Genomic DNA, 115,343 nt, shown 5'->3' on the forward strand with positions numbered 1-115,343 from the left:
TGAACTCGGTGGGGTTCGCCGGTCCCGGACAGCGCTACACGGTCGCGATCATGAACAACACCCGGGTGGTCGCGCACGGTGAGGAGACCGGGCGCGAGACCACCACCCGCATCGCCGAAATCCTGTTCAAGGCCTACTTCTCCTGAAAGGACGGCGCGCCACGCGGTCCGTGGCGCGCCGCCGGTCTTCAGGCGAGGGTGGCGAGGAGGGCGTTGAGTGCCTTCCAGGCGCGCCAGGCCCGGGTGATACCGAACTGCGCGGCGAACCGCAGCACGGACCGCACGTCCTCGTGGGACGCTCCGGCGCCCAGCGCCCGGCTGACGTGCACGGTGAACGACTCTTCCAGGGTCTGGTAGTGCACGTCCACGCTCATCGTCGCGAACGCGCGCTCGCGGACACTGAGGCTGCCGGAACCGGCCCCCGAGCGCATCCGGGACTGCAGCGCCAGATGTGCTCCGAAATGCGGGTCGAGCCCGGTGACTTCGGCGAGGACGGAGGCGGGCAGTGGAGTCGGCGTGGCGTCCGGCCCGGTGCTCACCTCCGCGGCGGGCAGCAGCGCGGCCTCCGGACGGGGCAGGCCGTCCGCCTCTTCGATTTCGGCAAGCCGCGCGAGTGCGCCCAGTGCCGCCGGGTAACCGGTGTCGTAGGCGACGAACCGGATCAGGTCCCGCATGTCCGAAGTGGACACGCCCTGGGCGAGGCCGCTGCGCACGTGCAGTTCGAAGGGCAGGCCGAGGGCGCCCTGGCAGACGTCCGCGACCAGTCGCAGGAACACCTTCTCGCGCTCGGTGAGCCCGGGGACGTCGCCCGCGTGCGCGGTGGTGGCCCTGGCCAGCTGGGCGAACAACGGGTCCAGCTCTCCGACGAGGTCGGGAGCGATGGCGGAATCGACGGTCACGAGGAATCCTCCCAGATAAGTGAACATTTGTAGGGCTACAGCCGTAGTGCTAATAACGCTACAGCTGTAGCCCTACTGTTGTCCAGCTACACTGGCCGGATCATGGACCAGACCCCGCCCGCCCCCGCCCGCCGCCGCCCCAACGCGCGCGGCCAGGGCGAACGCCTGCGCGAGGAAATCGTGTCCGCCGCGATGCGGATGCTCGACGAACTCGCCGACGACGAGGCGTTGTCACTCCGCGCCGTCGCCCGCGCGGTCTCGATCGCCGCCACCTCGGTCTACCTGCACTTCCCCGATCGCGACGCGCTCGTCCTCGCCGTCATGGAGCGCTGCCACGAGGAACTCGTCCATGCCGGCGACGAGGCCGAAGCGGCCCACGAAGGCGACCCGGCGTCGCAACTGCGGGCCCGCATCCTCGCCCGGGCGGACTGGGCCCGCGAACATCCGGGGCTGTACAAGGTGCTGCACGAGAGCAAGGTCGGCCGGCGGCTCGGCACGCCGTTCAAGGAGGTGCTCGTCGCCCGCACCATCGCCGCGGTGCAGCGGTGCATGGACGCGGGGCAGGCACCGGCGGACGACGCCGCCACGGTGACCATGGATCTGCGCACCGCCGTCAACGGCATGCTCGCGCAGCGGATCAACGAGCCCGATCTGCCCTGGCCCCCCGCCGTCGAGCAGATCGACCGCTTCCTGGTCAAGCTCGTCGGCCTCACCCTGCCGTGACCCGCGGGGGCCGGTCGTTGCCGTGAAGGGTTCGTGCGGGGTTTTGTGCCCTGAAGGTCGCCTTAAGGGTCATAAAGGCTCTCAAGGTCGCCTTGAGGGCAACCGCTCCTCAGTCGAGGAGCGTCTGCCGAAGGCCGCCGTGAGGGGACCCCTCACGGTCGTATGTGCTGTGAAGGGACCCTTCACGGCTCGTCCCAAAGCCGGTCAGGGGGTCAGGCTGGGGACGGGTCGGTGAACTGGTAGTCGCGGGTGATCCGGCCGTCCTCGCCGAGGAGGACGAACACGGTGCCCGTCCAGGCCGGGTCTCCCCCGCCGGGCGGCACCATGTGGGTGGGGAACAGGACCGCCCCGTGGTGCGCGACGGCGCCGCCGGGGTAGGTGAACACGTGCTGCCCGCCCGCCACGAACTGCTCGTACGCGGCGGTGACGCGGGGTTCGAGCTCGACGTGGCCCCGGTACTCGCTGGTGGGGGTGCACTCCACGGCGTCCTCGGCCCACAGTTCCGCGATGCGCTTGCGTCGCAACTCGGGGTCGGGCTCGTTCCACACGGTGGCGTAGCGGTCCGCGAAGGTGTCGATGTCGGAATCCATGACGGGAAAGCTAACGAGCCATCCCTGTCGTCTCCTGTCAGTGGAGATCACCGAAACTGGGAGCATGCGAGCGAGCCGCCTGGTTTCCCTGCTGATGCTCCTCCAGGCCCGGGGCAGGATGACCGCCCAGGAACTGGCGGAGGCCCTCGAAGTCTCCGTCCGGACCGTCTACCGGGACGTGGACTCGCTCAGCGCGGCGGGCGTGCCGGTATACGGCGAGCCCGGGCACGACGGCGGCTACCGGCTGCTCGACGGCTATCGCACGCGCCTGACCGGCCTGACCGCCGCCGAGGCCGAGTCGCTGTTCCTGACCGGCGTTCCCGGTGCGGCCGCCGACCTCGGCCTGACCGCGGCGGTGACGGCGGCCCAGCTGAAGTTGCGCGCCGCGCTGCCCGCCGAACTGGCCGACCGTGCCGGGCGGGTCGCCGAGCGGTTCCACCTGGACACGCCCCCGTGGTACCGCGACGGGGAGGCCACCCCGCACCTGCCGCTGATCGCGAACGCGGTGTGGGAGCGGCTTCCGGTGCGGATGCGCTACCTGCGCTGGGAAGAGCCGCAGAAGGTCACCCGCACCGTCGACCCGCACGGGCTGGTGCTCAAGGCGGGCCAGTGGTACCTGGTGGCACGGGCCGGCTCCGCGTTCCGCACCTACCGGGTCTCGCGGATCCTGGCGGCCGAGGTGCTCACCACCCCGTTCGACCGCGCCGAAGGCTTCGATCTGGCCGCCCACTGGGCCTCCTACCTGCGAGGATTCGATCAGCGGCGGTATCGGGACGAGGCGACGGTGCGGCTTTCGCCGCGCGGGCTCGAACGGCTGCCGCAACTGGTGGAGGCCGCCGTGGTGGCCGCGGCGAGGACCACGGCCGGGCCGCCCGACGGCGAGGGCTGGACCACAGTGAAGGTGCCCATAGAATCCACCGAGGCGGCGCTGGCCGCGTTCCTCCAGCTGGGTGCCGATGCCGAGGTGCTGACACCGCCGGGCCTTCGGGCCCGGATGATCGAGACCATCGTCTCACTCGGCTGCGTGTATGCCACGAATGGGGGACGCTTATTTGACCGATTCCAGAAAGAGTAGGACGGTGAAAGGGTCATGGCTTCACCACCGGTCGATGCGGACGGCGTGGCGCTGGAGGCGTTGCGTGAGGCCGGTCTGCGGGTGACGAAGCCGCGGCGGGCTGTTCTGGCCTGGCTGGCCGAACATCCCCACTCGACGGTCGACGCCATCGGCGCGGGCGTGCGCGAACAACTGGGCTCGGTGTCCACCCAGGCCCTCTACGACGTGCTCGCGGCGTGTACGGAAGCCGGGCTTCTCCGGCGGATCGAACCGGCGGGCCACCCCGCCCGGTTCGAACGCCGGGTCGGCGACAACCACCATCACCTCGTGTGCCGCCGGTGCGGCCGCACCGAGGACGTCGACTGTGTGACCGGGCAGCGGCCTTGCCTCACGCCGAGCGACGAACGCGGGTACGCCCTCGACGAGGCGGAGGTCGTGTTCTGGGGCCTGTGCCCCGATTGCCTGGCCACGCCGGACGATCGCCACCTCGAGGAGACGCGACATGACCCGAACCCAGTGGGAGCCGTTCACGACCGATGATTCCGGCATTCCGGTGGAAAGCGACGAGCATTCGCTCACCATCGGACCGGACGGCCCGATCCTGCTACAGGATCACTACCTGATCGAACAGATGGCCCAGTTCAACCGCGAACGGGTCCCGGAACGGCAGCCGCACGCCAAGGGCAGCGGCGCCTTCGGGCGGTTCGAGGTGACCAGGGACGTCAGTGCCTACACCAAGGCCGCGGTGTTCCAGCCCGGTACCACCACCGACGTGCTGATCCGGTTCTCCACCGTCGCCGGGGAGCGGGGCAGCCCCGACACCTGGCGCGACCCGCGCGGTTTCGCGGTGAAGTTCTACACCACCGAGGGCAACTACGACATGGTCGGGAACAACACCCCGGTGTTCTTCGTCCGCGACCCGCTGAAGTTCCAGCACTTCATCCGCTCGCAGAAGCGCCGCGCCGACAACAACCTGCGCGACCACGACATGCAGTGGGACTTCTGGACCCTGTCACCGGAATCGGCACACCAGGTGACCTGGCTGATGGGGGACCGCGGCATTCCCCGCACCTGGCGGCACATGAACGGGTACAGCTCGCACACCTATCTGTGGGTCAACGAAAAGGGCCAGAAGTTCTGGGTCAAATACCATTTCAAGACCGATCAGGGCATCGAGTTCTTCACCCAGCACGAGGCCGACCAGATGGCGGCGGCGGACACCGACTACCACATGCGGGACCTGTTCGAGGCGATCGAGCGCGGCGACCATCCCAGTTGGACACTGCAGATGCAGATCATGCCCTTCGACGACGCCAAGACCTACCGGTTCAACCCCTTCGACCTGACGAAGGTGTGGCCGCACGGGGACTACCCGCTCGTCGAAGTGGGCCGCATGACGCTGGACCGCAATCCCGCCGACTTCCACACCGAAATCGAGCAGGCCGCGTTCGAACCGAGCAATCTGGTGCCGGGGATCGGGCCGAGCCCGGACAAGATGCTGCTGGGACGGCTGTTCTCCTATCCGGACGCGCACCGGTACCGCATCGGGCCGAACTACAAGCAGCTGCCGGTCAACGCGCCGCGCTCGCCCGTGCACAGTTACAGCAAGGACGGGCCGATGCGCTACCAGAACGTGTCCGACCCGGTGTACGCGCCGAACTCGAAGGGCGGCCCGCGCGCGGACACCGAGCGTTACGGCGAACCGGCGGGCTGGTACGCCGACGGCGAGATGGTGCGTACCGCGTACACACTGCGCGAGCAGGACGACGACTGGGGCCAGGCGGGCACCCTGGTGCGGGACGTGCTCGACGACGCGGCACGGGACCGGCTGGTCGACAACATCGTCGGCCACCTGCTCAACGGGGTGAGCGAACCGGTGCTGCAGCGCGCCTTCGACTACTGGCGCAATGTCGACAAACCGCTCGGCGAACGCATCGAAAAGGGCGTGCGCGGCAAGCAGGGCGAAAAGGATCCGAAGGCCGCCGAGCAGGCGAACCCCGCCCGTACCTCGATGCAGCAGAAGGCCTGACCGTCGCCTCCTGGTGTCCCGTCTTCCGCGGGGCGGGTTCCCCGCTGCTCGTAGGCTTGCCGGGCAAAGGCGGGACACAAGGAGGTTCACTGTGGGAGATCTGCTCGGTGCCGCGGCCACCCCGCCCCGGAGGCGGCTGCGCGAACTGCTCGCGGCCGGAGACCCTCTCGTCGCCCCGGGCGCCTACGACGCGTTGTCGGCGCGCCTGATCGAACAGGCGGGATTCGGCGCCGTGTACATGACGGGCTTCGGCACGACCGCCTCCCTCATCGGGCGGCCGGACGTGGGACTGCTCTCGGGCGCCGAGATGACCGCCCATGCCGCCCGCCTCGTGTCCGCGGTCGACGTGCCGGTGATCGCCGATGCGGACACGGGCTACGGCAACGCGCTCAACGTGGTGCGCACCGTGCGCTCCTACGAGCAGGCCGGGGTGGCCGCCCTCCACCTCGAAGACCAGGTGATGCCGAAGAAGTGCGGTCATATGAGCGGTAAGGCGGTGATCGGCGCCGAGGAGATGGCGGGCAAGATCCGGGCCGCGGCCGCGGCGCGGCGCGACCCGGACCTGGTGCTCATAGCCCGCACCGACGCCGCCGCCGTGCACGGCCTCGACGACGCGATCGCGCGCGCGAAGCTGTACGCCTCCGCGGGCGCGGACGCGCTGTTCGTCGAAGCGCCTACCTCCGAGGAGGGCATCGAGCGGATCGCCGCGGAGCTGGCCGGGGTGGCGCCCCTGGTGTTCAACTGGGTCGAAGGCGGGCGCACCCCGGCGATCTCGTTGCGGCGGATCGCCGAACTCGGTTTCTCCCTGGTGCTGTTCCCGATCGGCACGCTGCTCGCCGCGACCGCGGGCATCCGGTCGCTGCTCGGCGCGCTGGGGGCCGACGGGACCCCGGCGGCCGTCCTGGGCGAGCTGCCCACCTTCGGCGAGTTCACCGATCTGATGGGCCTGCCCGAGGTGCTCGAACTCGAACAGCGCTTCGCCGGCGGCTGATCAGGCGTGGCGGCGCGTCAGCCCGAGGTAGGACAGCGCCACCACGGCCAGCACCGCCCCGGCCCCGGCCGCCACGCCGATACCGGCGGGCAGGACCAGCCCGCCGAACACCGTGCCCAGGCCGATGCCGAGGTAGATCGCGGAGGCGTTGAGCCCCACCACGAGTGCGGTCTCCCGGGGAGCGGCGGCGATCAGCCGGTGCTGCTGCGCGGGCGTCTGGCACCACGAACTGGCGCCCCACGCCGCCATGAGCACCCCGGTGGCCACCGGCGACCGCGTCCCGGTGGCCACCGCCAGTGCCAGCGCGGCCAGCCCCACCGCCATCACCGCGTAACCGCAGGCGAGGACGCGCACGGAACCCCAGCGATCGGTCGCGGCCCCGGAGGCGAGGTTTCCGGCCACGGCCCCGGCCCCGTACAGGAAGAGCATGGCCGTCACCCCCGGCGGGGCGACGCCGACCGCGCCGAGCACGGGCACGCTGTAGGCGTAGACCGTGTAGGCGGCGGCCATCCCGAGCACGGTCAGCGGCAGCACGGCGAGCACGCCGGGCCGCCGCAGCATCGCGAGCCGGTCGCGCAGCGGGACCCGCGGGTTTCCCGGCAGGACCGGCATGATCGCGAACACGCCCGCGGCGCACACCCCGCACAGGGCGGCGACCAGCGCGAGCGCCGAGCGCCAGTCCAGTGCGCGCCCGGCCAGATTGCCCAGCGGCACGCCCAGCGCGGTCGCCACGGTCAGGCCGCCGACGACCACGGCCAGCGCCCGCGCCCGCTGCGCGGGAGCCACCAGCGAGGAGGCGACCGCCCCGGCGTTGGGGGTGAAGGCGGCCGCCCCCAGCGCGGCGAGCACCCGGCTCGCGATCAGCACCGGATAGTCCGGGGCCAGCGCCGAAGCGGCGTTCGCCACGCCCAGCACGAGCAGCGCCCCCACCAGCAGCGCCCGGCGCGGCAGGCGGGCGGTCAGGGTGGCGAGCACGGGAGAGGCCACCGCGTACGCGGCGGCGAACACGGTCAACGACTGGCCCGCCGTGGCCTCGGAAACGCGCAGTGAGGCGGCCATCGCGGGCAGGAAACCGGCGACGACGAACGCGTCCGTGCCCACCGCGAAGGTGCCCAGGGCGAGCACGAGGGTGGACGCGAGGCCCTTCGGCGCTAGGTGCTCCCTCGCGGGCGGGGTAATCGGGATATTACACGTCCCTGTCATCCTTTATCCTCCTGACAAGACAAGGGGTCTGCTCCCCGTGAGCGCCGCGCTCAGCCGCCCATCTGGGCGTACCGGCGGCGCGTGCGTTCGGCGCTGGCGGCCGGGGCCGCGGCCATCAGGTCGGCAATGGTCTGCGCGGCCAGTTCCCGGCGCCAGGCCAGTTCGGCGCGCCGCATCGCGGTGGCGATTCCGCACGCGCGCCGGAATTCACTCGCGGCCCCCAGTCCGCTCACCCCGCGCTGCCGGATCTCCTGGCAGCGAAAGGGTTCCACCGGACCTTCCACGGCGGCCACGACGTCCATCAGGGTGATCCGCTCCGGCGGCCGGGCGAGCGAAAAACCGCCACGGACCCCCGGGACCGAGGCGAGGATTCCCGCGCGGGTCAGGGCCTGCAGCCGTTTCTTGAGGTACTCCGGCGGCAGGTCGAACCACGCGGCGAGCCTGCCGGTCGGCACCGGCCACTCCTGCTCAAGCCAGGCCAGCGTCACGCAGCAGTGCAGGCCCCACTCGACCCCTTCACCCAGTCGCACAACCGGGATCTTAACTATCCCGGTTCACCGTGGCGAGTTCAGGGCGCCGGATCGGCGATGATCGTGCCCATCGCGCCCCGCTCGGCATCGGCGAGCCGATGCGTCAGGAAGGGATAGGTCCCCGGCTGCGGGAAGGTGAGTTCGACGAAACCACCCTCGCCCGGCTGCAGGTCCAGCTCCTGCGCCGCGCCGGCGGCCGGCGCGCCCGGCGTCACCAGGTACGCCCCCTCCTTGAAGACGGTGTCGAACTGCGTTCCCACCACGTGGAACGCGGCCGGGACGTTCGGCCCCGCGTCGAGCACCCACAGCCGGACCCGCTTGCCCGCGGGCACGTGGATCGGCGCGGTGCGGTACTGACCGGCGTAACCGTTGAACACCACCAGGTCCGGGTTCGAAGACAGCAGACGGCTCCGCTGCGGCACTCCCCCGCCGTCGCCGAGATAGAACTCCGACTGCACGAACACCTCCGAGGCCACGGGACCGCCCGCACCGTCCGAAGTGGGCGGATCGATCACCACCGCGCCGTACATGCCCATCGCCATGTGCTCGATCATCGGCTCGGTACCGCAGTGGTAGAGCCAGATCCCGGCGTGCTCCGCCCGGAACCGGTAGACCAGCTCCCCGCCCGGCGGCACCGGCCGCATCACCGTCCCCGGATCCACCTGGCTGGCATGGAAGTCCAGCGAATGTTCCATGGTGCCGCCGTTGACCAGGTGGACGGTGAAGGTGTCCCCGACCCGGCCGTGCAGCACCGGCCCGGGCACCGTCCCGTTGTAGGTCCAGACCTCCTGCCGCACCCCCGGGGCCACCTCCGCGGTGCGCTGCTCGACCCGCAGCGTCACCGTGTGCTCGGTGCCGCCCGGCGCGGGCGCGAGCGCGGCGTCGAAGGGTTGCCGCGCCGGTTCCGGGGCGGGCGATCGCCCTGGCCCGGGGGCGGAGTCCGCGGTGCGGATGGTCAGCGTCATCCCGGCCTCGTGGTGGCCGGGCACGGTGCACCAGGCCTGCTCGTCGTGCTCGACGGTCCCCAGGTCGACGGTCTGCTCCTCCCCCGGCGCGAGGCCGCGCGTGCCGCGGCCGCCGTCGAGGCGGAGATCATGGCTCAACCGCCCGGTGTTGCGCACCGCGAGCACCAGATCGGTGCCGGGCCGCACCACGATCACCGAAGGCGTGACGCTGAACTCGTCGAGCGTGACCGCCACCGGCACCCCGGAGGCGGCGGTCGCCGCGGGCCCGCTCGCGGGCCGCTCACCGCGGCCGGGCCAGCCCGCCGCGACCAGGCCGAGCGCCACGACCACCACGGCCACACAGCCGACGGCGAGCGCCTCGTAACCGGCGAGGTGCCACCGGCCACCCGGTTCCCGCGCGGGCCGCCGGGACAGCACGAGCGCGACGACCACCAGCGCCGGGAACGAGCCGAACCCGAGCACCACCAGCGCCCAGGCCGGCACCCTCAGCGCCGCGTCCGAAGGCACCGCGAGCAGCAGCACGCCCAGGTTGCCCAGCCCGGCGCGAGCCGGCCAGGCCCACGACAGCGCCGAGGCCAGCCGCCGGTTGCCCACCGGCCCGCCGCCCAGGGTGACCGGAATCAGGAAGGTCAGCGCCCCGGTGAGGATCTGGGCCACCACGCCGAGTGCGAGCACCGGCACCAGCAGGTGCGCCAGCAGGCGGTCGGCCGGTCCGGTCCCGGCGGCGAGCGCGGCGATGTCGGCCACCAGCGCCACGAGCAGCCAGCCGTGGCCGAGCAGCAGGGCCATCGGCGCGGCCTGCCTCGGCGATTTCGCCCGCATCTCCGTGACGGCGGGGAGCAGCGCCCGCACCACCCCCGCCGTGTACAGGGCCATGCCCGCGGCGGCGAGCCAGTGCAGCGGTGGCCACCACGGACCGGCCAGCAGCGCGGCCGCGGCCACGGCGAGCCCCGCGGTGACCGGGACCAGCGCCGCGCGGGCGGCGCGCGGGGCGTCCTCGGCCATCCTGGTGCGTAGGACGGCGGGCCAGAGCATGAACTGCGTGCCGAGCACGACCAGGCCCAGCCAGCCGAGCAGGTTGAGGTGGGCGTGTGCGAGCCGGACCGCGGGCTCCCACGCCGCGGAGGCGATCGCGCCCGTACCGAGCAGACCGCCGAGGGTGCCACCGACGGCGAGCGCCGCCCCGGCGGCGATGTAGTAGCGCACCGCGATGCGCAGGCGCCCGGCCAGGACGGCGGCCGAGGCCATCCGCACCAGCGCGGCCACGTGCCCGAGCACCGCGAGCACCACCGCGCTCGCCCCGGCGGCGACGAGCCACGGCAGACGCGCGGGCACTCCGGCCAGTACGGCGGCCACGCCGAGGTTGAGCGCCACCAGCCGCGCGCTCGCGGCGCGCTCCGGACCGGGGCGCGCGTGCAGCAGGGCCTGGGCGAAATGGCGCGTGTAGACGAAGACCGCCGTGGTCGCGGCACCCAGCGCCAACAGGTGGAGCGCCAACCAGGAGGGCATCGCGACGAACCCGGGCATCGAGCCGAGCACCGCGGCCGCCACCAGATAGGCCGACACGATGCCCGCCGTGACCGCATGCCGCCGCTTCCGCGGCGAGGCGGCGGGCTCCACCACCGGCAGGCTCCGGTGCGCCGTCGTTCCCGGCCCGTGCTCAGCCACCGCCACTCCTCGTTTACACCATCACGTTAGTAGAAACGAGATCAGCTTAGTCACCGGTTCGCCGGGACGACCAGGGACCGAGGTCCCGACCGCGCCGCCGCGGCGGCGGGAGTGGATGATCGGCGCATGCTCGAGGTCTCGTGGACCACCGTCCGGCTGTTCCTGCACGTGCTCGCGGCCACCGTGTGGGTCGGCGGCCAGCTCACCCTCGCCGCGCTGGTGCCCGCCGTCCGCGGCATCGAAGGCGTGCCGAAGATCGCCGCCCGCCGGTTCAACCAGGTCGCCTGGCCCGCCTTCGCGGTGCTGGTGGCGACCGGGGTGTGGAACATACTGGCCGAGGCGGACAAGGACAGCGGCGCCTACCGCACCACCCTGATCGTCAAGCTCGCCGTGGTCGCCGCCTCCGGCGTCACCGCCTTCCTGCACGCCCGCGCGCGCAGCACCGCGGGACTGGCCGTGTTCGGCGCGCTGACGGGGGTGACCGCGCTCGGCAGCCTGTTCGTCGGGATCCAGCTCGCCGGTTAGCGTTTCCACTAGTTAATCTGGTTTTATGACCGCACCCTGGCGCACGGCCCTGCCCTTCGTCGCCCTCGGCGCGGCCTGTGTGGTGGGCGGGGGTCTGACCTCGGCGGCGACCGCTCCGATGGCTTCGATGCACAGCGCCTGGGCGGTGGCCTACCTGGTCCTGGTCGCCGGCGCGGCCCAGATCGCCCTCGGTCTCGGGCAGGCGTTCCTCGCCCCGGCGCCGCCCGGCGGGCGGCGGCTCGGCATCGAACTGGCCGCGTGGAACGGGGGAAACGCCGCGGTGCTCACCGGCGTGCTGGCCGGGGTGACCCCGCTGGCCGACGCGGGCGGAGCGGCACTCGTGCTCACCCTCGCCCTGGTGGCGGCCTCCGTCCGGGGTGGCGGTCCCGAGCTGTGGCGGACACGCCGCGTCTTCCTGCTGCTGGTGGCGGTGCTGCTGGTGAGCATCCCGGTCGGCCTCGTGCTGGCCCGGCTGGAATGACCTGCCTCACAGCACTTTTTAACAAGCGTATTCGTAATTACTATGGGCGGTGTATCCCCAGTCGAGAGGACTTCCCGTGACTTCCGCATCCGTCCACATCCGGGGCACCAGCGACGATCGCGAGGTCCGTGCGGCCGCGGCGATCCAGGAGGAGGCCGAGCGGATGGCACTGGCCTTCGAAGCGAAGGTCGCCCTGCTCGCCGACCTCGAACTCGACCCGCCGGTCCGCCAGGCCGCGCACGCGGCACTGGCCGCCTTCGCGACCGGCAGGCTGCGCCCGTACCTGGAGGCGGCCGACGAGATCCTCTACACGGCCGCCGAGAACGACGAGCGGACGCGGCTGCTCGTTCGGGCCCTGCGTGCGCAGCAGGAGTCGATCGACCGCCGGATCTCGGAACTCGTCGCGGCCACCACAACGGCACGGGCCGCACACGCCGCACGGGCGGTGTCGACCCTGCTGCAGGGGCAGATCGCGGTCATGCACACGGTGCTGCTGCCCGCACTGGCCGGACTGCCCGGCACCGATCTGGCCCGGCTGGCCGGGAACCTGACGGCCCTGCTCGCCGGTGGCCGCATCCCCCCGGCTCGTTACGGCCTCGGCTGATCGGCCTGATCGGCCGGTCAGCGGCGGGACAGGTGGGCCAGGCAGAGCGAGGGTTCGACGAAGGGCTCCAGCCGCCCGGCCTTCAGCGGGGATCGCACCTCGGCCAGCACACCGCGCATCAGCCCCAGGTGCAGCGAGCACACCACGTCCCGGTGCCGCTCGGCCACCTCACGGAACGGGCAGTGGTGCAACGGGATGACCGCATCCCGGGAGTTTCCCGGGCCCGCCGCCGGATTCGCCGGGTCCACGGCCTCGCCCGGGGCGAACCCGGCGTCGGCGAGCACGGCCCTCAGCCGGCGCAGCGCGTCTTCGGCATCGACCTTCAGTGAAGGGGCGGGCCGGTCGGCGAGGTAGCGGCCCCAGGCCTCTCCCGCGGCGACCGCGGCGCGCGCCGGTTCCGGCACCGCGTCGGCGACCAGCCCGGTCAGCATTTCCGCGAGCAGGCGGTAGCTGCGCTGCCCGGCGGGCACCTCCGCCGCGGCCGCCCGGTAGACGGTGCGCGGACGGCCAGGCTGGCTGCGCTCCTCGGACTCCCGCTCGGCCAGTCCGGCGTCGACCAGGCCGTCGAGGTGGAAGCGGGCCGTGTTCGGATGCAGACGGGTCCGCCCGGCCACCTCCTGCACCCCCACCGGCTCGCTCCCGGCGCGCAGCACCGCGAGCACCCGCGCCCGGCTCTCGCCGAGTGCCGGCCCCTGGCCGGGATCGGTCAGCATCTCACCCATTCCGCCAGTTTAGCCGAGGACGATAGTAGAAACTACGCGGACGCCGGGGGCAGCGCCGCGACCAGCGGCGTGTCCACCCCGACATCGCCGAGCTTGGCCGCCCCGCCGGGACTGCCCAGCGCCTCGTCCCGGCCCGGCAGCGGCTCACTGAAGAACCGCGTGTTGTCCCCGGTGTGCACGGTCCACCGCTCGGGCAGGTCGTCCTCGTAGTAGATGGCTTCCACCGGGCACACCGGCTCGCAGGCACCGCAGTCGACGCACTCGTCGGGATGGATGTACAGCGACCGGGCGCCCACGTAGATGCAGTCGACCGGGCATTCGTCCACGCACGCGCGGTCCATCACGTCCACGCACGGCTCCGCGATCACGTAGGCCATCACGCCTCTCCTGTTTTCTCCAAAGCTACTTCGTTAAAATAATCCCACCTGGCGCCAGGCGCCAGCGCCGTGGGGCACCGCACACGGCCGAGCTTTTGTCCCACGCTCGTGCGGTGTTGTTGTGCCCTGAAGGTCGCCTTGAGAGGCATAAACGCTCTCAAGGTCGCCTTGAGAGCACGCGCTTCTCATACGAGGAGCGTCTCCCGCGGGACCCGGCGTGCGGCTGAAGTCGCACCCAGCCCGAACCGCCTTCTGCCGCCACACTGGAGATGCCGATCACGCCGAAGACGAACGACGCTGGGACGACAAGTGGGCGACGAGCTTTCCACTGAACCGCTGGCCACCACCGCCGGGCCGCGCCCGCCGTCGTTGCCGCTGGGCCGTCACCCCCGCGACCTGGTCGCGCTCCTGCTCGCCGCGGCCGTGGTCGCGCTGTGCGCGTGGGTGGCGAGGGGCGAGGGCGTCAATCCCGTCGAACTCGCCATCTACGAGCAGATCGAGCGGATCCCGTCGGCATCGGCCGCGGTGTGGCGGGTGTTCAGCTGGGCGGGCAGCTGGCCCGGGATCGCCGTGGCCGGCACCGTCGCGCTGTACCTGAAACGGGTCAGGCTCGGGCTCGAATGCGTCGCGGCCGGCGCGGTGGGATGGGTGCTGGCCGGAGTGCTCAACGGACTGGTCGGCTACCGGCCGGTGCCGCTCGAACTGTTCGGGCTCGAAGGCATCCGGCTGCCGGGCCCGGAGGGCTTCCCGTTCCCCTCCTCCCACACCGCGGTCGCCGCGGCGATGGTTTCGGTCGCGGGCCCCTACCTCAAGGCCCGCTACCGCCACCTGGGCTGGGTGCTGGTGGTGCTGGTCGCCGCGGCCGACGTGTACCTGGGCTACCACCTGCCGGTCGGGGTGTTCGCGGGCGCGTTCCTCGGCTGGGGGGTGGGTGCGGCCTTCCACCTGGTCCTCGGCGCACCCGGCCGCCAGACCTCGGCGGCCGCGGTGCACCAGGCGCTCGCGCGGTCCGGCCTTGCCCCGGAGAAGATCGTCCAGGTGCGCGGGCACGTGCTGGGGCCGCTGCAGTACACGGTGACCACCGCGACCGGGGACCGGCTCCGCGTCGAGGTGGTGCGGAGACTGCACCGCCGCGCCGGTCCCTGGTACCGGCTGCGCCGGTTGCTGGCGTCGCTGGAGGTCGAAGACGAGCCGCCGCTGTCCAGCACGTACCACGAGGCCGAGCACGAAGCGCTGGTCACGCTGCTGGCCGAGCACGGCGGGGTCCGCACGCCGCCGATCGTGCTGGCCTGCCAGGCGCCGGACGGCTCTTCGCTGCTGGTCCGGCGCCAGATCGAAGGCCGCAGACTCACCCGCCTCGGCGCGGACGAGATCACCGACGCACTGCTCGACTCGGTCTGGGCGCTCGTCGCCCGGCTCGGCGAAGCGCGGATCGCCCACCATGACCTGCGCGCCAAGAACTTCCTCGTCGACGACGCGGCCACGCCCTGGCTGCTCAACCTCACCCTCGGCAAGGTGGGCGCGGACACCAAGCGGACCACCGGGGACGTCGCCGAGGCGCTGGTCTCGATCACCTCGGTGGCGGGGGTGGAGCGGGCGGTCGCGAGCGCGGCCAGGGTCCTGCCCGCCGAGACGCTGGAGGCGGCGCTGACCTATCTGCAGCCGCTCGCGCTACCGCGCCGGATCCGCAAGCAGCTCAGCGACGAGCGGTACCTGCTGACCGACCTGCGCGAAACCCTCGCCGAGCGGATCGACCGGCCCATCCCGCCGTTCCGCTCACCGGTCCGCCCCGCCACCGTCGTGGGACTGCTGCTGTTCGGCGGCGCCATCTACACACTGCTGCCCCAGCTGGCGAGCCTGCGCGCGGTGCTGGAATCGCTCAACGAGGCGAGCTGGACCTGGCTGGTGATCACCGTGGTGACCGGGCTGGTCGCCATCGTGTTCGCCGCGGTGTCGGTGATCGGCTCGAGCCTGGACCGGCTGCCGTTCTGGCACACCACGGCCGTGCAGACGGCCGCCGCGTTCACCGGACGCACCACCCCCGGCGGGGTCGGTTTCTTCGGGATCAACGTCGCCTTCATGGAACGGCTGGGCATCCGCCGCTCGCGGGCGGTCGGGGTGGCGATGCTCAACATCGCCGGTACCGGCGTGCTCGGCGGCGTCTGGTCGGTGGTGGGTGCCTTCGGCGTGGGCACCGCGGGCCTGCTCACGGGCGTGTCGATCCCGCACACCTGGCCGGTGGTGGCGGCGGTGGCCGGGGTGGTGGCCGTCGCGGTGGCGGTGCTCGCCTCCCCGTTCGGCCGTCGCAAGGTGATCCGGCCCGCCCTGCAGATGACCCGGGACCTCGCCGCGACCCTGCGCACGCCCCGCCGTGCGGTGCAGCTGTTCGGCGGGGCGGCGGCCTACCTCGCGGTGTCCGGGCTGGGGCTGGTGACGAGCCTGGCCGCGTTCGGCGCGCAGGCCCCGGTGGCGGCGGTGCTGACCGTGTTCGTGATCGGCCAGACCTTCGGGCACATCATCCCGACCCCGGGCGGGCTGGGCGCGGTGGAGTCGCTGATGGTCGGCGGGCTGGCCGCGATCGGCACCCAGCCGACGATCGCGGTGGCGGCGGTGCTGACCTCCCGGCTGCTGACCTACTGGCTGCCGGTCCTGCCGGGCATCGCGGTGTTCCGCTACCTCCAGCACCACCGCATCATCTGATGGGCTTGCCCGGGGGCCTGCGGGTCGAACGCTGCCGTGAAGGGCCCCTTCACGGTCGATACGGCCGCCGATACGGCTGTGAAGGGACCGCCGGTTCACTGCTTGTCGGCGATCTCCTTGGCGTACTTCTCCGTCATGTGGGCCACCGCCGACAACTGTGCCTGCGCGTGGCTGTCGCGCGAGGCGCGGGCCCGCTCCTTGGCATCCAGAGTGGACCGGGCGTGGCTGGTGCCGTGGCCCTGGAAGTGCGGCATGACGTGCTGGGCGATCAGTTCCAGCGACCGCCCCGTGGCGGCCGGATCGGCCCATTCGTGCGCCATCAGGAGCATGGCGCCGAAACCGCCCGACTGGTCCCACAACCGCTGCACCTGCGCCCGCGCGTCCTCCGGGGTGCCGATCGCGCCGACTCCCGCGTTGTTGATGTGGTCGATCATCTCCCGCACGTTCCCGCCCGAGACCGCCATCTGCGGGAAGGCCGCGATCTTCTGGAAGTACCGGAACCACTCTTCGATGCCGTACTCCACCTCGCGGTAGGCCTGCTCGCGAGTCTCCGCGATGTGCATCAGCCCCACCAGGCGCCAGCCGGAGCGATCCGGTACCGGCCGCCCGTAGTGGGCGGCGCGCTCCTCGACCACGCCCCAGTGGTGGGCCAGCGCGTCGAACCCCTCCTTGGTCAGCGTCGCACCGATGGACAGCAGGCCCGTGCCGTGCCGTCCGGCGAGCCGCGGGCCGGTGGGCGACGCGACCGCCGCGACCGCGATGTCGAAGCACGGTTCGCTGTAGGGGCGCAGTTGCAGCCGGGCGTCGACGAGCCGGTGGGTGGCGGTTTGCGCGGTCACCGTCTCCCCCGCCAGCAACCGCATCACGATGTCGAAGTTGACGTCGAGCAGTTCCCGCGTGTCGGTGGGGGTCAGGCCGATCATCGCGGAGTCCGTGGGCAGCGAACCTGGGCCCACCCCGAGCATCGTCCGCCCGCGGGTGAGGTGATCCAGCAGGACCATCCGGTCGGCCACCCACAGCGGATTGTGGTAGGCCAGCGAGGTCACGCCGGTGCCCAGCCGGATGCGGCGGGTCCGTTCCGCCGCCGCGGCGAGGAAGATCTCGGGGGCGGCGATGATCTCGCTGCCCGCCGAATGGTGCTCGCCGACCCACACCTCGTCGTAGCCGAGGCGGTCCATGTGTTCGATCAGGTCCAGATCACGCTGAAGGGCCAGGGTCGGGTTCTCGCCCGCGGGGTGGAAGGGGGCCAGGAAGGCGCCGAATCGCAACCGGCTCAAGAGCTCTCCTCCTCGTCATCGAGTGAATCGCACCGCCGTCCCCGACTCTGGCACAGATCGCCACCGGACCGATAGGACCCGGCGTGGGACACGAACTGCCGAACGTGGCACGGCCGGCCCGGCGTCAGGTCAGCGGAGGCCTGCCCGGCAGCGGCGCAACGCGTAGGTGCCGAAGTCTTCCTCGAGCCGTTCCGGACCCCCACGCGCTTCGGAACCCGGGTCCCACACGACGACCGGGTACTCGGCGGCCTCGTTCCGCTGCGCGCTGTCGAGCGAAACGAGGCCACCCATGCCGTCGTACTCGATAACGAGGAGGTCCCGCGGGAAACGCTCGTCGTTGCGGGCGGCGAGCGTCTCCGACACGGTGCCGAGCAGCCGGCCGCCACACGCCGGGCTGCGGTAGAGGCCGAGCAACTCCGTTCCACCGGCTTCGCAACTGCCCAACTCGGCGAGGAAGAGCCGGTAGGACGGGGGGAACGTGGCCGACAACTCGGTTTCGGCGCGGGCGATGTCGTCCTCGCTCAGCCCACCGGTGAAGGCGGACTCGTCCGGGTTGTTCCTGATCAGGTCCACCAGTTCCCTGGTCGACTCCACAGCGCCTGGGCGTGGGACACAAGCGCCGGGAGGTGGGACTCGCCGCAACCCTAGATCGCGTCGGCGCCGCGCTCGCCGGTGCGGACCCGCACCACGGTGTCCACCGGGGTGACCCACACCTTGCCGTCGCCGATGCGGCCGGTCCGGCAGGCCTGCACCACGGCGTCGAGCGCCTTTTCCACCAGGGCGTCGTCGAGCAGCACCTCGACCCGCACCTTCGCCACGAAGTCCACCTGGTACTCGGCGCCGCGGTAGACCTCGACATGGCCCTTCTGACGGCCGTACCCGCGCGCCTCGGTCACGGTCATGCCCAGCACGGCCAGTCGTTCCATGGCTTCCCGGATGTCGTCGACGACGAACGGGCGCACGACGGCGGTCAGCAGCTTCAAGGCCGCCCTCCTTCCACGAAACCGGCCGCCGTCGCTCGGCGGCTGGGGTGCAGAGCCAGGTCGTAGGCGCTCTCGGCGTGCTCCGCCTCGTCGATCCCGTCGAGTTCGGCCTCGCGGCCGGTTCGCAGGCCGAGAACACGGTGCAGCACCCAGGCGATCACGAAGGTCACCACGAGGGAGTAAACCAGTGCCGCGAAGGTGGCCACAGCCTGCCGCCACAACTGGTCGAAACCGCCCCCGTAGAACAGCCCGTCCGCGCCGGAGGGATTGGCCGAGGTGCTGGCGAAAAGGCCGATCAGGAGCATGCCGGTGAACCCGCCGATGCCGTGCACGGCCAGCACGTCCAGCGAGTCGTCCAGGCGCAGCTTGTACTTCAGGCCGATGGCCAGCGAGCACACCACGCCCGCGATGACACCGATCGCCGCGGCACCGAGCGGTTCCACGTAGGCGCAGCCCGGGGTGATGCCGACCAGGCCGGCGACCGCGCCCGAGGCCGCGCCCAGCGTGGTGGGCTTGCCGTCGCGCACCTGCTCGACGACGAGCCAGCCGATCACCGCCGTGGCGGCCGCGATCGTGGTGTTGAGGAACGAGGTGGCCGCCACGGAGGAGGCACCGAGCGCCGAACCGGCGTTGAACCCGAACCAGCCGAACCAGAGCAGGCCCGCACCGAACATGACGAACGGCAGGTTGTGCGGGCGCACGGCCTGCCGGGGCCAGCCCTGCCGCGCGCCGAGGACGAAGGCGAGCGCCACCGCGGCCGCCCCCGAGTTGACCTCGACCGCGGTGCCGCCCGCGAAGTCCAGCGCGTGCAGCTTGTTCACCAGCCAGCCGCCGGTGGTGCCGGGCCCGGTGAAGGCGTCGAAGGCGAACACCCAGTGCGCCAGCGGGAGGTACACCAGGGTCACCCAGACCACGACGAACAGCAGCCACGGCCAGAACCGGGCGCGCTCGGCCACCGCGCCGACCAGCAGGGCCACCGTGATCACGGCGAACATCAACTGGAAACCGGCGAAGGCCAGCAGCGGCACCTTGTGCCCCTCCGGCCCCACCGTGGCCCCGGCCAGCCCGTGCAGGCCGGACAGCTTGAGGTTGCCGATGAGGCCGCCGAAGGCGTCGTTGCCGAAGGCCAGCGAATACCCGTACAGCAGCCACACCAGGCCGACCGCCGCCAGGCAGACGAAGGTCAGCATCATCACGTTCAGCACGCTCCGCGACCGCACCATGCCGCCGTAGAACAGCGCCAGGCCCGGCGTCATGAGCATCACCAGCGCGGCGGAGCCCAGCAGCCACGCCGTATCCCCGGTGTTGATCACCAGCAACCTCCTCGAGTTACCGGCATGTTGCCTTCGCGGGGCGGCTGATCGGGTCATCTAGTGGGCGCTATCACGAGGCGGGGAACAGGACGTAACGTGGTGGAAACAATGCCTGGCAGACCATCCGGTCATGGCCTCACAAAACGGGCACCGGGCGAGTCCCGCCCAGTCGCGAACGGCCGGTCAGGCCGGGTCGCCGACGGTCAGCACGACCTTGCCGGTGGTTCGCCCGCTCCCGACGAGCCGATGGGCCTCGACCGCCCGTTCGAGGGGCAGTTCGCTGTCCACGTGCACCTTCAGCCCGTCTTTGCGGACCAGCTCCGCCAGCGCTTCCAGCCCCGCGTGGTCCGGCTCGACCAGGAAACCGGAGGCGCGGACACCCAGTTCCGCCGCGCGCTCGGCCATCCCGGGCGTCCAGGCATCCTGGGCGTTGACCAGGATCCCGCCGGGACGCAGGCATTCCAGCGCCTTCAGGGCCGCGTCGCCGCCGAACATCTGGATCACGACGTCGGCATCGCGGACCGCGGTGGCGACGTCGGTGGTGGTGTAGTCCACCACCTCGTCCGCACCGAGAGCCTTGACGAAGGGGTGCTTGGCCGCGCTGGCGGTGCCGATCACCTGGGCGCCGAACGACCTGGCGATCTGCACCGCCAGGTGGCCGACCCCGCCCGCGGCGGCCGTGACCAGCACGCGCCGACCGGGTTCGATCCGAGCCGTGTCGACGAGCATCTGCCACGCCGTCAGCCCGGCCAGGGGCAGCGCGGCCGCTTGCGTGAAGGTCAGCTCGCCGGGCATGCGGGCGAAGTGGCGGGCGGGGGCGGTGACGTACTCGGCGTAGGCGCCCGCCGCGCGGGGAAACCACGGCATGCCGAACACCCGGTCGCCGGGCCGGAACCGCGTGGTTCCGTAGCCGACCTGCTCCACCACCCCGGCCACGTCCCAGCCGTGGACGAACGGCAGGCCGAGCATCCGGTTGTAGGCCAGTCCCCGCGCCGTGTAGTAGTCGACCGGGTTCACTCCGGCCGCGACCACCCTGACCAGGACCTCGCCGAAGGCCGGTTCCGGCCGGTCGATCTCGGCCAGCCGCATCGTCTCGGGATCGCCCCACTCCTCTTGCAGCACCGCGCGCATGGTCAGCCCTTCCTCGGATCAAAACTCGGAGCAAACTATGTGGACGACCGTACTATATGTATTGCCCAGATTCCCACGAGAAAATCACCCTTCTCTGATCGACAAGGGAGAACAGGTAGTACAGTCGTCCACTTACCGGCACCTTCGATACCGCAGGACGGACAATGAGCGCTACCCGACCGAGACGGTCAGGACCTCTGCGGAGCCGAGTCGCGAACTGACCGGACGCCGCTTTTCTCGCTCCTCTTCGCAGGACGCCCGTCCAGTAGGCTTGCGTCATGGACAAGCGGGTTCTGCGCGGTCTCCAGTCACGGCAGCTCATCCTGGACCGGGCGATGAACATCGCCTCGGTGGAAGGACTCGAGAGCCTGTCCGTACGACGCCTGGCCACCGAACTCGAGATGAGCAAGAGTGGCGTGTTCGCGCAGTTCGGCTCCAAGGAGGAACTGCAACTGGCGACCGTGCGGGCCGCGATCGACGTCTTCGCCGCCAGGGTCGTCCGCCCCGCCAGGAAGGCACCCGCCGGGATACGCCGCGTCCGCGCCCTGTGCGAGGCGTGGATGCACTACGCGCGGCAACCGGTGTTCGAGGGCGGCTGCTTCTTCCTCGCCGCGGCTCCCGAATTCGACGCCCGGCCCGGGCGCGTCCGCGACGCCATCGCCTCGGCCCGCCGCGACTGGCAGACCCTGTACGCCGCCACCATCGCCGAAGCCCAGAAGCTGGGAGAGGTCCGCGCCGACATCGACCCGGCCGATCTGGCCTTCGAACTCGACGCTCTCGCCCGCACCGCGGCCGAAGACGCCGCCCTCCTCGACGACGACCCCCGGTACGACCGCGCCGCCGCGATCATCCTCGCGCGCCTGGCTTCGGTCGCGACCGATCCGGCCGCGCTCGGATAGCCGGAAGCGACCGGCCGCACGCCGGAATTCCACTGTGGCCTGCCGCGCAGGGAAATCACTCGGCGAAATGAGCGTTTGCGGTAATTCCGATGTCAATCCGCTCGTGCGGTGGCACCTGTCCGCGCGACGATCACCCAGCGCTGATCCCGACGCCACCGATCGGGTGAGAAATCGGTTGGTACGCAAGGACTTAACCGCCGCCGGACGCCCGTTCTCCCCGTGCGCGCCGATCGCGCCGGCCACTCGCCACAGTGAACGCACACTGCGGCATGAGACCGGTTTTTCCGTGCTGAGTAACGGAATGTTCGTCCATTGGGTACTTGTCAGCTCCGGACGATACTCAGTACCCTCTACCCAGGGTGATGGATATGACGCATCAGGTAGTGTTCGACCCGCTTCCCTCCTTGTTGCGGCGCGCAGTCCGCGTGGTCCCCGCACCGGAGGCCGACGATTCCCCCGCACCAGCTGATCCCGGGCTCGCCCGCCTGCTCAGGGGCGGCGTGCTGCACCGGCTGGCCGCGGGCTATTACGCGCTGGTGCCCAGCGACCGGATCGGGCAGGGCTGGCAGCCGGATCTCGAAGCGGCCTCCTGGGGTATCGCCGCGGCCGACGACGGGCCCAGATCCGTTGCCCTGATGGGACTTTCGGCCGCGCACGTGCACGAGGCGCTGCCCGGGTCCCCGGGCGTCGGTATCGTCGCGACCACCCGCAACCGGCCGAGCCTGTCCTTCGCCGACCGGGATGCCACGGTGTCCTTCGTCCGCCGCGACCCACGGCGGCTGAAGATCGAGCGGTACTCCGGCGAACTCGGGGCGGGCTGGGTGACCACGGTCGAGCAGACCCTGCTGGACCTCGCGGCGTACCCGCAACTGGGCGGGCGTCCCGAGTCCGCGCGAGAGGCCATCGCCGCCTTGCTGGACAAGGCCGATCCGCACGTGCTGTACAGCCTGGCCACCGCGCAACGGCGGCACGGCGCACTGGACCGCATCCTGCAACACGTATGACGGCTGCCGTCAAGGGTCCCCTCACAGCCGATTCGACTGTGAGGGGACCCTTCACGGCTCACGGCAGCGTTCGCATGGGGCCGGTGAGGGAGCTCAGCCGGTGAAGTGGCGGCGCAGACCACTCCACACCGCGTCGTAGCCGGGTTGCCGATGGGGCGCCTCGTGCGCCTGGTCCGTGACCAGCAGGGGCCAGCGGGTCTCGACCATGAAGGCCAGCGAGTCCTCGATCTTCTGCGGCACGAGTTCCTGGCTGCTGGCGCGCTCGAAGGTCTCCGCGTCGGGGCCGTGCGCCGACCACATCCCGTGCAGGCTCGCCCCGCCCGGCACGAAACCCTCGGCCTTGGCGTCGTAAACCCCCTTGACCAGCCCCATGAACTCGCTCATCACGTTGCGGTGGTACCAGGGCGGGCGGAAGGTGTCCTCCCCCACCAGCCACCGCGGCGCGAACACCACGAAATCGGCGTTGGCCTGTCCTGGGGTGTCCGACGGGGAGGTCAGCACCGTGTAGATCGACGGGTCCGGATGGTCGAAGCTGACCGTGCCGAGCACGGTGAACCGCGCGAGGTCGTACTTGTACGGCGCGTGGTTTCCGTGCCAGGCGACGACATCCAGCGGTGAATGGTCGTAGTCGGCCGCCCACAGCCCGCCGCCGTACTTCTGCACCACCTGCACGGGCTCCTCGCGGTCTTCGAACGCGGCGACCGGGTAGAGGAAATCGCGCGGGCTGGCCAGTCCGTTGGCCCCGATCGGGCCGAGTTCGGGCAGGGTGAAGGGCTGGCCGTAGTTCTCGCACACATAGCCCCGGGCCGCGTCGTCGAGCAGGGTGACCCGGAAGCGGACACCCCGGCCGATCACCGCGATCTCACCCGGTTCGACCTGCAGCCGCCCGTACTCGGTCTGCAGCAGGAGGCGGCCCAGCTCGGGCACCAGCAGCAACTCGCCGTCGGCGTCGGTGAAGTACCGGTCCTCCATCGAGCGCGTGGCCCGGTACCAGTGCAGGGCCACACCCGCGCGGTGCAGCACGTTTCCGTTGGCGCACACGGTGAACAGGCCGTCGACGAAGTCGGCGGGGTGCTCCGGCAGCGGCGGGGCGTCCCACCGCAGCCGGTTCGGATCGGCCAGCCCCGCGGTCAGGGGCGCGCTGCGCAGGAACTCGTGGGAGAGGGGCCGGAACGGCGGATGCGCGGCCGAGGGCCGGATCCGGTACACCCAGCTCCTGCGGTTGCTCGCCCGCGGTTCGGTGAACGCGGTGGCGCTGTGCTGCTCGGCGTAGAGCCCCAGCGGCGCCCGTTGCGGCGAGTTGCGGCCCACCGGCAGCGCTCCCGGAACCGCCTCGCTGTGGTGCTCGTTGCCGAAGCCGGCCGAATAGTCCAGCATGGTGCCCGCCAGGGCCTCGGGCCGCATGGTGCCGGTCATCTCCCCACCTCCGCTCAGGCGCACGTCGGCGGTTTCAGCGTCACCCGCCGCCGCCGTGCGGTCAACCGCGCGCCCTTCCCCCGCCCGCTACGGGATTAAAGTGACCGATGTGGTGTTGATCAGCAGTGGGCAGCTCCGGGGCGAACGCACCGCCGACGGGCTGACCGTGTTCCGGGGCGTGCCCTTCGCGCGTGCCGCGCGCTTCGCGCCCCCCGAACCCGTTGCGCCATGGGACGGGGTGTTCGACGCGACCCGCCACGGCCCGATCAGTCCCCAGCCGCCGTACCGGGCCGGTGCGGTCATGGGCGAACCCGGGACCGGGCTCGTGCAGAGCGAAGACTGCCTGAACCTCACCGTCACCACCCCCGGCACCGACGGCAGGCGCCCGGTTCTGGTGTGGATCCACGGCGGCGCGTACACCACCGGCGCCGGCTCGCTCGGCTTCTACGACAGCGCCAAGCTCGCCCGCGAAGGCGACGTCGTGGTCGTCGGGGTGAACTACCGGCTCGGCGCGCTGGGCTACCTGCGCCTCGACGGGGTTTCCCCGGGCAACCTCGGGCTCCTGGACCAGATCGCCGCGTTGCGCTGGGTGGCCGCCGAAATCGCCGCGTTCGGCGGCGACCCCCGGCAGGTGACGGTGTTCGGCCAGTCCGCGGGCGCCCATTCGATCGCCTGCCTGATGGCGGCGCCGGCGGCGCGCGGACTATTCCACCGCGCGATCCTGCAGAGCCCCCCGCTCGGGTTGAAGCCCGCCGGTGCCCGGACCGCGAGCCGGATCGCCCGGTACTTCACCGCCGCGCTGCGCGCCGATCCCCGGACCGCACCCGTGGAAGAGATCCTCGCCGCCCAGCAGGCGGCGATCGTGCGAGCGGCGGGGCCGGGCGGCCTGTACTCGGTTCCGCCGTTCTGCCCCACCGCGGCCGATCCCCTGCCGGGTCCGGGCCGGTGGCTCCCGAGTGCCGCCAAGGCCGCCCGAGACGTCGACGTGATCATCGGGACCACCCGCGACGAGATGGCGACCTTCCTCACCGGAAAGCCGGGCATCGTGCGCCTGGAGGCGCTGCCGGTGCTGCGCCGCGGGGTCGAGGCGGTCAAGAAGACCACTACCCACTGGGTGTTCGAACGGCCCTCACTGCGGTTCGCCGACTCGCTCGCCGAGGCGGGCGGGCGCGTGTTCACCTACCGCTTCGACTGGGCGGCCCCGGACTCCGTCTACGGCGCGTGCCACTGCGTGGAACTGCCGTTCCTGCTCGGCAAGGAGACGGCGTGGGTGGGCGCGCCGATGCTGGCCGGGGCGGACTGGCCGGAGGTGGAGGCACTCGGCCGGCTCCTGCGCGCCTCCTGGCTGTCCTTCGCCAGGACCGGTTCACCGGAGGCCGCGGTGTCGTGGCCTCCGCACACCCCGGGCTCCCCCGCCGGTGTCCGCTGGTCCGGACCGGTCCGGTCGCCGCGGCCGCGCCCGTTGACCACCCCTTGACCGCTTGTGTCACCGGAAGGTGGGACACGGACCGTTAGTCCCCCTGCTGTTCGGCGAGGAAGCGTTCGAACTCCGCGCCCAGTTCCTCCGCCGTCGGCATCCGGGTGATCTCCTCGGCGAGCAGGTTCTTCTTGTCCACCGTCTCGACGAAGGCGTCGTACTGCCTCTCCAGCGCGCGCACGACCTCCGCCACCTCTTCGGACTCGGCCACCTGGCGCTCGATCTCCGCGTCGGTGCGGCGGGCCGATTCGACCAGCGCCTCGTCCGGCAGGGACAGCCCGGTCAGCCGCGAGATCGAGCCGAGCAGGGTCAGCGCGGCCGCCGGATACCGGGACTGGGCCAGGTAGTGCGGCACGTGCGCGGCGAAACCGGCCGCGTCGTGCCCGGCCTGTCCGAGCCGCAGCTCGACCAGGGCCGACGCGCTGCCAGGCACCTGAAGGCGGTTGAGCACCGGCTGGTAGTCGCCGATGAGCTCCGCCCGGGTCGCGTGCGCGGTCACGCCGAGCGGGCGCGTGTGCGGGGCGCCCATCGGAATCCCGTGGTAGGACACCACCATCCGCAGCTCCCACCGCTCGACCAGTGAGCGGACCGCGGCCGCGTACCGCTCCCACTCGCGATCCGGTTCCGGACCGTCGAGCAGCAGGAACGGGGTGCCCGCCTCGTCGTGGAACAGGCGCACCGCCAGCTGCGGCGCTTCGTAGCCTTCCCAGTGGTCGGCGGCGAAGTCCATCATCGGCCGCCGGGCCCGGTAGTCGATCAGCCGGTCGACGTCGAAGCGCGCCGCCACGGTGTTCTCCAGCCGGTCCACCAGATGCCCGGTGACGACCTGCCCCGCCATGCCGGCGTCCATGAACCCGTCGAGCTGGTGCAGCAGCACCGCCCCGCTCAGCTCCGGAAGCCCGGAGTCCACCTCGTAGAGCTCCTCCGGATCGAACACCATCGCCTCCCGTGCCCCTTCACGATTCTTTCCTTCAACGGGATGAACACAGGGCAACGACGGATTCATCCCGTGACGGCCGCCGGAGTGTTCCCGTCCGGTCCGCGCCATCCGCTCGGCCGGAAGGAGGAACCATGATCACAAAACCGGCGAGTAATGATACTTTAGGCCTCCCTCCACCCCGGCGGCCGCGATCCGCGGCGGTGGCCGGCTGGGCACGTCCGTCGCTGAATCGGGAGTGACCGGTGAATCTGGCGAGTCAGGGGCAGCGGCTCCTCGACGAGATGTCCGCCGATCCCTACGGGGACTTCTCCCCTTCCCTCTACGAAACGGCCAGGATCGTCGCGCTCGCGCCCACGCTGGCGGGGCACGGGGGCCGGATCCGCTACCTGCTGGACGAACAGCACGACGACGGCAGCTGGGGCGCACCCTACGACTACGCCCTGCTCCCGACGCTGAGCGCCACCGAGGCCCTGCTCTCGGAATCGCGGCGCACCCGGAGCCCGGCGGTGGCCGCCGCAGCGCGCGACGGGCTGCGGGCGCTGTTCCTGCGCCTCGCGCCAGGACGCGCGGTCACGCTGCCCGACACGGTGGCGGTGGAGATCCTGGTGCCGCACCTGGTCGCGGAGATCAACGCCCACCTGGCCGCGCTGGAGGACAACCCCTTGCCGGGGCTGGAGATTTCCCCGGCCGGGGCCCGGCTGCCCTGCCCGCCCGGCACCTATCCCGAACTGCTCGGCCACCTGCGCGAAACCGTCGCCCGGGGCCAGGTCCTGCCGGAAAAGCTGTGGCATTCCCTGGAAGTGGTGGGACCGGCGGCGCGGCGCGCGCCGTTCGCGAGCCCCGGCGAGTTCGGTCTCGGCTGCTCTCCCGCGGCCACCGCCGCCTGGTTCGGTGCGGTGCCGGCGCAACGGCAGGCCGGAGTGCGCTACCTGGAGGTGCTGCAGGCCCGGCACGGCGGGCCGGTCCCGGTCGCCGCCCCGCTCGACGTCTTCGAACGCGCCTGGGTGCTGGCCACCTTCACCGACGTGGGCCTGCCGGTGTCGGTTCCCGCCGGGCTCGTCGACGGGCTGCGCGCGGCGTGCGGTTCCTCGGGCGTGGCGGGGGGCGCCGGGCTGCCGCCCGACGCCGACGACACCTCCACCGCCCTGCACGCGCTGGCCAATCTCGGTGTGCCGCAACCGATCGACGCACTGTGGGAGTTCCAGGCGGACGATCACTTCAGCACCTATCCCGAGGAGCGCACCCCCTCGGTGTCCACCAACGCGCACGTACTGCAGGCCTTCATCGCGCACCCGGAGCGGACCGCGCGGATCGAGCGGGCCATGGTGCGCCTGGTGTCGTGGCTGTGCGGGCAGCAGCAGGCCGACGGCAGCTGGACGGACAAATGGCACGCCTCCCCCTACTACGCCACGGTGTGCTGCGTCGTCGCACTGGCCGGCTGCGGTGAGCCCACGCCCGCGATCCGCCAGGCCCTCCACTGGGTACTGGACAACCAGCGCGAAGACGGCTCGTGGGGATACTGGGAGAGCACGCCGGAAGAAACCGCTTACGCGGTGCAGATCCTGCTGCGCGGCAGCGCCGGCCGCCCGGACCCCGCAATCGAGCACGCCGCCGCGCGCGGCTGTGCCCACCTGCTCGGCGGGGACCTCGCCCGCACGCCGCCCCTGTGGCACGACAAGGATCTGTACACCCCGGCCAGGATCGTGCGGGCCGAGACCATCGCCGCACTGCACCTGGCCCGCGCCAATCCGCGTGTGGCGGCCCTGACCGGCCGCTGGGAAACCGGACAGCCCGAACGGACGGCCTGATGAATCGCACCGAACTCCGGCTGGCACTGCGTCCACTGGCGTTCATGGACGCCCAGGCCCACCGCGCCGAGGGGCTGCTGGAGCTGCGGTCCGAGCCCCAGCGGCGCCTGCTGGTCTGGCATCCGGACGCCGTCGAGCGGATCTTCCGCGCCGACCAGGGACTGCACCATCCGGGCAGCCGCTCGTTCCGGCCCCTGCTCGGCGAACGGTCGCTGCTGTGGCAGCAGGGCGAGCGGCACACCGCCTACCGGCGCGTGCTGGGCGCGCCGTTGCGCGGACGCAGGCTCGCCGCCTATCGCGGGCTGGTGGCCGGGACGGTGCACGACGAGATCGACGAACTGGGTGAGGGAACGGAGTTCGGCCTCGCGGACTGGACCCGCCGCGTCACGCTGAAGATCATGGGGCGGATCGTGTTCGGGCACGCCGACGCCGCGCTGCTGACGCCCTTCGCCACCTGGATGGACCGCGCGCTCGGCTCGCACTACCGCACCCTGGCCTACCGCTTCCTCAAGGGCGGCCTGCCGCTGCCGGACCCGGAGCTGGAACGGCTGCTGGTGCGCGGTGCCCGCGAGGCCGCGCGGGAGAACCCGGAGTCACTGGCGGGCAGGCTGCTGGAGGACCAGGGCCCGTTCGCCGGCCTCGACGACGGCGAACTGCGCGACCAGATCGTCTCGCTGTTGTTCGCCGGCCACGAAACCTCCGCCTCCACCGCGGCCTGGGCGCTGTACTGGCTGGACCGCCACGACACGATCCGGCAGGAGGTGCTCGCGGAACTGGCCTCCGGCGCCGACGGGTTCGCCGCGGACGAGGTGCCGCTGCTGCAGGCGGTGGTGCAGGAGACACTGCGGATCACGCCTCCGGTGCCCGCCGCCGGGAACCGCGTCCTCACCGGGGACTGCCCGTACCACGGGCAGACGCTCGCGGCGGGCACCGTGCTCACCCCGAGCATCCACCTCGCCCACCACCGGGCGGACTCCTTCCCCGAACCGCAGCGCTTCGACCCGCGGCGCTTCCTCGGCCGGAAGGTCCCGTCGTCGGTGTACTTCCCGTTCGGCGGCGGCACCCGCCACTGCCTGGGCAGCCAGCTGGGCCAGGTGGAGGTCCGGATGATCGTGGCCGCGCTGCTGCGCCGCCGCGAGGTGCGCTGCGTGAACCCGCGGGCCGGCGTGCCGCAGTTGCGGGGCCACGCGATGGCACCGTCCCCGAAGCTGCGGATGAGGGTTTCCTCGTGCCTGGCCTAGCGGGCCGGATGACCGCGGCCGATTTCGCCGTCCTGCACCGGTTGCAGTTCCCGTTGCCGGTCAACTACGTCTGCTATGCGAGCTGGGGCTGTCTGTTCGCCGCCCCCGCCGCCGGTCCTGCCGGGTTGCCCGCGGGGCCCGCCGTGCTGGTCGTGGTGGCGAACCTGCTGCTGATCGTGGCTCCGCTCGCGTTCAACGTGGCCGTGGACATGCCCACCGACTCGCATCACCGGGAGAAGGGCTATCTCGCCGACGCCGCCGGCCGGGTCGGCCGCGGCCGTGCGCTGGCGTGGGCGAACGCCGAAATGGCCGCCGGGGTGGCGCTGACCGTGGTGATCGGGCTGGCCTGGGGACACTGGTGGCCCCTGGTCTTCGCCGCCGCCACGGTGGCGGCTCAGCTGCTGTACAACGTCGAACCGGTCCGGCTCAAGAAGCGCGCGCTCGCCGGGGCGGTCACGTTCGGCATCGCGTCCGTGGGCCTGCCCTGCCTGCTGGCCTATACCGCCGTCGCCGCCTGGCCGGAACCGGCGGTGTGGATGGTCTTCACCGGCGCCGCGGTGCTGTCCGTGGGGCGGACCGTGTGGTGGGCGCTGCCGGATCTCGCCGCCGACACCGCCAGCGGCATCGGCACGCCCACCGTGCGGTACGGCCCGGCCCGGGCCCTGCTGCTGGCCTGCGGTCTCCTGCTCGCCGGGCTCGTCCTGCTCGGCTGGGGCCTGTGGTGGCGTTACGGGCTCGCGTGGTGCCTGCTGGGGATTGCCGCGCACGCGGTGTTCCTGGGCATGGTCTGGTCCCGGCTGCCCGGGGTCCGGCGCGGCGAACTGCCGGACGCGAAGGGCATGCTGAAGCGGACGCTGCCGGTGGTCACCCTCGGGGAAGTGCTGATCACCGTGGTCGCCCTGGCCGCCTGAAGCACCGGGCTGCGGTTGCCGTTCTTTCCTGTGAGGGGTCTCCTCACAGCCGATACGACCGTGAGGGGACCCCTCACGGCAGTCGTTCGACGGGGGAACGGCGCTCCCGGGGCATCCCGCGCCCGCCGGATCAGTTCTTGCGGGCCATTCCGGCGTACATGTGCGCCAGCTCGGGGTTGCGGCCCATGTCGTCTTCGGTGAGCGGGTTCCACAGGGTCACCTGGACCACCCCGGGATCCACCAGTTCCAGGCCGTGGAAGAAGGTCTGGAACTCCTCACGTTCACGCAGGGTGACCGGCGGCGGGGTGCCGAACATGCGGCTGAAGATGCTCAGCCCTTTCCGCAGCTGCTCGTCCTCGCCGCAGTGCGACATGCCCAGGTAGCTGCCCGACGGCAGTTTGTCGAGGTAGGAGGCAACCAGCCCGGCGGGATCGTCGGTGTCCGGCAGGTACAGCAGCGTTTCGATGATCAGCACCCCGACCGGCTGGTCCAGGTCGATCAGCCGGGTGAGGTCGGGGTGGCTCAGGATGGCGTCCGGATCGCGGATGTCGGCCTCGATGAAGGCGGCGTGGTCGTTGCCTTCGAGGAGCCTGCGGCCGTCGGCGGCCACGCGCGGGTCCAGGTCGACGTAGACGACACGGGCGCCGGGGTCGGCCTCCTGCGCCACCTCGTGCACGTGCCGGTCGGCCGGGATGCCGGAACCGAGGTCGAGGAACTGCCGTACGCCCTGGTCGATGAGGTAGCGGACCATGCGCCCGACCAGCTGGCGGGACGCGCGCACCAGGTAGGGGATGTGCGGTGCGCACACCACGATCTGGTCCGCGTACTCGCGATCCGCCTGCCCGTGGCAGGACCCCTCGAGCCAGTGGTCGTTGATCCGCGCCATGCTCGGGTAACTGGTCGCACCGCGAACTCCGGGTGCCTCGATAGGCGATGCCACTGCAGGTACTTCTCCTCGTGGTCAAGTCCCACAACGCGGTGATGGATCTTCAGCGCGCAGGCTCGCGATTCTACTGCCACAAGGTGCGGTATGGCGCGGTGGTTACCCCTGGGTATTCGCCGCCCGGGGAAGGAAAAACGGTTCACGAACTAGCACCCGACACGGGCAGTGGATAACGGTCAGCCGCGGCAGGCGGCGGCGAGCGCGGCGATGTCCGCGGGACGGACGCGGCAGCAGCCGCCCGCGAAATCCGCGCCACACAAGGACTCCGGCCGGAACCGGGACGGTCCCGTCCACGCGCCGCGGACCGGATCCCAGCGTTCACCGCTGTTCGGATAGGCGATCACGGGCTTCCCGGACACCTCCCGCGCCACCTCCAGCGCCCGCGGGACGTGCCTTGGATCACAGCAGTTCACCCCTACGGCGATCACCTGCTCCTGGCCCGCCGCGACCGCGAAGGCCTCCTCCAGCGGCTGTCCCGCCCGCGTGCGCTCGCCGTCGATGGTGTAGGACAGCCAGGCGGGGATGCCCAGCCCGTCGATCGCGGCGAGCATCGCCACGGCCTCATCGACATCGGGCACCGTCTCCAGCGCGAGCAGATCGGGACCGGCCTCGGCCAGGATCCCCGCACGGGGCCGGTGAAACGCCGTCAGCGCGGCGACGCTCAGCCCGTACCGGCCGCGGTACTCCGACCCGTCCGCCAGCGCCGCCCCGTACGGGCCGATCGAGGCGGCGACCCGGCGCGCCCCGCCCACCCGGTCACGGGCCCGCTTCGCCAGTTCCACGCTGCGCCGCAGCAGCATCGGCCCGTCCAGCCCGCGCTCGGCGAACGCGGCAAGGCTGCCCTGGTAGCTCGCCGTCGTCGCGATCCCCGCGCCCGCGCGAAAGAACGCCTCGTGCACGGCCGCGATCTCGCCGGGCGCCTCGGACAGCAGCCGGGCCGACCACAGCCCGCCCGACAGGTCGTGGCCGCGGGCCTGCAGTTCGGTGGCCAGGCCACCGTCGAGCACGATCAGGACGGGCCCTCCGCCAGCACCCGGAGTTCGCGGCACCAGTTCTCGGCCAGGATGTCGAGCACCGTCTCCCGGTTGTGCCGGACCCCGCGGATCAGCCAGTGGTAGCAGAGGCGTTCCAGTTGCAGCACGAGCAGGCAGGCCCGGGTGATCCCGGCCTCCTCGTGCTCGCCGCGCCACCGCGCCAGGTACGGCTCCAGACGGCACACCGCGTCCACGATCCACTGGTAGTGCCGCGCCGCGATGCGCGGGTCGGCCGCCATCGCGTGGTTGACCACCTCGATCTCCACCGCGTAGCGCGTCCAGAACTGGAGTACGTGCTTGTCGAGCCAGGCCCGCACCTGCTCCCGCGCAGGCCCCGGGAAATCCGCCCCCAGGTGGTAGATCCCGCCCTCCTCCGGCAGCACGCGCTCGAACAGGCAGGCCGCGATGTCGGCCTTGTCCCGGAAGTGCGCGTAGAAGGTGGCGCGGCTGCCGTTGGCCGCTTCGACGATGTCGGCCACGGTCGCGGCGGGATAGCCCAGGGCGGCGAACACCCGGCGCGCGCAGTCGAGGTAGCGCTCGTGCGCCTCCCGCCACTGCTGTTCTCGGAAGGCGTTGCGTGGCGGCGCGACGGCGGGAACCGAACTCACCCCTTCATGGTATGCGTCGAAAACCCTTACCGCTTCGCGAAAGCGCCCGTCACGACCTCGGGACAAAAGCTGTCCGGCCCGGCCTTCCCTGCTCCGGCGCGCGGGAGCTGGAGCGGCACCCGGCGCCGGGGAATCGGCCCGGGACAAAGGAGTCAACCCGGCGACGAGTGCCTGCTTTCCAGGCTGCAGGAACGACTACATGACGGAAACGAACTGTTGTTGCACTTTCGGTGTACTTGGACCACCCCTAAAGGGTTAACCTGTCCAGGTGGGTGTTCCCGGGGATGCGCATCACGTGGCCGCCACCGCCCACCACTGGAGCGGGCGGGAGGCGCGGCTGCTCAGGCATGCGCTCCGCCTGTCCGTACGCTCTTTCGCCGGCTACCTCGGCGTCGCCGCGCGCACCGTCGCCAAATGGGAGTCCGGCGGCTCCGCCACCGTACCGCGCCCGGACACACAGGCCATCCTCGACACCGCCCTCTCCCGGGCCGAGCCGGAGGCGCGGCGGCGCTTCGATCTGCTTCTCCACCAGGCGGAACCGGCCCCGGCGCCGGAGCCCGCCGCTTCCGGCTACGACTACGACGCCTGGGCCGACGACCTCGACCGGACCATGGCCTGCCTGGGCCGCCAGGAGTTCGCCCTCGCCCGCACCCTGCTGGACCGGTGGCTGCGGCGGTACGAACCCAACAGCAACGACACCCAGGGCATGCACCTCTACGGCCGCTCGCTGCGGCTGCTGGGCGAGGTCCAGCAGGACCAGGGCGAACTGCACGGTCCGCTGTCGGCGCAGCAGACCTACCGGAAGGCGCTGCGGGTCTTCACCGAACTGGACACGCCCCGGCGGGTCGCGCAGATCGAACTCAAGCTCGTGGTCCTCGACGAGATGGCGGGGCGGCTGGAATCGGCCGCGCGGCGGTACGAATCGCTCACCGAGGACGAGCGGCTGAGCGAGCACGACCGCATCCGGGCCCGGCTGTGGGTCGGCACCGCGCTGAGCAAGCGTGGTCTGAACGAGACCGCGACCCGGCACATCGTGCCGGCGATCCGCAACTTCGAAACGATGGAAGAGCCGGAGGACTGGTCGATCGCGCACCAGAAGCTCGCGCTGGCGCACCGGGGCGCCGGGGACCTCACCGCGGCCGCCCAGGCCATCGACGTCGCGCTCACCCACCGCGTGAACGACACCCCGCTGCAGAAGGTGCGGCTGGAAACCGCGCACGCGCACATCCTGGTGTCCGATCGCGCCACCCGGCACAACGGGCTGAGCATGCTGGAAAACTGCGCGCGGGTTTCCGCCGAATTCGGCCTCTTCCACCAGTTGCAGAGCATCGACGGAATCCGCCGCACGTTCGAGCGCCAGGCATGATCGGGACCGGTGCCGGCGGCATGTTCCAGGATCTGATCGACCGGGGGTGGGCCGACGCCGAGGTGATCTGGCGCTATCACCGGCTCAACCACACGCCGAGGCGCTGTTCGGCCGCGATCGCGCTCGGCTGCAACGACCTGGGCGTCGCCGCGCACGCCGCCGAGTTGTACCACCGGGGCCTGTTCCCGGTGGTGGTGTTCAGCGGCGCCAACAGCCGCGAAACCTTCACGTCCTTCCCCCGCGGCGAAGGGGTGCACTACCGCGAGCGCGCGCTCGAACTCGGTGTCCCGGACGAGGCGATCCTGGTCGAGCCACGCGCCACGAATACGGGAGAAAACATCACTCTTTCGCGTGATCTTCTTCGTGATCGCGGGATTCGGGTCGATTCGCTCATGCTCGTCTCGATGCCTTATATGGAGCGTCGCGCCTACGCCACCACACGGAAGGTCTGGCCCGAGGTCGAACCCGTGTGCGCCTCCGTTCCGCTCTCACTTTCCGAGTATGTCAAGGAATGCGACCACGGCACGGAGCTCATCGACATGATGATCGGGGATCTCCAGCGCATCATCGAGTATCCCGGACAGGGATTCGCGATCAGCCAAGAAGTTCCCCCATCCGTGTATGCCGCGTATCAGCGACTCGTGGCCGCCGGATTCCGCAGCCGCATGTTGTGATCGAATACGGCCCGTGGCCGTATTCGACCGAAGATCCTGCGCCGTCCATCAACCGAATTTCTTTCCACGTTTGTCCACGCTCGCGAAGCTTTTCCAGGCCGACGTCTGGGTGGTGCTCGACGACGTGCAGTTCAACGCGCGCGACTACCAGCACCGGACGCGCCTCGCCGCGCTGGACGATCCGAGCGCACAGCGCTGGCTCACCATTCCGGTGCACCGCCCGGCGGGCCGCGCCAGCCGGATCAACGAACTGCTGCTCGCCGACCCCGCGCTCAGCCGCCGCCGCATCGCCCAGCTCACGCGCCAGTACTACCGGCGCGGTCCGCACTGGGCCGGCACGCGTGACGCCGTGGAAGAGGTACTCGCCGCCATCGAGCTCACCGACCGGCTCGCCGACGTGGCCGAGGTGTCCACCCGCACGCTGCTCGACCGCCTCGGCTGGCACGGCACCGTCGTCCGCAGCAGCACCCTGACCGCCAGCACGGAACGGTCCACCCGGCTGGCCGACCTCACCGAGGCGGTCGGGGCGGGCACGTACCTGTGCGGCCGGGGCGGGGCGAGATACCTCGACGAACGGCCGTTCGCGCAGCGCGGGCTCACCGTCCACTACCCACCGCCGCCGGAACTCGCGGGCAAGGACGGCCTGCGCGCCGCGAGCGCGCTCTGGGCCATGGCCGTGCTGGGGTCCAGCGCCGTGCGGGACGAAATCACCGCCACCGTCGGGGTTTAGGGGCCCTCATGGCAACCGGCCGAGGAAGGCGGGCAGGTCGGCGAAACCGTCGAGGACGTGGTCCGGGGGCTCCGGCGCGCTCCGATGCGTCTCGGGACGGTATTTACCGGTCTTGACGAGTATCCCGGTGAGACCGTGGCGCTGCGCGGCGAGCACGTCGGCCTCGATGTCGTCGCCGACCATCGCCGTGGCGTCCGCGTCCGTCCCGAGCGCGGTCAGCGCGGTGGCGAAGAAGGCACCGGAAGGCTTGCCCACCACCTCGGCCTCGACCCCGGCGGCCTGCTCCAGGCCGGCCAGGAAGGCGCCCGTGTCGAGCCGCATCCCCTCCTCCGTCCGCCAGTACAGGTTGCGGTGCAGCGCGACCAGCCGGGCACCTCCTTGCAGGTAACGGAAAACCCGGTTCAGCTCCGCATAGCCGAACTCGGGCCCCGCACCCCCGACGATCACCACGTCCGGCTCGTCGCCGACCAGGTTCACCCCGGCCAGATCGGCGGCGATGTCGCCGCTGTTGAGCAGGAAGCAGCGTGCGCCGGGGTAGTGCTCACGAAGGTAGGACGCGGCCACGGCGGGCGCGGTGAACACCTCGGGCGTCTCGACGGGGAAACCGGCTGAAGACAGCGTCTCGGCGATCGAGGCCCGGGTGCGGGAGGTGGTGTTGGTGAGGAACGCGAACGGGTACCCGTTGTCGCGCAGCCATTGCACGGCGTCCACCGCGCCGGGCAGCGGGTGCCACGACACGGTGAGGACCCCGTCGATGTCGATCAGCAGCGCGCGAATCCGCTCCATGCCCCAAGGGTAGGAGCGGCCGCGGCACTGCGCTCTTTACCCGGAGATGGGAGTTTTCCGGAAAAGGTCAAGGAAAAGTACCGGCGTGGTAATGCCCCGATCCGCAACGCCGTCCTTACCGGTGGGCGGCTATGTTCGATTACCGTGCGTCTTTCCTCGAACTTGTCCCGATTCCTTGGTTCCTGCGCGGTCGCCGGGGTACTGGTGGCGGGGGTGGCGGCGCCGGCCGCCCTCGGCGCGGGCATGCTGTCGAACCAGGTCAGCGACGCGGTGGCGGGGATTTCCAGCTCGCTGGCCAATGCCGAGCAGCCCCTGGTCACCACCGTGACCGATCGCAACGGCACTCCCATCGCCACCCTGTTCGACCAGTACCGGCTGCCGGTCACCTATCAGCAGATCGCGCCCGCCATGACCGCGGCCATCGTGTCCGTGGAGGACCGCCGGTTCTTCGGCGAGGGCGGGGTCGACGTCAAGGGCATGGTGCGCGCGGCGCTGCACGACAGCTCCGGCGGCAGCACCCAGGGCGGGTCCACGATCACCCAGCAGTACGTCAAGAACTACCTGATCAACGTGGTGGACCGCAACGACAAGGCCGCCCAGTACGCCGACCGCGCCGACACCATCGCCCGCAAACTGCGCGAAGCCAAGATCGCCGTCCAACTGGGACAGACTCAGTCCAAAGAGGACGTCCTCACCGGATATCTCAACGTGGTGGAGTTCTCCGGCAACATCTACGGAGTCGGCGCCGCGGCCAGTGCCTATTTCGGCACCACCCCCGACAGGCTGACCGTGCCGCAGGCCGCACTGCTGGCCGGGATGGTCAACAACCCGAACCTGTACAACCCCTACACGCATCCGCAGCAGGCGCTGGAACGGCGCAACGTGGTGATCGACGCGATGGTCACCAACCGCACGCTCGACGCGCGAGACGCGCAGATCGCCAAGGCCACGCCGCTGGGCGTGGTCGACGGAGGGCCGCGGATCCCGTCGAGCACGTGCATGGGCGCCGCACCCGACGCCGGCTTCTTCTGCGCGTACGCGGTCACCTACCTGCGGGAGGCGGGCTTCACCACCGACCAGCTCGAAACCGGCGGGTACACCATCCGCACCACGATGGACCCGGTGGTGAGCCAGGACGTGAAGAACGCCGTGAACGCCAACGTGCCGACCACGCAGGACGGGGTCGCGAACACCTTCGCCGTCGTCCGGCCGGGGCAGCAGGGGCACGAAGTGCTCGCCATGGTGGCGAACCGGAACTACGGCACCGACCTCTCGCGAGGGGAGACCTCGACCAACATCGTCGCCGACGCCCACAACGTTTTCGGCGCCGGCTCCTCGTTCAAGATCTTCACCTCCGCGGCGGCGATGGAGGCGGGCAGGGCGGGCCTGAACACTCCCCTGCCCAACCCCGGCAGCCAGTGCTTCACGCAGCCGGACGCCAACAAGTACACGGCCTGCTACCCGGTCGCGAACGACGGCACCAACTACCCCAACCCGATCTCGCTGCGCGACGGGCTGGCGACCTCGCCGAACGTCGCCTTCGTCAACCTCGAGTCCGAAGTCGGCATGCCCGCGGTACTGGACATGGCGCGGCGGCTCGGCCTGCGCAAGACGCTGGCCACCAACGAGGTCGGCGGCGCCCCGATCACCGATCCGGCCAATCCGCTGTCGCGCGACGAGCGGTACAACGAGCCGCAGTCGAAGTACTTCCGGAACAAGCTGTCGTTCACCCTCGGCGACAGCCCGGTCAGCCCGCTGGAAATGGCCAACGTGTCCGCGACGCTGATGAGCGGCGGTGTGTGGTGCCCGCCGAACCCGATCCTGTCGGTCACCGACCGGCACGGCGCGCCGGTGGCCGTGAAGCAGCAGCCCTGCGAACAGGTGGTGCCGTCCGGGCTGGCGAACACCCTCATGGTGGGCCTGAGCCAGGACACCAAGACGGGCACCTCGGCCCAGTCGGCGCGGCAGGCGGGCTGGAACCACGCCGACATCGGCAAGACCGGGACCACGAACTACAGCTACTCGGTGGCCTTCGTGGGTGGCGTGGACGACTACGCGCTGGCGTCCTTCGTCTACGCCGACGGGCGCACGCCGCAGGAGGTCTGCCCGGGCACGCCGGTCCACCTCGGTGACTGCGGGCACGGCGCGTTCGGTGGCACGGTCGCCGCACCGCCGTACTACCACGCGTTCAGCCAGATCCTCGGTGGCAGGCCGGACACCCCGCTCCCCCAGCCGGACCCGGCCTACCTCGACGCCCGCTCCTGACCAGCCACCGGTAGCACCGGAGTGTTCGAGCGGGGCCTGTTCGCTCCGAATGATTCGAAGCGAACAGGCCCCGCTGCACAACCGGGGAGGCGTGGTCAGACCTCGGTGACCTGGCGGATGAAGGCGTCGACGTCGACCAGCGCGCCCTCCGAGCCGTGCGGGACGGCCCGTTCGCTCGCGGCGAGGAACCGCTCGACGTCGGCCCGCTTCAGCTCGACCAGGGCGTAGCCGTCCGGGGACTCGAGTTCGAGCACCAGGAGCTTGCCCGGCGCCACCAGGTCGGGCCGCACCCGCACGTCGCCCAACCCGGCCTGCCCGGTCAGCCCGTCCCGCAGGAGGTCCCGCGCGAAGCACCACTCGATCCAGTCGCCCCGGCGGGTGCGGAAGGCCAGCGTCACCGCATACGGGTCACGGGCGAGATAGGACCACCGGGAGTACACGGGCGTCGGCCGCCCGTCGACGGAAACGAACTGATGCTGCTCAACGACCTTGCTGGACACCGGAAGCAACCCCCTCACGAAGTTCTCCTGGTTTAGACGTGCGAGATGCCCGCGCGTTACACCGGTTTACGAAGAAATCCGTGCACCGGGACCCGCCCGAACCGCCGGAGGACCCGCTGGGCACCATATCCGGGTGGCGCGTGACGAGCTGGCCGACGCGGAAACCGGCCCGATCCGGCGGATTCCGGCGGAACGCCCACGCCCGGCCCGCGGCGCGGAGCCGGCTCCGGTGCGCCCGCGGCGCCCTGTCCGCGACCGGGAGCCCGGCGACGATCGCCTCCCGCGCCACCGGCCCGGCCACGCCACCGGGCCCCGTCAACGGCACCGTGACAGGCAGGACCATGGGCACGGGCACGGGCACGGCCCGGCTCAGCCCGCCTCCCGGCGAGTGCGGGTGCTGCTGATCTGGCTGCTGGCGCCCATCGCGGCCGCCACCGTGGCCGGGCTGCTCGTGCTCTACCCGTGGGGCAAGGCGAAGCCGGTCAGCGCCTACCAGCAGGGCACCCCCGTGCACGGCACGGTCACCACCGCCCTCAGCGGGCCCTGCCTGGCGCCCGGGCAGGTCCAGGTGGGCACCGCGCCGAAGCCGGGTGAGAAACCGTGCCTCACGGTGGAGGTCGCGATGACCGACGGGGCGGCCGGGGGTTCCTCGGTGAAACTGATGGTGCCGATCGAGCCGAGCACGCCCCGGTTCGCCGCGGGCGACAAGGTGGTGCTGGCCTACAACGGCGGCGCCACCACCGATCCCAGCTCCTACCAGCTGGTCGACTTCCAGCGCGGCCTGCCGCTGGCCCTGCTCGCCGCGCTGTTCGCGATCGCGGTGGTGGTGCTCGGCCGCTGGCAGGGCCTGGCCGCGCTGGGCGCGCTCGTGCTGAGTTTCGGCGTACTGGTGCTGTTCGTGCTGCCCGCGATCCTCGCCGGGCAGAACCCGCTGCTGGTGGCGATCGCCGGCGCCGGGCTGATCATGTTCGTCGCCCTGTACCTGACCCACGGGCTGTCGGCCCGTACCTCGGTGGCGGTCCTGGGCACCCTGGTCAGCCTCGCGCTGATCGGGGTGCTGTCGGCGCTGTTCTCCGCCGCCGCCTCGCTCACCGGTCTCGACGACAGCACCTCCACGCTCATCGGCGCGCTGGGCCACGGCATCGACGGCCGGGGCCTGCTCCTGGCGGGCATCGTGATCGGCGCGCTGGGCGTTCTCGACGACGTCACGGTCACCCAGACCAGTTCGGTGTGGGAGCTGCGCCGGGCGAACCCGAACCTGTCCTGGCGGGAGCTGTACCGCGCCGGCCTGCGGATCGGGCGCGACCACGTCGGATCGGCGGTCAACACCCTGGTGATGGCCTACGCCGGGGCCGCGCTGCCGGTGATGCTGTACTCGTCGATCTCGGGTGTGGGCCTGGGCGCGATCCTGGGCTCCCAGGACATCGCCGAGGAGATCGTGCGCACCCTGGCCGGAAGCATCGGCATCGTGGCCGCCGTCCCGGTCACCACCGTGCTCGCCGCCCTGATCGCCGCGCAGGAGGACTCGACAAGCGTCAGTGGTTCGCGTGAGGGTGTCTGACGCGAACCCTCACCGCACCGCCTGAGCTCTCCTCTCTAAGCACTCGTGTTTTATAAGCTGCGAAGCCGCTTGCTGTGGGCCGTCAACCGGCACCGCCGCGGGTTCTGACGTGGTTCCTCGCAAGAACAGCACTGCCAGCGCTTCGTGAATTGGCATTCATGGGGAGGCGATCCCACAGCGAGGGACCACGTCAGGTTCCGCCACCCGCACCGCCACGCAAACCACGTCGATACAGGTCCTAGTCCAGGTGGGCGACGAAGCGGTTGACGGCCTCCATGGTGAAACGCTGCGCCAGGCGGCCCGAGGGCGCGGCCGAGGCGAGGCGGTAGAGCGGCCGGTCCGCGGCGCCGTCGCCACGCGCCTCGGAGCGCAGCTGGGCGACCAGCAGCTCGGAAAACACCATCCCGTTGGCCTCGATGTTGTTCATCAGGGCGTTCGCGAGCCGCCGCAGGGCGAGCACGCCGAGCTCCCGGCCGCCGGTGCCGGCGTAGACCGCGAGATCGATCTTCGCGGTGCGGCCGTGCTGACCGGCGTTGAGCAGCAGGCTCACCGTGCGCATCCCGCGCACGTCGGTGACCAGCAGGTCGATGCGGTTCGCCTGGACGATGTCGACGCGGCGGGTGCGCCAGGTCCGCACGAGCACTTCGGTGCCCTCGAGCCAGACCCGGCGGCGGACGCTGAACAGCACGACGTACAGCAGCGGCAGCCCGACCACCACCGCGACCACCAGGCCCGCGATCTGACCGCCGATGAGGCCCGCGACGCCCCCGAAGGCGGCGGCGAACAGCAGTACCCCGGCCAGGCCGGACCGCAGCCTGCGGCGGCGGGCCGCCGCGTCGTCGGAATACAGCGGCAGCCGTTCCGGCTCGGCCTGCTTCTTCGGTTCCTTGGCCGGTTCGGTCATCTCGACACCGCCGCGCCGCCGAGGAAAGGGTTGCTCACTCGTTCCCGCCCGATCGTCGTGGGCCCGCCGTGGCCCGGCAGGACGACGGTGTCGTCGGGCAGGGTCAACAGCTTGTCCCGCAAGGATTCCACCAGTGTTTCCCGGTCGCCCCGGCCGATCGAACCGGCGAACAGCGTGTCGCCGGTGAGCGCGAGGCGGCCCCCTTCCGGGGTCTGGAGGCGGAAGACTACCGAACCCGCGGTGTGGCCCGGCACGTGGTCCACGATGATCCGCAGCCCGGCGACCTCGATCACCCCCGGTCCGAGCGGCTCGGCCGGGGTTCCGGCCAGTTCGTGGTCGGCGGGGTGGAGCCGGAACGGCACTCCGTGCGCCCGCGCGAGCGCTCCGGCGCAGGCGACGTGGTCGGGGTGGCCGTGCGTGGCCAGCACCGCTTCGGGGGTCAGACCGTGCTCCCGCAAGGCATCCTCGACGCTTCCGGCGGCCTCCTGCCCGGGGTCCACGATCACGCAGGGCCGGTCCCGGGCGGCCGCGAGCAGGTAGCAGTTCGCCCGGAACGCACCGGTCGCGAATCCGGCCACGAGCACGGAAACCCACCTTTCGTCAGTCCGCCGAACCCACCCTAACCGGCCCTGTACGGGGTCCTCACAGACTGTGCCCATAGACTGCCGCCACCCGGTCGGTGACTTCGAGTGGATTCTGGAGGGGCAGGTGGCGACCAACCAGCAACGCCGTGAGGCCGCGAAGCGCAAACTCGAACGGCAGCTCGTCCGCCGTGCCGAGCGCGCCCGCCGCCGCAGGATCATCGGCGTCGGGGCGACCGTGGGCGTGGTCGTGGTCGTCGCCGGCCTGGTGGTGTTCTTCGCCACCCAGAAGCACGACGACGGTTCCGCCTCGGCGGCCGCGTCCAGCACCGCCGCCCCGAGCAGCGCGATCCAGATCCCGACGCAGCGGGTCACCGAGGCCGCGCGGCCGACCCCGCTGCCCAACCCCACGAACTGCGCCTACGCCGCCTCCAACGACCAGCAGGCGCAGAAGAAGGCCACCATGCCCGACGGCAAGAACGTGCCGTCCACGGGCACGGTGAAGGTGACCCTGAAGACCACGGTGGGCGACATCCCGCTGACCCTGGACCGGGCGCTGGCCCCGTGCACCGTGAACAGCTTCGTGAGCCTGGTCAACCAGGGCTTCTACACCGACACCTCGTGCCACCGCCTGGGGACCGACGGCCTGCAGATGCTGCAGTGCGGCGACCCGACCGGCACCGGCATGGGCGGTCCTGGCTACACCATCCCGGACGAGAACTTCTCGCAGCTGACCTACGGCCGCGGCATCCTCGCGATGGCGAAGACCTCGCAGCCCAACAGCGGCGGCAGTCAGTTCTTCATGGTGTACGGCACCGCCCAGCTCGACCCCGACTACACAGTCTTCGGGTCCATTTCGGATGCCGGGCTGCAGGTGCTGGACAAGGTCGCGCGCGAGGGCGTGGACCCGGCCTCGGCCGCGCAGAGCAGCGACGGCACGGGCGCGCCGAAGACCCCGGTGAAGTTCACCGGCGCCACCATCGACGCCTGAACCTCTGAGCCTTTCCTAGGCTCGTCAGGGCCGTGAGGAACCCCCTCACGGCCCTGTTTGCCGTGAGGGGCTGGGGCGAGCCGTGAAGGGCCTTCACGGCACAACGGCAACGCCCACGCGACCTTGCCGGGTCAGCGGTGGGTGAAGCGCGGGGGACGGCGCTCCAGGAAGGCGGCCACGCCCTCGGCGTAGTCCTCACCGTGGATCGCCGCCGACCGGATCGCCTCGACCTCGGCGTCGCCTTCCCCGTGCCCGGCAAGGATCTTGCCGATGATCCGGTTCATGCCCCGGATCGACGCCTGCGAGCGCGAGCACAGGGTCTCGGCGAACGCCCCCACCTCGTCCGCCAGTGATCCGGCGGCGAAGGTGTCGTTGACCAGCCCGATCTCGCGGGCCCGCGCGGCGTCGATCAGCTGCCCGGACAGCAGGAAGTACCGCGCGTGCGCCGGGCCGATGAGCGAGACGAGCTGGCGGGTGGACAGGAAGTCGTAGACGATGCCGAGTTTCGCGGGCGTGATCCCGAACCGGGCCCCCTCCTCGGCGAAGCGGAAGTCGCAGGCCACCGAGATCTGGCAGCCGCCGCCGATGCAGTTGCCGCGGATCATCGCGATGCTGGGCTTGGCCATCCCGGCCAGCGCGGTCACCGCGCCCTCGACCACCTTGTCGTAGGCCGCCGCACCGTCCGCGGTGGACCGCAGGTCCCGGAACTCGCTGATGTCCGCGCCCGCCGAGAAGTCCTGGCCCGCCCCGCTGATCACCAGCACCTTGAGCGCCGGATCGGCCTCGACCTCGGCGACCACCTCCGGGATCGCCGCCCACATGCCATGGGTGATGGCGTTCTTCTTCTCCGGACGGGCGAAGACCAGCCTGCCGACCTCGCCGTCCCGCGCAAACTCCAGCCCTTCAACCATGCGCCAAACACTAGAGGGCGCCCGGAGGCTCAGGAGGCCGACGTGACCCGGTACACGTCGTAGACACCCTCGACCCCGCGCACCACCTTGAGCACGTGCCCGAGGTGCTTGGGGTCGCCCATCTCGAAGGAGAACCGGCTCACCGCGACCCGGTCCCGCGACGTGGTGACGGAGGCGGAGAGGATGTTGACCTTTTCGTCGGCCAGCACCTTGGTCACGTCGGAGAGCAGGCGGTGCCGGTCGAGCGCCTCGACCTGGATGGACACCAGGAACACCGAGTTCTCCGACGGCGCCCACTCGACCTCGACCAGCCGTTCCGGCTGCGTGCGCAGGTCCTCGGCGTTGGTGCAGTCCGTGCGGTGCACACTGACGCCGCCGCCCCGCGTGACGAAGCCCAGGATCTCGTCCCCCGGCACCGGGGTGCAGCAGCGGGCGAGCTTGGCCCACACGTCGCTGGCGCCCTTGACGATCACCCCGACGTCGTTGGAACCGCGGCGCCGCGTCACCGTCGACGGCGTGGACCGGGCGGCGAGTTCCTCCTCGGCCTCCTCGACCCCGCCGATCAGCGCCACCAGGCGCTGCACGACGTGTTTGGCGCTGGTGTGGCCCTCCCCCACGGCCGCGTAGAGCGAGCTGATGTCCGGATGCCGCAGCTCCGCCGCGAGTGCCCCCATGGAGTCCGCGGAGACCAGGCGCTGCATGGGCAGCCCGACCTTGCGGACCTCCTTGGTGATGGCCTCCTTGCCCGCCTCGATCGCCTCGTCGCGGCGCTCCTTGGCGAACCACTGCCGGATCTTCGCGCGCGCTTTCGGGGAGCGCGCGAAGCTCAGCCAGTCACGGCTCGGGCCCGCGTTCTCCGCCTTGGAGGTGAAGATCTCCACCACGTCGCCGTTGTCGAGCTTGCGCTCCAGCGCGACCAGCCTGCCGTTGACCCGCGCGCCGATGCACCGGTGCCCGACCTCGGTGTGCACCGCGTACGCGAAGTCGACCGGGGTGCCGCCGACGGGCAGCGTGACCACGTCACCCTTGGGGGTGAAGACGAAGATCTCGCGGGCGGCGAGTTCGTACCGCAGGCTGTCCAGGAACTCGCCCGGATCCGCCGCCTCCCGCTGCCAGTCGAGCAGTTGCCGCATCCACGCCATCTCGTCGATGTCGACGGCGTTCGCGGTGTTGCTGCTGTGCGTGCCCTTGGTTTCCTTGTACCGCCAGTGCGCGGCGATGCCGTACTCGGCCGTGTGGTGCATCTCGTAGGTCCGGATCTGCACCTCCAGCGGCTTGCCGTCCGGACCGATCACCGTGGTGTGCAGGGATTGGTACACGCCGAACCGCGGCTGCGCGATGTAGTCCTTGAACCGGCCGGGCATCGGCTGCCACAGCGCGTGCACCACACCCATCGCCGCGTAGCAGTCGCGCACGTCCTCGACCAGGATCCGCACGCCGACCAGATCGTGGATGTCGTCGAGGTCGCGGCCGCGGACGATCATCTTCTGGTGGATCGAGTAGTAGTGCTTGGGCCTGCCCTCGACCTTGGCCGTGATACGGGAGCTGTGCAGGCTCGTGGTGAGCTCGTCGATCACCTTGCGCAGGTAGATGTCGCGGGAGGGCGCGCGGTCGGCCACCAGCCGGACGATCTCGTCGTACTTCTTCGGCTGCAGGATCGCGAACGCCAGGTCCTCCAGCTCCCACTTCACCGTGGCCATGCCCAGACGGTGCGCGAGCGGGGCGAGGACCTCCAGGGTCTCCCTCGCCTTGCGGGCCTGCTTCTCCGGCGGCAGGAACCGCATGGTCCGCATGTTGTGCAGCCGGTCCGCGAGCTTGATCACCAGCACCCGCGGGTCGCGGGCCATCGCGATCACCATCTTGCGGATGGTCTCGGCCTCCGCGGCCGTGCCCAGCTTGACCTTGTCGAGCTTGGTCACCCCGTCGACGAGCTGGGCGACCTTCTCGCCGAAGTCCGCGGTCAGCTGCTCCACCGAGTAGCCGGTGTCCTCCACCGTGTCGTGCAGGAGCGCGGCCACCAGGGTGATGGTGTCCATGCCGAGCTCGGCGAGGATCGTGGCGACCGCCAGCGGGTGGGTGATGTAGGGATCGCCGGACTTGCGCCGCTGCTCGCGGTGCAGCTCCTCGGCCACGTCGTAGGCGCGCTGCAGCAGGCTCAGGTCGGCGTTGGGGTGGAGTTCGCGGTGGATCGCGGCCAGCGGCTCCAGCACCTGCTTCACCGAGGCGGCACGCTGGGCCGTGATGCGGCGCGCGAGTCTGGCCCGCACTCGGCGTGTCGCCGACGGCGCCCGTGTCACGTTCTGGTGCGTCAGCGCGTCCTGGGACGTCCCGGAGTGCAACTCCTGACTCACCCCCACCTCCTGCCTGATCGGGGGAGCTTCGAACTACCAGCCTAACGCGTGACGACCGAATGGCGTCGCTCCGCCCGGCCGGAGATCACCCGGAGCCGGGTTCAGGCGAGCTGGAGGGAACTCACCTTCCGGCCGCCCAGCGCGGAACGGCCGTCGAGGGCGGCGAGTTCGAGCACGACGGAGACCCCGGCGACGGTGGCTCCGGCGTCTTCGAGCAGACGGCAGGCGGCGTTGACGGTGCCGCCGGTGGCCAGCACGTCGTCCACCACGGCGACCCTGGCGCCCGCGTGGACGACCTTGTCCGGCAACTCCAGCGCGGCCGTGCCGTATTCCAGGTCGTAGTGCACGCGGCCGGCGACCAGGGGCAGTTTGCCGGGCTTGCGCACCAGCACGACCCCGAGGCCGCGGGCGTAGCCCACGGCGGCGGCCAGCATGAACCCGCGGGCCTCGACCGCCGCGAGCAGTTCGACGTCGGGTTCGACCGTGGCGGCGAGCGCGTCGGTCACCGCGGCGAACCCGTCACCGTGGGCGAACAGCGGCGAGAGGTCCCGGAACAGCACACCCGGTTCCGGGAAGTCCGGGATCTCGGTGATCAGCCCCAGTGCCTCGTCGAGTTGCATGTCAGCGCTTCCGCTTCCCCGCGGGACGGCCCCGCCGCTGGGCCGCCTTCGGGTTCCGGGCGGGGACGCTGGCCGCGGCCGCGTAGGCCTTCTCCTTGCGCAGCTCGGCCTCCAGGGCCTCGTCGTCGCTCGCGTCGAAGTCCTCGTCCGTGCCGCCGGTGGCGTCGCGCTCGGCGGACTTGCGGGCCAGGTTCGCACGCCGGGCCTGGACACGCTGCGCCTGCTGCTGGTAGCGCGGGTCCCGCATCTTCAGGTCGACCAGCAGCGGGGTGGCCAGGAACAGCGAGGACAGCACGCCGACCAGCATGCCGGTCAGCTGCACCAGCGCCAGGTCCTGCAGGGTGCCGGAGCCGAGCAGCAGGTAGCCGACGACGAGCAGGCCGATCACCGGCAGCAGCGCGATGATCGAGGTGTTGATCGACCGCATCAGGGTCTGGTTGAGCGCCAGGTTCGCCGTCTCGGCGTAGGTGCGCCTGGTCAGCCCCAGCAGGCCCCGCGAGTTCTCCTTGACCTTGTCGAACACCACCACGGTGTCGTAGAGGGAGAACGCGAGGATGGTCAGCAGGCCGATCACGGTGGCCGGGGTGACCTCGAACCCGACCAGCGAGTAGATACCCGCGGTGACGATGATGTCGTGGATCAGCGAAACCAGCGCCGCCAGCGCCATCCAGCGTTCGAAGTAGAACGTCAGGAAGATCGTCACCAGCACCATGAACACGCCGAGCGCGATCAGGGCCTGCCGCGAGATTTCCCCGCCCCAGGAGGCGCTCACCGCGCTGTCGCTGATCGCCTGGAGGCTGGCCTGGCCGTTGGAACCGACCGGCTGCAGCTTGTCGAACAGCGCCTGCTTGACCTTTATGACGTCGGTCTCGGGCAGGCTCTCCGCCCGCAGCTGCACGGTGGCCGAGTTGCCCACACCCACCGTCTGCGCGGAGGCGGCCTGCTTGCCGAGGGTGTCGGCGAAGACCTGCTTGACCTCGTCCGGGGTGATCGTGCCGTGGGTCCCGACGCTGGGCAGCTGGATCTGCGTGCCGCCCTCGAACTCGATCCCGAAGTTGAACCCCCGGATCCCGATCGAAGCGATGCACAGCAGCACCAGCGCGCCGAAGAACAGGTACCAGCGCTTGCGCCGGCCCACGATGTCGAAGGCGCCGGTGCCGACGTAGAGCCGGTGGAAGACGCTGTTCTTCTTCGTCTCGGCGGGCGTGCCGGTTTCCGCGCTCGCCATCCTCATGCCTCCTTCGCGGCCGCGGTGGCGGCCTTCCGGGCAGTCCGGCGCTCGGCGGACACCGACTGCACCCCACCGAGGCCGGTGAGCTTCGGGTTGGACAGGGTCTTGGACTGCGAGGCCAGTGCCACCAGCGGATGGGTCACCAGGAACACCACCACCAGGTCGAGCACGGTGGACAGACCGAGCGTGAAGGCGAAGCCCTGCACGTCACCCACGGCGATCGCGTACAGCACCGCCGAGGCCAGGAACAGGATCGCGTCGGAGGCCAGGATCGTGCGGCGCGCCCGCACCCAGCCGCGCGGCACCGCCGAGCGGAAGGTCCTGCCCTCGCGGATCTCGTCCTTGAGGCGTTCGAAGAACACCACGAACGAGTCGGCGGTGACACCGATCGAGATGATGAACCCGGCGACCCCGGCGAGGTCCAGGGTGAAACCGATCCAGCGGCCCAGCAGCACCAGCACCGCGTAGACCATCGCGCCGGACAGGGCCAGCGAAACGATGGTCAGCGCGCCGAGGAGCCGGTAGTAGAACAGCGAGTACACGAACACGAGCAGCAGGCCGATCGCGCCGGCGATCAGGCCCGCCTCCAGCGAGGCCAGGCCCAGCGTCGCGGACACCGTGGTCGCGTCGGAAGAGGTGAACGACAGCGGCAGCGAACCGTAGCGGAGCACGTCCGCCAGGTCCTTGGTCTGCTGCTGGGTGAACGAACCGCTGATCTGGGTGTTGCCGTCGACGATGGCGCTCTGGATGGTCGGCGCGGACACCACCTGGGTGTCGAGCACGAACGCGGCGCGCTGGCCGATGTTCTTGGTGGTGAAGTCGCCCCAGATCTGCCGTCCCGCGGACTTGAACGTCAGGTCGACCGTCCAGCCCGCCTTGTTCTGCGCGGGCGGCGACGCGGCGGCGCTGTCGATCTCGGAACCCTGCAGGAACACCGGGCCGAGCAGGTACTTCTCGGTGCCGTCCTGGTTGCAGGCCAGCAGCGGGAGGTTCGGGTCGTCGTTGCCGCGCAGCGGGTCCTGGGTGGCGCAGGTGAAGGCGGCCAGCGCCTGGGAGGCGGTGCCGGAGGCGGCGATGCTGTCACCGGTGCCGGTGACCAGCCCGGCGTCCTGCCGGGTGGCCTTCGCCTTCTGGATCAGCTCCGGTGTCTGCTGGTCGGCGCCCGGGGACGGGGCCGCGGGCGGCGCGGTCGCGGCCTGGGCGTTGATGACCTTGCGGAAGTTCAGCTTCGCGGTCTGCCCGAGCTTCTTCGCCTGGTCGCCCTGGACGCCGGGCACGGTGATCACGATGTTGTTGCCGTCGAGGATCACCTCGGTGCCGCTGACCCCGATGCCGTTGACGCGGCGTTCGATGATCTGCCGGGCCTGGTTGAGCGAGTCCTTCGACGGCGCCGATCCGTCCGGGGTGCGTGCCGTGAGCGTCACGCGGGTGCCGCCCTGCAGGTCGATGCCCAGCTTGGGCGTCGGCTTGCCGCCACCGGTGAAGAACACCAGCGCGTAGAGCACGACCACGATCAAAACGAAGAAGCCGAGATAGCGTCCCGGGCGGATCCGCCCGGCCGGTGGTGCCACGGTGGTCGTTCTCCTCGGAATGGATCGAGCTCGGGTCGCGGGCCCGCTGACAGCATCGGGAATCTACTCGGTCACTGGTAAGGGCAGCGTGTTGCCCCCGACGCCGTGCGGGCGCCAGGGGCCGGCGTCGGACCTACTTCTTACCGTGTTCGAGCGACGGCGCAACCTGAGATTCGGACTTCTTCTCGTCCTCGCTCCCGGCGGCCGCCGTGGTGTCCGCCCCGGTCACGGTGTCCGCCGCGCCCGAAGTCTCCCCTGCGTCCGCAGTCTCCACCGCGTCCGCGGCCTCGTCGGTGTCCTCGGTCTCCTCGGTCTCGTCGACCGGCGGCGCCACCTTCTCGCGCACGGCCTGCCGCAGCCAGGTGGTGACCACGCCGGGGGCGATCTCGATGTCGATCGTGGTTTCGTCGCTGGCGTCGGCCACCGTGCCGTACAGGCCGGACGAGGTCATCACACGGTCACCCTCGGCCAGGTTGCTCAGCAGTTGCTGCTGCTCCTGCGCCAGGCGCTTCTGCTTCCGGCTGCCCAGCACCAGCGGGACCGCCAGGACGAGCATGAGCAGTAACAGCAGCGGCAAAGACTGGTTCATGATTCTCCATTCGGCGTACGCCGGGTCGTGCGCCTATTTGTCCGGATGTGCTCTTTCGAGTGTGCCAGGTACCACGGTGCGACTCGGCACCCGGCTTCAGTCGGACAACGCCGACTGATCCACACGGCCGGCGTTCTCCGGCGGCCGCAGGCCGAGGTGCTCCCACGCGGTCGCGGTGGCCACCCGTCCCCGTGGAGTCCGCGCGAGCATACCCGCGCGCACCAGATACGGTTCGCAGACTTCCTCGACCGTGGCCGGTTCTTCACCGACCGCCACGGCCAGGGTGGACACCCCCACCGGTCCGCCCCCGAAGGACTGCACCAGCGCGGTGAGCACTGCCCGGTCAAGGCGGTCGAGGCCGAGCTCGTCGACGTCGTACACGGCAAGCGCGGCGCGGGTGACGTCGAGCGTGATCCGCCCGTCGGCCCGCACTTCAGCATAGTCCCGCACCCGCCGGAGCAGGCGGTTCGCGATCCGGGGCGTGCCGCGCGAGCGCCGCGCGATCTCGGCACTGCCCGCCGGGTCGATGCCGATGCCGAGGATCTCCGCGGCCCGCGTCACCACCTGATCCAGTTCGCTGTCGGCGTAGAACTCCATCTGGCCGGTGAAACCGAACCGGTCCCGCAGCGGCCCGGTCAGCGCCCCGGACCGGGTGGTCGCGCCGACCAGCGTGAAGGGGGCGATCTCCAGCGGGATGCTGGTCGCCCCGGGCCCCTTGCCGACCACCACGTCGACCCGGAAGTCCTCCATCGCCAGGTACAGCATCTCCTCGGCGGGCCGGGCGATGCGGTGGATCTCGTCGATGAACAGCACGTCGCCCTCGGCGAGGTTGGACAGCATCGCGGCGAGGTCGCCCGCGCGCTCCAGTGCCGGCCCCGAAGTGATCCGGATCGCGGCGTCCAGCTCCGCGGCGATGATCATGGCCAGGCTGGTCTTGCCCAGCCCGGGCGGCCCGGACAGCAGGACGTGGTCCGGCGGCACCCCCCGGCGGCGGGCACTTTCCAGCACCAGTTCGAGCTGCTCACGGACCCGGGGCTGGCCGACGAACTCGGCCAGCCTGCGCGGGCGCAGGGTCTTTTCGACATCCCGCTCGCCGTTCTGCGGGTACGCGGAGAGGGTGTCGTCTTCCTCTGCCGTGCCGTAGTCGCCGGTCATGTCGTCATCGTGCATGCTCTCGCCTTAGCGCTTGCGGCCGAGGAGGGTGAGCGCGGCGCGCAGCACCTTCGCGGTGCCGGTGTGCTCCCCCTCGGCGAGCACCTTGTCCACCGCCTGTTCCGCCTGCTTGGCCGCGAACCCGAGGCCGGTCAGCGCCTCCACCACCTCTCCGCGGAGGGCGTTCCCGGCGCCCGGCGCGCCCTCCGGCCCGGCGGGAGCACCGGCCATGACCTTGTCGCGCAGTTCCAGGGTGAGCCGCTCGGCGCCCTTGCGGCCGATGCCGGGCACCTGGGTGAGCACGGTGATGTTGCCTTCGGCCAGCGCGGTACGCAGCTTGTCCGGGTCGAGCACGGCCAGCGCGGCCAGCGCCAGCCGCGGCCCGATCCCGGACACCGTCTGCAGCAGGCCGAACAGCTCCCTGGCCTCCACCTCGGCGAAACCGAACAGGGTCAGCGAGTCCTCCCGCACCACCAGGGCCGTGTGGAGCATGGCCTGCTCGCCGCGACGCAGCATGGCCAGGGTCGACGGGGTCGCCTGCACCGCGAGGCCGACCCCGCCCACCTCGACGACCACGTGGTCGAGCCCCACGGAGAGCACCTCTCCCCGCACCGACGAGATCATCGTGCCGTTCCCTTCCTGCGGGCCGTCTGCTGCCCCGTTTTCTGAGCCGTCTTCTGGGCCGCCCGCTGCGCCGCCGCCAGGCGCGCCCGGTGCGCCCTGGCCAGTTCGGCCGCCCTCGCCTCCGCTTCGGCCAGGCGGGCCCGCATCGGCTCGCGCCACAGATGGCAGATCGCCAGCGCCAGCGCGTCCGCGGCGTCGGCGGGGCTGGGCGCCTCGGCGAGTCCCAGCAGCCGGGTCACCATACCGGTGACCTGCGCCTTGTCCGCACGGCCGGACCCGGTGACCGCGGCCTTGACCTCGCTGGGGGTGTGGAAGACGACCGGAAGCCCACGGCGGGCGGCGCTCAGCGCCACCACTCCCCCGGCCTGGGCGGTGCCCATCACGGTGCGCACGTTGTGCTGGCTGAACACGCGCTCCACGGCGACGGCCTCGGGACGGTAGCGGTCCAGCCAGTCCTCCACCGCGTCGGAAACCTGGAGGAGGCGGTTCGCCAGGGGAGCGTCCAGCGGGGTGCGCACGACGTCCACCGCCACGCAGCTGACCTTCCGCCCGGTCCCGCCGTCCACCACGCCGAACCCGCACCGCGTCAGCCCGGGGTCGACACCGAGCACTCGCACCTGATCGCCTCCTCAACCGAACACCAGTTCGGAGGCTACCGGTTCACCGCCACCATGCCCGGCAGGACGCGCCGACCGACCCACACGGTCCACTATGGACAGACGCTCCCCCGCAGTCCCTTTCACCGTTGGCCGTGAAGGGTCTGCGGGGCCCTTGGTTACGGGCCGTCGACGCCGGGGGTCCAGCTCTCGGGCCTGCCGCTGTCGGTCAGCACCGGCTGCCAGGCGGCGAAACCCTCCGGCGCGTCCTCGTCCCAGGGCCACTTGCCCTCGCCGCTGGCGACGATGATCTGCAGCGCGGGGAAGTCCCCTTCGGGATAGACCAGGAAAGCGCTGCCGAAGTATTCCGGGTAGTGGCCGGGATGCACGCGTTCGAAGGTGACCGGCACCCCCTCGAAGAAGTCCTCGTAGACCTTGCCCGGCTCGAACCCGTCGCCGGTGGCGGCGCGGTCGACGTAGGCGTCGAGCAGCACCTGCGCCATCTGCTCGGGAAGACCGACCACCACGGCCTCCGGCACCTCGTGCATCGCCCAGACGCAGGCGGTGAAGCAGTAGCCGGATCCCTTGTCGTCAGGGGGAACCGAGATGACGGCGTTGCCCCGGCGCTCGGCCTCGGCGACGATCCATTCCAGCAGCTCTTGATCTTCGGGCGCGAGCGTCTCGGTCGTCACGCGCGACATTGTGCCCTACCCGAACGGGCCCCGACAGGCGCGACGCGGAAAAAAACCCGAAAAGCCAGCGAGAACACCGAAGGCCACCGGCGACGTCCTCCTGGGAGGGTCGCCGGTGGCCTTCGGTTTCCGGAAAACCGGGGCGGGCTCAGCCGACCTCGGCGAGCACCTCGTCGGAAACGTCGAAGTTCGCGTAGACGTTCTGGACGTCGTCGCAGTCTTCGAGCGCGTCGATCAGCTTGAAGACCTTCTTCGCACCCTCGGCGTCCAGTGGCACGTTCACCGACGGCAGGAAGCTCGCCTCCGCCGACTCGTAGTCGTAGCCCGCGTCCTGCAGCGCCTTGCGCACCGACACCAGGTCCGTCGCCTCGGAAACGATCTCGAAGTTCTCGCCGAGGTCGTTGACCTCCTCGGCACCCGCGTCGAGAACCGCCATCAGGACGTCGTCCTCGGACAACTCGTTCTTGGGCATGATCACCACGCCCTTGCGGTTGAACAGGTACGCCACCGAGCCCGGGTCGGCCAGCGAGCCGCCGTTGCGGGTCAGCGCCGTGCGCACCTCGGAGGCGGCGCGGTTGCGGTTGTCGGTCAGGCACTCGATCAGCACCGCGACGCCGTTCGGGCCGTAGCCCTCGTAGTTGATCGTCTGCCAGTCGGCGCCACCCGCCTCTTCACCGGCGCCGCGCTTGCGGGCACGCTCGATGTTGTCCTGCGGGACCGAGTTCTTCTTGGCCTTCTGGATGGCGTCGTAGAGCGTCGGGTTGCCGTCAGGGTCGCCCCCGCCGGTCCGCGCGGCGACCTCGATGTTCTTGATCAGTCTCGCGAACAGCTTGCCACGCTTGGCGTCGAGGGCGGCCTTCTTGTGCTTCGTGGTGGCCCACTTGGAGTGGCCGCTCATCTCTCCTCCATCTACTTGGTTCTAGGCGTCGCGCACCATGCCGACGAACAGGCGGTGCACGCGCTCGTCCCCCGTGAGTTCCGGATGGAAAGCCGTGGCGAGCACCGGCCCCTGCCGGACCGCGACGATCCTAGCGGCCGCGTCCGGAGCAGCGGTGGCGTCGGGCACCCTCGCCAGTATCTCCACCCCGTCCCCGGCCTTCTCCACCCAGGGTGCCCGGATGAAGACGGCGGGCAGCGGGCCACCCTCGAGCCCGGCGAAATCGAGGTCCTCCTCAAAGGAGTCGACCTGCCTGCCGAAGGCGTTGCGGCGGACGACGACGTCGAGGCCGTCCAGTTGCCGCTGGTCGGGGCGCCCGTCGAGCACCTGGCGGGCCAGCAGGATCATCCCGGCGCAGGAGCCGAAGGCGGGCATGCCCGCCTCGATCCGCTCGCGGAGCGGATCGAGCAGCTCGAACGTCTCGAGCAGCCGCGACATCGTGGTCGACTCGCCGCCGGGCAGCACCAGGCCGTCCACCTCGGCCAGTTCCGCGACCCGGCGCACCGGCCGGACCCGTGCCCCGGCGCTTTCGAGCATCGCGGCGTGCTCCCGTACGTCCCCCTGCAGGGCGAGCACACCGATCAACGGCTGTTTCGTGGTCACCTAACCTCCAGAGTCCACTTTAGGCGAGCCCGCACCCTCCGGCCCCTCCGGCGGGTGCGGGCCCGTGTGCCGCGGGTTCACCAGCCGCGTTCGGCCAGGCGGTGCGGTTCGGGGACGTCGTCGACGTTGATGCCGACCATGGCCTCGCCCAGGCCGCGCGAAACCTTCGCGATCATGTCGGGGTCGTCGTGGAAGGTGGTGGCCTTCACGATCGCCGCCGCCCGCTTGGCCGGGTCGCCGGACTTGAAGATGCCGGAGCCGACGAACACGCCCTCGGCGCCGAGCTGCATCATCATCGCCGCGTCGGCGGGGGTGGCGATGCCACCGGCGGTGAACAGCACGACCGGCAGCTTGCCCGCCTCGGCCACCTCCCTGACCAGTTCGTACGGCGCCTGCAATTCCTTGGCCGCGACGAAGAGCTCGTCCGCGGGCAGGGAGGAAAGGCGGCGGATCTCGGCGCGGATCTTGCGCATGTGCTGGGTGGCGTTGGACACGTCGCCGGTGCCCGCCTCCCCCTTGGAACGGATCATCGCCGCGCCCTCGGTGATCCGGCGCAGCGCCTCGCCCAGGTTGGTCGCGCCGCACACGAAGGGCACGGTGAAGGCCCACTTGTCGATGTGGTTGGCGTAGTCGGCCGGGGTGAGCACCTCGGACTCGTCGATGTAGTCCACGCCGAGGGACTGCAGGACCTGCGCCTCGACGAAGTGGCCGATGCGGGCCTTGGCCATCACGGGGATGGACACCGCTTCGATGATGCCCTCGATCAGGTCCGGGTCACTCATCCGGGCGACGCCACCCTGGGCCCGGATGTCGGCGGGCACGCGCTCGAGGGCCATCACCGCGACGGCACCCGCGTCCTCGGCGATCTTGGCCTGTTCGGGGGTGACCACATCCATGATCACACCGCCCTTGAGCATTTCCGCCATACCGCGCTTGACAACCGCGGTACCGCGCTCGGGAGCGGGGGAACCAGTGGACTGAACTTCGGACACGGGGGAACGCCTTTCACACGACGGGGGAGGTTTCCACCGTCCAGTCTAGGTCGGGGTGGACCGCTCTCCCAGGCCAGTAAGGCACGATCTCGGAAGGCCACTTTTCCGATCTTCGCAGGCACGGACGCTGCGCTGGTCTCGGCGAGGGGTTGCCGGAGGCCACCGTCGGGGTGTGTGATCGAAGGCACACACCCTTTCCATCGACAACGACGTCCGGGGAGGCGCGTCATGGCCGAGAAGCAATCGAAAGCCGGTGATTCCGGGGCCGCGGTCGCTGTGGAGGATCCCCGCCAGGTACGCAACGTCGTCCTGGTCGGCCCGTCGGGTTCCGGCAAGACCACGCTCACCGAGGCCCTGCTCGCCGTGTCCGGCACGGTGGCCAGGGCCGGTTCCGTGGTGGAGGGCACCACCGTGTGCGACCACGATCCGGCCGCCGTCCGCCAACAGCGCTCGGTCGGGCTGGCCGTGGCGCCGATCCTCACGGACGGGGTGAAGATCAACCTGATCGACACCCCGGGTTACGCCGACTTCGTCGGCGAGCTCAGGGCCGGGTTGCGTGCGGCGGACGCGGCCCTGTTCGTGGTGTCCGCCTCGGAGGGCGTGGACGCCGCCACCACCGCGCTGTGGGCCGAATGCGCCGCCGTCGGCATGCCGCGCGCGGTGGTCGTGTCCCGGCTCGACCACCACCGCGCCGACCCGGCCGGGAAGATCGCGGCCTGCCAGGAGGCCTTCGGCTCCGGTGTGCTGCCGCTGTACCTGCCGGCGGGCGGCGGCGAACCCGCGCTGGTCGGGCTCATCACGCAGCGGCTCTACGATTACTCCGGCGGCTACCCGCCCGTACTGGGCCGTCCCGACCCGGGCGACCTCGACCGGATGACCGAGGCGCGCAACAAGCTGATCGAGGGGATCATCGGCGAGAGCGAGGACGAGTCCCTGATGGACCGCTACCTCGCCGGTGAGCAGATCCCCGAGGCCACCCTCATCGCCGACCTGGAGACCGCGGTCGCGCGCGGCACCTTCCACCCGGTGATCCCGGTCTGCGCGGCGACCGGCCTCGGCCTGGCCGAACTGCTGGACGGGATCAAACGTGCCTTCCCCTCGCCGGTGGAGCATCCGCTGCCGGAGATCGAGCCACTGGCCGGGAAGATCCCGGCCCAGTTCCGCCCCGACCCGGACGGCCCGCTGGCCGCCGAGGTGGTGCGCACCGCGGTCGACTCCTACGTCGGGCGGGTCTCGCTGGTGCGGGTCTTTTCCGGCACGCTGCGGCCCGAGCGCCCGGTGCACATCTCCGGGCACGGGCTGGCCGAACGAGGCCATGAGGACCACGACGCCGACGAGCGGGTCGCGCACCTGTACTCGCCGCTCGGCTCGCACCTGCGCGAGGTGCCGTACTGCGTGGCCGGGGACCTGTGCGCGCTGACCAAGATCGGCTCGGCGGAGACCGGCGACACGGTGTCCTCCCCCGACTTCCCGCTGCTGATGAAGCCGTGGGCGATGCCGGAGCCGCTGCTGCCGGTGGCGATCGTGGCGCACAACCGCAGTGACGAGGACACGCTGGCCCGCAACCTTTCCCGTCTCGTCGCCGGGGATCCCACGCTGCGTCTGGAGCGCAACGCCGAAACCGGCCAGCTCGTGCTGTGGTGCATGGGCGAGGCCCACGCCGACGTGGTGCTGTCGCGGCTGCGGGCGGGCGGTGCGGAGGTCGACACCGAACCGGTGAAGATCAGCCTGCGGGAGACGTTCGCGGGCCCGGCGAGGGGGCACGGGCGGCACGTGAAGCAGTCCGGCGGGCACGGCCAGTACGCGGTGTGCGACATCGAGGTGGAACCGCTGCCCCGCGGCTCGGGCTTCGAATTCGCCGACCGCGTCGTCGGCGGGGCGATCCCGCACCAGTTCATCCCGAGCGTGGAAAAGGGCGTCAAGGCCCAGTTGCAGCGCGGACTGGCCGCCGGTCATCCGGTGGTGGACGTCCGGGTGAGCCTGGTCGACGGCAAGGCCCACAGCGTCGACTCCTCGGACGCGGCATTCCAGACGGCCGGGGCGCTGGCGCTCAAGGACGCCGCCGCCAACGGCCGGATCCTGCTGCTGGAACCGCTCGACGAGGTGGCGGTGGAGTTGCCCGACGAGCACCTGGGCGCGGTGCTCGGCGACCTGTCCTCGCGGCGGGGGCGGGTGCTCGGCACCTCGTCCGCGCCGGGCGGGCGCACCGTGATCCAGGCGGAGGTGCCGGCCACCGAACTGCTCCGCTACGCCACCGAACTGCGCTCGCTCACCTCGGGCACGGCGAGCTTCACCCGCCGCCACGCCCGGTTCGACCCGCTACCGGAAGGGGTGAAAGCGGCGACCTGAGCGGCCGCGGGCGCGACCGGTGGCAGACTCGGCGGCATGTCCGACACCGATGCCGCCTGCGCGGTAGCGCACGGCGAAGCCGCACCCGAGCCCGAACAGCGGACGCTGGTGGTGGTGTTCCGCACGCCCGTCGCCGGATTCCTGCTCCGGTACGGCGCCGACCTCGGCTACCGCACCCTGCTCTTCGAACCGGACGGCGGCGGCGCCGGCGAACTGGACCTGCCCGCCGGGACCGGCGTGGTGGACCGCCTCCCCGCGCTCGACGCCACCGCCGACGTGGTGGTCAGCAGCCACCACCGCGGCGAACTCGGCACCGCCCTGCGCGACGTGCTCGCGCACCCGGTGCGCTGGGTCGGTGTCATGGGCAACCCGCGCCAGGAGGGCCCGCACGTGGCGGCGCTGCGGGAGTTGGGCGTGCCCGAGGCCGAGATCGGCCGGGTGCACCGGCCGATCGGGCTGAACATCGGCTCGCGCACCCCGCCGGAGATCGCCGTCGCCGTGCTCGCCGGCCTGCTCGCCGACCGCAACGGCCGCCACGGCGGCTTCGAATTCGCCGCCTGACCCGGTCGGGGCTGGGCCGTGAAGGGACCCTTCACGGCGCTCAGCGGGATCCTGTCAGGGGGCGGGGTCGATGATCTCGAAGTATTCCGGCCGCGGGGCGGTTCCGGCGAGCTTGAAGTAGCGCACCTTCCGGCGGCGGCGCAGGGCGAGGGTGTCGCGCACGGCGTCGTTGTGCACCCGGCGCGCGATGACGACGCGGTATTCCGCGTCGGCCAGTTCGTCGGCCAGTTCGGCGGGCAGGCCGTCCCGGCCGATCGTGGCGAGCAGCTTCGTCAACTCGTTTTCGGCCGCCTCCCGGTCGGGCCTCGGCGCGGCCTCGGCCGCGTCCGCGGCCCGGCGCACCTCGGCGGCGGCACTGCCCTCCAGTGCCCCCGCGGCCACCGCCCGCGCCACCACCGCGCGCCGGGCCAGCGCCGCGTCCAGCGCCGCCCACCCGGCGTCGAGGCGGACGTGCAGCCGGTCGAGCCGGTTCGCCGTCGCCACCAGGAACAGCCCGCCCAGCACGATCACCGCGGCCAGCAGGGCGGACAGCCACACCAGGACGCTCACGGGGCGGTTTCCTCGGTGCTGACCCGGCGCGGATCCGCCGCGACCGCCGTCTCGTACACCCGCAGCACCTGGGTCACCACCACCGGCCAGTCGTAGATCGCCACCCGTTCGCCCGCGGCCGCCGCCAGCGAGCCGCGGCGCGCCGGATCGGCCAGCAGTTCGCCGAGCGCCGCGGCCAGCGCCACCGGATCGCCGGGCGGGGTGAGCAGCCCGGCGCGGCCGTCGTCGAGGACACGGCGGAAGGAGTCGAGCGCGCTGGCCACCACGGCCGTCCCGGCGGCCATCGCCTCGGTGAGGATCATGCCGAAACTCTCGCCGCCCAGGTTGGGCGCGCAGTACACGTCGACGCTGCGCAGGGCGCGCGCCTTCGTCGCATCGTCGACCTGCCCCAGCAGTTCGAGGTGCGGGGTGAGCCCGGGGCCCGCCGCGCGGTGCAGCTCCGCCTCGTCACCCCGGCCCACCACCAGCAGGCGCAGGTCCGGGAAGTCCGGCAGCAGGCGGCGCGACGCTTCGAGCAGGACCTCCATGCCCTTGCGGGGCTCGGTGTAGCGCCCCACGAACCCGATGGTGCCGCCCGCCCGCGGATAGCCGTCCAGCGGCTGGGACCGGGTGAAGAAGTCCACGTCGACCCCGTTGGGGATCTCCACCGCGTCGCCACCGGAATGCTCCACCTGCACCCGGCGGGCCAGTGCGGAGACGGCGATGCGCGCGGTGATCTTCTCCATCAGCGGCCGCAGCACCGGCTGGAACGCCGCCAGGGTCCGCGAACGGGGTGTCGAGGTGTGGAAGGTGGCGACGATCGGCCCGTCGGCCACCTTCAGCGCCAGCAGCGACAGGCTCGGGGCGGTCGGCTCGTGCAGGTGCAGCACGTCGAAGTTGCCCTCCCGGATCCAGCGCCGCACGCGGGCGTAGGACACCGGGCCGAACTGCAGCCGCGCGACGGAACCGTTGTACGGGATGGCCAGAGAACGGCCGGCGGCCTGCACGAAGTCGGGCAGGCCGGCGTCCTCGTCGGCGGGCGCGAGCACCGACACCTGGTGCCCGCGGGCCAGCAGTGCCCTGGCCAGCTCCACGACGTGCCCCTGGACCCCGCCGGGCACGTCGAACGAGTAGGGGCAGACGATGCCGATCTTGAGCTTCTGGGGTGGCGGCAGCCTGTTCACCCGGCCGCGGCCTCCTCGGCCAGGGCAGGCTCCGCCTCGGCGAAGTCGGCCGTCCACAGCTTCTGCATCATGTGCCAGTCGGTGGGGTGGGCGGCGATGTCCCCCGCGAAGATGTCGGCCATGGCCTGGGTCGCGGCGGGCACCTCGGACCGCGCGGTGACCCGGATGCGGGGATGCACCCGGACCCCCCAGCCGTCTTCGGTGAACCACATGCCCACCGGCAGCAGGGCGGCCCCGGTGGTGGCGGCCAGGCGCGCCGCCCCGGCAGGCATCCGCGTCCGCTCGCCGAAGAAGGTGACCGGGACGCCGGAGCCGTTGAGGTCGCGGTCGCCGACCAGGCAGATCACCTTGTTCTCCCGCAACCGCTGCAGCAGCAGCCGGAACGAACCGGCGCCGCCGGAGGCGGGCAGGAGTTCGAACCCGAGCGATTCGCGGAACTCCACGAAACGCCGGTACACCGATTCGGGACGCAGGCGCTCGACGACGGTGGTGAACGAGCCCGCGTACCCGACCAGCCAGAGCCCGCAGGCGTCCCAGTTGCCCGAGTGCGGCAGCACGAGCACGGCGCCGTTGCCCTCGGCGAGGGCGGCGTCGATGTTCTCCACGCCGGTGATCGCGTCGTCGACCTTGCCGCGCACCTCGTCGTGGTCCATCGACGGCAGGCGGAACAGCTCCCGCCAGTAGCGCGCGTAGGACCGCAGTGCCCGGCGGGTGAGCTCGTCGAGTTCCGCCTCCCCCGCCTGCGGCACCACCCTGGCCAGGTTCCGCCGCAGCTGCCGCACGCCGGGCCCGTTGCGGCGGACGGCGAAATCGGCGCCCAGGGCGAAGGCCGCCTGCACCAGCCCGGCGGGCAGTTTGCCGACGAGCCGGAATCCGGCGGCGTAACCGAGATCGCTCACGCGCTGGCCCAGGCCGCTCACGAATGCGCCTCCCGGGCCGAGACGGCCACGGCGACCATGCGCTGCCCCAGGGTGATCGCGGACAGCACCGCGAGCAGCCATTGCGACGCTTCGACGGCGTAGGGCACATGGAACCCTTCCAGGCCCGTACCGACCAGCGCGATGATCAGCCGTTCCGCGCGCTCGATGAGGCCCCCGTCCGCGCGCAGCCCGGAGGCTTCGGCCCGCGCCTTGACGTAGGAGATCACCTGGCCCAGCACCAGGCTGACCAGTGCCGCGCCCGCGGCACGGAGGTTGCCCGCGTCCACGAACGCCCACCAGGCGATCGCGCCGAAGATCGCCCCGTCGACCAGGCGGTCGCAGGTCGCGTCCAGCGCGGCGCCGAAGGGGGTGCCGTGCCCGCGGGCCCGGGCGATCGCCCCGTCGAGCAGGTCCAGCATGGCGAAACCCCACACCGTGAACGTGCCCCACAGCAGCAACCCGGCGGGGAAGAAGCCCAGGGCGCAGCCGATCGCGCCCACCGTGCCGAGGACCGTCATCACGTTCGGAGTCACACCGGCACGCAACAACGCGTGCCCGAGTGGATCGAGGGCGCGGGAAACCGACGCGCGCGCGAAGATGTTCAGCATCAGATCTGGACGGGGAATTCGGCCGGCATGCTCATCGCTGTCAACGTCACCTGTGCTGTGTGCTCGAAGCTTTGATCGGACATCGTTCGAGCGCAGCCTATCCACCCCGCACAGGCGGTTGACGCGGCAGGCGCGGGAAAGTGCCGCCTCAGCGCTGCTCGGCGAACTCCTCGGCGTCCATTTCGGCCATCGCGGCGGCACAGCGCGGAGTGAGCCGGTGACGAATCGCACTGCTGATCTCACCCAGTGCGCGCACCTGCTCCGGGGTCAGCGCGTCGAACAGCGCCTGCCGGACCGCTTCCACGTGGCCTGGGGCGGCCGCCTGAAGTGCGGCGAAGCCCTCGTCGGTGAGCCGGGCGAAGGAGCCGCGCTTGTCCGTGGGGCAGTGCTGGCGGCGCACCCACCCGTTTTCCTCCAGGCGGGCGACCGCATGGGAAAGACGACTCCGTGACGAACGGCACCGCTCGGCCAGTTCACTCATCCGCAGCGTCCGGCCCGGTGCCTCGGACAGCACGACCAGCACCTCGTAGTAGGTGTGGGGCATCCCCGCGTCGCGCTGCAACTGGCCTTCGACGTGGCCGCGCAGCATGTCGACGGCCGCGGAGAACTCGCGCCAGACGCGCTGCTCCTCGTCGTCGAGCCATCTCGTTCCCGACATACGGACCATCCTACCCCTGATTGAACCCTCAACTAGACTCCGCTAGAGTCATTGAGAGCTCAACCGATAGCGAAGACAACCAAGGGAGAACCCCATGAGCGCGCCCACCACCGAGATCCCCGGCTACATCGCCGGCACCTGGGTCATCGACGGCACCCACTCCGACGTCACCTTCACCGTGCGGCACCTCGGCGTCTCCAAGGTCCGTGGCCGGTTCGACCAGGTCGAGACCACCATCGTCACCGCGGAGAAGCTCACCGACTCCACGGTGACCGCGACGATCCACGCCACCAGCATCGACACGAACAACGAGCAGCGCGACGCGCACGTCCGCGCCGGCGACTTCCTGGACGTCGAGCAGTTCCCCACCATCACCTTCACCTCCACCGCGGTGCGGGCCGAGGACGGCGAGTACTTCATCGATGGTGAGCTGACCCTGCACGGCGTCACCAAGCCGGTCACCCTGGCGGCCGAGCTGGGCGGTTTCGGCAACGGCATGACCGAGGGCAGCAAGGTCCTGGGCATCTCGGCGCGGACCGAGATCAGCCGCACCGAGTTCGGCGTCGGCACCGGCATCCCCTCCGCCGTGGTCAGCGACAAGATCAAGATCGAGCTGGACATCGAGGCCGGTCTGCAGGCCTGATGCCCCGTACGAAAATGCCCTCTCCCACCCGGGAGAGGGCATTTCGTGTCTAGGCAGGTTTCCCCAGCGGCGAAGCCGCTTGCATCACCCAAGCAGCTTGCACCGCCGCGGGTTCTGACGTGGTTCCTCACAAGAACAGCACTGCCAGCGCTTCGTGAATTGGCATTCATGAGGAGGAGATCCCACAGCGAGATGGACCACGTCAGGTACCGCCACCCGCACCGCCACGCAAAAGTGCCTGACACAGTCCTTAAGACCAGGCGGCGGCGAGGAGGCGGCGGGTCTCGCCGAGCAACTGCGGCAGCACCTTCGTGTGGCCCACGACCGGCATGAAGTTCGCGTCGCCGCCCCAGCGGGGCACCACGTGCTGGTGCAGGTGTGCCGCGATCCCGGCACCCGCGATCACGCCCTGGTTCATGCCGATGTTGAACCCGTGCGCGGCCGACACGGAGCGGATCACCGCCATCGCCCGCTGGGTGAACCCGGCGAGTTCGGCGGTCTCCTCCGCGGTCAGGTCGGTGTAGTCGGCCACGTGCCGGTACGGCAGCACCATCAGGTGCCCCGGGTTGTACGGGTACAGGTTCAGCACCGCCCACACCCGCTCGCCGCGCGCGACGATCAGCGCGTCTTCGTCGGGCAGGCCGATGAGGCGGCAGAAGGGGCAGCCTTCCGGCTCGTCCCCTTCCGCCTGACCCTGCCCTTGCACGTAGGCGAGCCGGTGGGGGGTCCACAGCCGCTGCAGGGCATCCGGTACGCCGACTCCGTCCTGGGGCACGACTTCCGGCTGACTCACCCCAGGACCGCCCGCAGCGCCTCGGCGGTCGGCGAGGAGTTCTCCCGGCGGGCGACCCAGCCCGCGATCGCCTCCACCGCGTCGGCCATCGGCACCTCGTTGATCTGGGTGCCGTCGCGGAACCGGAACGACACCGCCCCGGCCTCGACGTCCTTGGCGCCCGCCAGCAGCAGGAACGGCACCTTCTGCGTGGTGTGGGTGCGGATCTTCTTCTGCATCCGGTCGTCGCTGGTGTCGACCTCGGCGCGGATCCCCTTGGCCCGCAACGCCTTCTCCACCCCGCGCAGGTGCTCGACGTGCTCGTCGGCGATCGGGATGCCGACCACCTGGACCGGCGCGAGCCAGGCCGGGAAGGCACCGGCGTAGTGCTCGGTGAGCACCCCGAAGAACCGCTCGATCGACCCGAACAGCGCCCGGTGGATCATCACCGGCTGCTGGCGCGAGCCGTCCGCTGCCTGGTAGCTCAGCTCGAACCGCTTGGGCTGGTTGAAGTCCACCTGAATGGTGGACATCTGCCAGGTGCGGCCGATCGCGTCCTTGGCCTGCACCGAGATCTTCGGCCCGTAGAAGGCCGCGCCGCCCGGGTCCGGCACGAGTTGCAGCCCCGAGGCCTCGGCAGCCTGCCGCAGCGCCTCGGTGGCCTCCTCCCAGTCGGCGTCCTCACCGATGAACTTCGGCGAATCGTCCCGAGTGGACAGTTCGAGGTAGAAGTCGTCGAGCCCGTAGTCCCGCAGCAGGTCGAGCACGAAGGTCAGCAGCGAGCGAAGTTCGCCCTGCATCTGCTCCTTCGTGCAGTAGATGTGCGAGTCGTCCTGCGTCATGCCGCGCACCCGGGTCAGGCCGTGCACCACACCGGACTTCTCGAACCGGTACACCGACCCGAACTCGAACAGCCGCAGCGGCAGCTCCCGGTAGGAACGCCCGCGCGACCGGAAGATCAGGTTGTGCATCGGGCAGTTCATCGACTTGACGTAGTAGTCGGAACCCTCGACGTGCATCGGCGGGAACATGCCGTCCGCGTAGTACGGCAGGTGCCCGGAGGTCTCGAACAGCGCGCCCTTGGTGATGTGCGGGGTGTTGACGAACTCGTAGCCGTGCTCCTCGTGCTTCTGCCGGGAGTAGGCCTCCAGCTCGCGCCGGATGATGCCGCCCTTGGGGTGGAACACCGGCAGCCCGGACCCCAGCTCCTCGGGGAAGGAGAACAGGTCGAGCTCGGCCCCGAGTTTGCGGTGGTCCCGGCGCTCGGCCTCGGCGAGCATCTCCAGGTAGGCGTCCTGCGCCTCCTGCGACTCCCACGCCGTGCCGTAGATTCGCTGCAACTGCGGGTTCTTCTCGCTGCCGCGCCAGTAGGCCGCGGCGACCCTGGTCAGCTTGAAGGCCGGGATGTACTTGGTGGTGGGCACGTGCGGCCCGCGGCACAGGTCGCTCCAGACGCGTTCCTTGGTGCGCGGGTCGAGGTTGTCGTAAATGGTCAGCTCGCCGCCACCGACCTCCATCACCTCGGAGGTGTCGACGGTGTCGTCGCCGGACTTGAGGTCGACCAGTTCGAGCTTGAACGGCTCGTCCGCGAGCTCCTCCTTGGCGGCCTCGACCGATTCGAGTACGCGCCGGGAGAACTGCTGCGAGCCCTTGATGATCTGCTTCATGCGCTTTTCCAGCGCCTGCAGGTCTTCGGGGGTGAACGGCGTGGCGACCTGGAAGTCGTAGTAGAAGCCGTCCTTGATCGGCGGGCCGATGCCGAGCTTGGCCTCGGGGAACTGCTGCTGCACGGCCTGGGCGAGCACGTGCGCGGCGGAGTGCCGGATGACGCTGCGGCCGTCCTCGGTGTCGGCGGCCACCGGCTCGACCTGGGTGCCGGTCTCCGGCGCCCACGCCAGGTCGCGCAGGCGGCCCTCGGGGTCGCGGACCACGACGATCGCGCCCGGTCCCTTGGTCGGCAGCCCCGCCTCCCGGATCGCGGTCCCCGCCGTGGTCCCGGCCGGCACCACCACGCTCGGGGCGGGTGCGACTGCGGCGGACGACGGCTGGTTCACGGTGGGCTCCTCGGTGACGAGCGGTGGAAGGGTGACGTGACGATGCTATCCGCCCCCCACCGGCTCTTTCCGGGCGGCCGTGCCCGGCCGGAAACATCCGGACGACGAAACAGGGCCGCGAGGGTTTCCTCGCGGCCCTGGCAGACGACGGGGCGTCAGACGGTCTCGACGACCTCGTGGTAGTCGAGCCGGGGAAGCCGGTCGAACCAGGGGTTCTCGCCGGGCTTGCCGACGTTGATCACGACCAGCGACTTCCACTTGTTCTCGGCGAAGAACTCCTTGTCGACCCCGGCGTTGTCGAAGCCGGTCATCGGGCCGGCGGCCAGCCCGGCGGCGCGGACGCCGATGATGAAGTAGCCGACCTGCAGCAGCGAGTTCAGCCGTGCGAAGCCTTCCCGGCCCTGCTCGTCGGAGAACATGTCCTTCGCGTCGGGCTTGTGCGGGAAGGTCTTCGGCAGGTTCTCGTGGAAGTCGGTGTCGGCGGCGAGCACCACGGTGACCGGCGCGGAGGCGGTCTTGGCGCGGTTGCCCTCGGCCATGTGCGGCAGGAGCCGTTCCTTGCCTTCGGGGGTGCGGATCACCAGCGCGCGCAGCGGCTGGGTGTTCATCGAGGTGGGCGCCCACTTGATCAGGTCGTAGATCGCCTGGAGCTGTTCGTCGCTCACCGGCTCGTCGCTGAAGCTGTTGGCGGTGCGAGCCTCCCGGAACAGCAGGTCCTGGATCTCGCGAGGCACCTCGAGCGCGTCGGCGAGGCTGGCCGTGGAAGTCATCGACAATCCCTTTCCGTGAAGAACGCCTTCATCCTCTCCAACATGGTTGAGCGCTTGATAATTTCGCTCTCAACTGTGGCTCATCTCACTCAGCGGTACATCCGCATCCAGTCGATCTCCACCGAGCTCTTCAGCGGGAGCCCCGGCCCCTTGGACGTGTAGTTCTGCTGCAGCGTCACGTGCATCGGCGTGCGAGGGATGAACTTGGGGTCGTCGTAGACCCCCCACACCACCCCGTCCAGGTAGAGGGTGATGCGCTCCGGCTCCCACTCCACAGCGAAGTTGTGCCACTGGGTCAGGTCCACCGGCTTGCTCTTGAAGTAGCCGCCCTCGGTGTTGCCGGGCCCGTGCAGCCAGCTCTCGATGTACTGGCGCGCGGGGTCGTACTCCTCGGCGAAGTCGATCTCCCCCGCGTGCGGGTAGTTCCCGGCGTCGCCCCACAGCAGGAAGATCGGCGCGTAGCCGGGGTCGGCGGGGGCGGGCATCCGGGCCCGGACCTCCCAGCGCCCGTAGGTCCGGTCCTGTTTCCAGGCGATCCCGCAGGTGGTGCCCGCCCGGTCGGACAGCCCGGTGATGGTCAGGAGGCCGTCCTTGACGGCGCACTGCTTCGGGCTCCAGGTCTCGTTGCGGGAGTTCGTCCCGTCGTAGACCTCCCACCGCGTCGTGTCGACCTTGGTGCCGTCGAACTCGTCCCCGCCTACGCGCTGCCAGCCGTACTCGACCGCGGCTTCGGTCGCCTGGGGCATCGGCGGCACCACGGCGGCGGACTCCGGCGCGCTCGTGGCGGGCCCGGCCTGCGAGCCGGGGTCTTCGAACCGTCTGGACGTGATCTTCACCGCGGCGATGGCGACCGCGGCCAGCACGAGACACAGGCTGAGGAGAATCACCCGGCGCTTCACGGCGGACAAACTACCGCCCCCGGAAGGATGAATATCAGGGAACCACACAACTACTGTGCGTGATTAGTACGAAGAACTGCTTCGCCTGCTCCGGAGCCCCTTGAGGTCGTTCTGCCTGCCCTGGCCGCGGGCGATGAGGAACAGCGCCTGCCTGCGCAGCCGGGCCGCCGGAGCCTTGGCCGCCCCCATCAGGCGATCCACCCGCGAAACGTCCCATTCGGCGCCGTTCGCGATCTCCGCGCTGAGCGAGCGCTGCTCGGCGTACAGCGACTCGTCGCCCAGCGCGGACAGCGAGCCCCGGGTCACCCGGAAGGCGGCCAGCGACTCGCGGATGCCGTGGAAGTCGCCGTGCTCGAGCAGCCTGATCCACAGCGCGAGGTCCATCGGGAAGAACCAGCGCGCGTCGAAGCCGCCCACCGCGTCGAACTGCGCGCGCCGGAACAACGCCACCGCGGGCTCCCCGATCGGGTTCCCGCCGTGACGCACGATCCTGCGGATCACCGCCTGGCTTTCGTGCGGGCCGAGCAGGCCCCGCAGGCCGCGGTTGCGGCTGATCAGCCGCGACTCCTCGTTGATCAGGTCCCGCCTGCTGGCCACCAGCGCGACCCCGGGATCGCCCGCCAGCACCGGGTACTGGCGCTCCAGGCAGCGGGGGTGCAGCACGTCGTCCGCGCACAGCAGCTTCACCAGCGGCGCGGTGGACACCTCGACGGCGCGGTTCCAGTTCTCGGCGAGCGGGAGCACGCGGCTGTTGCGGACCACGCGCAGCCGGGGGTCGTCGAACCCGCGCAGGATCTCGGCGGTCCGGTCGGTGGAAGCGTTGTCGAGGACCACGAGTTCGAAGTTGCGGAAGGTCTGCGCGAGCACACTTCGCAGCGTCTCGGCCAGGTATCGTTCCGCCTGGTATGCGGGAACACAGACCGAGATTTCAGGCCCCTTCACAACACTTCCCCTCTCTGGCCGGGCCCTGCGTGAGGCGCGACCGCAGGAGGCCGACCAGCGTCGCCCGGAGCCTCGCGATCGTAACGGTGCTGGTGCTGACACTCGCCCAGTGCGCCGCAAAGGCGCCATCCGGCCTCGACCCGGGCGAAACCGGCATGGTCCTCGGCGTGACGCACGCCCAGTTCAGCCTCGACCCGCAACTCTCCCCCGCACAGCGCGCCGAGGGCGAACGCCTGCTCGGCGCGACGCCGCTGCTGCAGAACCAGCACCTGATGGGCTGGGGGGTGACCAATCCCGAGCCCTCCCCCGGCACCTACGACTGGTCCGATCTGGACACCAGGATGCGCCTCATCGAGCGCACCGGCGGCACGCCGGTCCTCACCCTGTGCTGCGCCCCGGACTGGATGAAGGGCGGCGCGCCGGGCACCACCGACTGGGACCGCCTCACCGTCGCGCCCCTGCCGGAGCACTACCGGGATTTCGCCAACCTGGCCGCCGAGGCGGCCCGGCGCTATCCGCGGGTGCGCTACTTCCAGGTCTGGAACGAACTGAAGGGCTTCTGGGACGAGCGGGCGAACACGTGGGACGCCGCCGGGTTCACCGACTTCTACAACGCGGTCTACGACGCGGTGAAGCGGGTGCGTCCCGACGCGGAGATCGGCGGGCCCTACGTCGTGTTCACCCTCTACGCCTCGACGAACCCGCCGTCTCCCCTGTCCGGCGCGTACGGCTCGGTGGACCCCCGGGTGCTGGCACTGGTCCGGTACTGGAACGAGCACAAGCACGGGGCCGACTTCGCCGCCGCCGACGCCTCGACCGTCACCCGGGACGAGGGCCTGATCACCAGCCCGGCCGCGGCCGGCGCGGTCTTCTCCGACGTGACGCGCTGGCTCCACGGGCTCACCGGGCTGCCGGTGTGGTGGTCGGAGTTCTACCCCCTGGCGCCCCCCGGCCCGGGCGACCCCGCGGGCACCGACCGGGTCCGGGCGGTGCTGTGCCTGGACGCGGTGGCCAGGGCCGCCGAAGCGGGAGCCGCGGCGATGCTGCTGTGGCAGCCCCAGGACGACGGCGAACTGCCCTTCGCCGCGCTGTGGACCCAGCCCCGTGACGGCACCCCGGTCGGGCCCACCAGCCTGACCGAGGCCTGGACCTGGCTGGCGCCGCGGCTGCGCGACCGCTCGATCCGCGTGGTGCGCGACGTGCCGGGCGGCCTGGTCCGCTTCGAGGGCCGGGACCGCACCCTCACGCTGAACGTGTCCGGGTCTTCGACACTCCGGATCACCGGCGGGTCGGCGCGCACGCTGCCGCCGTACTCGCTCACGTTCGGCTGACACCGGCACTCACACCGTCAGCCCGACGACGATCCGCCACACCGCTCCGATCGCGACCAGCACGGTGAGCACGACGGCCACCAGGTCCAGCACCCGGATGCGGTCGGTGCGGGCGCTGGCCGAATCGGTCGACCTGCGCCCCACCGCGAGTTCCTTCAGCACGGTGCGCACGATGAGCACGGCCAGCAGCGCCACCCCGAGGACCGCGGTGACCACGGTGAGCACATCACCCGAGTTCACGGCACGTCATCCCGTATTTCCCCCGTCTCCGTCTTCCACCTTCTGCAGGGCCGCGGTCGTCCGCGCGAGCACCATGGCACCGTCATGCTCATATACCAGGCGGTAGATCCTGGTGTCCGCCAGACCCTGCAGCAACTGCTCGCGGAAGCCGGGCTTGGCCCCGTTGAGGATGGTGATGTAGGCGAACTGGGGCTCGGTGATCACCAGGTAGTCCGGCCCCTTCTCCTGGATGCACGCGACCGTCTCCGCCACTTCGGGCAGCGGCTTCGTGCAGTAGTTGTCCACCTCGGACTGGCTCAGCTCGCCGACCCGTTCGAAGGCCAGCGGCACCGCGTTGACCAGCGAGTCCACCCGCTGCTCCGGCTGGGCGTGTTCGATCGCCCACGCGGCGGCCGCGACGTCGCTCGCGCTCACGCTGGTGTAGGCGTCGTTGCCGCCCCGGGCCAGCACCGTGGACAGCGCCACGACCGAAAGCGCCAGCCACGGCACGGCCACCACGGTGACCAGCCGGGCGGGCCCGGCCCGCCAGCGCATCCGGCGGGCCGCGGTGAGGAAGCGTTCCAGCGCGATCGCCCCGGGCAGCGCCATCAGCGGCAGGGCGAACAGGAAGCAGCGCATGAACACTTCGCCGCCGTAGGACTGCACGAGGGCGAGCCCGAACGGCGCGGCGCACAGCGCGGGAAGCAGCCACGAACGCAGCTTCTCCCGGCGCATCAGGACGATCCCCACCGCCGCCAGCCCGGCCGCGGACGCGCTGACCGCCATACGGACGCCGAGCACGATCAGATGCCCCATGCTGCCGGACAGCCTGCTGAACAACCCCTGGTCGACCGAGGAGTTGATGTCACCGATGGGCGCCAGGATCATCTTGACCAGCTGCCCGCTCCAGAAGTCCGAAGCCCCCAGCGAGAACCAGACCACGGCCGCGCCCAGCACCACGAACGGCAGCCACGCCGGCCAGAGCCTGCCGAACAGCAGCAGGAGCAGCAGCAGCCCGCCGAGCACGAACGGGGTGAGCTGGTGGGTCGGGGCGAGCCCGAGCCCGATGAGCACCACCGAGCCCTGCGCGACCAGCCTGGCCTTCGGGCTCGACCGCGGGGCCAGCCGGGCGCGCAGCCGGGCCCGGACCGGTTCGGTGAGCCGGGGCCGGACCAGGTGCCGGAACGTCAGGGTGAGCGCGGCCAGCATCATCACCATCGCCGTGGCCTGGGGCGAGAAGTAGTCCTGCTCGGTCCAGTTGCCGACGAGGAAGATCCACGGCGCGATCCACGAGGCACGCCGGTTGCCCAGCGCGGACACCGCCAGCGCGCGCGTGCCCAGCACCATCAGCCCGGACAGCACCACCGGGGCGAAGTTGATCAGCGACAGCGCGTTGGGCACCCCGCCCGCCTTGGTCACCATGGCGATCAGCGAGAAGAACCCGGCCCAGGAAAAGCGCGCGTCGTAGTGCTGGAGAACGTCGCCGTGGTCGGCGATGTACTGGGCGAACCCGGAGTGCAGCCACGAAGTGGGCAGCCGCGCCACCTCTTCCACGGACGGCTGCAACCCGTAGACGAAGAACACGCCGACCACGGTGTAGGCGGTCAGGTACCAGGTGCGCGGCTGAAAGCGCAGCAACTCCAGCACGACCGCGGCGATCAGCAGCGGATAGCCCAGCAGCGTCACCACCGACACGTTGGCGATCAGGCCGAGGCCGCCGAGGGACTCCGGCGGGACCGGATGCAGCCCGGCCACCCACAGGATCACCGCGACGGCGGCGACGCCCGGTGCCAAAAACGGGTCGGAAAACCAGCGCGGGAGCGGGTTCTGCTCCAGGCTCGGCCGCGAGTCAACGCCGCGGGACGGCGGGGCCTTCGGCGGCTGGCCCAGCTGCCCCACCACGGGGATATAGCGCGTCTGGGTGTTCGCCGGCGCCGGGTAGTGCATCTGCCGGTTCGGGCCGGGAAAGCGCTCGACCGGCCGGTTCGGGCGGAACGGACCGAGGAAGCGGGTGGGCGGGGCGTTCACCGGGGCGCCCCCGCGAGGCGGTGCCTGAAGTCCAGCAGCACCACGGCCGCGAGCACCGCCTGCCCGGCCAGCATGCCCAGGCCGAAGGCGAACTCGCTGGGCATCACCAGCGCCAGGCCGATGGCGAGCGCGGCGGTCGCCGCGTGCAGCTTCGCCACCCCCAGGCCCCGTCCGGCGCCGAGGTGGACCGCGACGCCGAGCACCACGACCAGCCGCGGCAGCTGCGCGGCGAGCAGCACGCGGAACAGGCCCGCACCCTGCGTGTACTGCTTGCCGAAGATCAGCAGCAGCACGCCGGCCAGCAGGCCGCCCGCCAGCACCAGCGGCACGAACACCAGCGCCAGCCTGCGCGCGGTGTGGCCGACCAGGTGGCGGGCGTGCTCCGGTTCGGCGGCGAGCCGGACCACGAGCGGGTTGACGAACACCGACGCGGCCAGGTCGAGCGCGTTGATCGCGGTCCAGACCACGAAGAACACGGCGTTGGCCTCGGCGCCGAAGCGGTGCAGCATGACCAGCGGCACGAAGTTGTACAGCGCGACGACGCAGACCGTGCCCGGGTAGGTCGGGGCGAGCAGGCGCAGGATCTCGCGGCGGTCGGGCAGCCTGCCCTCCCCCCGCGCCGGCCGGGCCCGGCGGAAGATCAGCACGGTCACCACGAGCACCGCCAGCACGGTCGGCGCCATCCACGACAGCAGCAGCCCGAGCGCGCCGGCCAGCGGGGCCGCCACCACGAGCACGACCAGCCGCGCAAGGCTGAACAGGCCGTTCTCCACCGGAACCCAGCGTGACCGGCCGAGCCCGGTCAGCACGGAGTCCTGGAACTGGAACACCGTCCACGCCACGGTCGCCGGGACGAACAGCGCCGCCCCCGCGGGCACCCGCGAAACCACGTCCCCGCCGGAGGGCACCGCGAGGAACACCAGAGCCCCGGCCAGCCCGCCCAGCAGCACGACGAGGTAGGTGCGGCGCAGCAGCTGCGGCTGGTGCCGTCCGGACAGCGGAAGCCAGCGCAGGACGGCGGGCCCGAGACCGAGTTCGGCGACCCCGGCGATGAGCAGCATGGCCGAAACGAACGCGGAGGTGTGCCCGACGTCGGCGGCGGGCAGCAGGCGGGCGGCCAGTATCCAGCCGATCATGCCCGCCAGGGCGCTGAAGGCCGTGCTGAACGACAGCGCGAGCCCGTCGGCGAACATGCCCTTCGCCCTGGCGGACCGGGCCGCTTCGGTGCTCTCGGTGCTCTCGGTGCTCGCAGTGTGCTCCGTGCTCTCGCTGTTCTGGGTGTACTCGGTGCTGTCGGTGCTTTCGGTGCTTTCGGTGGGTCGGGTCACCGCGCACCGTCCTCACGCGGCGGCCTGCTGCGCAGCACGTGGTGCACAAGCAACGCGGAGCTCGCCACGGCCATCCCGACGACCGCGGCCTCGGGATGCCAGGCATGCGTGAGGACCATCAGCTGGGCCAGCACCAGGTTCACCGCCAGCGACAGGCCGACGGCGCTGATCCAGGTCACCGACACGTGCCGCACGTTCACGTAGGAGATCAGCGCCCAGCCCGGCGAGGTGCAGACGAAGGCCAGGACCAGGATCAGGCGGACGGGCGTGGAGACACCGATCAGTACCAGCAGCACGGTGAGGAAGCACACTCCGAGCAACCCGTAGGCGGTGAATCTCCGTGTTCTGAGCTGCTCGAGCACTCCGGCCCCCTCTCTGCTGGTCGCGACCATGGTTACCGATGGCCGGAACCGGCGTCGAACCGGTGCCGGGAAGCCGCCCTGACCAGCGCCGCGGGACCACCGAGCAGACCGTAGCGCTCGTCGCGGCGCAGCTGCCGCAGCCGGGAACGGGCGGCGCGGTCCGACAGCGGCAGTTCCGGTGTGCGGGCACCGAGACGGGCCACGCCGCGCGGCAGCCTGCGCAGGATCGAGAACACCGTGACGGGCCGCCGCACCACCGAAAGCAGCAGCATCGCCGACAGGCCGACGCCGTAGCCCCGCATCTGCTCCCGCAGTTCGAGCCAGTCCGCCCGGTGCGTGTGCCGCGCCACCGCGTGCGGGGTGTGGACCACCGTGCCGCCCATCCTGGCCAGCCGCACGAACAGGTCGAGGTCCTCCCCCGACATCGCCGGGGTACCGGCCCCCAGCAGCGCGTCGTACCCGCCGAGGGCGTCGAAGGTGGTGCGGCGCCAGGTGGTGCAGCTGCCGGGGCCGTAGCGGGCCAGTGAAAGCGGGTACAGCGGGTCCTCGCGCACCGTGCGCCGGTCCAGCCGCTGCCTGCGGACGGTGTGGCTGTAGCCCTTGAGCCGCTCGTACAGCACCTCGGCGTCGGTTTCCAGGCTGGCGGGCAGCACCATGGCGGTCACGCAGCCGACCTCGGGGTCGGTGGCGAACTCCTCGGCCACCGCGTCGAACCAGCCCTTCTCGACGCTGATGTTCTCGTCGAGGAAGGCGATGAAGTCGCCGGAGGTGGCCCTCGCGCCGGTGTTCCGCGCGATGCTCACCCCCTTGCGCGGCTCGGCCAGGTAGCGGGCACCGAGCTTTTCCACCTCGGCACGCAGCCACGCGTCGCCGTCGGGCCCGGGGAGGTTGTCCACCACGACGATCTCCAGCCGCGGGTAACCGGCCGCCTGGGCGGCGCGCACGCTCCCCAGCGCCTGCTGCTTGCGGTGGGCGGTCGGGATCACCACGCTGATCAGGGGCCGTTCGAAGCCGGTGTGGGCGGGCGCGGCGGCGCCGGGCGGGGTGACCCCGTCCAGCCGGACCACGCCGTCGCGCACCGGCAGCAGCAGCACGTCCAGGGTGCGGTCGCCGTCGCGGACGAGGACCTGTGCCGCGCGGTAGTGTCCCACCGCCCGGCGCGGCACCGTCAGCTCCCGCGGCAGGGACCGGACGTCGACGGTGGCCACGTGGATCGGCCCGTGCACCAGCTTCGGCGTGCCGGTGCCGGTGAGCCTCCGCCGCCGCGCGGCCTTGCCGCGCAGGTAGCCGCCCGCGGTCGCGCCGACCACGGTGCCCAGCGCGACCACACCCGTGGCGCCCGAGCGGTCGCCCCGCAGCAGGCGCACGGATTCCCGCAGCACGGCGAGACTGATCACCTTGCGCACGTAGTCCCGTTCGGTGGACAGCGCCTCTTCGGCGCCGACCGAACGGGAGACCAGTGCCTTCGACAGGCCCTCACCCCAACCGCGCCGACGCAGGTAGCGCCAGGTCAGCCGGTCCGGGGTGACCCGGTGACGCACCAGCGCCTGGGGTCGGAACAGGATCCGCGCGCCGGGCGAGGCCTGCGAAAGCCGGATGCACAGCTCGGTCTCCTCGCAGCCCAATGGCGTGCGGCCGACCCGTCCGAGGTCCTCGGTGAACAGCCCGGCGAGCGCGAACGCCTCACGGCGGAAGGACATGTTGCAGCCCATGAGGTTCCGCACCGGTGTCTCGGTGACCGGCTGACCGGTGTAGGTGCAGCCCACCACCCAGTCCAGTTCCCCGGTCCCGTCCTCGCGGTCGCGGTGCCGGGCGGGCAGCAGCGGGGGCCGCCTGCCGCCGGGCCAGCGCGGCCGGGCGGCACCGCCCACCGCGAGGACCCGCGGGTCGCGGTAACCGGCCAGCAGTTGCGCGAGCCAGTCGGGCTCGGCCACCGCGTCGTCGTCGAGAAACGCGATCACGTCGCCCTTGGCCAGGCCGATCGCGGTGTTGCGGGCCCCGGAAAGACCGCGCTTTCCCGCGTTCTCCACCACGGTGACGCCGTCGAACCCGGCGGCGGCCCGCCCGGCCAGTTCCCGGTTGTGGTCGATCACCACGATGATCTCGTCCGCGGGCACGGTCTGCTCCCGCACCGAGGCCACCGCCGCGACCAGGTCCTCCCAGCGGCGCTCGGTGTAGGCGCAGATCACCACCGAGGTGGTCGGGGCCTCGGTGCTCATGCGGGCTCGCCGACGCTGTCCGGTGCCGCGTCGAGCAGCGGGGCGGGGGTGAACCGGCCGAACCGGCGGGTGCGGCGCTGCCGCCCCACGCGCTGCCACTCGGCGACGAGGGTGCGCAGCACCCGCCCGCCGTCGCTGAAGGTGCGCAGGTTGGTCTCGCCGTGAATGCGCTTCCGTTCCACGCTCGGCACTTCGGTGATCCACAGGCCCAGCGCGGCGACCCGGCAGTTGATGACGGTCTCGATCTCGAAGCCGTCGCCCCACAGCATCCGCTCGTCCGGCGGCGCGAACACCGGCGGGAGGGAAAGCATGGGCACCAGATCGCGCCAGAAAGCGTTGTAGCCGTAGCAGAGATCGGTGAACGCGCCGCTGAACAGCGTGTTGCTCAGGCGGTTGAGACCCGAGTTGCCCGCCGCCCGCAGCGCGGTGATGTCGTGGCTGCCGCCGCCCGGGGCGAACCGGCTGCCTTTGGCGAAGTCGGCACCGCCGACCAGCGCGTCGACGAACCGCGGGATCTCCGCGGGGTCGGCCGAGCCGTCCGCGTCGAACATGACGATCACGTCCCCGGAGGCGGCGAGGAAACCACAGGCCAGGGCGTTGCCCTTGCCGCGGCGGGTCTGCTGGATGACGCGCACTCCGGGCAGCGCCTCGCGGGCCACGGCGGGGGTGTCGTCGTCGGAGTGGCCGTCCACGACGAGCACCTCGTGGACCGGCGGGAGTTCGGGCAGCACCTCGCGGAGGTTGGCGGCCTCGTTCTTGGCGGGCACCACGATCGTCACATCCGGTTCCAGGCGGCGCCGGGGCACGCGCCTGGCGGCGAAGGCGATGGCATCACCGAGGTTTTCGTACCCGGATGGCGAAGCGGTGTCGGCGGGGCGCGGGGAGTCGTTGATCGGCACGCGCGGTTCCTCTGCGGGGCGGGGTCTGGGCGGGAGAGGCGAGGGCATCCGGAGGGACGCCCGGACGGGGTCAGGTTCCGGCTGGGAAGGGCTGCGGGGTCAGGTCGGCGGTCAGGTCTCCCCGGCTCTGCCGGTCCTTCAGCCAGGCGAGCCGGGTGAACCGCTGCTCGAAGTCGGCGGTGGTGAGCCCGTGACGGGTATAGGCGTCGGCGAGCTCGCGCGTGCCGGCCTCGACCGTCCAACGGGCTTCGAAGCCCGGCAGCGCATCCCGGATACGGGAGAAATCGACGCGATAGGACCGGGGGTCGGGCCCGGCCTCTCCGGTGATCACCAGCTTCGCGCCGTCGACCACGGTGGTCACCGCTTCGGCGATCTCGCGCACCGTCAGGTTGTTGACCTCGGTGCCGACGTTGAACGCCGTGTCGTGCACGGCCCCGGCGGGCGCGGTCAGCGCGGCCTCGAACGCCGCGGCGATGTCCAGCGCGTGCACCAGCGGCCGCCACGGCGTGCCGTCGGAAAGCACCCGGACCTCGCCGGTGAGCACCGCGTGCCCGACCAGGTTGTTGAGCACGATGTCGGCCCGCAGCCGCGGCGAGAAGCCGAACGCGGTCGCGTTGCGCAGGTACACCGGGCTGAAACCGGAATCGGCCAGTGCGTGCAGGTCGTCCTCGACCCGCACCTTCGACTCCGCGTACGGGGTGACCGGGCGCAGCGGGGCGTCCTCGGTGACCAGTCCGTCGCCCGCGGCGCCGTACACCGAGCACGTCGAGGCGTAGAGGAACCGGCGCACCCCGGCGTCCTTGGCCAGCCTCGCGAGCCGGACCGAGGCCTCGTGGTTGATCCGGTAGGTCAGCTCGGGGGCGAGCGAGCCGAGCGGGTCGTTGGACAGCGCCGCCAGGTGCACCACGGCGTCCATGCCCGCCAGCGTCCCGGCGGTGACGGTGCGCAGGTCGGACCGGGTACCCGGGGGATCATCCGGCGCGGGCCCCAGCACGCATTCGGCGAACAGGCCCGAATCGAGCCCGTACACCTCGTGCCCGGCGGCGCGCAGCACCGGCGCCATCACCGAACCGAGGTAGCCCTGGTGGCCGGTCAGCAGTACCTTCATCCGTTCGTCCCCGCCGTTCGCCGTTTCTCCCACAACATCCACGGCCGCTCGCCGCTCTCGTACGCCGCGTCGAGCGCGGCGCGTTCCTTGAAGGTGTCCGCGGGCTGCCAGAAACCGCGGTACGGGTAGGCCAGCAGCCTGCCCTTTTCCGCGAGCGTGCCGCAGGCGTCCTCGACCAGGTCGCCGTTTTCCGGAAGGTGGTCGAAGACCTCCTGGCGCAGCACGAAGAACCCGGCGTTCTCCCACACCGGCAGCCTGCTGGCGGAACTGATCGAGCGCACCCGGCTGGCGCCGGAGTCCGGCCCGCCTTCGAGCTCGACGCAGTGGAAACTCGACTGCGGCGGCACGACCATCATCGACGCGCCCGCGTCGCTGGCGGCGAAGGTGTCGATCATGGTGTCCAGCGGGGCGTCGGTGAGCACGTCGGCGTAATTGGCCAGGAACATCTCCTCGCCCGCGACGTACTCGCGCACCCGCCGCAGCCGCTCCCCGATCGGTGACTCGATCCCGGTGTGCACGAAGGTGATCGACCAGTCGCTGATGTCGGTGGACAGCAGCTCGACCTGCCCGTTGTGCAGCACGAAGTCGTTCGACGCGGTTTCGGTGTAGGTCAGGAAGAAATCCTTGATGTGGCGCGCGCCGTAGCCCAGCGCCAGCACGAAGTCGCGGTGCCCGAAGTGGGCGTAGTAGCGCATCACGTGCCACAGCAGCGGTCTCGGGCCCACCAGCTGCATCGGCTTGGGCACGTCGTCGGCGGGCCCGTTGCGCATGCGCATCCCGTAACCGCCACAGAAGAGGACCACCTTCATCGGCCGACCACCTCTCGCTCCGGCAGGACGATCTCCAGCCGCGGGATCGGGAACACGAGCCTGCCGCCCCAGTCGGCGATGAACGACAGCTGACGGGTCAGCTCGGCGCGCAGGTTCCACGGCAGCACCAGCACGTAGTCCGGCCGGTCCTGCTCGATCCGCTCGATGGGATGGATCGGGATGCGCGTGCCCGGGGTGTAGCGGCCGTGCTTGTACGGGTTGCGGTCCACTGTGTACGGCAGCAGGTCCGGCCGGATACCGCAGTGGTTGAGCAGGGTGTTGCCCTTGCCCGGGGCGCCGTAGCCTGCCACGCGCTCCCCCCGGCGGCGGGCACGGATCAGGAACTCGAGCAGGTCCAACCGGACTTCGCCGACGCGGCGGGCGAAGTCGTGGTAGCCCTCCAGGGTGTGCAGCCCGGCTTCGCCCTCGGCGGCCAGCGTCTCGCGCACCCGCGGCCCCGGCTCGCCCGCGACCGCCTCCGGCCGGGCCCACAACCGGATCGACCCGCCGTGGGTGGGCAGCCGCTCGACGTCGACCACCGCGAGTCCCGCGGTGGCCAGCGCCCGCTGGGCGGTGGCGACGGTGTAGTACTGGAAGTGCTCGTGGTAGATGGTGTCGTACTGGTTGAGCTGCACGAGGCTGAGCAGGTGCTGCACCTCGATGCTCACCCAGCCGTCGTCGGCGACCAGCGCCCGCAGGCCCTGGGTGAAACCGAGCAGATCGGGCACGTGCGCGTAGACGTTGTTCGCCACCACGAGGTCGGCCGGGCCGTGCTCGGCCCGCACCGCGGCCCCGGTCTCCGGGCCGAGGAAGGCGGTCAGCGTCGGCACCCCGGCCTCGCGGGCCGCGTCCCCCACATTGACCGAAGGTTCGATGCCCAGGCACCGGATGCCGCGCCGGACCACGTTGCGCAGCAGGTACCCGTCGTTGCTGGCGACCTCGACGACGAACGAGTCCCCGCCCAGCCCCAGGCGGTCCACCGCGTCCGCGACGAAGGTCTCCGCGTGCTCCAGCCAGGAGTGGGAAAACGACGAGAAATAGGCATATTCGGTAAAGGTGGCCACCGGATCGATGAGCGGCGGGAGCTGCGCCAGGTGGCAATTCGCGCACACCCTCAGGTGCAGTTCGTAGGTCGTCTCGGGTGCGGTCAATTCCGACTCGGACAGAAAGGATTCACAGGGCGGACTCGCCCCCAGATCCAGCACGCTGACCAGCTCGCGCGACCGGCACAAGCGGCATGACTGCCGTTCCTCGATGGACATACCGCCATTGCTCCCCTGTGACCCGCTGCACGCAGCCTGATGTCCCGCTCCACGCACTGACGCCCGCGTCGCAGCGCGCTACCGCGGGTGTCACCGTGACTATAGGTGGATCACCCCTTCGCGTTACGGGCATCCGGGTGAACCGGGCGGGGCACTCGGCGCAACCTACACGCGGTGGGTAGTCGATCCCCCACAAATCGTCACCCGTACGACGAAGTCAGCCGAGCAGCCACTCACAGGCGGGCTCCGCCAGCTCCGGAAATGCCTCCCGGACCTCGTCGGCGAGGTCGGGCACGAACAGCAGCACGGCGTCCGGCTTCCGCTCGCGCAGCGCCGCGGGCCCGGACACCGGAATGGCGCTGCCCGGCATTCGCCTGCCCTGTTTGGCGCGGGATATGTCCACGATCTCCGGCAACAAACCGGTACCGATTCCCGCGGCCTGCAGCAAAACAACGGCACGCGAAGCGGCCCCGTATCCGGTGACCCTTTTCCCGGCCGCGGCAAACGCTTCCAGGCGTGCTTTCAGCCGGGCGGTTCCTTCCGCCACTTCCCGTGCCAGCGGGGCGAACGCCCCGGCACGGCGCACTCCGGCCGCCTCCTCCGCCCGCAGCAGGGCGGTGGTCGCCGGATCGGGCCCGGTGCCGGGCTCGGGCCGCAGTTCGAGCAGCACGGTGCCACCGTAGAGCGGGAACGTCCAGCTCCGGCCGGGACGCAGGCCCGCCGAGGCGGCCAGTGTGATCGCGGCCGGGGTCGAGTAGTAGGCGAAATGCCCGTGCCGCAAGGCGTTCCACTGCCGCTGCGCGAGGATCGAGGCCAGCGAGTGGTACTGCATCACCAAGGCCCCGCCCGGGGCGACCCGGGACGCCCTCGCGGCCATCGCCTCCCGCTGCCGGGCCTCGTGCATCAGCCCGAAGCCGTCCACCACCAGATCCGCCGGCGCCCCGGGCTCCGCCTCCCGCATCCCCTCCGCCCGCAGCAGCCCGAGCCACGAGCCCCCGTGCGGGCTCCCATACTCGGCGACGGTGGCGCCGGGGCGGACGAGACCGGCCTCCCGCAGCCGCCGCACCGCGTCGGCCGCCTGCTCGGTCAGTGCGCGCGGCTCCACCCCCGCGGGTTCTTCCCGGGTGCCCGGATCCTCCCCGAGTTGCGCCAGGGCACACTCACCGCACAGCCACATGCGCAGCGGGAACACCGGATCCGGTCCCGGCTCGCCCGCGGGCGGGAACAGGTCGCAGGGGGGCTGCGCGCCGAGATCGAGCACGAGCCACCCGGCACGGGAACCACAGGCGCGGCAGGCTGGCACGATTCCTCCACAGGGCGGGCCGGGACGAGACGAACGGAGCAAATCTAGGTGCAGGTAGAGGAAACCGAACTGGCGGGCGTGCTGTTGTTCCGGCCCACCCCCCACCACGACGAGCGCGGGCTGTTCACCCGGACCTTCGACGCCGCGATCGCGCGGGAGCACGGGGTCGACCTGGGCGAGGCGGCCCAGGACTCGCAGTCCCGCTCGCGGCGGGGCGTGATCCGGGGGCTGCACGGCCGGTCCGGACGGGGCGAGGCGAAGCTGGTCCGCTGCGCCCACGGCGTGATCTTGGACACCGTGATCGACATCCGCCCGGATTCGCCCACCTTCGGCCGCCGTCTTCAGGTCCGTCTCGACGACACCGCCTTCACGCACCTGTACGTGCCGCCGGGGATGCTGCACGGCTTCCAGGCGCTGTCCGAGACCGCCGACGTGTGCTACCGCATCGACCGGCCGCACGATCCGGACGAGGACATCGCCGTCCGCTACGACGACCCGGACCTGGCGATCGACTGGCCGCTGCCGGTCACGGTGGTCAGCGCCCGCGACGCGCAGGCCCCGTCGTGGCGGTCCCTGCTCAGCGCCCTCGGCCGAGATCGAGGCTGAGCTTGTCCACGTGGAAGGCCTCGGCGTAGCGGGTGTGCTGCTGCACCCCGCGCAGCCGGGCCAGGCCGAGGAAGGTCTCCTCGTCGTACCAGTCCCTGCCGTGCTGCGACGGGTAGTGCTTGGCCAGCAGCTCCGCCTTGCGCCGCGCAACGTCGAACGTGAGCGGCTGGTAGACCGAAGGCTGGTCGAGATCCCCGTCCCATTTGATGATTTCGTACCCCAGCACGAGCTGGTCCCGGAACACGGTGGGCGTGATCTCGGCGACCAGCCGGTGGTCCTGGTGCCGGTCCCCGCGGTGGGGCGCGAACACCAGGTCGGCGGCCACGCGCCCGCGCAGGGCGCTCACCGCCTCCTTCACCGCACCCCAGTGTTCCGGCAGGCGGCCGTCCGGCAGGTCCAGCACCGTGATCTCCGGCCGGACCGGGCCGCAGAAGTCGGCCAGCGCGGCCAGTTCCTCGTCCTCGCGGGCGGTGCCGCCCCCGGTGAGCACCAGGGCGTGCACCTCGAGCCCGGGCCAGGCGGCGCACAGGGTCAGCAGGCTCCCGCCCGCGCCGATGGCCAGATCGTCACAGTGCGCGGCAAGCAGCGCGACCCGCCCGACGGCAGAAGGTTCCAGACTCAGCACCCGAGCAGGCTAGAGCCCGGCGTGACCGCACCGGTGCGGGGATCAGTGCTTGCGGACCACGCGCTCGGCCTCGCCAGGCTTCCAGATGGTGATGTCCAGATGACCGGCGCCCGCCACGACGGAGGAGGCGCCCACCACGTCGGCGGCGAAGAAGTGGTCGAAGGCGCGGCCCCGGATGTCGAACCCCGTCTCGTCGAACAGGGCCTGCGCGAACCGCCGCTGCTGCGCGGTGTCGTGAACATCACGCACCACGCCCCACAGTTTCGCGTCGCCCTCGGCGACCTTCGCGTCCTCGGTGGCGGTGTGCAGGCAGAAGCGCGGGTCACGGGCGAGATCGGCGAACTTGGTGGTCCCCGGCATGCCCACCAGCCACAGCTCGTCTTCGAACACCCGCGGCTCGATGGGGCTGATCCGCGGGAACCCGTCGGAACGGGTCGTGGCGAGCAGGCACAGATTCCCCGCCGCCGCGTGCCGGCGCAGGAACACCTCCGCGATCCGCGGCGCGGCCTCGGTGAACTCCCGCCAGGTGACCATGATCACAGGATAGGGCCGCTCGTCGCGGTACCGATGAGTTTTTCCGCCGCCGTCGTTCTACCTCCGTACCGACCGCGAACACCGCAAGGAGAGCCTGAGATGGACATGAAGCTGGAACTGATCGTGCTGCCCGTGACCGACGTGGACCGGGCCAAGGCGTTCTACGCGGACCGGGCCGGATTCGGCGTCGACATCGACTTCCGCGCGGGCGAGGACTTCCGGGTGGTGCAGCTGACCCCGCCGGGCTCGGCCTGCTCGGTCTCCCTGATGCGCAATCCCGATGCGGCGGGCACCGTGCAGGGCCTGCACCTGGTGGTCACCGACATCGCGGCCGCCCGTGGCGAACTCGCGGGGCGCGGCGTCGGCATCAGTGAGTTGTTCCACTTCCAGGACGGGGCGCAGGTGCCGGGGCCGGACCCGGAGGGCCGGGACCACGGGACGTTCTGCACCTTCAGCGACCCCGACGGCAACGGCTGGCTGCTCCAGCAGGTCAAGGGCGCGTGAGCGACTTCGCCGGCCGGACCGAGCGGTACCGGCGCGAGTTGCACGTCCACTGCTACCGCATGCTGGCCTCGTTCGACGACGCCGAGGACGCCGTGCAGGAAACGATGCTGCGCGCGTGGCGCGGCCGCTCGGGGTTCAGCGGGACGCGGTTGCGGGCATGGCTGTACCGGATCGCCACGAACGTCTGCCTCGACGTGCTGCGTGACCGGTCCCGCCACCCCGCGCACTCGTTCCCGGAGATGCCGTGGCTGCAGCCGTATCCGGACCGCCTGCTGGACGAGCCGTCCGACGGCGGCGACCGGCCGGACACGGCCGCGGTGAGCCGGGAGACGATCGAACTCACCTTCCTCACCGCGACCCAGGCCCTGCCCGCGAGGCAGCGGGCGGCGTTCCTGGCGCGGGACGTGCTGGGCTTTTCCGCCGCGGAGACCGCGGAGCTGCTGGGCACCAGCGTGGCCGCGGCGAACAGCGCGCTGCAGCGGGCGCGGACCACGCTGCGGGAGCGTCTCCCGGCCCGGCGGGCCGACTGGGTCTCTCCCGGGCCCAGCGAAGCCGAGCGCGAAGTGCTGACGCGGTTCATCGAGGCGCACGAACGGGGCGACGCCGAGGCCGCGGTGGCGATCTCGGCGCCCGGGCTGCGGATCGCCATGCCGCCGCGCCCGGAGGTGTTCACCGGGGCCCGGGCGCTCATCCCCCTGCTGGGCCGGGCGGTGGCCGAGGGCGAGTGGCGGCTGGTGCCGTCGGCGGCGAACCGGATGCCGACCGCGGCGAGCTACCTGCGGCGACCCGGCGACGGGCGGTTCCGGGCGTTCAAGTTCGACGTCCTGCAGGTCGAGGGCGGTTTGATCAGCGAAATCACCACGTTCGGGGCGGAGTTGTTCCCCGCCTTCGGCCTGCCACTTTTTTTGTGATACCCCTCACTGGGGGGATTCGCGGAAGGGACCGCCGGGCACTCACCGACGGTCCCTTCCGCCATGCAAGACCCCCTGGCGACTACGCAAGTGGCGGCGATCACGGTGCCGGTGGACACACTTCGTAAGGTCACAGACTGATGACGACGGGTTCGCGCGATCTTGCCGACCCCGCTCCGACCTGCGGTTTCAGCGGTTCGCCGGTTTTCGAAGTAAGGCCAGGCAGACCTGGGTGAAGGCCTGCTCAGTGGCCGGAAAAGGCCAATTTCGCGACAGCCGGAGAGAACCCGAGGAACAATGAAAGAAAGCCCCGGGTTGGACTCCGTGGCATACGGACCCAAACCCAGGGCTTCTCGGGGGGTGGGCGATACTGGGATCGAACCAGTGACCTCTTCGGTGTGAACGAAGCGCTCTCCCGCTGAGCTAATCGCCCCCGTGCGGTACGAGAAGAACTCTAGCGGACGCCGTTTTGGCTCTGACAAACGGGTGGTCTTTTGGGCCGCACCGTGCGCACACAGCCGCGTACGGAGCGGACAACCAGGAGGTAGCCGCCTTGCCGACAGGTACAGCGCGAGCGATGTCACCTGCGGCGTTGTCGAAGGGATGCTGTTGCTCGGGAAGTAAACCGAGCAGTATGTAGGTGCCCGGCCGCCAGTGGCCGGACACCGAAGCCGGACAGGTGCGGCGACGAACCTGCCCGACGGGCCGGAGACTCATCCGGGTGATTCCGGCCCCGACGGCGAGCGAATCGCGGCGCCGGTGCGTCACACCAGCAGAACCCGGCCGAGCGGGCCGCGGAAGGAGATGAAAGGTAATACGATGCGTAACGATCACGTGACGCTCCGCTCGACAGCGGTGTTCGATCTACTGGCCCCCCGTACTCCGGCGGTGCCGGTCAAGGTGGAACTGCGCTACGACACGCGCGACCCCTACGCCGTCGTGGCGGCGTTCCGGACCGGGCGCGCCGGCTGGGTCGAGTGGGTGTTCGCCCGCGATCTGCTCGCCGACGGACTGCTGGCCGAGGCGGGCGACGGCGATGTCCGCATCCGCCCCTCGGTCGAAGACCCGGAGTCGGTGCTCATCGAGCTGAACTCGCCGTCGGGCCACGCCATGTTCGAAGCTTCCGCGCAGGAGCTGGCCGACTTCCTCGACCGCACCTACGACGTCGTGCTCCCCGGCAACGAGCACCTGTGGGTCGACGTGGACGACGCGCTGACCCATCTCATCCCCAACGATCTGGGCTGATCCGCCGGAGCGATCAAAAGGGGACCCCCCTGCGATCGCCGTTTCCCGGGTCGGATATGGTTTTGCCACACCACGACGACGGGACGGAAACACCGGAACGAAGTCAAGGTAACGCGGACGTAGCGCAGCTGGTAGCGCATCACCTTGCCAAGGTGAGGGTCGCGGGTTCGAATCCCGTCGTCCGCTCGGGGAGGCCTACTCGGGCCTGTCACACGGTGGAGTGGCCGAGAGGCGAGGCAGCGGCCTGCAAAGCCGTATACACGGGTTCGAATCCCGTCTCCACCTCGCGCGATTAGCTCAGCGGGAGAGCGCTACCTTGACACGGTAGAGGTCACTGGTTCAATCCCAGTATCGCGCACCACCCCCAAAGCCCCCTGACCGGCAGGTCCAGGGGGCTTTACTCATTCCCGGGGAAAGTTACGGCCCTTTGTTCCCCCCTCCCGCACTAAAGGCTGCCGTGAAGGGTCCCTTCACGGCAATCTCGCACCCCGCCGTGGGACTCGAGCGGGTTACGCGCTGGTTGCCGGTTGTTCGCCGGTGATGGCGGCGAGAGCGAGGTCCCTGGCGGCTTCCGGGACTTCGGCGGGTGCGGTGAAACGACGGGACCGGATGTGGGCAAGCAGGTCCGGATCCGGCGCAACCCCGTGCTCACGCAAGTAGTACGCGACCGCACCGGGCCACGCCCAGGCCCCGTCGGTACGGAAGTTCATCGGCACCGCATCCTCACGCTCCGGAGCGAACGCATCCGGCCCCCTGCTACGCGACGCCAGGATCACCGGCGCCGCATCAAGATAGGCCAGCACACGCTCGACCTCACCAGGAACGAGCGACTGACGACGGATGAGCGGCTTACCGGACGCGTCGAGACCATCCCAGATACGCGGCGTCCGCACCCCACCCTCAACAACCGTCGGGCCGGGCACCGGGACCAGACCGGCACGCTCACGCAACCACGCCGGAATGTGCTCCTCCGCCCGCGGGAAAAACCGCAACTCGTCCTGGAACCCGATCGGCGGCGGCAGCTGCCGAAACGGCGGCTCGAGATCGGGCCCCATGAACTCGACGACAGGCGGCCGCGCGGGCTCGAACACGACAATGGCACCCAGCCAGGTCCCCCGGCCCGACTGGTACATGCCCGAACGCAACACCCCCAGCAACCGCACCGCCTCCGGATGCGGCCGTACCATCCGGGGCACCCCGTCCGCACCGGTCACCAGCAGATCAGCCTCGACATGCCTGCCCGCGGCGCGGTACTCGACCCGCAACTGCCGCCACCCCGGCAGCACCTGCGACGCCACCACCGCCCCGACCTGCGCGACAAGCTCCCGCTGCTGCTCCGGCCGCAACGGCCCCGCTGGCTGGCTCATGTTCCCTCCGGCTCAGATGGTGATCTCGCCGACGCGGGTCCCGACGAGCAGGTGGTGGGGCAGGTAGTCCGACTCGACGTCGAATGCCATCCCGGCGTCGTGGGCGAGGCAGGCCATGGCCAGGGGGGCCAGCGCGACGATGCTCGTGGTGTCCCTCGGGCGTTCGGGATCGGCCGTCCAGTACTGCTTGTGCAGCTCCAGCGCGGTGAAGAGCGCGTCGGCGAACTTGCCATCCTCCCGCTGGGTGAAGAGGTAGAACAGCTCGATCGGCGGAAAGTAGAGCTGCAGCACGGCTTCCGGGGTGGAACCCCGCAGCGCCTCCGGCTCGGTGCCGCGCATCGCCGCCAGCACGGTCTCGATCAGGTCGCCGTTGCCCCGGACGTGGCTCTGCAGCGCCCGCACCCAGTCGAAGACGAACTCGTCGTACTGCGGGCCCGACTCGCGCAGCAGGTCGACCGGGACGGCGGCCAGCAGTTCGAGCCGCGCCCGGTCACGCGCCACGATGGCCAGGTACGCCGTCTTGAGCCAGTTCATCGCGTCGCTGTCCTGCGTCGGCCCGGTCGCCGGCCGCCGGATCACGTCTTCGTCGTAGCGGAACTCGACCTCTTCGCCCTCGCGCCGGGTCGCGGTCAAAAACAGCGCGCCGCCGCCCTGCAGGGCCCGGGCGAAGGCCAGCCAGGTCTCGTTGTCCGCCGCCCGCGGGTCGGCGCCGCACCGGCTGGCGAACTCGTTGTACGAGCGTTCCAGGGCGAAACCGGGACCGAGCACGTCCGTTTCGATGTCCTCACGCGCCTCGTGCCGGCGCGCGCTGAGCCGTTTCACCGCGCGTTCGGCATTCGGTGCGTCGAAGTCGTGCCGGGCAACAGTGCGCACGCTTTCGTCACTCCTAACGATTCTTCGGCGGCCGGGCCGACAGGTCGAAATGCTTCAGGTTGTAACCACCGTACACGGGGCGTTTCTTGGACTGGCCGGGGTTGTCGGGGTCCGGGACCGGTTTTCCCGCCCCATCCAGCTCGACCTCGTCGCGCACCCTGGCCTTGGCCACGTAATAGTCGAGATTCCCTTTTCGCTTCGCCCTGGCGAGGTCTTCGGCGAGATTCTGCTCGGCCTCGGTGCCATTGCGCCGCATGTTTTCGATGATGCTGTCGACGTATTTCGGGTGGCCCTGCTCGTAGCGGAGGGGATCGCCGGTCGGCCCCTGCCGGGTGCCGAGCCCGGCGTTCGGCCCCTTCGCCTCGACGACCACGATCTTCGGCTTCCCGTCCGGACCGGTGACCTCGTAGATCTGGTCGAACCGGCCCGAGCCCGGCTTGTCGCCGAGCCGGGTGTTGTCGCCGTGGATGTCCGGGTCGGGCAGTTCCTTGATCTGGTGGTCCGGCGGCGGGAACTTGTCCGCGATCGCGTCCCTCGCGGCGTGCTCGCCGAGCTCTTCACCGAGGTCGGTCCGGTCGCGGTGCGCCTCGGAGCGCTCGCGCTCGATCTCTTCGTCGACGGTGCCGCTCTTCTTGGCGTCCTGGTAGTCCGCCTCGGCCTCCCGCGCGCGCTGGTTCGCTTCGTGCCGCCGGTCGATCAGGTCCTGGGCTTCGTCCTTCTGGTGCGGCGTCGCGGTGTGCTCGACCTCATGCTGCTTGTGGTAGGTCGCCTCTTCGAAGTCGTCGGACTTCGGTTCGAACCGGTCGCCCTCCGGTTTGGTCTTGTCTTCCTTGATCTTCGGGAGGCGGTCGTCGACGGCGTCGGTCTGGTCGGCGTTCTTGCGGGAGTACTCGCCGTTCTTGTTCGGCCCGTCGTAGTACTTCTCCCGGTAGGCGTCGTCGTTGATCTTCTCCTTCATCGTCGCCTTCGGCTCCCGGTCCGGGTGCTCGATGTCGACCGGTTCGTCGTCGATGTAGCGCTCGCCGCGGTGGTGCGCGCTGTCGGCGTCGACGTCGTGCGGATCGCCGTGGTGGCTGTCCGGCGCGAAGCCGTCGGAGCCCGCGCGGTGGACCGAACCGTCCGGGTGGTGGGTGGTCCACTCGCCGTCCGGCGGGATCCGGGGTCGCATCCGGCCGTCCGGGCCGATCTCGTAGTCCGACGAGAAGACGCGGCCGTGCGAGTCGGTCCACGCCGGCTTCGACGGCGCCAGCACCTCGGTGTCGAGCTCGCGTGAGAGCCGGTGGGCGAAGTCGTTGGAGCCCGCGTCGCAGCCGATCAGCCGGATCGGGCGGCCGTCGTAGTCGCCGTTGCGGCGCAGGATGTCCGCGAACTCCTCCGGCGTGTAGAGCCGGTCACCGATGCGGGCGTGGCCGTCCGGCGTGACGTGCACGTCCACGGTGTAGCGGCCATGCGGGTCGGGCTGCACGCGGTGCGGCAGGTCGCCCATCTCCGGGTCGCCCGCGTGGTACGAGGTGCCCGACGGCGTGCTTTCGGAGTGCCGCGCGTTGACCTCGTCCGGGGTCAGCGGCTCGGAATCGCCATGGTGCCCAGCGCCGTCGGTGTCGTGGTGCCCGGGACCGTTCTCGTGCGGCTCGTGGCCGTGGGGGCCGCCGTCGGGACCGCCCGGGCGGCCGCCCGGGCCGTGACCACCGGGGCGGGTGTCCGGGCCGTGCGTGCCCGGGCCGAAACCGCGGGCCGCGGGGGCGGGAGTCTCCGGCACGCGCTGGCGCGCGGTGTCCCCGCCCGGGCGCGGCCGCCCTTCGGGCAGGTCACCGCCCGGGCGAGGACGGCCGGGAGCGCCGAGGTCCGGGGTGCGCGCGCCGGGGCTGCCCGGAGTTCCGGTCCAGCCGGGGCCGCCCCCGGCACGCGGCGAACCACCGCCGGGTGCGCCACCGGGTGCCGCACCGGGGGCGCCGCCGGGCGGCATGCCGCCGCCCGGCGTCGGGCCGCCACCCTGCGGCGGGATGCCGGACGCGGCGGCGCCGTCCCCGCCGCGCGGCGAAGGGAACTGGGTGCCCGGGTCCCCGGTGCGGGGGGCGGTCGGCGCGGTGCCGCTGGAGGTGGTGCCGTCGGTCCGCGGCGGCGCGGCGCTGCTCAGAGTGTCGGCACCGGCGCGCGAGCCCGGCGCATCAGCACCGGCATGCGAGCCGGGCGCGCCCGAGTGTGCGGGCCCGTCCCCGGCGGCGTGGCTCGGCGAGCCGGAGTGCGTGGGTGCCGGGTTGCTGTCGCCCGCCCTGGGGGGCGACGGATTGGTGTCCGCGCTGCGGGACGGCGCACTGTCACCCCGGTGCGAGGGGGTGTTGTCTCCGGCATGAGTCGGTGCGGGGCCGCTGTCACCAGCATGCGACGGCGAACGAGTCGGCGAAGAACCCGAATCCCCCACGTGCGAAGAAGCCCCATCGCCGCCACGAGTCGGTGCCGGGCCGCTGTCACCAGCATGCGACGGCGAACGAGTCGGCGAAGAACCCGAATCCCCCACGTGCGAAGAAGCCCCATCGCCGCCATGAGTCGGTGCCGAACCGCTGTCACCGGAGCGGGTGCGGGGCGTACCGCTGTCGTCCGAGCGAATCGCCGAGGGCCCGTCCCCGGACGGCGAACCGTCACCACCACGCGGCGACGGCGATTCGCCGTTGCCGGTGCGCGACGGCGATCCGTCCCCGCCGGAGGAGTTGTCCCCGTCGCCGCCGCGCGAACCGTTCCCGTCGCCGCTGTGCGAACCTTCGCCGTCCGAACCACCGTGGGGCCGGGCGTGGACGCCGCCGCCCTCCTTGGGGATCCTGTGGACGAAGCCGCCTTCCTTGACCTTCAGCCCGTGCAGGCCGCTGACCTTGCCCAACACCTTGCCGAAGACCTTCGCGATCTTCTCGAAGATGTCCACCAGCTTGCTCAGCAGCGGCGACACCTTGCGGATGGTGTCGGTCAGCTTCTTGAGCAGGTCCCCGATCTTCTTGCCCCACTTGGCGATCGCGGCCGACGCCTGCGCCACGACGACCGGCGTGCCGAAGCCGAGCGAGAAGACCTCCTCCATCACCCAGGAGATCAGCTTGCCCACGAGGTCGGCGATCAGCTGCCGCACGGTCTCCCGGACGAACGAGACGACCTGGCCCATGAGCATCGTGACCGTGCCGATCGCGCCGGCCACCGTCGCCGCGCCGCTGAGCGCGTCGCTGTGCTCGGCGGCGGACTTCCGGTACGCGTCGGCGCCCTCACCGGTCCAGCCGGTGGTGCCGTTCTTGACCGCGTTGTCGAAGTCGGTCTTGCGCTCGCCCAGCGCCTTCGAGACGTTGCCCCAGGTGTCGGCGTAGGACTGGATCACCGGCGGGTTCCCCGCGAGGGAGTCGAGCATGTCCTTCAGCGGCTGCACGTGCTCCATGAGGAACGACGCCACCGACGACATCAGGTACCCGAACGGGTCGATCGCGGCCCCCGCGATCTCACCGGCCAGGCTGAGCATGCCCAGCCCGCCGGAAACCCAGTCCCCGTCCTTGATCCCGTTGAACGCGTCCATCGACGTCTCGGCGAGGCCGATGCCGCCCGCCCAGCCGTAGTCACCGTTGCCCGCCGTCAGCGGCCCCGGCCCGTTCGGGTCCTTCTTCGCCTCCGCGACCAGCGGGTTTCCCTCCGCCATCACGCACCGCCCGCGGTCTTGTTCAGGCCGTCGGCCACGCCGGACTCGTAGTCGTCGTAGGCCGCCGCGGCCTCGCGGACGTTGCCGGAGACGGCGGTCATCGCCTCGACGGCCTTCTGCAGCGCGTCGATCCCGTACTGCTCGACCGGGTCGAGCAGCATCCGGAACGGCTGGCAGAGGATGCCGTACGCGTCGGTCGGCATACTGACCTGGTTCGCCGCGTCGACGGCCTGCTGCAGCCCGTCACCGATGGCGTCGAGCTGCTGCGCGTGCGCGGTGAGGTCGGTGCTGAGTTCCAAGTCCGCCACGGTTCCCCCTTTTCATGCCTCAGGACAGGATCGGTCCGCCGAAGAAGTCGTCATCGTCGTTGTCGGCCCGGCGCCGGTGCCGCGGCGGTTGTGGTGGCCGTGGCGACTGTGGCGGCTGCGGGGTGCGCGGCGCCGCGGGTGGCTGCTCTTCCGCGTCCTCCGGCAGGAACCGGCGGACGGGCGGCTCCGGTGCCGCGGGCTCCGGGTCCGGTGGCGGCTCCGGGAACGTGCTCCGCGCTTCGCGGATGATCTCCGCCGCGGCCTGGTCGCCGGTGCCGGTGGTCTCGGCCATCGCCTGTTGCAGCAGCTCCGGGATCCGGGCCTGCGCGCGCTGCACCAGCTGCATCACCTGCGCCGACACCTCCGCCATCCGCTTGCCCGCGGCGGCTTCGGTGATGACCAGGTTCTTCAGCAGACCGCGCGAATCGACGGTCACCTGGACCGAACCATCCTTCGACCGCTCGGTGACCGACTGGCCCTGCATGCGATCGGCCAGCGCCTGGTACCGCGCGGCGTTCTCCTCGAGCCGCTTGGTCCAGTTGTCGATCATCGCGTCGCTGGCGTCGATGCTGTCCGGCATCCGGGCCCCTTCTCTCGGCATCTCCCTACTGACGGATCCGGGCCGTCCGTGGTTCCGCCGTGCGGTGAAAACACCGGAGGCCACCCTAGCGGACCCGGAGGCACGAAAGGTGCCTCCGCCGCATTATCCACCGGAGTCCTGCTCGTGGTGCCGGGCGAGGGCACGGTGACGCCACGGCCGCCGCGACGTCCGTCCCCAGTGGACGTTCAGGACGAGGCCACCGGGTGGCCGGGTCCACGATCACGATTCGTGAACGCAGCGAACGCCGGTTCGTCCTTGGTCCCGGCGGGCGTTACTGGTGGACTGATGACGGAAAACGGTTGCTGGAGGAGAAACGCATGCGTGCCATCATGATCCGGGAGCCCGGCGGCCCCGAGGTGCTCGAATGGACCGAGGTTCCCGACCCCGTGCCGGGCCCGGGCGAGGTGATCGTCACCGTCGCCGCCACCACAGTGAACCGGGCGGACGTGCTGCAGCGCCAAGGGCTCTACCCGCCACCGCCCGGGGCGAGCGAAATCCTGGGGCTCGAATGTTCCGGGACCGTCAGTGAACTGGGCGAAGGCGTCGAGGGCTGGAAGATCGGGGACAAGGTGTGCGCGCTGCTCGCCGGTGGCGGCTACGCCGAGCGGGTCGCGGTCCCCGCGGCGCAGTTGCTCCCGGTGCCGGACGGGATCGATCCGGTCACCGCCGCGGCCCTGCCCGAAGCCGCCTGCACCGTCTGGTGCACCGCCGTCCTGCGCGCCGGTCTGCGCGAGGGCGAGGTGCTGCTCGTGCACGGCGGGGCTGGGGGCATCGGCAGCCACGCGATCCAGGTGGGCAAGGCGCTCGGCGCGACTGTGGCGGTCACCGCCGGCTCGGCGGAGCGGCTGGAACAGTGCCGCCAACTCGGGGCGGACATCCTCGTCAACCACCGCGAGCAGGACTTCGCCGCGGTGCTGCGTGAGGAGACCGCGGGCGCGGATGTGATCCTCGACAACATGGGGGCGTCCTATGTGGACCGCAACCTCGACGCGCTGGCATCCGGCGGCCGTCTGGTGATTCTCGGCTTCCAGGGCGGCCTCGTGGCCGAGCTCGACATCGCCCGCCTGATGCGCAAGCACGCCACCATCACCTCCCTGGCGCTTCGGCCCCAGCCGGTCGAGTCGAAGGGGCGCATCGTGTCCGCGGTCCGGGAAAACCTCTGGCCGCTCGTCGCCGGAGGCGCCGTGCGACCCGTGGTCGGCCGGACCGTGCCACTGGCCGAGGCGGGCGAAGCGCACCGTGTCATGGAGAAGGGCAGCGCCTTCGGCAAGATCCTGCTCACGGCCGGGTAGTCCCGCTCACCCCCGGGCCGGACAGGGCCGCGGTTTCCCATGAGGGGACCCCTCACGACGCGTTGACGAGGTCGTGCCTGTCCATCCAGGCGGCGAGACTCCCGGCGATCGCCGCGGGGTGGTCTTCCGGCGTGTGGTGACCGGCGACAAGATCGTGTTCGTCGATCTCCAGTCCCGCGATGGTCCTCGCGCACCAGTCGACAAGACCGGGGCCGTACATCGCGCCGGGACCCGGCCGGAAGGTGAGCAGCAGCTTGGGCACCTCCGGGCTGGCCGCCAGCCAGCGGCCGTAGGCGTCGATCCTGGCCACCACGTCCGCCGGTTGTCCGCCGAGCGGCATCGAACGCGCCCACCGCAGCATCGGGATCCTGCTTTCCCTGGTGGGATAGGGCCGGAGGTAGGCCGCCATGTCCTCTTCGGACACCCGGCGCGCGGTGGAGCCCGCCATTCCGTCCGCGAGGAACAAGTTCCGGTCCAGCATCATCTCCTCGCCCACGCCGGGAGTCTTGATCGCCCGGAACAGCTCGCGGCCGCCTTCGGGGAACTCCTCCCACGACAGGGACTTCACGATCGCCTCGGTGAAGGCCACGCCGAGGACGCGGCCGGGGTGGCGGGCCGCCCAGTCGAAGGCGAGCGCGCCGCCCCAGTCGTGCCCGACGAGGACCACCCGGTCCAGGCCGAGCGCGTCGAACCAGGCGTCAAGGTAACGGGCGTGGTCGTCGAAGGTGTAGTCCAGGCGGGGTTTGCCGGACTCTCCCATGCCGATCAGGTCCGGCGCGAGCCTGCGCCCGGCATCGCCGACGGCGGGCAGCACGTGCCGCCACAGGTGGGACGAGGTGGGGTTGCCGTGCAGGAAGACCAGCGGGACACCGGTGCCGAGTTCACGGTAGTGCATCGGCGAGCCGAGAACGTCCACAGTGGGCATTTCATCTCCTGGGTTGTCTGTTGGGAAAGTACTTTCAGCAGTTGAGGTGCATCACCCGCTCGACCGCGATTTCGATCACGACGCGGCCGGGCGGGTCGGGGGGCAGGGCCAGGTAGCGCAGGGCGTAGCGCCGCGCCGCCTCGGCGACGCGGCGCGGATCGGCGGAGACCGTGGCCGGGCCTTCCAGGGTGATCCAGCGGAAGCCCTCGGCCTGGCAGAGCGCGGCCCGCCCCGGCGCGGCGGCCAGGTTGCGGACCTTCCCGCTGGAGCCGCGGGTCAGCACGCGGGCGATCCCGGTGTCCTCGTCCCAGGTGAACCGCACCGCGACCGCGTGCAGGGAGCCGTCGCCCCGGAGGGTGGTCAGCGTGGCCGCGCGGGGCGCGACCAGGAACGCCCGCGCCGCGGCGGGGAGCGGCGCGCGCAGGGTCACCGGAACGCCGCGAGGTTGCGGGCCACCCAGTCCGCGTAGGTCCGTGGCGGGCGGCCAAGCACAGCCTCGACGTCGGGGCTCACCCGGCTTTCCGCGGGCAGCGGGTCGCCCAGGATGTCGAGCGTGCCCTCCACCACGGCCTCGGGCATGACGGGCAGCATCCGGGCCCGCGCCTCGGCCCGGGTCTGCTCGGCGAACTCCACCGGTTCGCCCAGCGCCTCGGCGAGCACCCGCACCTGCTCGCGGGGCGTGATCGTGTCGGGCCCGGTGAGCTCGTAGACACGTCCGGTGTGCGACGGTTCGTGCAGGACCGCGGCCGCGACGGCGGCGATGTCCGCGGGGTCGATCACCGGGAGGGCGACCTCCCCGAACGGCGCCTCGACCGTCCGCCGGGTGCGCACGGACTCGGCCCAGGCGAAGGTGTTGGAGGCGAAACCTCCCGGCCGCAGCACCGTCCAGTCCACAGAGGACGCCATCAGCGCCTCTTCGTGACCGCGGGCGTGGCGGTAGGTTTCCGGACGGGTTCCCGCGCCCTGCGAGGACAGCAGGACGATCCGCCGCACCCCGCCCGCCTTCGCGGCGTCGAGGATGTCCTGCGGGGAATCCCCCGCGACGAGCAGGAAAAGAGCTTCGGCCCCGTCGAGCACGGGCCGCAGGCTGTCCGGATCGGACAGGTCCGCCTGGTGGTAGCGGGCGCCCTCGGGCAGACCCGGTGCCTCCGGCTGCCGTGACACCGCCGTCACGGGCTCTCCGGCCTCGAGAAGTTCCCGCACGAGCTGCCCGCCGACCTGTCCGGTTCCTCCGGTCACCACGATCATTTCGTCTTCCTTTCGAGTGCTTCTGCTGTCTCGAAGGAAGCTACCGGTCTGGGTATAGTAGGTACCTAGAGGAAAGTATTGGGCGAAGGGACCAGATGTGACCACCAACACAGCTCGCAGGCCCGCGACCGGCGCGGATCCGGAGCAGGCCTGTCCGATCGCCGGAGTCGTCGACCTCGTCTTCAGCCGCTGGACCACGCCGATCCTGTGGGCGCTCAACGAATTCGGGCGCCAGCGGTTCGTGGAACTGGAGCGGCGCCTCACCTCGATCAGCCCGAAGGTCCTGACCCAGCGGTTGCGGCAGCTCGAACGCGACGGGCTGGTGCGGCGCACCTACTACCCGGAGGTGCCCCCGCGCGTCGAGTACGAGATCAGCGACCTGGGCCGCAGCCTCGCGCCACTGTTCGCGGCGCTCGCCGAGTGGTCCGCCGCCAAACTGCCGCAGGTCGAACAGGCCCGCCAGGACTACGACGCCCGGTGACGCGGCCGATCAGTCTCGGGTGACCGCCGCCGGCGAAGTGGCCGGGAAGGCGAGCACCGCGCCGAGGCTGACCAGCGCGACCGCGACCATGTACCACGACACGGACAACGAAGATCCGGTGGAGCTCTGCAGCGCGGTGGCGATGAGCGGGGCGAAGCCGCCGCCCAGCACCGCGCCCACCGCGTAGGAGAACGAGGCACCGCTGTAGCGGTGGCGCGGTTCGAACAACTCGGCGTAGAGCGCGGACTGCGGGCCGTAGGTCGCGCCGAGCCCGACGTTGAGCACCACCACCGCGGCCACCAGCAGCCACGGCTGCCGCGTGTCGACGAGCAGGAAGAACGGCACCGGCCACAGCACCAGCAGCACCGAACCGGCCAGGTACACCGGTTTGCGGCCGGCGCGGTCCGACCAGACGGCGGTGGCGATGATCGCGACCAGCCAGGTCACGCTGCCCACGATCACCACCACCAGCATGAGCGCCCGGCTCAGCTTCAGCACGGAAGTGCCGTAGGACAGCAGATAGGCCAGGAACACGTACCCGATCGCGGTGTTGGCGATGAAACTGCCCGAGGCGACGAGCACCTCGCGCGGGCGCTCGCGGAGCACCTCGATCATCGGCAGCCTGCTGCGAGCCCGCTCGCGGCGCAGCCGCTCGAACACGGGGCTTTCCTCGATGCGCAACCGGATCACCAGGCCGACGGCCACCAGCACGATGCTGAACAGGAACGGCAGCCGCCAGCCCCAGGACCGGAACTGGGCTTCGGTGAGCACGCCGTTGAGTACGAAGAACACCAGTTGCGCCAGGATCAGCCCGGCCGGAACCCCGATCTGCGAGAAGGAGCCGTAGCGTCCTCGCCGCCCTTCGGGCGCGTGTTCGACGGCCATCAGCGCGGCCCCGCCCCACTCGCCGCCCGCGGACAGGCCCTGCAGCAGCCGCAGCACCAGCAACAGGACCGGGGCGAGCACGCCGATCGTGCCGTAGGTGGGCAGCAGGCCCACGCCCACGGTCGCCACGCCCATGAGGACCAGCGAGAGCACGAGCATCGCCTTGCGGCCCACCCGGTCGCCGAAATGGCCCCACACCACCCCGCCCACGGGACGGGCGAGGAAACCCACCCCCAGGGTGGCAAAGGAGGCCAGCGTGCCCGATGCGGGCGAGAGCGTGCTGAAGAACAGGTGGCCGAACACGAGTGCGGCGGCGGTGCTGTAGATGAAGTAGTCGTACCACTCGATGGTGGTGCCGATGGCGCTCGCCACCGCCACCCGCCGCAACTGCCGGGCGCGCTGACCGGCCCGCTGGTGTGCCTGCTCGTGCGGCCGTTCAGCCACGTCCACCCCTTTGTCCGCACCGACCGGTCGATCATGGTGACCCCCGGCCGCCCTGTCGATCCCCCGAAAGTCCCAATCCAGTCGGATGGGCCTGTTCCCGGCGTTGGCCGTGAGGGGCTTGGCGTTGGCCGTGAGGGGTCCCTTCACAGGCGATTCGGCTGTGAAGGGACCCTTCACGGCTCGCCCCGGTCCTTCCGACGGGGCGCACACGTTCGGCCGGGAAAAGGGGGTGGCTAGTGGCGGGAAAGCGAATTTTTACCGCCGGGGGCCAGGATGGACCGATGATGCGTCGGTTCGCGATGGTGTTGGCGCTGGTGCTGGGCCTCCTGCTGCCCACGGTGGACGCCGCGGCCAGCGGCGTGGTGGTGTCCCAGGGGGCGGTGGCCGGTACGGAGCAGGTGCTGTTCCGTGCGGGCACGGCCGGCTACGGCTGCTTCCGGATCCCGGCGCTGGTCCGGACCGCGCAGGGCAGCCTGCTCGCCTTCGCCGAAGCCCGCAGGTCCCCGTCGTGCGCCGACCGCGGCGACATCGACACCGTGGTGCGCCGCTCCACCAACAACGGCCGTACCTGGGGGCCGATCCGGGTCGTGCTGTCCGGTTCCGCCGACGATCCCTTCGCCCCGTTCACCCGCGGCAACCCCGCCCCCGTGGTGGACCGGACCACCGGCGCGGTCTTCTTGGTCTCCACCTCCAACGACGCGAGCGCGGGCGGCCCCCGCCTGCCCTGGGTGCAACGCAGCGACGACGACGGCCTCACCTGGACCACCGCGCAGCGGCTGACCGCGAGCTTCGACGGCACCACCGACGGCTGGTTCGCCACCGGTCCCGGGCACGGCGTCCAGCTCTCCAGCGGCAGGCTCGTGGTCGGCGCCCACCAGAAGCCGCGGTCCGGGGTGGTGAACGCGGGCGTCCTCTATAGCGACGACCACGGGCTCACCTGGCACGCGAGCGCCGCCGCGAACTCCTTTGTGGACGGTCAACTCAGCCCGGGCGAGGTCTCGGTGGCCGAACTGCCGGATGGTGGGCTCTACGCCTCCGCGCGCAACGAGATCACCGACGGCGATCACCGGGCCATGGCGGTGAGCACCGACGGCGGCACCACGATGCCCGCCTTCACCACCGTTCCCTCCCTGGTCACGCCGAGCGTCCAGGGTTCGGTGCTGGCCCCGCAGCAGACCTACCAGAGCAGGCCGGGCGACACCCTGCTGTTCTCCGGGCCCGCCGATCCGAGCGACCGCAAGCTGATGACGGTGCGCTACTCGACGAACAACGGGGTGAGCTGGACGACCCCGGCGCACGGCCTGATCACCAACCAGCGTTCGGGCTACTCGGACCTGGCGGAACTGACCGACGGCGAGATCGGCCTGCTCTACGAAGGCGGGGTCTCCTTCTCCGCCGACGAAATCCGCTTCAACCGGTTCACCCCGGCCGAGCTCGGGATCCCGGGCACCTTCACCGGGAAACCGTCCACCCAGCCCATACCGCTGGCCGGGCCGACCACGCCCGACGCCTCACCGGAGGCGAACGACGCCTACCTGGCCGGAAACGCCACCGTCAACCAGGGCCTGGTCCTGGACGGGTCCGGCGACTACGCCGACGTCCCCTACAGCCGCAGCCTCGATCCCGGCAGCGGCGATTTCACCTACACCACCTCGTTTTCCTACAGCGCCTCCGCCTCCAGCCCGAACCAGGTGCTGTTCTGGGCGTACGGGGTCGGGTCCGGCGCCCCGCAGGTGTGGCTGCGGGCCCAGCCCGGACAGGACCAGGTGCTGGCCTGGGTCCAGGGCGACACCGGCGCGACCGTGGCGGTCAAGGATTCCTCGTCCGCCTACGCCTTCGGCGACGGCGCGAACCACAGCCTGACGCTGACCCGGTCCGGGAGCCAGATCCGGCTCACCGTGGACGGGGCCTCGGCCACGGCGAGCGGGGTGAGCGGTTCGGTCAGCGCGGGGACGCTCGGGCTGCGGCTCGGCGCGAAGCCCGACGGCAGCGCCGGCGACCCCTTCCACGGCACCCTCCGGGACTTCCGGTTCTCGCGCTCGGCCGGCGGCACGGCGGCGCCGGTCCTGCGGCTGCCGTTCGCGATGGTCGACGGGGCGGCCACGGTCTCCCGTACCACCGTCGCGATCTCCGACGACGTCTCGGCGCACTGCGCCGACGGGTCCCTGCTCGGCGGGCTCGGCACGCGGGTGGACGGCCGCGTCGCGGGCACGCTCGCCCTCCAGATCGATTCGTCCCATCCCGGCGTGGAAACCCCGTTCGTGCCCTCCCTCGACCTCGGCGACGGCGATTTCACCCTCACCACGTGGTTCCGCTACGACGCCACGGCGAGCAGCCCCAACCAGGCCCTGCTGTGGGCCTTCGGCGCCAGTTCCGGCAAACGGTCGGTCTGGGTCCGGGCGCAGCCCGCGCAGGACCGGCTCTACGCCTGGGTCCAGACCGACACCGGCCAGGTGGCGGTGGCCCTGCCCGACACCTCGGGGGCCACCGCGTTCGGCGACGGCGCCTGGCATCCGCTGGCGCTGTCCCGCAGCGCCGGTCAGGTGCGGCTGAGCGTGGGGACCCAGTCGGCGACCGCGACCGGCCTGACCGGCTCGGTCACCGCGGGCAAGGCCGACATCCTCGGTCTGCGCGCGGGGTCCAAACCGGACGGAACCGACGTGTTCACCGGGGTGTTCGACGAGGTTCGCGTCTACCCGCGGGCGCTCACCGACGCCGAGGCGGCCGGGGCGTACCCGTCCGACCGGCCGTCGCTGTGGTGGTCGTTCGAAAACCAGACCACCCAGCAGCACGACGTGGCACGCCTCGCGGACGGTCCGTCCACTCCGGACTACGCCGGGCACTGCGCCGGGGCCTACGTCCGGGGCGGGGCGGCGCTGGGCCCCGGCAAGACCGGCAGCGCGCTGGCCTTCGACGGCACCAGCGACGACGTGGAACTGCCCTACTCGCCGTCGACCGCGCTCGGCGCCGGTGACTTCACCTTCACCACCTGGCTGAAGTACAGCGCCACCCCGGCCGACGCCGACCAGGTCGTCCTCTGGGCCTACGGGACCGGTTCCACAGCGCGTTCCCTGTGGTTGCGCGCCCAGCCGTCGAAGGACCGGCTCTACGCCTGGATCCAGACCGACACCGGTGCGGCCGGAGTCGCCGCGCCGGACACCGCCGCCTCGGTCGCCTTCGGCGACGGCGCCTGGCACCACCTCGCGCTCCGGCGCGCGGGAACCACCCTGTCACTGATCGTCGACGGCACGACCGTAGGCAGCGCAACCGTCGCCGGATCGCTGAGCTACGACGACACCTTCACCGCGGACGGTCTCGAGCTCGGCGCGAAACCCGACGGCACCAACCGGCTGCGCGGCTCGCTGGACGAGTTCCGCTTGTTCCGCAAGGCGCTGTCGGGGAGCGAACTCGACGCCGTGCGCCAGGACAACGCCGACCTGGGCATGGTGACCGCCGTCCGGCTGCCGTTCGACACCCTCTCCGCGACCGCCCACGCCCGCATGTGACGACGGAAGTGACGCCGGTGACGGTTCGTCGGCGGCGAGCCGGGCCAGCGCGAACGGGCGCATCAGCTCGTGCAGCCGGTAGCGGTCGCGGCCGTGCTGCTCGACGAGGTTCACCGCGGCCAGCGCCCGCAGCCGCCGGTGCGCCTCGACGGGCGCCCCGGGTTCGAGCAGGGCCAGGGCCTCGCCCGTGATGTCCCCCCGGATCAGCGCGAGTCGCCGGAACTGTCGTTTCAGTTCCGGGGGCAGGCGGTCGTAGGACGCAGCGAAGGCGGCGGCCACCGAGGTGTGCTCGGCGCCCGCCACGGTGAGCCCCTCCAGCACGCCGTCCTCGAGTTCGGCGAGGAAGAGCCCGACCGGGTAGTCCGTCCCGAGTTCGGCCGCCGCGATGCGCAGCGCCAGCGGGAGGTGGCCGCACCGGCGCGCCAGCTCGGCGACCGCAGCCGGTTCGGCCGCCACCCGCCGCGGGCCGAGCAGCCGGGTCATCAGGGCCTGCGACTCGGCGGCGGCGAGCGAGGGCACCGGCAGGGTGCGCGCGCCGTCGCGCACCGCCAGATCGCCCAGCCGGTCGCGGCTGGTCACCAGCACCAGGGTGGAGCGCCCGGGCAGCAGCGCGCGCACCTGCTCGGCGGAACAGGCGTCGTCGAGCACCAGCAGCATCTTCCGGCCCGCCAGCACCGACCGGTACAGCCGGGTCAGTTCGTCGTCGCGGTCCGGGATGCGTTCCGGTGCCACCCCGAGCGCGCGCAGCACCTGGGCCAGCACCACCGCGGGGCGGAGCGGGCCGTGGTGATCGCGGCCGGTGCCGAACCCGGCCAGGTCGACGAAGAGCTGGCCGTCCGGGAAGCGGGCGCGCACCCGGTGGGCCCAGTGCACCGCCAGCGCGGTCTTGCCCGCCCCGGCCATCCCGCTGATCACCCAGACGCGCACCCCCTCGCCGGGCAGGTGCTCCAGATCCCGGTCCAGTGCCGCGAGTTCGGCGGCGCGGCCGACGAAATCCTCCACGTCGTGCGGAAGTTCGGCGGGGGTGACCGCCTCCCGCAGCTCCGGTTCACCGGCGGCGGGCCCGTCCTCGCCGCGCAGGATCCGCTGGTGCAGTTCCTGCAGCCGTCCGCCGGGATCGATGCCGAGTTCGGCCGCCAGCCGCAGGCGGATCTCCGAGTAGGCCGCCAGCGCCTCGGGCGCACGGCCGGAGCGGTACAGCGCGAGCATGAACTGCCAGCTCAGCTTTTCCCGGAACGGGTACTCGCGGACGAGCCTGCGCAGGTCGTCGACGAGCCGGGCCGGGCGCCCCAGCGCCAGTTCGGCGTCGAAGAACTGCTCGAACGCGCACAGCCGCCGCTCCTGAAGGCTCTGTGCTTCGTGCTCGGCGAGCGTTTCGGCCACCCCGCCCAGTGCCGGGCCGCGCCACAGCCCCAGCGCGCCGCGCAGCCGTTCGGAGGCACGCTCGGTCTGGCCGGACGCCAGGTCCGTCGTGGCCTGTTCCACGCTGGTGGAGAACACTTCGAGATCCAGCTCGCCGGGGGCGACCTTGATCAGGTAGCCGGGCGGGCGGCGCAGGATGGTGTCGTGCCCCAGCAGCTTGCGCAGCCCGGAGATGTAGATCTGCAGTTGGCCGCGGACGTTGGCGGGGGCGCGCTTGCCCCAGACCAGCGAGCACAGTTGCTCGTCGGAGACGACCTGGTTGGCATGCAGCAGCAGGGCGGCCAGCACCGCGCGCTGCTTCGGCCCGCCGAGCCGTAACGGACCTTCTTCGCCGGCCACGGCGACCGGGCCGAGCACCTGATAACGCATCAAGCCACACCTCCAGCACCGACCGCGCGAAGCGGCCGCGGACCCCAGGAGAAAGGGCCGGGGTCCTCGGACCCCGGCCCCATCCGTCAACGCTTTTCGTGATCTTGGTGTCGCCGTTACCAGCTCACGGAACTGTTCACATTCCCGAAAGTTGCCGTTCGTAGAACCGAGTCGCGCCATTGACGTTACGGAAGGTGATCATCCACGACTGACCGTTGGAGTTGGTGTAGGGCGAGGTGGTCGGGTCGGTCGCCGACGGGTCGGTGGCGCCGATCGTCTTGGTCCACGAACCCCAGGTGTTGCTCCCGGTCACGGTCTCCCACACGTGGTAGATCTCGTTGTCGGAGCCGCGCACGACCACGGCGAGCCTGCCCAGGGCCGGGTCCATGATCGCGGCGGGCGCGCCGGCGGAGGTGAAGCCGCCCAGCGACTGGTAGTCCGCGGGCCAGGAGCCGTCGGAGTTGGCCAGCTTGGCCACGATCGTGCCGTCCGCCGCGCGGGCGAACACCTGCAGCAGGTAACCCGGCCGCACCACCACCGCGGGCCGGCCGGACAGGCCCGAACCGCCCAGGTCGGTCCACGGCGACACCGAACCGTCGTTGTAGTACTCGACGGTTTTGATCGCACCGGCGCCGTCGACGCCGAACACCCGCAGCCCGTCACGGACCTGCGCCACCGACAGCGTCGAGGCGGCCAGGTTCTGGTCGCCGAGGTCGCGCCAGTAGGGCACCGCACCGCTCTGGGCGTAGACCCACAGCTTTCCGTCGGTGTCGGTGTCGAACTGCATCACGGTGCCGTCGGAGAGCTTGCCGGTGACCGGCGCCCCGGCCATCGACCCGCCGAAGTTCTCCCACGGGTTCCACGTGCTCGCCCCGGAGGCGGTCTGGGTGTCCGCCCAGACGTCACTGTCGGTGTGCTGCGCGGTGACCTGGATGCGGCCGTCGGACAACTGGCTCAGCGCGGGCTGGCCCGAGAACGCCTCGTTGCCGGAGATCACCGTCCACTGCACCGAACCGAAGTTGTCCGGATCGGTCTGGTGCCCGTAGACCACACGGCCCGCGTTGTCGGTGTAGGCGTATTCGAGGGTGCCCACGGTGGCACCGGCCACCGGTGCGGCCTGCATCGCGGTCATGGGCGTGTTCTGCGCGACCGCGACTCCGGGCAGCGGGTTGGCGAACCAGCCCTGCAGGTCCACGATCACATGGGTGGTGCCGGAACTGCCGTTGCGGATGCGGATCCTGCCGTCGGTGCCCGGCTTGAGCACCAGCGCGTTGGCCCGCCACTTGCCCGCCTTGAAGTCCATGATGGACACCGAAGGCTCGGCGTCCCCGACCGGCCACGCCTTGAGATAGCCGTCGGACTCGGGGGTCGCCACGAGGCTCAGCGCGGCCGCGGCCACGCCGTGGGTCGGCATGCCGAAGGTGCCGCCGACCTGGACGTCCACAGTGGAGTTCGCGGGGATGGGCAGGCCGGCCCCGGTGGTCCGGGTGTTGAACAGCCGTCCGGCGACCTGCCGCAGCCCCGAGCCCTGGGTGGAGCTCGACGAGTAGTAGCCCTCGGCGGTGACCACGAGGTTGATCGCCGCGCTGCCCCGGTTGGTGAAGGTCACCTGCCCGCTGGAGGGCAGCGTCAGCACCGAACCCTGTTGCGTGGAACCGGTTTCGTAGTTCATGACCGGGCGCTGGGTACCGCCGGACGGGGCGGCGCTCAGCCAGCCCGCCGCCGAGGCGGACGGCACCAGCAGGTTCACCTGGGCCGCCGCGGCACCGGCCGGGATCACCCCGCCGGTGAGCGTCACCGTGCGCGTGGCCCCGGCGGCGATGGTGGCCGTGGTGGTGCCGAGCCCGCTGCGCGTGTCGATCAGCCGGGTGTGCGGCACCGCGAACAGCCCGCCGCCCGTGGTGCCCTGCTGGGCCTTGTAGTAGCCCTGCACCTCGACCGCGATGTCGGCCTTGCCGCCGGAGTTGTAGACGGCGATCTTGCCGTTGGCGCCGACCTTCACCACGGCGGTGTTGGACAGGTCCTCGCCCGCGGTGGCCGACACCATGGTCAGGGTCGGGCGCGAGGTCCCGTCGGGCCACAGCTCCGCCCAGGTGGAGGCGGTGGGGCCGAGCAGGGTGATGCGCGCCAGCACCGAACCCACGCCGGTGGTGGGAATCCCGCCGACGCCGAGCACCGGGAAGGTCGCGGTGGCACCCGCGCCCAGCGGGGCGGAGGTGCCGCCGGTGCCGTTGCGGGTGTCGAACACGACCGGGGTCGACGCGAGGGGCACGAAGTCCCCGCCGCCGCCCGCGGCGTCCGCGTGCGCCACCGGCGCCTGCGGGGCGACGAGCACGGTGACCGCCGCCGCGAGGGCGGCGACCACCACGCCAAGTCTTCTGAACACGTGTTTCTCCTTTGGATTTACCACTCTTCCGCCGGCTACTTCTTACCGCCGTCGGCGATCATGTCCCAGTAGCAGTTGGTCAGCAGGACCAGTCCGGCGGCCAGGCCCAGCGTCTTGTGTTCGGTGGCGTAGCCGATCCCGAGCGCCGTACCGGGCTTTCCGATGCATTTCGCCAGTGCCTTCCCGAGGTCCTTGGTGACACCGCGGATCGGGCGTTTCACCGCGTAGTCCCAGCCCTGCCGGCCTGCCGCCTTGAGCCCGTTCTTCGCCTTCGCGACCACGCCGGTCTTGGGCTTGGCGTGCCGGGCCCCTTGTTTGGCGATGTTCTTGCCGCAGTCGGGGTCGACGTTGTGCACCAGCAGGCCGATACCGGCGACGGTGACGAAGAAGGTGTGCAGCGTGTCGACCGTGAGGTTGTAGACGGTGTCCACACGCGACCACGACGAGGTGCCGACGACGGTTCCGTCCTGCCCCGAAGCTGTCTGAATCCGCTCGCCCGGGCGCAGGTCCGCGGCCTGCACCCAGCGGTCCTCGCCGTCGTCGAAGAACGAGTGCCCCGAGGTCGCCACCACGGTGCCGGTGGCCTGATCGGTGGCGACCGTGACCGAGGTGAGCTCCTTCTCACCGGTACCGGTGATCACGCCGGTCACCTTCTCCGCCGCGGCCCGCCCGGTGACCGGGTCGGTGGCCCGCACCTCGTCCCCGATCTTCACCTGCGAGATCGGTTTCGTGCTCCCGTCGGCCATCAGGACACCGGTGTCGCCGGCGAAACTGTTGCCCACGGCAGCGCAGGCGACGTTTTCCACGGCCTTGGCCGCGTCCTTGGCGGCGGTGGCCGCCTCCTCCGCCCGCCGGGCGTCCCGCACCGCCTTGCCGGTCTTCAGCAGGTCTTTGCCCACCTTCAGGCCCACCGCCGCGCCCTTGAGCCCGCGCAGCGCGGCGGTGGCCTCCGGACCGGCGACCAGGCTCGCCACGGTGACCACGGTCCAGGCACACGCCCCGAAGTCGCCCTTGGTGAGGCACTTCTTCGCGTCGTTGTACCCGCTGAGTTCCTTGACGACGTCGAGCGCGCCGCTCCAGGACCAGCCGCCGCCTCCTCCACCCGGGCCCGCGGCGGAACCACCCGGGCCACCGGAGCCACCAGAGCTCCCCGAGCCACCGGAGCCGCCTGAGCCGCCCGCGACCGGCACCACCGAGCCCGACGGGGCATCGCCCCCACGTGCCGCCTCGGACACGTTCTGCACCACCGGGCCCGCCTTCTGTTTGACAGCCTGGTAAATGCGGTCCGAGCCCTTCTTCTGGTCCGCGACCACGTTGCGTTTCGCGCCCGTAGCCCGAGCGGGCACCGAGGGACTGGACGACACGATCTTGCCGCCGGAGAAGTTCGGCGTGCGCGCCGAGGAACTCACCCCCATGTGGGTGGTCCTGGCCCGGTACGCGTTCGAGGCGATGGCCGCGTCACTGATCCGCTTCGCGCGCTTGTAGGCGGCGTACGGGTCGTAGCAGGCGCCGCAGCTTCCGCCCCCGCCCGAACCCCGGTAGGCCGGGCCCGGCGCGTACGACGGGTAGGTGTCGTTCGCCCCCGGTGCCGACTTGCGGTGCTTGTGCGCCGCGGCGTCCGCCTGGGCCTGTGCCTGTCGTTCGAGGGCCAGCGACACGAAGTAGAACTGGTACTGGAAGCAGCCGAAGAAATCGTCATTCGGGCCGCCGTCGCAGCTTTGCACCGTGTCGCTGGGCTCCGCCTTGTGCCCGTCGGGGTCGGTGAAGTCCAGCGGGTCCGCCGCGCCGTAGGTGTACCGGTTGGCCATCACCGCGTTCTCTCCGGTGTCCGAGGTGATGCTGTCCCGGGAGACGAATCCGCCGGTGCCCGGGTCGTACCAGCGGGCGCCCATGTTCACCTGCCCGGTGGCCGAGTCGGTCCAGTCGCCCTGGAACGACAGCGCCCCGGTGTCCCCGGTCTTCGCGGTGACCTTGCCGAACGGGTCGTACCCTGTGGAGTCCGGCAGCTGCGCCAGTGTGGTGTCCGCGGGGTCGAAGCCGGCGACCACGTCGCCGTGGTTGTCCGAAAGGGACAGTCGCTTGGTGTCGCCCTTGCCGGTGGCGAGCAGTTCGTCCTCCGGGCCGCGGGCGAAGCTCTGCGTCCCGTCGGAGACGACCTCGCCGTCCGGCCCGGCGTAGGTGAACCCGGTGCCGTTGCGCGAAACCATCCGGTCCAGCGAGTCGTAGACGTAGTTCTGGCCCGCGGCGGTGATCAGCCGGTCGAAGGCGTCGAAGGCGAACCGGTCGGTGAGCCCCGCGCTGGTGCGCGAGGCGACCGTGCCCCGGGTGCTGTAGGTGTAGGTGTAGTCGCCGTCGGAGAGCACCCGGTTGCGCTCGTCGTAGGTCGCGGTCTTGGCCCCGTTCTGGACCCGGTTGCCCGCGTCGTCCCAGCCGTAGGCGGTGGTCTGGCCGCCGCCGGTCCGGCCGGTGAGCCGCCCCGCCTTGTCGTAGGTGTAGGTGAAGTCTCCGGCGCCCGCGGTCCCCGTGGTGGTCTCCCGGGTGAGCGAGTCGTCGGGTCCGAAGGCGTAAGCCGCCGAGGACACCGTCTGGCCCGCCTGGTTCGTCAGGACGTCGGAGGTCAGGTGTCCCAGGTTGTCGTACCCGAAGGTGCGGGTCCGGCCGCCGCCGTAGGAGACGGTCTTCACCGCTCCGGCCCCGTCGTAGCCGAGGGTTTCGGTGGCGCCGGTGAGCCCGTCGGTCATCGAGGCCAGCCTGCCGTTGGTGTAGCCGTAGGTCGCGTTCCCGGCGGCGTCCTTGCGGACGGTCATGTTCCCGTCGCCGTCGTAGCCGAACGACGAGGTGCCGCCGGGGCCGCCGGAGCCCAGCAGGTTCCCGCGGTCGTCGTAGCTGTAGTAGTTCGTGCCGGTCACCGCGTCGATCGAGGTGGTGCGGCCCGCCAGGTCGTAGCCGAGGTGCCGGGTGGCCGTGGCCGCCTCGGCGCCGGTCCCGGTCTCGGTGACGAGCCGGTCCGCGGCGTCGTAGGTGGCCTGCGTACTCACCCCGCCCGGTGCCGTCTCGGCCACGGCGTTGCCGTTGGCGTCGTAGGCGGTGGTCCAGGTGCGGTCGGCGAGGTTCGGCGCGGTCGCCGTCGCCGGTTCGATCTCCGACTCGGGCAGGCCGAGGCTGTTGTAGGTGGTGATGGTGGAGTTGCCCCGGCCGTCGGTGTAACGGGTGCGGTGGCCCGCGGCGTCGTACCCGAAGGTGGTGGTGATCGACTTGGTGTCGGTCACCGGTTCGGTCTGCCGCACCAGCCGGTTCGCCGCGTCGTAGGTGTAGCTGCGGGTGGTCTGGTTCGGGTCGGTGACCGAGGTCAGGTTCCCGGCCGGGTCGTAGCCGTACCGCGTGGTGCGCAGCGTGGTGCCGTCCGGCGCGAGATCCGCCGAGGCCGCCAGCCTGCCGAACAGGTCGTAGGACTGCTGGGAGGTGCGGCCCAGCCCGTCGGCGTCGCGGACCTGCCGTCCGGCGAAGTCGTAGCCGAACTCCTCCGGCAGCCCGCTCGGGTCGATCGTCTTGGTCAGCCTGCCCAGCAGGTCGTAGGTGTTGCTGGTGACCGCCCCGCTCGGGGAAACCGCGGCGAGCACGTCACCGGAGTCGTTGTAGGTCACCTTCGTGGTGTAGGCCGCCGCGGCCGGACGGCGCTCCACCACCGTGTCGGTGACCTGCCGGTCGAGGTCGTCGTAGGTGGCTTCGGTCCGCGCCCCGGTGGGGTCGGTGCTGGAGAGCACCTTCCCGGTGCGGCTGTAGGTGTAGGAGGTGACCGCGCGCTCGTCGTTGGTGGACGCCGGTTCGTCGACGCCGACCAGCCGGTTGAGCTGGTCGTAGGACCGCCGGGTGATCCCGCCGCGCGGATCGGTGACCGAAACGACATTTCCGTTGCGGTCGTAGGAGATCAGCGTGGTCGGGGTGATCGCGCCGCTCGCGCCGGGCGCGGTGTAGGCCGGATCGGCGGCGCTCACCGGCCGTCCGTTGCGGTCGTAGGTGGTCCGGCCGACGTTGCCCAGTTCGTCGGCGACCTCGGTCTGCTCGCCGAAGGTGTCGTAGCCGAAGGTCTTGACCGGCTTGACCGTGCTCGCCGCTCCCCCGCCGCTTTCCGCGGTCACCGGCGCGCCGGTGACCGTCACCGCACGGCCGGCCTCGTCGTAGGTGGTCCTGGTGGTGTAGGCGTCCCCGCCGCGCGGATCGGTGACCGAGACGCGCAGGCCGCGCTGGTCGTAGCCGTAGTGCGTGGTGAGCCGGGTGGTGCCGTCGGTGACGGTCGCGTCGGTCAGGTTGCCGTTGTCGTCGTAGGCGTACTCGCTGGTCTCCGGGGTGGCGGAGGTGATCCAGGGCACATTGGACGCCTTGCCGCTCAGCGTGCTGCGGGTGACGTTGCCTTCGGCGTCGAAGTTGTAGGACGTGGTGCGCCCGAGGCCGCCCGGATCCTCCACCATGGACGAAACCCGGCCCATCACGTCGATGGTGTACTGCTCGGTGTTGCGGCCGTTGCCGGTCACCTTCGTGGTCAGGTTGCCGTCGGCGTCATAGGTGTCGTCCTGCACCACGAAGTCGCGCGTGCTGCCGTCGGGGTCGTGGAAGTTCTTGAGCACTTCCTTGTGCAGCAGCCCGTCGCCGTAGTACTGGTACTCGGTCCGGCGGCCCATCGCGTCGGTCCTGCTGGCGAGCCTGCCCGCGAAGTCGTAGGAGTAGGACCTCAGCACCAGGTAGTCGCCGGTCCCGGTGGCGGGTGCGCCGTCCGGGTCGCTGTGCCAGTCGCGCAGCCGCACCTCGGCGATGCTGTTGCGGGCGGTGTAGGCCAGGTCGTAGCGGTTGCCGCCGGGGTCGATCTCGGTGGTGAGGTTGCCGAACACGTCGTAGTTGCGGACGCGCTCGCCGCCCTCGGGGTCGGTCACCAGAATCGGGTGGTTGTGCTCGTCGTAGAGCGTGGTGGTGACGCGGGCGGGATCGTTGCCGAGCACGTCCGACACGGTGACGGCGGTCAGGTTCCCGTCGGCGTCGTAGGTGTTGGCCGTGCGCTGCTGATGCTTGGCCCCGGTCACGGCGTTCGTGGTCACCGGGTCGGTCTGGGTCAGCGGCCGCGACATCCCGTCGTAGGTGTAGGTGGTGACGACCCCGGCGGGGAAGCTGTCGGAGATCTCCTTCTCCGAGATCTTGCGGCCGATCGCGTCGTAGGTGAACTCGGTGACCAGCCCGGAGGGTTCGGTGAGCCGGGCGAGGTCGCCGTTGGCGTAGTACTCGTACTTCGTCACCTTGCCGCGGATGTCGGTCGCGGTGGCGAGCAGGCCCGACGGCGGGATGCCGCCGCCCACGGCCGCTTCGGCGCCGGTGGTGTAGGTGTTCTTCAGCGAGCTGCCGTCCGGATTGGTCTGGGTCAGCACCTGGCCGCTGGGGTGGTAGGTGTAGCTGGTGCGGTAGGTCGTGTCGGTGGCGCTCGACGACCGCGCGTCCCTGGTCTCGGTGGGCAGGTTGTTCCGCGGGTCGTAGAGGTTGGTCACCGTCGCCGGGTAGGTGGTGTAGCTGGTGTGGCACTCGGTCGCGCTGCGGCAGGTGTTCGTCGAGTTGACGTTGCCGCGCTTGTCGTAGGTGAGGGAGGTGGTGTCGCCGTTTTCGTCGGTGACGGTGGCCAGGTTGCCGTCGGCGTCGTAGCCGAACGAGCGGATGCTGGTGCCCTCCGCGTCGTAGCGGACGAACACCGGGCCGCCGGAGTCACCGGGGATCGTGGTGCAGAACGAAGGGTCGTTCGCGTCCGGCGTGGTGCAGCTTTCGGTGGGCGGCGGCGAGGTCGGCACCGGCTCCCCCGGGGCGTCCTCGCTGCGGGTTTCGAGGCCGAGCGGCTGCCCGAGCCGCAGCAGCCAGCCCCCGATCGCGTCGTACTCGTACAGGCTGGGCCGGTCGGCCGGATCGAGCACCTCGACGCTGCGGCGCAGGTCGGTGCTCCCGCCGTACACCGTGGGCGTGCCGATCTTCCAACGGCCGCCGTTGTCGTCGGTGTAGTCCTTGACGCGGTCCTTGACCACGTCGTAGGTCGCGGCGGAGGCGGTCTTGCCGCTGGGCAGGGCGACCCTGGTCAGCTGGTCGGCCTGGGCGGTCCCGGCCTTGTAGTGCGCGGCGACCGCGGCCGCACCCAGCGGTCCGGTGTAGTACGCGACCTCGTCGATGGCACCGGCGTAGGAACGCTGCGCCGCCGAACCCCAGGCGGGCCAGGAGGCCGGGGTGGTGGCGTAGGCCGCGCCGATCTGGTTGAAGGTCAGCAGCGAGTGGTCGATGGTCTTGCCGGTGAGCTCGCCCACCTTCACGCCGTCCAGGTACAGCGTCTGGGTGCTGCCCATGGACGAAAGCACCACGTGGTGCCACTTGCCGTCGTTCACCGCGGTGGCGGAGGTGATCGGGTTGATGCTCCCGGTCCCGAACTGACCGCGCAGCTTCCCGTCGGTGCCGACGTAGAGCACCGGCACACCGGTGGTGGACGCGGTCCCGAGCGCCTTGTCCTGGTAGCCCAGCAGCGGGCCGCCCGAACCGGTCAGCGAGTTCTTGAACCACAGCTCGACCGCGCCGTCGCGGCCCTTCTTCAGCATCCCCTTTGGAAGGTCCACTTTGGACGTCGTACCGTTGAACGAGGCGGCCGTGTCCGGGGAACCGGCGATCGGCCCCGCGGTGCCGAGGGTGATGCCGGAATAGGTGCCCGCGTCCTTGCCGAGGTTGACCGTCACCTCGCTGCCCGCCGCGGTGCCGTCGCCCTCGCCGAGCCGCCAGTACGACTCCGGCCGCGAATCCAGCACGGCGCTGCGGTAGTGCGAACCGGCCGCGTACTCGTAGCCCGTGCACGCCGAGCCGGGGCCGCAGACCTTGGTCAGCAGGTCGCCGGTGTAGGTGTAGTCCCAGGCGAGCGCCGCACCGTCGACCGGGTCGGTCTTGACGTTCGTGACGTGCGCCCCGGTCCAGGTGAAGGTCAGCGACCGGCCCGCGGTGTTGGTCTGGCTGTTGGACACCTGCGCCTTGGAGAGCTTGCCCGTGGTGGTGTCGTAGCTCAGCACGATCGCGTGGGAGGAGTTGTCGGTAATCCGCGTCAGCCGCCCGGCCAGGGAGAACTGGTAGGTGGTGCCGGAGGTGTCGAGCAGCTTCCAGGACGTCGAGTCGACCGTGAGCGAGGCTGTGCGGCCCCACGGCGCGGCATAGGTGCCGTCGGCGTTCTTGCCGAACCGCACCTCCTGGCCGTCCGGATAGGTCACCACCACGTTGCCGGAACCGTCGTCGTCGGTCACCAGCTTCATGTCGTAGCGGCTGGTCCACCCGGCCCCGAACAGCCCGTCCCGTCGCGGGTCGAGGCTGTTGTAGGTCCGGGTCAGGGTCAGCTCCGGCCCCGCCGTGGCCACCACGGCGTCCACCGCCACCGTGCTGTAGTTGCCCACCAGCGGGTCGAACTCCTGCTGCCGCTCGCCGTAGGGGGCGCCCGCCAGCCGGGAGGTGACGTCCGGCTGCGGCACCCAGGCCAGCAGGGCCGAATAGGGCGAGACGACCTCGGTGGTGGCGTCCTTGACGTAGGTACGCCACAGGTAGGCCCTGCTCCAGGACAGCGTTCCCGACGGCACCGTCCAGGCCGTCTTCGTGCCGTACCCGGAGTTGGTGCAGCCGGTCGGGTTCCCCGCGTCGTCACGCTGGCAGATCTCGAACTTGAACTGCAGGCTCGAACTGGGCGGCGCGTCGATGTCCAGCGCCCTGGCCCACAGCTGCGGGGTCAGCGTCGGGGCCTGGTAACCGTTGGGCGGATAGAGTTCCTGCACCACCGGCGGGATGTCGAAGACCTGCAGCACCAGCCGTGCGGGCGGCACCTGGTAGTCGGTGAACACCACCCCGCCGGTCTTGACCATGGTGAAGTCGAGGAAGTACTTGCCGGGCGGCAGCGCCTTGATCGTCGCGTCCAGCGTCACCTTGCCGCCCCGGGCGACGGTCGCCGTGAGGCTCGCCGAACGCTGCTGCGTCACAGCCGCGCCCGTGTCGGCGTTGTAGGCCCGGTAGGCGAGGTAGTAGTCGCTCGCCGCCCAGTCCGCCGCGCTCTTGTTCGTGACGGTGACCTTGATCTTGCCGTCCTGGTTCTGCAGCACGGTCGGGTTGGGCACCGGGTTCGGGATCGAGTAGGTCGCGTTGTACGGGCTGTGCGTGACGTAGAGCTTCGGCGGGTTGGCGGTACCGGTCCCGGTGAACCGCTTGCCGGACAGGGAATCCGTCGAAGCCCGCAGCGAAAGGCCGTAGTTGGCCTGCGTGCCGTCGACCCAGCGCTGGACCAGGTCGCGGCCGTCGGCGCCGAGGTCGAACACCTCCCCCGCGGTGGGGCAGGCCGACGAGGACTGCCCGAAGGCGATGTAGCCGTGCGCGAAGGACTTGCTGGTCAGCGCGGCGCCCACGGAGGGCCCCGGGTAGGAGTAGCCCGAACCGGCCGTCCAGGACGAGGTCACCGGGTGCACGCTGACCTGCCGTGCCTGGCAGGAGTCGGAATCGTAGTTCACCGCCCACAGCGCGGCCCCGAAGATCGTGTGGTACTGGAGCTTGCTCACCAGGCCGCCGAACCTGAGGTAGGAGGCCGAGTTCTGCCCGTCCACCGTGCCGACCAGCAGTTGCGAGCTCCCCGAGGCGGAACTCGACCCCTGCACGTACATCGCGCTGTCGGCGGCGGCACCGTCCACGGGAACCTGCACGGTCGGGTCCACGCGCACGGGGTAGACCCGGGCGGGATCGTTCAGCCAGGCCGTGTCGAGGGTGACCTCGAGCGCGGGCCCGTCGACGAGCCGGTAGGTGACGCCGGCGGAGCGGGCCTGCGCGGCGTCGGCCATGTCCCCGGCCGGGATCACCGCCCTGGTGACGCCGGCGGCGTCGGCCAGCACCACCTGGCCGCCGTCCAGGCGCGGGGTCAGGCCGTTGGTGTGCAACGGGAAGACGAAGGAAGCCGGGGCGTCACGGGAGGTGAGGACGAGGGTTTCCTTGACACCGCCGGGCCGCGACTCCAGTTCGAGGTCGGTTTGCGGCCGCACCCCGCGGTAGGTGACGGTGCTTCCGGTGACCTCACCGGCCGAACCGGCGGCACC

The 115,343-nt window shown here is 71.1% G+C and carries 100 protein-coding genes, 4 tRNA genes and 1 pseudogene (2 of these 105 cut by a window edge); 36 read left to right on the top strand and 69 right to left on the bottom strand.

What is annotated here, in order from left to right; all coding sequences use genetic code 11:
- Positions 1-146: the 3' portion of a tat pathway signal sequence gene (locus ORV05_RS20790; protein ID WP_268441446.1), read on the top strand. The gene continues 811 nt to the left of window position 1, outside the view; 146 of the gene's 957 nt are visible here — the last part of the coding sequence; the start codon falls outside the window, past its left edge; the stop codon is at positions 144-146.
- 41 nt (positions 147-187) lie between these two features.
- On the opposite strand, the gene ORV05_RS20795 is transcribed toward ORV05_RS20790, so the two are convergent.
- Positions 188-898, bottom strand: a complete 711-nt coding sequence (locus ORV05_RS20795; RefSeq protein ID WP_268441448.1) for a carboxymuconolactone decarboxylase family protein — start codon at positions 896-898, stop codon at positions 188-190.
- 102 nt (positions 899-1,000) lie between these two features.
- Between ORV05_RS20795 and ORV05_RS20800 the strand changes: the two genes are divergently transcribed.
- Positions 1,001-1,621 carry a TetR/AcrR family transcriptional regulator gene (locus ORV05_RS20800; RefSeq protein ID WP_268441450.1) on the top strand — a complete coding sequence of 207 codons (621 nt, stop codon included), beginning with the start codon at positions 1,001-1,003 and terminating at the stop codon, positions 1,619-1,621.
- Positions 1,622-1,833: 212 nt separating this feature from the next.
- Here the strand turns inward: ORV05_RS20800 and ORV05_RS20805 are convergent, their stop codons facing one another.
- A complete protein-coding gene (locus ORV05_RS20805) occupies positions 1,834-2,211 on the bottom strand; it encodes a nuclear transport factor 2 family protein (RefSeq protein ID WP_268441452.1) in 378 nt (125 codons plus the stop codon).
- A gap of 64 nt (positions 2,212-2,275) precedes the next feature.
- On the opposite strand from ORV05_RS20805, the gene ORV05_RS20810 reads away from it, so the two are divergent.
- From ORV05_RS20810 to ORV05_RS20825, 4 genes are all read left to right on the top strand, one after another.
- Positions 2,276-3,286, top strand: coding sequence for a helix-turn-helix transcriptional regulator (locus ORV05_RS20810; RefSeq protein WP_268441454.1), 1,011 nt, complete (start codon positions 2,276-2,278; stop codon positions 3,284-3,286).
- 15 nt (positions 3,287-3,301) lie between these two features.
- Positions 3,302-3,805 (top strand): Fur family transcriptional regulator, encoded by a 504-nt coding sequence (locus ORV05_RS20815; RefSeq protein ID WP_268441456.1) that lies wholly within the window; start codon positions 3,302-3,304, stop codon positions 3,803-3,805.
- On the top strand, positions 3,768-5,294 hold the full coding sequence (locus ORV05_RS20820) for a catalase (RefSeq protein ID WP_268441458.1): 1,527 nt from the start codon (positions 3,768-3,770) through the stop codon (positions 5,292-5,294). Before ORV05_RS20815 ends, ORV05_RS20820 begins: the two co-directional genes overlap by 38 nt.
- Before the next feature lie 91 nt (positions 5,295-5,385).
- Positions 5,386-6,285, top strand: coding sequence for an isocitrate lyase/PEP mutase family protein (locus ORV05_RS20825; RefSeq protein ID WP_268441460.1), 900 nt, complete (start codon positions 5,386-5,388; stop codon positions 6,283-6,285).
- Here ORV05_RS20825 and ORV05_RS20830 read toward each other — a convergent pair whose 3' ends face one another.
- From ORV05_RS20830 to ORV05_RS20840, 3 genes are read right to left on the bottom strand one after another with little or no spacing between them, the layout of a single operon-like run.
- A complete protein-coding gene (locus ORV05_RS20830) occupies positions 6,286-7,488 on the bottom strand; it encodes an MFS transporter (RefSeq protein ID WP_268441463.1) in 1,203 nt (400 codons plus the stop codon).
- A gap of 50 nt (positions 7,489-7,538) precedes the next feature.
- A complete protein-coding gene (locus tag ORV05_RS20835; protein ID WP_268441466.1) occupies positions 7,539-8,018 on the bottom strand; it encodes an RrF2 family transcriptional regulator in 480 nt (159 codons plus the stop codon).
- Between the two features lie 38 nt (positions 8,019-8,056).
- Positions 8,057-10,651 carry a multicopper oxidase domain-containing protein gene (locus ORV05_RS20840; protein ID WP_268441469.1) on the bottom strand — a complete coding sequence of 865 codons (2,595 nt, stop codon included), beginning with the start codon at positions 10,649-10,651 and terminating at the stop codon, positions 8,057-8,059.
- 126 nt (positions 10,652-10,777) lie between these two features.
- Between ORV05_RS20840 and ORV05_RS20845 the strand changes: the two genes are divergently transcribed.
- The 3 genes from ORV05_RS20845 (at position 10,778) to ORV05_RS20855 (ending at position 12,261) form a co-directional block, all read left to right on the top strand.
- The gene (locus ORV05_RS20845) at positions 10,778-11,176 is read left to right on the top strand and encodes a CopD family protein (protein WP_268441472.1); all 399 of its coding nucleotides are present in this window, start codon (positions 10,778-10,780) and stop codon (positions 11,174-11,176) included.
- 25 nt (positions 11,177-11,201) lie between these two features.
- Positions 11,202-11,657, top strand: coding sequence for a hypothetical protein (locus tag ORV05_RS20850; RefSeq protein ID WP_268441473.1), 456 nt, complete (start codon positions 11,202-11,204; stop codon positions 11,655-11,657).
- Positions 11,658-11,733: 76 nt separating this feature from the next.
- Positions 11,734-12,261: a hypothetical protein gene (locus ORV05_RS20855; RefSeq protein ID WP_268441475.1), complete on the top strand. Its 528-nt coding sequence runs from the start codon at positions 11,734-11,736 to the stop codon at positions 12,259-12,261.
- Between the two features lie 17 nt (positions 12,262-12,278).
- On the opposite strand, the gene ORV05_RS20860 is transcribed toward ORV05_RS20855, so the two are convergent.
- Positions 12,279-12,983, bottom strand: coding sequence for a helix-turn-helix transcriptional regulator (locus ORV05_RS20860; protein ID WP_268441477.1), 705 nt, complete (start codon positions 12,981-12,983; stop codon positions 12,279-12,281).
- Positions 12,984-13,015: 32 nt separating this feature from the next.
- Positions 13,016-13,360: a ferredoxin gene (fdxA, locus tag ORV05_RS20865; RefSeq protein WP_268441479.1), complete on the bottom strand. Its 345-nt coding sequence runs from the start codon at positions 13,358-13,360 to the stop codon at positions 13,016-13,018.
- Positions 13,361-13,669: 309 nt separating this feature from the next.
- Here fdxA and ORV05_RS20870 point away from each other — a divergent pair, with 309 nt between their 5' ends.
- A complete protein-coding gene (locus tag ORV05_RS20870) occupies positions 13,670-16,060 on the top strand; it encodes a lysylphosphatidylglycerol synthase domain-containing protein (protein WP_268441482.1) in 2,391 nt (796 codons plus the stop codon).
- 95 nt (positions 16,061-16,155) lie between these two features.
- On the opposite strand, the gene ORV05_RS20875 is transcribed toward ORV05_RS20870, so the two are convergent.
- The 5 genes from ORV05_RS20875 to ORV05_RS20895 all read right to left on the bottom strand — a co-directional run bounded on the left by ORV05_RS20875 (position 16,156) and on the right by ORV05_RS20895 (position 20,764).
- Entirely contained in the window at positions 16,156-17,337 is a 1,182-nt protein-coding gene (locus ORV05_RS20875; protein ID WP_268441485.1) for an LLM class flavin-dependent oxidoreductase, read from the bottom strand.
- Positions 17,338-17,466: 129 nt separating this feature from the next.
- Positions 17,467-17,931, bottom strand: coding sequence for an SMI1/KNR4 family protein (locus tag ORV05_RS20880; RefSeq protein ID WP_268441488.1), 465 nt, complete (start codon positions 17,929-17,931; stop codon positions 17,467-17,469).
- A 50-nt stretch (positions 17,932-17,981) separates the two neighbouring features.
- A complete protein-coding gene (locus ORV05_RS20885; protein ID WP_144593134.1) occupies positions 17,982-18,320 on the bottom strand; it encodes a P-II family nitrogen regulator in 339 nt (112 codons plus the stop codon).
- The gene (locus tag ORV05_RS20890; protein WP_268441490.1) at positions 18,317-19,633 is read right to left on the bottom strand and encodes an ammonium transporter; all 1,317 of its coding nucleotides are present in this window, start codon (positions 19,631-19,633) and stop codon (positions 18,317-18,319) included. Before ORV05_RS20890 ends, ORV05_RS20885 begins: the two co-directional genes overlap by 4 nt.
- Positions 19,634-19,816: 183 nt before the next feature.
- Entirely contained in the window at positions 19,817-20,764 is a 948-nt protein-coding gene (locus ORV05_RS20895; RefSeq protein WP_268441492.1) for an NADP-dependent oxidoreductase, read from the bottom strand.
- 278 nt (positions 20,765-21,042) lie between these two features.
- Here ORV05_RS20895 and ORV05_RS20900 point away from each other — a divergent pair, with 278 nt between their 5' ends.
- On the top strand, positions 21,043-21,663 hold the full coding sequence (locus tag ORV05_RS20900) for a TetR/AcrR family transcriptional regulator (RefSeq protein WP_268441495.1): 621 nt from the start codon (positions 21,043-21,045) through the stop codon (positions 21,661-21,663).
- 368 nt (positions 21,664-22,031) lie between these two features.
- Positions 22,032-22,667 (top strand): type IV toxin-antitoxin system AbiEi family antitoxin domain-containing protein, encoded by a 636-nt coding sequence (locus tag ORV05_RS20905; RefSeq protein WP_268441498.1) that lies wholly within the window; start codon positions 22,032-22,034, stop codon positions 22,665-22,667.
- 93 nt (positions 22,668-22,760) lie between these two features.
- On the opposite strand, the gene hmgA is transcribed toward ORV05_RS20905, so the two are convergent.
- Positions 22,761-24,083: a homogentisate 1,2-dioxygenase gene (gene hmgA, locus ORV05_RS20910; protein WP_268441501.1), complete on the bottom strand. Its 1,323-nt coding sequence runs from the start codon at positions 24,081-24,083 to the stop codon at positions 22,761-22,763.
- Between the two features lie 100 nt (positions 24,084-24,183).
- Between hmgA and ORV05_RS20915 the strand changes: the two genes are divergently transcribed.
- Positions 24,184-25,560: a carboxylesterase/lipase family protein gene (locus ORV05_RS20915; protein ID WP_268441503.1), complete on the top strand. Its 1,377-nt coding sequence runs from the start codon at positions 24,184-24,186 to the stop codon at positions 25,558-25,560.
- A 34-nt stretch (positions 25,561-25,594) separates the two neighbouring features.
- Here ORV05_RS20915 and ORV05_RS20920 read toward each other — a convergent pair whose 3' ends face one another.
- Positions 25,595-26,500 (bottom strand): proteasome assembly chaperone family protein, encoded by a 906-nt coding sequence (locus tag ORV05_RS20920; protein WP_268441506.1) that lies wholly within the window; start codon positions 26,498-26,500, stop codon positions 25,595-25,597.
- Between the two features lie 242 nt (positions 26,501-26,742).
- On the opposite strand from ORV05_RS20920, the gene ORV05_RS20925 reads away from it, so the two are divergent.
- The 3 genes from ORV05_RS20925 to ORV05_RS20935 are packed head-to-tail and all read left to right on the top strand — an operon-like array spanning position 26,743 to position 30,460.
- Positions 26,743-28,308, top strand: a complete 1,566-nt coding sequence (locus ORV05_RS20925) for a prenyltransferase/squalene oxidase repeat-containing protein (RefSeq protein WP_326938073.1) — start codon at positions 26,743-26,745, stop codon at positions 28,306-28,308.
- Complete coding sequence (locus ORV05_RS20930; RefSeq protein WP_268441507.1) at positions 28,308-29,549, top strand: cytochrome P450; 1,242 nt, start codon at positions 28,308-28,310, stop codon at positions 29,547-29,549. The genes ORV05_RS20925 and ORV05_RS20930 overlap by 1 nt, the downstream gene beginning before the upstream one ends.
- Positions 29,537-30,460: a UbiA family prenyltransferase gene (locus ORV05_RS20935; protein WP_268441509.1), complete on the top strand. Its 924-nt coding sequence runs from the start codon at positions 29,537-29,539 to the stop codon at positions 30,458-30,460. The genes ORV05_RS20930 and ORV05_RS20935 overlap by 13 nt, the downstream gene beginning before the upstream one ends.
- A 130-nt stretch (positions 30,461-30,590) precedes the next feature.
- Here ORV05_RS20935 and ORV05_RS20940 read toward each other — a convergent pair whose 3' ends face one another.
- The 3 genes from ORV05_RS20940 to ORV05_RS20950 form a co-directional block, all read right to left on the bottom strand.
- On the bottom strand, positions 30,591-31,400 hold the full coding sequence (locus ORV05_RS20940) for an SAM-dependent methyltransferase (protein WP_268441511.1): 810 nt from the start codon (positions 31,398-31,400) through the stop codon (positions 30,591-30,593).
- Between the two features lie 179 nt (positions 31,401-31,579).
- A complete protein-coding gene (gene mmuM, locus ORV05_RS20945) occupies positions 31,580-32,452 on the bottom strand; it encodes a homocysteine S-methyltransferase (protein ID WP_268441513.1) in 873 nt (290 codons plus the stop codon).
- Positions 32,413-33,045, bottom strand: a complete 633-nt coding sequence (locus ORV05_RS20950; protein ID WP_268441515.1) for a TetR/AcrR family transcriptional regulator — start codon at positions 33,043-33,045, stop codon at positions 32,413-32,415. Before ORV05_RS20950 ends, mmuM begins: the two co-directional genes overlap by 40 nt.
- 268 nt (positions 33,046-33,313) lie before the next feature.
- On the opposite strand from ORV05_RS20950, the gene ORV05_RS20955 reads away from it, so the two are divergent.
- The 3 genes from ORV05_RS20955 (at position 33,314) to ORV05_RS20965 (ending at position 35,815) form a co-directional block, all read left to right on the top strand.
- Entirely contained in the window at positions 33,314-34,411 is a 1,098-nt protein-coding gene (locus ORV05_RS20955) for a helix-turn-helix domain-containing protein (protein ID WP_268441518.1), read from the top strand.
- A gap of 20 nt (positions 34,412-34,431) precedes the next feature.
- Complete coding sequence (locus tag ORV05_RS20960) at positions 34,432-35,085, top strand: YdcF family protein (protein WP_268759840.1); 654 nt, start codon at positions 34,432-34,434, stop codon at positions 35,083-35,085.
- A 70-nt stretch (positions 35,086-35,155) separates the two neighbouring features.
- Positions 35,156-35,815 (top strand): WbqC family protein, encoded by a 660-nt coding sequence (locus ORV05_RS20965; protein WP_268441521.1) that lies wholly within the window; start codon positions 35,156-35,158, stop codon positions 35,813-35,815.
- Positions 35,816-35,821: 6 nt separating this feature from the next.
- Here the strand turns inward: ORV05_RS20965 and ORV05_RS20970 are convergent, their stop codons facing one another.
- Positions 35,822-36,601, bottom strand: a complete 780-nt coding sequence (locus ORV05_RS20970) for a TIGR01458 family HAD-type hydrolase (protein ID WP_268441522.1) — start codon at positions 36,599-36,601, stop codon at positions 35,822-35,824.
- A gap of 144 nt (positions 36,602-36,745) precedes the next feature.
- On the opposite strand from ORV05_RS20970, the gene ORV05_RS20975 reads away from it, so the two are divergent.
- Positions 36,746-38,866 carry a transglycosylase domain-containing protein gene (locus tag ORV05_RS20975; protein WP_268441524.1) on the top strand — a complete coding sequence of 707 codons (2,121 nt, stop codon included), beginning with the start codon at positions 36,746-36,748 and terminating at the stop codon, positions 38,864-38,866.
- A 95-nt stretch (positions 38,867-38,961) separates the two neighbouring features.
- On the opposite strand, the gene ORV05_RS20980 is transcribed toward ORV05_RS20975, so the two are convergent.
- Positions 38,962-39,366 carry an SsgA family sporulation/cell division regulator gene (locus ORV05_RS20980; RefSeq protein ID WP_268759841.1) on the bottom strand — a complete coding sequence of 135 codons (405 nt, stop codon included), beginning with the start codon at positions 39,364-39,366 and terminating at the stop codon, positions 38,962-38,964.
- 133 nt (positions 39,367-39,499) lie between these two features.
- Between ORV05_RS20980 and ORV05_RS20985 the strand changes: the two genes are divergently transcribed.
- Entirely contained in the window at positions 39,500-40,927 is a 1,428-nt protein-coding gene (locus tag ORV05_RS20985; RefSeq protein WP_268441526.1) for a YibE/F family protein, read from the top strand.
- Between the two features lie 238 nt (positions 40,928-41,165).
- Here the strand turns inward: ORV05_RS20985 and ORV05_RS20990 are convergent, their stop codons facing one another.
- Both ORV05_RS20990 and ORV05_RS20995 read right to left on the bottom strand, forming a co-directional pair.
- Positions 41,166-41,831 (bottom strand): hypothetical protein, encoded by a 666-nt coding sequence (locus ORV05_RS20990; RefSeq protein ID WP_268441529.1) that lies wholly within the window; start codon positions 41,829-41,831, stop codon positions 41,166-41,168.
- On the bottom strand, positions 41,828-42,415 hold the full coding sequence (locus ORV05_RS20995) for an MBL fold metallo-hydrolase (protein ID WP_268441532.1): 588 nt from the start codon (positions 42,413-42,415) through the stop codon (positions 41,828-41,830). Before ORV05_RS20995 ends, ORV05_RS20990 begins: the two co-directional genes overlap by 4 nt.
- Before the next feature lie 124 nt (positions 42,416-42,539).
- Between ORV05_RS20995 and ORV05_RS21000 the strand changes: the two genes are divergently transcribed.
- Positions 42,540-43,403 carry a peptidylprolyl isomerase gene (locus tag ORV05_RS21000; RefSeq protein WP_268441534.1) on the top strand — a complete coding sequence of 288 codons (864 nt, stop codon included), beginning with the start codon at positions 42,540-42,542 and terminating at the stop codon, positions 43,401-43,403.
- Between the two features lie 131 nt (positions 43,404-43,534).
- Here the strand turns inward: ORV05_RS21000 and ORV05_RS21005 are convergent, their stop codons facing one another.
- The 13 genes from ORV05_RS21005 to pdxS form a co-directional block, all read right to left on the bottom strand.
- Positions 43,535-44,314, bottom strand: coding sequence for an enoyl-CoA hydratase-related protein (locus ORV05_RS21005; RefSeq protein WP_268441536.1), 780 nt, complete (start codon positions 44,312-44,314; stop codon positions 43,535-43,537).
- 29 nt (positions 44,315-44,343) lie between these two features.
- Positions 44,344-46,665 carry a RelA/SpoT family protein gene (locus ORV05_RS21010; protein WP_407652523.1) on the bottom strand — a complete coding sequence of 774 codons (2,322 nt, stop codon included), beginning with the start codon at positions 46,663-46,665 and terminating at the stop codon, positions 44,344-44,346.
- Positions 46,666-46,766: 101 nt separating this feature from the next.
- Complete coding sequence (locus ORV05_RS21015; RefSeq protein WP_268441539.1) at positions 46,767-47,285, bottom strand: adenine phosphoribosyltransferase; 519 nt, start codon at positions 47,283-47,285, stop codon at positions 46,767-46,769.
- Position 47,286: 1 nt separating this feature from the next.
- Positions 47,287-48,513, bottom strand: a complete 1,227-nt coding sequence (gene secF / locus ORV05_RS21020) for a protein translocase subunit SecF (protein ID WP_268441542.1) — start codon at positions 48,511-48,513, stop codon at positions 47,287-47,289.
- 2 nt (positions 48,514-48,515) lie between these two features.
- On the bottom strand, positions 48,516-50,087 hold the full coding sequence (gene secD, locus ORV05_RS21025) for a protein translocase subunit SecD (protein WP_268441545.1): 1,572 nt from the start codon (positions 50,085-50,087) through the stop codon (positions 48,516-48,518).
- A gap of 133 nt (positions 50,088-50,220) precedes the next feature.
- Entirely contained in the window at positions 50,221-50,676 is a 456-nt protein-coding gene (yajC, locus tag ORV05_RS21030; RefSeq protein ID WP_268441547.1) for a preprotein translocase subunit YajC, read from the bottom strand.
- Between the two features lie 96 nt (positions 50,677-50,772).
- Positions 50,773-51,846 (bottom strand): Holliday junction branch migration DNA helicase RuvB, encoded by a 1,074-nt coding sequence (ruvB, locus tag ORV05_RS21035; protein WP_268441550.1) that lies wholly within the window; start codon positions 51,844-51,846, stop codon positions 50,773-50,775.
- A 9-nt stretch (positions 51,847-51,855) separates the two neighbouring features.
- Positions 51,856-52,452, bottom strand: a complete 597-nt coding sequence (ruvA, locus tag ORV05_RS21040; RefSeq protein ID WP_268441553.1) for a Holliday junction branch migration protein RuvA — start codon at positions 52,450-52,452, stop codon at positions 51,856-51,858.
- Positions 52,449-53,069, bottom strand: coding sequence for a crossover junction endodeoxyribonuclease RuvC (gene ruvC / locus ORV05_RS21045; RefSeq protein ID WP_268441556.1), 621 nt, complete (start codon positions 53,067-53,069; stop codon positions 52,449-52,451). Before ruvC ends, ruvA begins: the two co-directional genes overlap by 4 nt.
- Positions 53,070-53,227: 158 nt before the next feature.
- Positions 53,228-53,749, bottom strand: a complete 522-nt coding sequence (locus ORV05_RS21050) for a DUF4262 domain-containing protein (protein ID WP_268441559.1) — start codon at positions 53,747-53,749, stop codon at positions 53,228-53,230.
- A gap of 139 nt (positions 53,750-53,888) precedes the next feature.
- Positions 53,889-54,638, bottom strand: coding sequence for a YebC/PmpR family DNA-binding transcriptional regulator (locus tag ORV05_RS21055; protein ID WP_268441561.1), 750 nt, complete (start codon positions 54,636-54,638; stop codon positions 53,889-53,891).
- 21 nt (positions 54,639-54,659) lie between these two features.
- Positions 54,660-55,214, bottom strand: coding sequence for a pyridoxal 5'-phosphate synthase glutaminase subunit PdxT (pdxT, locus tag ORV05_RS21060; RefSeq protein WP_268759843.1), 555 nt, complete (start codon positions 55,212-55,214; stop codon positions 54,660-54,662).
- A 143-nt stretch (positions 55,215-55,357) separates the two neighbouring features.
- On the bottom strand, positions 55,358-56,206 hold the full coding sequence (gene pdxS, locus ORV05_RS21065) for a pyridoxal 5'-phosphate synthase lyase subunit PdxS (protein ID WP_268759844.1): 849 nt from the start codon (positions 56,204-56,206) through the stop codon (positions 55,358-55,360).
- A 294-nt stretch (positions 56,207-56,500) separates the two neighbouring features.
- Between pdxS and ORV05_RS21070 the strand changes: the two genes are divergently transcribed.
- Complete coding sequence (locus tag ORV05_RS21070) at positions 56,501-58,621, top strand: elongation factor G-like protein EF-G2 (protein ID WP_268441563.1); 2,121 nt, start codon at positions 56,501-56,503, stop codon at positions 58,619-58,621.
- 36 nt (positions 58,622-58,657) lie between these two features.
- Positions 58,658-59,182 carry an XdhC family protein gene (locus tag ORV05_RS21075; protein WP_268441565.1) on the top strand — a complete coding sequence of 175 codons (525 nt, stop codon included), beginning with the start codon at positions 58,658-58,660 and terminating at the stop codon, positions 59,180-59,182.
- A 54-nt stretch (positions 59,183-59,236) separates the two neighbouring features.
- Here ORV05_RS21075 and ORV05_RS21080 read toward each other — a convergent pair whose 3' ends face one another.
- The 5 genes from ORV05_RS21080 to ORV05_RS21100 form a co-directional block, all read right to left on the bottom strand.
- Positions 59,237-59,731, bottom strand: a complete 495-nt coding sequence (locus ORV05_RS21080; protein WP_268441566.1) for an NUDIX hydrolase — start codon at positions 59,729-59,731, stop codon at positions 59,237-59,239.
- The gene (locus ORV05_RS21085) at positions 59,728-60,894 is read right to left on the bottom strand and encodes a glycosyltransferase family 4 protein (RefSeq protein WP_326938074.1); all 1,167 of its coding nucleotides are present in this window, start codon (positions 60,892-60,894) and stop codon (positions 59,728-59,730) included. The genes ORV05_RS21080 and ORV05_RS21085 overlap by 4 nt, the downstream gene beginning before the upstream one ends.
- Complete coding sequence (locus ORV05_RS21090; protein WP_268441568.1) at positions 60,891-61,814, bottom strand: phosphatidylinositol mannoside acyltransferase; 924 nt, start codon at positions 61,812-61,814, stop codon at positions 60,891-60,893. The genes ORV05_RS21085 and ORV05_RS21090 overlap by 4 nt, the downstream gene beginning before the upstream one ends.
- Complete coding sequence (pgsA, locus tag ORV05_RS21095) at positions 61,811-62,422, bottom strand: phosphatidylinositol phosphate synthase (protein ID WP_144591861.1); 612 nt, start codon at positions 62,420-62,422, stop codon at positions 61,811-61,813. The genes ORV05_RS21090 and pgsA overlap by 4 nt, the downstream gene beginning before the upstream one ends.
- A 148-nt stretch (positions 62,423-62,570) precedes the next feature.
- Entirely contained in the window at positions 62,571-63,080 is a 510-nt protein-coding gene (locus ORV05_RS21100; RefSeq protein WP_268441573.1) for a MarR family winged helix-turn-helix transcriptional regulator, read from the bottom strand.
- Positions 63,081-63,174: 94 nt separating this feature from the next.
- Between ORV05_RS21100 and ORV05_RS21105 the strand changes: the two genes are divergently transcribed.
- Positions 63,175-63,723, top strand: coding sequence for a YceI family protein (locus ORV05_RS21105; RefSeq protein ID WP_268441575.1), 549 nt, complete (start codon positions 63,175-63,177; stop codon positions 63,721-63,723).
- Positions 63,724-63,973: 250 nt separating this feature from the next.
- Here the strand turns inward: ORV05_RS21105 and ORV05_RS21110 are convergent, their stop codons facing one another.
- From ORV05_RS21110 to ORV05_RS21130, 5 genes are all read right to left on the bottom strand, one after another.
- Positions 63,974-64,516, bottom strand: a complete 543-nt coding sequence (locus ORV05_RS21110) for an HIT family protein (RefSeq protein WP_268441577.1) — start codon at positions 64,514-64,516, stop codon at positions 63,974-63,976.
- Positions 64,513-66,549 (bottom strand): threonine--tRNA ligase, encoded by a 2,037-nt coding sequence (thrS, locus tag ORV05_RS21115; protein ID WP_268441580.1) that lies wholly within the window; start codon positions 66,547-66,549, stop codon positions 64,513-64,515. The genes ORV05_RS21110 and thrS overlap by 4 nt, the downstream gene beginning before the upstream one ends.
- A gap of 155 nt (positions 66,550-66,704) precedes the next feature.
- Positions 66,705-67,319 carry a malonic semialdehyde reductase gene (locus tag ORV05_RS21120; RefSeq protein WP_268441583.1) on the bottom strand — a complete coding sequence of 205 codons (615 nt, stop codon included), beginning with the start codon at positions 67,317-67,319 and terminating at the stop codon, positions 66,705-66,707.
- An 89-nt stretch (positions 67,320-67,408) separates the two neighbouring features.
- Positions 67,409-68,218: a glycoside hydrolase family 16 protein gene (locus tag ORV05_RS21125; protein ID WP_268441587.1), complete on the bottom strand. Its 810-nt coding sequence runs from the start codon at positions 68,216-68,218 to the stop codon at positions 67,409-67,411.
- A 63-nt stretch (positions 68,219-68,281) separates the two neighbouring features.
- The gene (locus tag ORV05_RS21130) at positions 68,282-69,160 is read right to left on the bottom strand and encodes a glycosyltransferase family 2 protein (RefSeq protein WP_268441590.1); all 879 of its coding nucleotides are present in this window, start codon (positions 69,158-69,160) and stop codon (positions 68,282-68,284) included.
- 86 nt (positions 69,161-69,246) lie between these two features.
- Between ORV05_RS21130 and ORV05_RS21135 the strand changes: the two genes are divergently transcribed.
- Positions 69,247-70,491 (top strand): hypothetical protein, encoded by a 1,245-nt coding sequence (locus ORV05_RS21135; RefSeq protein ID WP_268441593.1) that lies wholly within the window; start codon positions 69,247-69,249, stop codon positions 70,489-70,491.
- 9 nt (positions 70,492-70,500) lie between these two features.
- Here ORV05_RS21135 and ORV05_RS21140 read toward each other — a convergent pair whose 3' ends face one another.
- The 10 genes from ORV05_RS21140 to ORV05_RS21185 form a co-directional block, all read right to left on the bottom strand.
- A complete protein-coding gene (locus ORV05_RS21140) occupies positions 70,501-70,731 on the bottom strand; it encodes a hypothetical protein (RefSeq protein WP_268441595.1) in 231 nt (76 codons plus the stop codon).
- Positions 70,732-70,737: 6 nt separating this feature from the next.
- A complete protein-coding gene (locus ORV05_RS21145) occupies positions 70,738-72,738 on the bottom strand; it encodes a hypothetical protein (RefSeq protein ID WP_268441598.1) in 2,001 nt (666 codons plus the stop codon).
- Positions 72,735-74,066, bottom strand: coding sequence for a lipopolysaccharide biosynthesis protein (locus ORV05_RS21150; protein WP_268441601.1), 1,332 nt, complete (start codon positions 74,064-74,066; stop codon positions 72,735-72,737). The genes ORV05_RS21145 and ORV05_RS21150 overlap by 4 nt, the downstream gene beginning before the upstream one ends.
- A complete protein-coding gene (locus tag ORV05_RS21155) occupies positions 74,063-74,428 on the bottom strand; it encodes a hypothetical protein (RefSeq protein WP_268441604.1) in 366 nt (121 codons plus the stop codon). The genes ORV05_RS21150 and ORV05_RS21155 overlap by 4 nt, the downstream gene beginning before the upstream one ends.
- Positions 74,429-74,460: 32 nt before the next feature.
- Complete coding sequence (locus ORV05_RS21160) at positions 74,461-76,647, bottom strand: glycosyltransferase family 2 protein (RefSeq protein WP_268441607.1); 2,187 nt, start codon at positions 76,645-76,647, stop codon at positions 74,461-74,463.
- Positions 76,644-77,546: a glycosyltransferase family 2 protein gene (locus tag ORV05_RS21165; protein ID WP_268441610.1), complete on the bottom strand. Its 903-nt coding sequence runs from the start codon at positions 77,544-77,546 to the stop codon at positions 76,644-76,646. Before ORV05_RS21165 ends, ORV05_RS21160 begins: the two co-directional genes overlap by 4 nt.
- Positions 77,547-77,616: 70 nt before the next feature.
- Positions 77,617-78,654: an NAD-dependent epimerase/dehydratase family protein gene (locus tag ORV05_RS21170; RefSeq protein ID WP_268441614.1), complete on the bottom strand. Its 1,038-nt coding sequence runs from the start codon at positions 78,652-78,654 to the stop codon at positions 77,617-77,619.
- A complete protein-coding gene (locus ORV05_RS21175; RefSeq protein ID WP_268441617.1) occupies positions 78,651-79,463 on the bottom strand; it encodes a glycosyltransferase family protein in 813 nt (270 codons plus the stop codon). Before ORV05_RS21175 ends, ORV05_RS21170 begins: the two co-directional genes overlap by 4 nt.
- Positions 79,460-80,725: a class I SAM-dependent methyltransferase gene (locus ORV05_RS21180; RefSeq protein WP_268441620.1), complete on the bottom strand. Its 1,266-nt coding sequence runs from the start codon at positions 80,723-80,725 to the stop codon at positions 79,460-79,462. The genes ORV05_RS21175 and ORV05_RS21180 overlap by 4 nt, the downstream gene beginning before the upstream one ends.
- Positions 80,726-80,942: 217 nt before the next feature.
- Positions 80,943-82,028, bottom strand: a complete 1,086-nt coding sequence (locus tag ORV05_RS21185; RefSeq protein WP_268441623.1) for a class I SAM-dependent methyltransferase — start codon at positions 82,026-82,028, stop codon at positions 80,943-80,945.
- A 48-nt stretch (positions 82,029-82,076) separates the two neighbouring features.
- Here ORV05_RS21185 and ORV05_RS21190 point away from each other — a divergent pair, with 48 nt between their 5' ends.
- Entirely contained in the window at positions 82,077-82,634 is a 558-nt protein-coding gene (locus ORV05_RS21190) for a dTDP-4-dehydrorhamnose 3,5-epimerase family protein (RefSeq protein WP_268441626.1), read from the top strand.
- Here the strand turns inward: ORV05_RS21190 and ORV05_RS21195 are convergent.
- Together ORV05_RS21195 and ORV05_RS21200 are read right to left on the bottom strand one after the other, a co-directional pair.
- Positions 82,606-83,259 carry a PIG-L deacetylase family protein gene (locus ORV05_RS21195; RefSeq protein ID WP_268441630.1) on the bottom strand — a complete coding sequence of 218 codons (654 nt, stop codon included), beginning with the start codon at positions 83,257-83,259 and terminating at the stop codon, positions 82,606-82,608. The genes ORV05_RS21190 and ORV05_RS21195 overlap by 29 nt on opposite strands.
- A 42-nt stretch (positions 83,260-83,301) precedes the next feature.
- Positions 83,302-83,793 carry a pyridoxamine 5'-phosphate oxidase family protein gene (locus tag ORV05_RS21200; RefSeq protein WP_268441633.1) on the bottom strand — a complete coding sequence of 164 codons (492 nt, stop codon included), beginning with the start codon at positions 83,791-83,793 and terminating at the stop codon, positions 83,302-83,304.
- A 99-nt stretch (positions 83,794-83,892) separates the two neighbouring features.
- On the opposite strand from ORV05_RS21200, the gene ORV05_RS21205 reads away from it, so the two are divergent.
- Together ORV05_RS21205 and ORV05_RS21210 are read left to right on the top strand one after the other, a co-directional pair.
- Positions 83,893-84,297 (top strand): VOC family protein, encoded by a 405-nt coding sequence (locus ORV05_RS21205; protein ID WP_268441636.1) that lies wholly within the window; start codon positions 83,893-83,895, stop codon positions 84,295-84,297.
- Entirely contained in the window at positions 84,294-85,208 is a 915-nt protein-coding gene (locus ORV05_RS21210; RefSeq protein WP_268441639.1) for an RNA polymerase subunit sigma-70, read from the top strand. The genes ORV05_RS21205 and ORV05_RS21210 overlap by 4 nt, the downstream gene beginning before the upstream one ends.
- Positions 85,209-85,569: 361 nt before the next feature.
- On the opposite strand, the gene ORV05_RS21215 is transcribed toward ORV05_RS21210, so the two are convergent.
- A tRNA-Val gene (locus tag ORV05_RS21215) sits at positions 85,570-85,641 on the bottom strand.
- A gap of 386 nt (positions 85,642-86,027) precedes the next feature.
- Here ORV05_RS21215 and ORV05_RS21220 point away from each other — a divergent pair.
- From ORV05_RS21220 to ORV05_RS21235, 4 genes are all read left to right on the top strand, one after another.
- The gene (locus tag ORV05_RS21220) at positions 86,028-86,453 is read left to right on the top strand and encodes an SsgA family sporulation/cell division regulator (protein ID WP_144590971.1); all 426 of its coding nucleotides are present in this window, start codon (positions 86,028-86,030) and stop codon (positions 86,451-86,453) included.
- A gap of 113 nt (positions 86,454-86,566) precedes the next feature.
- A tRNA-Gly gene (locus ORV05_RS21225) sits at positions 86,567-86,639 on the top strand.
- A 28-nt stretch (positions 86,640-86,667) separates the two neighbouring features.
- Positions 86,668-86,738: transfer RNA gene (locus ORV05_RS21230), tRNA-Cys, on the top strand.
- A 1-nt stretch (position 86,739) separates the two neighbouring features.
- Positions 86,740-86,814, top strand: a tRNA-Val gene (locus tag ORV05_RS21235).
- A 148-nt stretch (positions 86,815-86,962) separates the two neighbouring features.
- Here the strand turns inward: ORV05_RS21235 and ORV05_RS21240 are convergent.
- The 5 genes from ORV05_RS21240 to ORV05_RS21260 are packed head-to-tail and all read right to left on the bottom strand — an operon-like array spanning position 86,963 to position 93,248.
- Positions 86,963-87,820, bottom strand: a complete 858-nt coding sequence (locus tag ORV05_RS21240; protein WP_268441643.1) for a ferredoxin — start codon at positions 87,818-87,820, stop codon at positions 86,963-86,965.
- 12 nt (positions 87,821-87,832) lie between these two features.
- On the bottom strand, positions 87,833-88,693 hold the full coding sequence (locus ORV05_RS21245; protein ID WP_268441646.1) for an immunity 49 family protein: 861 nt from the start codon (positions 88,691-88,693) through the stop codon (positions 87,833-87,835).
- Positions 88,694-88,706: 13 nt separating this feature from the next.
- Positions 88,707-92,360 (bottom strand): hypothetical protein, encoded by a 3,654-nt coding sequence (locus ORV05_RS21250; protein ID WP_268441648.1) that lies wholly within the window; start codon positions 92,358-92,360, stop codon positions 88,707-88,709.
- Complete coding sequence (locus tag ORV05_RS21255) at positions 92,360-92,668, bottom strand: type VII secretion target (RefSeq protein WP_268441651.1); 309 nt, start codon at positions 92,666-92,668, stop codon at positions 92,360-92,362. The genes ORV05_RS21250 and ORV05_RS21255 overlap by 1 nt, the downstream gene beginning before the upstream one ends.
- 19 nt (positions 92,669-92,687) lie before the next feature.
- Positions 92,688-93,248: a YbaB/EbfC family nucleoid-associated protein gene (locus ORV05_RS21260; protein WP_268441654.1), complete on the bottom strand. Its 561-nt coding sequence runs from the start codon at positions 93,246-93,248 to the stop codon at positions 92,688-92,690.
- Positions 93,249-93,586: 338 nt separating this feature from the next.
- Between ORV05_RS21260 and ORV05_RS21265 the strand changes: the two genes are divergently transcribed.
- Positions 93,587-94,561 (top strand): NAD(P)H-quinone oxidoreductase, encoded by a 975-nt coding sequence (locus ORV05_RS21265; RefSeq protein WP_268441657.1) that lies wholly within the window; start codon positions 93,587-93,589, stop codon positions 94,559-94,561.
- A gap of 52 nt (positions 94,562-94,613) precedes the next feature.
- On the opposite strand, the gene ORV05_RS21270 is transcribed toward ORV05_RS21265, so the two are convergent.
- From ORV05_RS21270 to ORV05_RS21280, 3 genes are read right to left on the bottom strand one after another with little or no spacing between them, the layout of a single operon-like run.
- Entirely contained in the window at positions 94,614-95,486 is an 873-nt protein-coding gene (locus ORV05_RS21270) for a haloalkane dehalogenase (RefSeq protein WP_268441660.1), read from the bottom strand.
- Between the two features lie 34 nt (positions 95,487-95,520).
- A complete protein-coding gene (locus tag ORV05_RS21275; protein ID WP_268441663.1) occupies positions 95,521-95,916 on the bottom strand; it encodes a pyridoxamine 5'-phosphate oxidase family protein in 396 nt (131 codons plus the stop codon).
- Positions 95,913-96,734, bottom strand: a complete 822-nt coding sequence (locus ORV05_RS21280; RefSeq protein ID WP_268441666.1) for an NAD(P)H-binding protein — start codon at positions 96,732-96,734, stop codon at positions 95,913-95,915. The genes ORV05_RS21275 and ORV05_RS21280 overlap by 4 nt, the downstream gene beginning before the upstream one ends.
- A 97-nt stretch (positions 96,735-96,831) precedes the next feature.
- Here ORV05_RS21280 and ORV05_RS21285 point away from each other — a divergent pair, with 97 nt between their 5' ends.
- The gene (locus ORV05_RS21285) at positions 96,832-97,215 is read left to right on the top strand and encodes a winged helix-turn-helix transcriptional regulator (protein WP_268753779.1); all 384 of its coding nucleotides are present in this window, start codon (positions 96,832-96,834) and stop codon (positions 97,213-97,215) included.
- Positions 97,216-97,224: 9 nt separating this feature from the next.
- Here the strand turns inward: ORV05_RS21285 and ORV05_RS21290 are convergent, their stop codons facing one another.
- Positions 97,225-98,544, bottom strand: coding sequence for an MFS transporter (locus ORV05_RS21290; RefSeq protein ID WP_268753780.1), 1,320 nt, complete (start codon positions 98,542-98,544; stop codon positions 97,225-97,227).
- Positions 98,545-98,825: 281 nt separating this feature from the next.
- On the opposite strand from ORV05_RS21290, the gene ORV05_RS21295 reads away from it, so the two are divergent.
- Complete coding sequence (locus ORV05_RS21295; RefSeq protein WP_268753781.1) at positions 98,826-102,050, top strand: LamG-like jellyroll fold domain-containing protein; 3,225 nt, start codon at positions 98,826-98,828, stop codon at positions 102,048-102,050.
- A gap of 438 nt (positions 102,051-102,488) precedes the next feature.
- Here the strand turns inward: ORV05_RS21295 and ORV05_RS21300 are convergent.
- The 3 genes and pseudogenes from ORV05_RS21300 to ORV05_RS21310 form a co-directional block, all read right to left on the bottom strand.
- A pseudogene (locus ORV05_RS21300) lies at positions 102,489-104,021 on the bottom strand (BTAD domain-containing putative transcriptional regulator); the annotation flags it as partial.
- Positions 103,978-106,227 (bottom strand): hypothetical protein, encoded by a 2,250-nt coding sequence (locus tag ORV05_RS21305; protein ID WP_268753782.1) that lies wholly within the window; start codon positions 106,225-106,227, stop codon positions 103,978-103,980. The gene ORV05_RS21305 and the pseudogene ORV05_RS21300, both read right to left, overlap by 44 nt.
- 35 nt (positions 106,228-106,262) lie before the next feature.
- Positions 106,263-115,343: the 3' portion of an RHS repeat-associated core domain-containing protein gene (locus tag ORV05_RS21310; RefSeq protein WP_268753783.1), read on the bottom strand. The gene runs 627 nt beyond the window's last position; 9,081 of the gene's 9,708 nt are visible here — the last part of the coding sequence; its start codon lies beyond the right edge, outside the window — the gene reads right to left on this strand; its stop codon occupies positions 106,263-106,265.

The sequence above is a fragment of the Amycolatopsis cynarae genome (assembly GCF_026802195.1).
Classification (GTDB): Bacteria; Actinomycetota; Actinomycetes; order Mycobacteriales; family Pseudonocardiaceae; genus Amycolatopsis_E; species Amycolatopsis_E rhizosphaerae.

Bases quoted from the DNA above. Each gene is read 5' to 3' on its own strand.
- ORV05_RS21175 (WP_268441617.1), bottom strand. From the start codon at position 79,463: ATGAAGGTGGTCCTCTTCTGTGGCGGTTACGGGATGCGCATGCGCAAC.
- ORV05_RS21180 (WP_268441620.1), bottom strand. From the start codon at position 80,725: ATGTCCATCGAGGAACGGCAGTCATGCCGCTTGTGCCGGTCGCGCGAG.
- ORV05_RS20900 (WP_268441495.1), top strand. From the start codon at position 21,043: ATGGACAAGCGGGTTCTGCGCGGTCTCCAGTCACGGCAGCTCATCCTG.
- ORV05_RS20905 (WP_268441498.1), top strand. From the start codon at position 22,032: ATGACGCATCAGGTAGTGTTCGACCCGCTTCCCTCCTTGTTGCGGCGC.
- pgsA (WP_144591861.1), bottom strand. From the start codon at position 62,422: ATGCTGAACATCTTCGCGCGCGCGTCGGTTTCCCGCGCCCTCGATCCA.
- hmgA (WP_268441501.1), bottom strand. From the start codon at position 24,083: ATGACCGGCACCATGCGGCCCGAGGCCCTGGCGGGCACCATGCTGGAC.
- ORV05_RS21280 (WP_268441666.1), bottom strand. From the start codon at position 96,734: ATGATCGTGGTGACCGGAGGAACCGGACAGGTCGGCGGGCAGCTCGTG.
- ORV05_RS20810 (WP_268441454.1), top strand. From the start codon at position 2,276: ATGCGAGCGAGCCGCCTGGTTTCCCTGCTGATGCTCCTCCAGGCCCGG.
- ORV05_RS20895 (WP_268441492.1), bottom strand. From the start codon at position 20,764: ATGCGCGCGGTGCTGCAAGAGGAGTGGGGCGATCCCGAGACGATGCGG.
- ORV05_RS21205 (WP_268441636.1), top strand. From the start codon at position 83,893: ATGGACATGAAGCTGGAACTGATCGTGCTGCCCGTGACCGACGTGGAC.
- ORV05_RS20860 (WP_268441477.1), bottom strand. From the start codon at position 12,983: ATGGGTGAGATGCTGACCGATCCCGGCCAGGGGCCGGCACTCGGCGAG.
- ORV05_RS20990 (WP_268441529.1), bottom strand. From the start codon at position 41,831: ATGACCGAACCGGCCAAGGAACCGAAGAAGCAGGCCGAGCCGGAACGG.
- ORV05_RS21005 (WP_268441536.1), bottom strand. From the start codon at position 44,314: ATGGTTGAAGGGCTGGAGTTTGCGCGGGACGGCGAGGTCGGCAGGCTG.
- ORV05_RS20960 (WP_268759840.1), top strand. From the start codon at position 34,432: ATGTTCCAGGATCTGATCGACCGGGGGTGGGCCGACGCCGAGGTGATC.
- ORV05_RS20820 (WP_268441458.1), top strand. From the start codon at position 3,768: ATGACCCGAACCCAGTGGGAGCCGTTCACGACCGATGATTCCGGCATT.
- ORV05_RS21240 (WP_268441643.1), bottom strand. From the start codon at position 87,820: ATGAGCCAGCCAGCGGGGCCGTTGCGGCCGGAGCAGCAGCGGGAGCTT.
- secF (WP_268441542.1), bottom strand. From the start codon at position 48,513: ATGGCGAGCGCGGAAACCGGCACGCCCGCCGAGACGAAGAAGAACAGC.
- ORV05_RS20830 (WP_268441463.1), bottom strand. From the start codon at position 7,488: ATGACAGGGACGTGTAATATCCCGATTACCCCGCCCGCGAGGGAGCAC.
- ORV05_RS21100 (WP_268441573.1), bottom strand. From the start codon at position 63,080: ATGTCGGGAACGAGATGGCTCGACGACGAGGAGCAGCGCGTCTGGCGC.
- ORV05_RS21015 (WP_268441539.1), bottom strand. From the start codon at position 47,285: ATGCAACTCGACGAGGCACTGGGGCTGATCACCGAGATCCCGGACTTC.
- ORV05_RS21055 (WP_268441561.1), bottom strand. From the start codon at position 54,638: ATGAGCGGCCACTCCAAGTGGGCCACCACGAAGCACAAGAAGGCCGCC.
- yajC (WP_268441547.1), bottom strand. From the start codon at position 50,676: ATGAACCAGTCTTTGCCGCTGCTGTTACTGCTCATGCTCGTCCTGGCG.
- ORV05_RS20800 (WP_268441450.1), top strand. From the start codon at position 1,001: ATGGACCAGACCCCGCCCGCCCCCGCCCGCCGCCGCCCCAACGCGCGC.
- ruvA (WP_268441553.1), bottom strand. From the start codon at position 52,452: ATGATCTCGTCGGTGCGGGGAGAGGTGCTCTCCGTGGGGCTCGACCAC.
- ORV05_RS21160 (WP_268441607.1), bottom strand. From the start codon at position 76,647: ATGAGCACCGAGGCCCCGACCACCTCGGTGGTGATCTGCGCCTACACC.
- ORV05_RS20850 (WP_268441473.1), top strand. From the start codon at position 11,202: ATGACCGCACCCTGGCGCACGGCCCTGCCCTTCGTCGCCCTCGGCGCG.
- ORV05_RS20815 (WP_268441456.1), top strand. From the start codon at position 3,302: ATGGCTTCACCACCGGTCGATGCGGACGGCGTGGCGCTGGAGGCGTTG.
- ORV05_RS20920 (WP_268441506.1), bottom strand. From the start codon at position 26,500: ATGGTGTTCGATCCGGAGGAGCTCTACGAGGTGGACTCCGGGCTTCCG.
- ORV05_RS20845 (WP_268441472.1), top strand. From the start codon at position 10,778: ATGCTCGAGGTCTCGTGGACCACCGTCCGGCTGTTCCTGCACGTGCTC.
- ORV05_RS20805 (WP_268441452.1), bottom strand. From the start codon at position 2,211: ATGGATTCCGACATCGACACCTTCGCGGACCGCTACGCCACCGTGTGG.
- ORV05_RS21260 (WP_268441654.1), bottom strand. From the start codon at position 93,248: ATGCCGGACAGCATCGACGCCAGCGACGCGATGATCGACAACTGGACC.
- ORV05_RS21070 (WP_268441563.1), top strand. From the start codon at position 56,501: ATGGCCGAGAAGCAATCGAAAGCCGGTGATTCCGGGGCCGCGGTCGCT.
- ruvB (WP_268441550.1), bottom strand. From the start codon at position 51,846: ATGCACGATGACGACATGACCGGCGACTACGGCACGGCAGAGGAAGAC.
- ORV05_RS21250 (WP_268441648.1), bottom strand. From the start codon at position 92,360: ATGGCGGAGGGAAACCCGCTGGTCGCGGAGGCGAAGAAGGACCCGAAC.
- ORV05_RS21120 (WP_268441583.1), bottom strand. From the start codon at position 67,319: ATGACTTCCACGGCCAGCCTCGCCGACGCGCTCGAGGTGCCTCGCGAG.
- ORV05_RS21220 (WP_144590971.1), top strand. From the start codon at position 86,028: ATGCGTAACGATCACGTGACGCTCCGCTCGACAGCGGTGTTCGATCTA.
- ORV05_RS21105 (WP_268441575.1), top strand. From the start codon at position 63,175: ATGAGCGCGCCCACCACCGAGATCCCCGGCTACATCGCCGGCACCTGG.
- ORV05_RS21270 (WP_268441660.1), bottom strand. From the start codon at position 95,486: ATGCCCACTGTGGACGTTCTCGGCTCGCCGATGCACTACCGTGAACTC.
- ORV05_RS21200 (WP_268441633.1), bottom strand. From the start codon at position 83,793: ATGGTCACCTGGCGGGAGTTCACCGAGGCCGCGCCGCGGATCGCGGAG.
- ORV05_RS20970 (WP_268441522.1), bottom strand. From the start codon at position 36,601: ATGGAGCGGATTCGCGCGCTGCTGATCGACATCGACGGGGTCCTCACC.
- ORV05_RS21050 (WP_268441559.1), bottom strand. From the start codon at position 53,749: ATGTCGCGCGTGACGACCGAGACGCTCGCGCCCGAAGATCAAGAGCTG.
- ORV05_RS21265 (WP_268441657.1), top strand. From the start codon at position 93,587: ATGCGTGCCATCATGATCCGGGAGCCCGGCGGCCCCGAGGTGCTCGAA.
- pdxT (WP_268759843.1), bottom strand. From the start codon at position 55,214: ATGCTCGAAAGCGCCGGGGCACGGGTCCGGCCGGTGCGCCGGGTCGCG.
- ORV05_RS21295 (WP_268753781.1), top strand. From the start codon at position 98,826: ATGATGCGTCGGTTCGCGATGGTGTTGGCGCTGGTGCTGGGCCTCCTG.
- pdxS (WP_268759844.1), bottom strand. From the start codon at position 56,206: ATGGCGGAAATGCTCAAGGGCGGTGTGATCATGGATGTGGTCACCCCC.
- ORV05_RS21170 (WP_268441614.1), bottom strand. From the start codon at position 78,654: ATGAAGGTACTGCTGACCGGCCACCAGGGCTACCTCGGTTCGGTGATG.
- ORV05_RS21075 (WP_268441565.1), top strand. From the start codon at position 58,658: ATGTCCGACACCGATGCCGCCTGCGCGGTAGCGCACGGCGAAGCCGCA.
- ORV05_RS20930 (WP_268441507.1), top strand. From the start codon at position 28,308: ATGAATCGCACCGAACTCCGGCTGGCACTGCGTCCACTGGCGTTCATG.
- fdxA (WP_268441479.1), bottom strand. From the start codon at position 13,360: ATGGCCTACGTGATCGCGGAGCCGTGCGTGGACGTGATGGACCGCGCG.